Source organism: Stieleria mannarensis (genome assembly GCF_014154935.1).
Taxonomy (GTDB): domain Bacteria; phylum Planctomycetota; class Planctomycetia; order Pirellulales; family Pirellulaceae; genus Stieleria; species Stieleria mannarensis.
Genome location: NZ_JACEHH010000017.1, coordinates 1 through 115343, shown reverse-complemented (window position 1 = coordinate 115343; position 115343 = coordinate 1). Strand labels below are relative to the sequence as shown.

General features: G+C 60.0%; 68 protein-coding genes and 1 pseudogene (1 of these 69 running past the window's edge). 45 read left to right on the top strand and 24 right to left on the bottom strand.

Annotated features, from left to right (window positions below; genetic code table 11):
* Both H1B37_RS13540 and H1B37_RS13535 read left to right on the top strand, forming a co-directional pair.
* Positions 1 to 824, top strand: partial view of an ATP-grasp domain-containing protein gene (locus H1B37_RS13540; RefSeq protein ID WP_182867195.1) — the 3' portion only. Its footprint begins 37 nt before the window's first position; only the last 824 of its 861 coding nucleotides appear in the window; the start codon falls outside the window, past its left edge; it ends in the stop codon at positions 822 to 824.
* Between the two features lie 50 nt (positions 825 to 874).
* Positions 875 to 1447, top strand: a complete 573-nt coding sequence (locus tag H1B37_RS13535) for an ECF-type sigma factor (RefSeq protein WP_182867194.1) — start codon at positions 875 to 877, stop codon at positions 1445 to 1447.
* Positions 1448 to 1615: 168 nt separating this feature from the next.
* On the opposite strand, the gene H1B37_RS13530 is transcribed toward H1B37_RS13535, so the two are convergent.
* The gene (locus tag H1B37_RS13530) at positions 1616 to 2356 is read right to left on the bottom strand and encodes an SOS response-associated peptidase (RefSeq protein WP_182867193.1); all 741 of its coding nucleotides are present in this window, start codon (positions 2354 to 2356) and stop codon (positions 1616 to 1618) included.
* A gap of 468 nt (positions 2357 to 2824) precedes the next feature.
* Between H1B37_RS13530 and H1B37_RS13525 the strand changes: the two genes are divergently transcribed.
* Positions 2825 to 4354: a TrkH family potassium uptake protein gene (locus H1B37_RS13525; protein WP_182867226.1), complete on the top strand. Its 1530-nt coding sequence runs from the start codon at positions 2825 to 2827 to the stop codon at positions 4352 to 4354.
* Between the two features lie 3 nt (positions 4355 to 4357).
* Here the strand turns inward: H1B37_RS13525 and deoC are convergent, their stop codons facing one another.
* Positions 4358 to 5083, bottom strand: a complete 726-nt coding sequence (gene deoC, locus H1B37_RS13520) for a deoxyribose-phosphate aldolase (RefSeq protein ID WP_182867192.1) — start codon at positions 5081 to 5083, stop codon at positions 4358 to 4360.
* 260 nt (positions 5084 to 5343) lie between these two features.
* Between deoC and H1B37_RS13515 the strand changes: the two genes are divergently transcribed.
* Positions 5344 to 6828, top strand: coding sequence for a sulfatase (locus H1B37_RS13515; protein ID WP_182867191.1), 1485 nt, complete (start codon positions 5344 to 5346; stop codon positions 6826 to 6828).
* Positions 6829 to 6905: 77 nt separating this feature from the next.
* Here H1B37_RS13515 and H1B37_RS13510 read toward each other — a convergent pair whose 3' ends face one another.
* A complete protein-coding gene (locus H1B37_RS13510) occupies positions 6906 to 9578 on the bottom strand; it encodes a serine/threonine-protein kinase (RefSeq protein ID WP_182867190.1) in 2673 nt (890 codons plus the stop codon).
* Between the two features lie 119 nt (positions 9579 to 9697).
* Entirely contained in the window at positions 9698 to 11257 is a 1560-nt protein-coding gene (trpE, locus tag H1B37_RS13505) for an anthranilate synthase component I (RefSeq protein ID WP_182867189.1), read from the bottom strand.
* 159 nt (positions 11258 to 11416) lie between these two features.
* Here trpE and H1B37_RS13500 point away from each other — a divergent pair, with 159 nt between their 5' ends.
* The 3 genes from H1B37_RS13500 (at position 11417) to H1B37_RS13490 (ending at position 14137) form a co-directional block, all read left to right on the top strand.
* Complete coding sequence (locus tag H1B37_RS13500; protein ID WP_147866037.1) at positions 11417 to 11947, top strand: UvrB/UvrC motif-containing protein; 531 nt, start codon at positions 11417 to 11419, stop codon at positions 11945 to 11947.
* A gap of 47 nt (positions 11948 to 11994) precedes the next feature.
* Positions 11995 to 13035, top strand: coding sequence for a protein arginine kinase (locus H1B37_RS13495; RefSeq protein ID WP_182867225.1), 1041 nt, complete (start codon positions 11995 to 11997; stop codon positions 13033 to 13035).
* A gap of 130 nt (positions 13036 to 13165) precedes the next feature.
* Positions 13166 to 14137, top strand: a complete 972-nt coding sequence (locus H1B37_RS13490; protein ID WP_182867188.1) for an alpha/beta hydrolase fold domain-containing protein — start codon at positions 13166 to 13168, stop codon at positions 14135 to 14137.
* A gap of 261 nt (positions 14138 to 14398) precedes the next feature.
* On the opposite strand, the gene H1B37_RS13485 is transcribed toward H1B37_RS13490, so the two are convergent.
* Positions 14399 to 15625, bottom strand: coding sequence for a glycoside hydrolase family protein (locus H1B37_RS13485; protein ID WP_286177718.1), 1227 nt, complete (start codon positions 15623 to 15625; stop codon positions 14399 to 14401).
* A 429-nt stretch (positions 15626 to 16054) separates the two neighbouring features.
* Here H1B37_RS13485 and H1B37_RS34400 point away from each other — a divergent pair, with 429 nt between their 5' ends.
* The 3 genes from H1B37_RS34400 to H1B37_RS13470 all read left to right on the top strand — a co-directional run bounded on the left by H1B37_RS34400 (position 16055) and on the right by H1B37_RS13470 (position 21501).
* On the top strand, positions 16055 to 16885 hold the full coding sequence (locus H1B37_RS34400; protein ID WP_182867187.1) for an amidohydrolase family protein: 831 nt from the start codon (positions 16055 to 16057) through the stop codon (positions 16883 to 16885).
* A 37-nt stretch (positions 16886 to 16922) separates the two neighbouring features.
* Positions 16923 to 20408, top strand: a complete 3486-nt coding sequence (locus tag H1B37_RS13475; protein ID WP_182867186.1) for a serine hydrolase — start codon at positions 16923 to 16925, stop codon at positions 20406 to 20408.
* 133 nt (positions 20409 to 20541) lie between these two features.
* On the top strand, positions 20542 to 21501 hold the full coding sequence (locus H1B37_RS13470; protein ID WP_182867185.1) for an alpha/beta hydrolase: 960 nt from the start codon (positions 20542 to 20544) through the stop codon (positions 21499 to 21501).
* Between the two features lie 48 nt (positions 21502 to 21549).
* Here the strand turns inward: H1B37_RS13470 and H1B37_RS13465 are convergent, their stop codons facing one another.
* The gene (locus H1B37_RS13465) at positions 21550 to 22539 is read right to left on the bottom strand and encodes a helix-turn-helix domain-containing protein (RefSeq protein ID WP_353620834.1); all 990 of its coding nucleotides are present in this window, start codon (positions 22537 to 22539) and stop codon (positions 21550 to 21552) included.
* A gap of 179 nt (positions 22540 to 22718) precedes the next feature.
* Between H1B37_RS13465 and H1B37_RS13460 the strand changes: the two genes are divergently transcribed.
* Together H1B37_RS13460 and H1B37_RS13455 are read left to right on the top strand one after the other, a co-directional pair.
* Positions 22719 to 39488, top strand: a complete 16770-nt coding sequence (locus tag H1B37_RS13460) for a CARDB domain-containing protein (protein WP_182867183.1) — start codon at positions 22719 to 22721, stop codon at positions 39486 to 39488.
* A 236-nt stretch (positions 39489 to 39724) separates the two neighbouring features.
* Positions 39725 to 40471: a hypothetical protein gene (locus H1B37_RS13455; protein ID WP_182867182.1), complete on the top strand. Its 747-nt coding sequence runs from the start codon at positions 39725 to 39727 to the stop codon at positions 40469 to 40471.
* A 21-nt stretch (positions 40472 to 40492) separates the two neighbouring features.
* Here H1B37_RS13455 and H1B37_RS33820 read toward each other — a convergent pair whose 3' ends face one another.
* Complete coding sequence (locus H1B37_RS33820) at positions 40493 to 40774, bottom strand: sulfatase-like hydrolase/transferase (RefSeq protein ID WP_286177726.1); 282 nt, start codon at positions 40772 to 40774, stop codon at positions 40493 to 40495.
* A gap of 445 nt (positions 40775 to 41219) precedes the next feature.
* Here H1B37_RS33820 and H1B37_RS13445 point away from each other — a divergent pair, with 445 nt between their 5' ends.
* Positions 41220 to 42752, top strand: a complete 1533-nt coding sequence (locus tag H1B37_RS13445; protein ID WP_182867181.1) for a sulfatase-like hydrolase/transferase — start codon at positions 41220 to 41222, stop codon at positions 42750 to 42752.
* A 179-nt stretch (positions 42753 to 42931) separates the two neighbouring features.
* Here H1B37_RS13445 and H1B37_RS13440 read toward each other — a convergent pair whose 3' ends face one another.
* The 3 genes from H1B37_RS13440 to H1B37_RS13430 form a co-directional block, all read right to left on the bottom strand.
* Positions 42932 to 43198, bottom strand: a complete 267-nt coding sequence (locus tag H1B37_RS13440) for a hypothetical protein (protein WP_182867180.1) — start codon at positions 43196 to 43198, stop codon at positions 42932 to 42934.
* 276 nt (positions 43199 to 43474) lie between these two features.
* A complete protein-coding gene (locus tag H1B37_RS13435) occupies positions 43475 to 44755 on the bottom strand; it encodes a DUF1559 domain-containing protein (RefSeq protein WP_182867179.1) in 1281 nt (426 codons plus the stop codon).
* A gap of 185 nt (positions 44756 to 44940) precedes the next feature.
* Positions 44941 to 45117 (bottom strand): hypothetical protein, encoded by a 177-nt coding sequence (locus H1B37_RS13430; protein ID WP_182867178.1) that lies wholly within the window; start codon positions 45115 to 45117, stop codon positions 44941 to 44943.
* 259 nt (positions 45118 to 45376) lie between these two features.
* Here H1B37_RS13430 and H1B37_RS13425 point away from each other — a divergent pair, with 259 nt between their 5' ends.
* Together H1B37_RS13425 and H1B37_RS13420 are read left to right on the top strand one after the other, a co-directional pair.
* Positions 45377 to 46009 carry a sigma-70 family RNA polymerase sigma factor gene (locus H1B37_RS13425; RefSeq protein ID WP_182867177.1) on the top strand — a complete coding sequence of 211 codons (633 nt, stop codon included), beginning with the start codon at positions 45377 to 45379 and terminating at the stop codon, positions 46007 to 46009.
* The gene (locus H1B37_RS13420) at positions 45999 to 48785 is read left to right on the top strand and encodes a serine/threonine-protein kinase (protein WP_182867176.1); all 2787 of its coding nucleotides are present in this window, start codon (positions 45999 to 46001) and stop codon (positions 48783 to 48785) included. The genes H1B37_RS13425 and H1B37_RS13420 overlap by 11 nt, the downstream gene beginning before the upstream one ends.
* Positions 48786 to 48860: 75 nt before the next feature.
* Here the strand turns inward: H1B37_RS13420 and H1B37_RS33815 are convergent, their stop codons facing one another.
* The gene (locus tag H1B37_RS33815; RefSeq protein ID WP_182867175.1) at positions 48861 to 49322 is read right to left on the bottom strand and encodes a DUF1559 family PulG-like putative transporter; all 462 of its coding nucleotides are present in this window, start codon (positions 49320 to 49322) and stop codon (positions 48861 to 48863) included.
* Positions 49323 to 49540: 218 nt separating this feature from the next.
* On the opposite strand from H1B37_RS33815, the gene H1B37_RS34395 reads away from it, so the two are divergent.
* Positions 49541 to 50944, top strand: a complete 1404-nt coding sequence (locus H1B37_RS34395; protein ID WP_182867174.1) for a sensor histidine kinase — start codon at positions 49541 to 49543, stop codon at positions 50942 to 50944.
* A complete protein-coding gene (locus H1B37_RS13405) occupies positions 50937 to 52424 on the top strand; it encodes a sigma-54-dependent transcriptional regulator (RefSeq protein ID WP_182867173.1) in 1488 nt (495 codons plus the stop codon). Before H1B37_RS34395 ends, H1B37_RS13405 begins: the two co-directional genes overlap by 8 nt.
* Here the strand turns inward: H1B37_RS13405 and H1B37_RS13400 are convergent.
* Positions 52385 to 53416, bottom strand: coding sequence for an Hpt domain-containing protein (locus H1B37_RS13400; RefSeq protein ID WP_182867172.1), 1032 nt, complete (start codon positions 53414 to 53416; stop codon positions 52385 to 52387). The genes H1B37_RS13405 and H1B37_RS13400 overlap by 40 nt on opposite strands.
* Positions 53417 to 53686: 270 nt before the next feature.
* On the opposite strand from H1B37_RS13400, the gene H1B37_RS13395 reads away from it, so the two are divergent.
* Positions 53687 to 54823: a tetratricopeptide repeat protein gene (locus tag H1B37_RS13395; RefSeq protein WP_182867171.1), complete on the top strand. Its 1137-nt coding sequence runs from the start codon at positions 53687 to 53689 to the stop codon at positions 54821 to 54823.
* A gap of 3 nt (positions 54824 to 54826) precedes the next feature.
* Here H1B37_RS13395 and H1B37_RS13390 read toward each other — a convergent pair whose 3' ends face one another.
* Positions 54827 to 55345: a tRNA (cytidine(34)-2'-O)-methyltransferase gene (locus H1B37_RS13390; protein ID WP_182867170.1), complete on the bottom strand. Its 519-nt coding sequence runs from the start codon at positions 55343 to 55345 to the stop codon at positions 54827 to 54829.
* A 229-nt stretch (positions 55346 to 55574) separates the two neighbouring features.
* Here H1B37_RS13390 and H1B37_RS13385 point away from each other — a divergent pair, with 229 nt between their 5' ends.
* The 6 genes from H1B37_RS13385 (at position 55575) to H1B37_RS13360 (ending at position 64662) form a co-directional block, all read left to right on the top strand.
* Entirely contained in the window at positions 55575 to 56381 is an 807-nt protein-coding gene (locus tag H1B37_RS13385; protein ID WP_182867169.1) for an RING finger protein, read from the top strand.
* A complete protein-coding gene (locus tag H1B37_RS13380; RefSeq protein ID WP_353620833.1) occupies positions 56378 to 57757 on the top strand; it encodes an HD domain-containing protein in 1380 nt (459 codons plus the stop codon). The genes H1B37_RS13385 and H1B37_RS13380 overlap by 4 nt, the downstream gene beginning before the upstream one ends.
* Positions 57754 to 58515 carry a glucosamine-6-phosphate deaminase gene (nagB, locus tag H1B37_RS13375; RefSeq protein ID WP_182867168.1) on the top strand — a complete coding sequence of 254 codons (762 nt, stop codon included), beginning with the start codon at positions 57754 to 57756 and terminating at the stop codon, positions 58513 to 58515. Before H1B37_RS13380 ends, nagB begins: the two co-directional genes overlap by 4 nt.
* A gap of 42 nt (positions 58516 to 58557) precedes the next feature.
* Complete coding sequence (locus H1B37_RS13370) at positions 58558 to 59667, top strand: NAD(P)-binding domain-containing protein (RefSeq protein ID WP_182867167.1); 1110 nt, start codon at positions 58558 to 58560, stop codon at positions 59665 to 59667.
* 405 nt (positions 59668 to 60072) lie between these two features.
* A complete protein-coding gene (locus tag H1B37_RS13365) occupies positions 60073 to 63069 on the top strand; it encodes a DUF1549 domain-containing protein (RefSeq protein WP_182867166.1) in 2997 nt (998 codons plus the stop codon).
* A 141-nt stretch (positions 63070 to 63210) separates the two neighbouring features.
* Positions 63211 to 64662, top strand: a complete 1452-nt coding sequence (locus H1B37_RS13360; protein WP_182867165.1) for a DUF1501 domain-containing protein — start codon at positions 63211 to 63213, stop codon at positions 64660 to 64662.
* A gap of 95 nt (positions 64663 to 64757) precedes the next feature.
* Here the strand turns inward: H1B37_RS13360 and H1B37_RS34390 are convergent, their stop codons facing one another.
* From H1B37_RS34390 to H1B37_RS13325, 7 genes are all read right to left on the bottom strand, one after another.
* A complete protein-coding gene (locus H1B37_RS34390; protein ID WP_353620832.1) occupies positions 64758 to 68255 on the bottom strand; it encodes a sulfatase-like hydrolase/transferase in 3498 nt (1165 codons plus the stop codon).
* Between the two features lie 25 nt (positions 68256 to 68280).
* Complete coding sequence (locus H1B37_RS13350) at positions 68281 to 69897, bottom strand: arylsulfatase (RefSeq protein ID WP_182867164.1); 1617 nt, start codon at positions 69895 to 69897, stop codon at positions 68281 to 68283.
* A gap of 225 nt (positions 69898 to 70122) precedes the next feature.
* A complete protein-coding gene (locus H1B37_RS13345; RefSeq protein WP_182867163.1) occupies positions 70123 to 74130 on the bottom strand; it encodes a PVC-type heme-binding CxxCH protein in 4008 nt (1335 codons plus the stop codon).
* A 225-nt stretch (positions 74131 to 74355) separates the two neighbouring features.
* The gene (locus H1B37_RS13340) at positions 74356 to 74847 is read right to left on the bottom strand and encodes a hypothetical protein (RefSeq protein ID WP_182867162.1); all 492 of its coding nucleotides are present in this window, start codon (positions 74845 to 74847) and stop codon (positions 74356 to 74358) included.
* Positions 74848 to 76593: 1746 nt separating this feature from the next.
* Positions 76594 to 76737 (bottom strand): hypothetical protein, encoded by a 144-nt coding sequence (locus H1B37_RS13335; protein ID WP_182867161.1) that lies wholly within the window; start codon positions 76735 to 76737, stop codon positions 76594 to 76596.
* Between the two features lie 119 nt (positions 76738 to 76856).
* Positions 76857 to 77795 carry an Rpn family recombination-promoting nuclease/putative transposase gene (locus H1B37_RS13330; RefSeq protein ID WP_286177717.1) on the bottom strand — a complete coding sequence of 313 codons (939 nt, stop codon included), beginning with the start codon at positions 77793 to 77795 and terminating at the stop codon, positions 76857 to 76859.
* 160 nt (positions 77796 to 77955) lie between these two features.
* On the bottom strand, positions 77956 to 78870 hold the full coding sequence (locus H1B37_RS13325; RefSeq protein WP_182867159.1) for an alpha/beta hydrolase: 915 nt from the start codon (positions 78868 to 78870) through the stop codon (positions 77956 to 77958).
* Between the two features lie 209 nt (positions 78871 to 79079).
* Between H1B37_RS13325 and H1B37_RS13320 the strand changes: the two genes are divergently transcribed.
* The 7 genes from H1B37_RS13320 to H1B37_RS13290 all read left to right on the top strand — a co-directional run bounded on the left by H1B37_RS13320 (position 79080) and on the right by H1B37_RS13290 (position 89530).
* Positions 79080 to 81323 carry an FAD-dependent oxidoreductase gene (locus H1B37_RS13320; RefSeq protein WP_182867158.1) on the top strand — a complete coding sequence of 748 codons (2244 nt, stop codon included), beginning with the start codon at positions 79080 to 79082 and terminating at the stop codon, positions 81321 to 81323.
* A gap of 186 nt (positions 81324 to 81509) precedes the next feature.
* Positions 81510 to 82724: a M57 family metalloprotease gene (locus H1B37_RS13315; protein ID WP_182867157.1), complete on the top strand. Its 1215-nt coding sequence runs from the start codon at positions 81510 to 81512 to the stop codon at positions 82722 to 82724.
* A 20-nt stretch (positions 82725 to 82744) separates the two neighbouring features.
* A complete protein-coding gene (locus H1B37_RS13310; RefSeq protein WP_182867156.1) occupies positions 82745 to 83326 on the top strand; it encodes an ECF-type sigma factor in 582 nt (193 codons plus the stop codon).
* Between the two features lie 85 nt (positions 83327 to 83411).
* Positions 83412 to 85838, top strand: coding sequence for a serine/threonine-protein kinase (locus tag H1B37_RS13305; protein WP_182867155.1), 2427 nt, complete (start codon positions 83412 to 83414; stop codon positions 85836 to 85838).
* 384 nt (positions 85839 to 86222) lie between these two features.
* Entirely contained in the window at positions 86223 to 86975 is a 753-nt protein-coding gene (locus tag H1B37_RS13300) for a VTC domain-containing protein (protein WP_182867154.1), read from the top strand.
* Positions 86960 to 87649, top strand: a complete 690-nt coding sequence (locus H1B37_RS13295; protein WP_182867153.1) for a DUF4956 domain-containing protein — start codon at positions 86960 to 86962, stop codon at positions 87647 to 87649. The genes H1B37_RS13300 and H1B37_RS13295 overlap by 16 nt, the downstream gene beginning before the upstream one ends.
* Positions 87650 to 87700: 51 nt before the next feature.
* The gene (locus tag H1B37_RS13290; protein WP_286177716.1) at positions 87701 to 89530 is read left to right on the top strand and encodes a CotH kinase family protein; all 1830 of its coding nucleotides are present in this window, start codon (positions 87701 to 87703) and stop codon (positions 89528 to 89530) included.
* 270 nt (positions 89531 to 89800) lie between these two features.
* On the opposite strand, the gene pgm is transcribed toward H1B37_RS13290, so the two are convergent.
* On the bottom strand, positions 89801 to 91444 hold the full coding sequence (gene pgm / locus H1B37_RS13285; protein ID WP_182867152.1) for a phosphoglucomutase (alpha-D-glucose-1,6-bisphosphate-dependent): 1644 nt from the start codon (positions 91442 to 91444) through the stop codon (positions 89801 to 89803).
* Between the two features lie 200 nt (positions 91445 to 91644).
* On the opposite strand from pgm, the gene H1B37_RS13280 reads away from it, so the two are divergent.
* Complete coding sequence (locus tag H1B37_RS13280) at positions 91645 to 91824, top strand: carbon storage regulator (RefSeq protein ID WP_182867151.1); 180 nt, start codon at positions 91645 to 91647, stop codon at positions 91822 to 91824.
* Positions 91825 to 91925: 101 nt separating this feature from the next.
* Here H1B37_RS13280 and H1B37_RS13275 read toward each other — a convergent pair whose 3' ends face one another.
* The 3 genes and pseudogenes from H1B37_RS13275 to H1B37_RS13265 all read right to left on the bottom strand — a co-directional run bounded on the left by H1B37_RS13275 (position 91926) and on the right by H1B37_RS13265 (position 93580).
* Positions 91926 to 92120 carry a hypothetical protein gene (locus tag H1B37_RS13275; RefSeq protein ID WP_182867150.1) on the bottom strand — a complete coding sequence of 65 codons (195 nt, stop codon included), beginning with the start codon at positions 92118 to 92120 and terminating at the stop codon, positions 91926 to 91928.
* Between the two features lie 26 nt (positions 92121 to 92146).
* Positions 92147 to 92494 (bottom strand): annotated as a pseudogene (locus H1B37_RS13270) (hypothetical protein); the annotation flags it as partial.
* Between the two features lie 213 nt (positions 92495 to 92707).
* Positions 92708 to 93580 carry an SHOCT domain-containing protein gene (locus H1B37_RS13265; RefSeq protein WP_182867149.1) on the bottom strand — a complete coding sequence of 291 codons (873 nt, stop codon included), beginning with the start codon at positions 93578 to 93580 and terminating at the stop codon, positions 92708 to 92710.
* 492 nt (positions 93581 to 94072) lie between these two features.
* Here H1B37_RS13265 and H1B37_RS13260 point away from each other — a divergent pair, with 492 nt between their 5' ends.
* The 13 genes from H1B37_RS13260 to H1B37_RS13200 all read left to right on the top strand — a co-directional run bounded on the left by H1B37_RS13260 (position 94073) and on the right by H1B37_RS13200 (position 115261).
* Complete coding sequence (locus tag H1B37_RS13260) at positions 94073 to 94903, top strand: hypothetical protein (RefSeq protein ID WP_182867148.1); 831 nt, start codon at positions 94073 to 94075, stop codon at positions 94901 to 94903.
* A gap of 110 nt (positions 94904 to 95013) precedes the next feature.
* Positions 95014 to 96534, top strand: coding sequence for a DUF1553 domain-containing protein (locus H1B37_RS13255; protein WP_182867147.1), 1521 nt, complete (start codon positions 95014 to 95016; stop codon positions 96532 to 96534).
* A complete protein-coding gene (locus tag H1B37_RS13250) occupies positions 96531 to 97835 on the top strand; it encodes a DUF1501 domain-containing protein (protein WP_182867146.1) in 1305 nt (434 codons plus the stop codon). Before H1B37_RS13255 ends, H1B37_RS13250 begins: the two co-directional genes overlap by 4 nt.
* A 122-nt stretch (positions 97836 to 97957) precedes the next feature.
* Positions 97958 to 99529, top strand: a complete 1572-nt coding sequence (locus H1B37_RS13245) for an EF-hand domain-containing protein (RefSeq protein WP_182867145.1) — start codon at positions 97958 to 97960, stop codon at positions 99527 to 99529.
* A complete protein-coding gene (locus tag H1B37_RS13240) occupies positions 99526 to 100605 on the top strand; it encodes an AAA family ATPase (protein WP_182867144.1) in 1080 nt (359 codons plus the stop codon). The genes H1B37_RS13245 and H1B37_RS13240 overlap by 4 nt, the downstream gene beginning before the upstream one ends.
* Positions 100602 to 101546: a DUF58 domain-containing protein gene (locus H1B37_RS13235; protein ID WP_182867143.1), complete on the top strand. Its 945-nt coding sequence runs from the start codon at positions 100602 to 100604 to the stop codon at positions 101544 to 101546. The genes H1B37_RS13240 and H1B37_RS13235 overlap by 4 nt, the downstream gene beginning before the upstream one ends.
* A 1-nt stretch (position 101547) precedes the next feature.
* The gene (locus H1B37_RS13230; protein ID WP_182867142.1) at positions 101548 to 103617 is read left to right on the top strand and encodes a BatA domain-containing protein; all 2070 of its coding nucleotides are present in this window, start codon (positions 101548 to 101550) and stop codon (positions 103615 to 103617) included.
* Entirely contained in the window at positions 103614 to 107165 is a 3552-nt protein-coding gene (locus tag H1B37_RS13225) for a coiled-coil domain-containing protein (RefSeq protein WP_182867141.1), read from the top strand. The genes H1B37_RS13230 and H1B37_RS13225 overlap by 4 nt, the downstream gene beginning before the upstream one ends.
* On the top strand, positions 107165 to 109711 hold the full coding sequence (locus tag H1B37_RS13220; protein WP_182867140.1) for a glutamine amidotransferase: 2547 nt from the start codon (positions 107165 to 107167) through the stop codon (positions 109709 to 109711). Before H1B37_RS13225 ends, H1B37_RS13220 begins: the two co-directional genes overlap by 1 nt.
* 41 nt (positions 109712 to 109752) lie before the next feature.
* Entirely contained in the window at positions 109753 to 110154 is a 402-nt protein-coding gene (locus H1B37_RS13215; protein ID WP_220498191.1) for a BlaI/MecI/CopY family transcriptional regulator, read from the top strand.
* On the top strand, positions 110151 to 112157 hold the full coding sequence (locus H1B37_RS13210; RefSeq protein ID WP_182867139.1) for a M56 family metallopeptidase: 2007 nt from the start codon (positions 110151 to 110153) through the stop codon (positions 112155 to 112157). Before H1B37_RS13215 ends, H1B37_RS13210 begins: the two co-directional genes overlap by 4 nt.
* A 100-nt stretch (positions 112158 to 112257) precedes the next feature.
* Complete coding sequence (locus H1B37_RS13205) at positions 112258 to 113277, top strand: hypothetical protein (RefSeq protein WP_182867138.1); 1020 nt, start codon at positions 112258 to 112260, stop codon at positions 113275 to 113277.
* A 319-nt stretch (positions 113278 to 113596) separates the two neighbouring features.
* The gene (locus H1B37_RS13200; protein WP_182867137.1) at positions 113597 to 115261 is read left to right on the top strand and encodes a ThuA domain-containing protein; all 1665 of its coding nucleotides are present in this window, start codon (positions 113597 to 113599) and stop codon (positions 115259 to 115261) included.
* The last annotated feature ends 82 nt before the right edge of the window (positions 115262 to 115343 follow it).

Genomic DNA, 115343 nt, shown 5'->3' with positions numbered 1-115343 from the left:
GTGAATCCGACCCCAACACGCAACGCATCGTCGACCAGGCTCACTTGCGCGGCGTCGACTATTTCTTCTGGGACACCGATCGGCCGGACGCACGCCAGATCGCCTGGGACTTTCAATCGCCGGAGATCGATTTCGGCGACGTGACCTTGCGACCGCTAGGGATGTTCTTGCGGTTCAACGTCTTCGATTGCGACGAAGTCCGGAATCATGCCGCGTATGAAGTTGCCGAATCATTCGCGCTGGCCTGGCCCCAAATCCGCTTGCTCAACCGCAGCACGACCGGCGACGGCAACAACAAATCACGCAACCTGGTCCGTGCCCGCGACTGCGGGTTGGTGATCCCGCAAACCACCGTCCTGGGCGACCTGTCACCGCTTCAAAGCGTCCCCGACGCCGATGCCAAGATCATCAAACCGCTCTCCGGTGGCGACCACGCTTACATCGCTGCCGATGTGATCAATGACCCCCAACCGCTTTCCGGACTCGTGCCGCAGTTCGTCCAAGAAAGACTTGAAGGTGAAAACCTGCGCGTGTTTTCGATCGGCGGCAAACTGCATGCGTTTCACTTGCAGACGACCCAAGTCGATTACCGAACCGACGACGACGTGGTCGTGCGAGCGATCGAGGTTCCTGAGCAAATCGTCGCAGCGACCGATCGGCTGGTCGGGCAGATCGGATTCGATTATTGCGCGCTCGACTTTCGCTGTCGCAAGGGCTTTGACGACCCCGTGTTCTTGGAAATCAACTCCTTCCCGATGTTTGTGGCCTTCGATGACGCCTGTGAAAACCGGCTCGCTGACGCCATTTTGGAATTTTTGGTGTAACAGGGTACACTGCCGGCTGGCTTTTATCGCAACTTGCAAGGTCGGCAGCAATGAATCAGCCCCCCAACGACGTCTCCATGATGCTGCGTGAACTCGGACGCGGCAACGATTCGGTCAAAGAACAATTGTTCGAACAGCTGCAAAGCGAGCTGCGGCAAATGGCGTCGGCGTTGATGCGGCGCGAGCGGGGCGACCATACGTTGCAGGCCACCGCGCTGGTCAATGAGGCCTGCATCCGGTTGCTCGATTCCGACGCGATCGGCAACGCCACCGATCGGCGGTACTTCTTTGCCGCCGCCAACCGCGCGATGCGACAAATCTTGATCGACCATGCGCGGCGGCGCAACACGACCAAACGCGGCGGTGATTATCAACGCGGATCGTTGGATGTCGTGCTGGAGAATTTCGAAACCAGCAACGGTTGCCGGTTTGAGGACCTGGAAGCGTCGCTGGAAGTGCTTGGGAAAGACTCACCGCGACAACGCGAAGTCGTCGAGTTGCGGTTCTTCTCCGGATTGTCGATCCCCGAAACCGCCGAAGTCCTGGGCGTCAGCGAAGGGACCGTCGAACGCGATTGGCGATTGGCCCGCGCCAAGTTGTATCAGCAGCTGCGTGAGGAGTAGTTCCGCGGCCCTTGATGCCCTCGCTCGAAGGCCCCGCCATCGAACGCAGTGCAGTTGTGGCTTTCACCTTTTCCTTTGATGTGGGAAGTGGTGAGGTAAATCGTCTTACCCAACTTTCCAGCTGACTTAGCAACGATTCGATGGAGGTTGGGCGATGGCACGCCCCGCCTAAAACAAATCTCCCTGCTGCGGCGGATCCTCGGCGAGCTCGATTCGTTCGATGCACTCGGGGACGTCATTCCGGGGGCTGTTGACGATCTTAGAAACCGGAAACGCGGTCAGTAAATCATTCGGTGCCGGTCGCATCAGGTCCTTCAGCGAATTCGGATCGGCGAGATCGGTTCCCAGCCACGCCGCTTGGCCTTCGGTATCCAGGATCACCGGCATCCGATCGTGGATGGACCGCGTGGTGTCGTTGGCCGACGTGGTTAGGATCGTGAACGTTTCGAGGGCCGGGCCGTCGCCGTTGATCTTGCGATTGCGTTCCCACAATCCGGCCAGGGCCAACACGCCGCCCTCGGACCGCTCGATCAAGTAGGGCTGTTTTCCGTCGGGCGTCTTCATCCATTCGTAATAGCCGTCGGCGGGGATCAAACAGCGGCGGTGGGCGAATGATTTCTTAAACGACGGTTTCTCATCCGCCGTTTCGCTGCGCGCGTTGATCATCCGGTTGCCGATCGCCAAATCGTCCGCCCAGGGCGGAACCAGTCCCCAACGCAGCATCACCCATTCCCGACGCGAGGTCTCGCCGGCACGGATGCACGAGACGGTTTGCGTCGGCGCGATGTTGTACCGCGGGGCGGTTTCGTATTCGGCCGCCTTGGCCGCAACCTCATCCTCGCTCCACAACGGCAAGAAGTCCTGCGTCCAGGCGGCGGCGGGAGTGCGAAGGTTGATGCGACCACACACGATCGGGAGGCTCGATAGAGGAGGACAGGATTGCCGCGACAGCGTCAGTGTAGCAATTTGCGTGTTGCAAAATGCAGCGGGTGCGGCAACCGTTGCAGCCCGGCTGAAACGCCAAATCGGCCCGAGCGAATGCCAATCGCGGCCCGATCACCCAGAAAAATCCGGGAAAACTGGCGGCCGACGCCGCCTCCAGCGCCGACCGCCCGGCCGTCGTTCATCCCCTGGGGAAGGGTTGTTCGGGGCCGGTGGGGAGTAAATGCAAACCCAATGCCAAACCCCACGGGCGACATTTCACGCCCAGGCACTACAATCCTGGCGGAAAACCGTTGGAAGGATCGAGCGGCGCCCCGCCAATTCGGACCGTAGACTTTGCCAATCGCTGAATCCCCTCACAGGACTCCGTAGCCCTTGAATTTTCGACTTCTCAGCCGCGTGCTCGGCATCATCTGTCTGCTGATCGGCGGATCGATGAGCTTCAGTTTGCCGTTTGCGTTCCCCGTGCTGGCCAACCGGACACACCTGCCGGCGGCCGAAGCGATGGAACGCGACGGCATCCGCGGTTTGGTGTTGAGCATGGCGATCAGCATGTTGATCGGGGCGGCGTTGCTGGTCAGCGGCCGCGGCAACCGCGGCAAGCCGTTGTTTCGCAAAGAAGCCATGGCCGTCGTCGGCCTCAGCTGGGTGATGGCGACCGTCCTGGGTGCCTTGCCCTACTACTTGAGCGGCACCGAAATCGCCGCCGACCAACCGATCACGTTCATCGAGGCGATGTTCGAATCGCAGTCCGGGTTCAGCACGACCGGCGCGACGGTGTTGACAGACCTGGAGAACCCGACCGCCGTTCCGCACTGTATCTTGTTCTGGCGCAGCTGGACCCACTTCTTGGGCGGTTTGGGGATCGTCGTCTTGTTCGTCGCGATTCTCGGTCAAGGCTCGGCGGGCAAGGCGATGGTCCGTGCCGAAATGCCGGGGCCGAGTAAAGAAGGCAGCATGCCCCGGATGCAGCACACCGCGTTGGTGTTTGCGGGCATCTACTGCGGGTTGAACGCGATCCTGACGGTCATCTACATGGTCGAAGGCATGACGCTGTTCGACGGGCTGTGCCACGCCTTTGGAACCATGGCGACCGGCGGCTTCAGCACGTACAACCGATCGCTGGGCGGATTCGACAGCCCGCTGATCGAATACACCACGATCGTGTTCATGATCCTGGCCGGGACCAATTTCACGCTGCTGTATTTGACCCTGGTCGGTGGGCCGCGCCGGTTGTTCGAAGACGTCGAGTTCCAGACCTTTGTCGGAATCATCGCCGGACTCAGCGGTTGCATCCTGTTCTTCGGGATCCGTGCCGGTGACGTCGGGTTTGAATCGCTGGGACAAGGATTTCGCAACGGCCTGTTTCAAGTCGTCTCGGTGATCACGACGACCGGTTATGGAACGGCGGACTTTGATCGTTGGAACAACTTTGCCCGCGGCAGCCTGCTCGTGCTGATGTTCATCGGCGGATGCGCCGGCAGCACCGGCGGCGGCATGAAGGTGATCCGCCACGTTCTGTTCTACAAGATCCTGCTCCGCGAAATCGAACTATCGTATCGCCCCCGCGTCGTGCGGTTGATTCGCATCGGCGGCACGACCGCCGATGACCCCGCCATGTTGCGCGGCATCATGGTTTACTTTTGTTTGATCCTCGGGATCTTCATCGCGTCCTGGATGTTGTTGGTCACCTTCGAACCGAGTTCCACGTGGGGATACAACGGAGAGGCATCGGTCGCCGCCGAAGACAACACGCTGGATGAAAAGCTGTTGGATTGTGCCAGCGCCGTCGCCGCCACGCTCAACAACATCGGCCCCGGACTGGGCGTCGTCGGGGCCACACAGAACTATGCCGGGTTCAGCCAAGGGGCGAAGTTCTTGTTCGTCTGGCTGATGCTACTCGGACGCGTCGAAGTCTTCAGCGTCCTGGTGCTGATCTTTCCGACGTTCTGGCGACGGACCTAGCGTCTAATACCCGGAGTTGTCCGATGTCGTTGCTGTGATTTCCGGCATCCCCAATCGCTTGCGGGCCTCCCCCAGGATCTCGGCGGTTCGGCTGGCGCCACATCGGGTCACCCCGATCCCGCGGACGGCCAACAGCGTGTCCAGGTCCCGGACGCCGCCGGCCGCTTTGACTTGCACGTGGTCGGCGGCATGTTCGCGCATCAGTTTCAAATCCGCTTGCGTCGCACCTCCGCTGCCGTAACCGGTGGACGTCTTGACCCAATCGGCGTTGACTTCGCTGCAAATCTGACACAGCCGGATCTTTTGATCATCGTCCAGGTAGGAGTTCTCGAAGATCACCTTGATCTTTTGGCCCGCCGCATGCGCGATGTCCACGATTTGTTTGATTTCGTCACGCACGTAGTCCCAGTCCCCGCTAAGCACTTTGGAGATGTTGACGACCATGTCCAATTCTTCACAGCCGTCGGCGATCGCCTGTTCGGCTTCAGCGCACTTGATCGCCGTGGCGTGCCCGCCGTGGGGAAACCCGATCGTCGTCGATGCTTTGACGGTGCTGCCGGCCAGACGCTCGGCACAGGTCTTCATGTAGTACGGCATGATGCAGACGCTGGCAACGTCGTAGGCCAACGCCAATTGGATGCCGGCGTCCAAGTCGTCGGTGGTCAACGTGGGATTGAGCAACGAATGGTCGATCATCTTGGCGACGTCTTGATATTCAAATTCAGCCATGGGAAGTTCTCTGAAAGGGCAAATAGGATTGCCGCAAATTTTAATGCGACAGCGTCACAGGGTGGACAGGGCATCCAGTCCAATTTAGGACCAAACCCTCCCGTGTGCGGGAGGGTCGAGCGTAGCGAGGGGAGGATCCCGCCGACAGGGTTGCGAAAACCTTCCACAATCCTCAGCCGGTTCGCGGCAGCCTGCCGGCGGCGCCGCGCGTTATCCTGTCTGCCACGCAAAATCCTTCTCCACAACCGGAGCATTGTCCTTTGGAGTTCAAAAACACCCTGCTGCTGACCCTTGCCGTCCTGTCCTTCACTCCGCTGGTCGCTGCGGAGGACACGTCAAAACCGCCGAACATTCTGTTCGTGTTGACCGACGACCAGGGCTGGACATCGCTGGGCTGCTACGGTAACCGGCACGTCGCCACACCCAACCTGGATCGATTGGCCGAACAGGGCATGCGGCTGACCGATGCCTACGTGATGCCCCAGTGCACGCCCACCCGCGCCGCGCTGTTGACCGGCCAGCACACCGCGCGCAATCAAATGTGGCACGTCATCGGCTGGTACGGATCTCCCTGGGCCCGTGTTTCCGAACCCATGTTTCGTGAACACCTCGATCCGTCCCAATGCCGTCTTCCCCAGCAATTGCGCGAGGCGGGCTATCGAACCGGGATGGCCGGCAAGTGGCACCTGACCAACAACCGGCACGGGTTCTACACCTACCTGAGACAACCTTCCGGGGACACCTTCGGCTTTGACGACGTCGCACCGCCGGGCGAGGGTTCACAAAATGAAGGCGACAAGTGGGTCGACCACCTGACCGATGCGGCCTGTGAATTCATGCGGGCCAATCGCGATCGTCCGTGGTTTTATTACTTGGCCCATCACACGCTGCACAACAAAGTCTCCGCGCCCCCGGAATTGGTTCAGAAACACCGGGACCGCGGTGCGCCCGAGGTCGGTTTACAGAACGCGACTTATCTGGCAGCCATCGAACACCTGGACAATTCGGTCGGTCGGCTGATGCAGCAACTGGACGAACTTGAATTGGCCGACAACACCCTATTCGTCTTCCTCAGCGACAACGGCGGAATCAAGAATCAATACAACCTGCCGGAGTGGGATGGATCACCGCTCAGCGGTAGCGTGCCGCTGACGGTTAAAGAACAGCAATTCGACAACGCGCCGCTGCGCGAAGGAAAAGGCTCGGTCTATGAAGGCGGCATTCGCGTCCCCTGTATCGTCCGTTGGCCAGGCGTCGTTCACCCCGGAACAGTCAGCAACACGCCGATCCACATCGTTGATTGGTACCCGACGCTTTGCCGTGTCGCCGGAGTGGAGCTTGGCGAGCCCACGGACGGAATCAACCTGATGCCGGTTTTCAAAGATCAGTCCGTCCCCGAGCGCTCATTGTTCTGGTACATGCCGCTCTATGATCTTCGTTGGGCATCGACTCCGTCGGCCGTGATCCGCCGCGGCGAGTGGAAATTGATCCACTACTTCGGTGACTGGTACGATTCGGCACAAGCCTACCACATCGGTGCTCATAGTGAGCTGTACGACCTGGCCGATGACCTGGGAGAAACACGGAATCTGGCCAAGACGCATCCGCAGCGAGCATCGCAACTGCGAGACGAACTGCTGCAGTGGGTTCGCGACATGGGTGCCGAGGTGCCAGCGCTGAATCCACACTACGATCCGTCCAAGGCACTGAAAGAGACCAAGGACAAGCAACCCTGGAACCGGTAGCGTTGGTGTCCAGGCTTTAGCCGCACACTCGCTGCTTTGCAGCGACGGGAAATCGCCGAAAGGCTAGACACCAACGGCTATCGCATGTCCCTTTCCCCGTACACCACGCCGGGCAGATAGATCACCATTCCGATCGCCGCGGCGACCATCCAGGCCGGTGCCGGACCGATGTCGGGCAAGCCCAGAGTGGCGCCAAACAGAATCACAATCGTCGCCACGCCCGCAAACGGCGTCATCCGCCAACCGGACACGAACGCCGACAGGCACAAGAGCGCCCCGGCGATCCCGACCGACCACAAGCTGGTAGATCGGCCCAGCGCATCGGTCGTGACATCATCGGCAACGCTCCGCAAGTTGAACTCTCCGCTTTGCACGCTCCGAATCACTTCTTCGAAGGACAGGCCCAGACTTTTTGCGGTGAACCCAAACACGGCCAGCAACAGACATCCGGCCAGCAGACGCGAGACACCGGAAAAGGCGAACTTTAAGGCGGTGTAACGATCGCGTGGGCGTTTGTAGCGACCGCTTCTCGCATCGGCCAACATCGCTTTGATCCGTTTCCGCTTGACGTCGGCGATCACCCGTTCGTCTTTGCCGGATTGTTCGACGCTCTGGTGTGCGGTTTCCATGATCGCCGACGCCATTTGCCAGCTCTGTTCGCGGGCTTGGGCCGCGCTGACGCCCTGGCTGATCAACGACCGTTGCTCCAACTGAGCCAGCTTTTTGCGGTCTGCTGCTTGGCGTTTCTGGTTGGCCCTTCGATCCAACGCCGCGCACAACCGGTCTCGCAGCGAACGGTTGTCGGTCGGCCCGTCAAACGACACATCGCCGGACAGCCGACGGCGTTTTTCAACCATCGCGTCGTAACCGAACAGTGCCTCGTAAATCGATTGCCATCCGGCACCGGCATAGCGTGCCAGAAAGTCACGCAAACCTTCTTCCTCGGCGCCTTCGATTCGTAAATCACGGACGAACCGACGTGCTTCCTCCAGCGTCGGCTTGCCCGCCTTGGCAGCCGTCACCGTCACGGCAAAGTGATAGCCGGCTCCGATGCCCGCCCCCAGGATCAATCCCAACACCGCTCCGATCCATAACCCGGCAGCCAGCACCACCAAGGTCAAACCCAACATCAATGACGCCAGCGACGCGATGCCGATTTCGATCCATGACAACGTGCCCAACCAGCGGCGAACGTGATCGGCGATCGCGCTCGGCCCGGCCGTCGTCGCCAACACCACCGCGACGATGCAGGCGGTCACCAGCATCACAGGTCCCAGCAAAAACACCTGTAACGAAATCAACGGCGAGGCCAGAGTGGTCAACACCGCGGTGGCGGCCAAGGCGACGAACAGCTTGCCGGAGAATCGTTTGACAAGTTGTGTTTTTGCGTAACGCACGGCGACGGCTTCCCAGCGATCGGCTTGGTCGCGAGACGGAGTAAAGCCCATCAGCGATTCGACACCCAGGAACGACTGCAAGTCGTCGATCATTTCGGCCAGCGATCCGTAGCGGTCAGCGGGACGCTTGGCCATGGATCGGGCGACGATTTGGCACAGGGGCTGGGGAACGCGCGGCTGGATTTCGGCCAGATTCGGCAGCGCCGCGTGGGCGTGTTGTTGGATCACCTCGGAGATTTCCGTTGCCGCATAAGGCGCACGACCGGCCAGCAGGTAGAACAGGCTGCAGCCCAGGGAGTAGATGTCGGCGCGGTGGTCGACCGCGGTGGCGTCGGCGCTTTGTTCGGGGGCCATGTAGGCCGGCGTTCCGATCGCCGTGCCTTGCATGGTCACTTGGGTGCCACTTTGAAGCCCGCTGTAGGCGAGGTCTTCGCCGGACGATTCGGGATCGATCTGGTCGGGAACTTTCACCAGCCCCAGATCCGCAACCTTGACGACGCCGTCTTCGCTGAGCAGCAAGTTGGCCGGTTTAACGTCACGATGAACCATCCCGCTTCGGTGGGCGAATTGCAACCCGCGCGCCGCCTGCAAGATGTAAGTCGCCGCCAGCTTGGGATCCAAGCTGCCCTTGTCGCGGACCAAATCGCCGAGTGACCCGCCACGAATCCACTCCATCGAAAAATACAGCTGGCCGTCGTCTTCGCCGAAGTCATAGATCTGGACCACGTTGTGATGTGCCAGCTGGGCCGCCGCATAGGCTTCACGGGTGAACCTCGCCAACGAGGCGGGGTTTTCGGTCAGCCGCGTGCGAATGGTTTTGAGCGCGACGTCACGGTCCAGCGACACCTGTTTGGCTTGATAGACCGCTCCCATCGCGCCACGGCCGAGCATGCGGATGATGCGATAGCCGCCCAGTCGCGACAGCGGCGCGGTCGCCGCGTCGCCGCCATCGGATGCATCGCCACTGGAGACAGGACCGCCGGTGGGCACGTCTTTGGTGCGCGCGGCGGTGACGGCGGAAACCTTTGCCGCCGGCGACGATGCGGACGAGTGATCCTGATCGACGGTCTGGTCAACCGTTTGCTCGGCCGCCGCGGTTTGTGCCGGGTCCACGGTCGGTGTCGCGTCCGCCGTCCCATCCGCAGCAACGGTCCGCGCGGCGACACCCGGTCGCCGTTTGGGCGCCTGCTCGGGGGGCGGTTTGAGTTTGCCGACCCGCACCCTCGGCGGGGCTTCGCTGCCGACCTGGACCAGGAACGCTTCCCCGCACCGTTTGCACTTCGGCTTGTAGCGGCCCGGTTTGGGATCCCCCAGTTGCAGCTTCGCACAGCAGTGTGGGCATTCGATCTGCATCAATGACGGGCGGCGAGAATTGGAAGGGGCACGACAGGATCAACGCCCCACCATCATAACTCATCGCGTCGCGAAAGACGGATCACTCCCCCCTCGGCGCGTTGCCGTCACATGGAAAGTCACTTTGGCGTGGCGAGCCGCTGCACGGTCAATTCGATGGCGGTGATCAGTGCCCGGGCCTTGTTGATGGTTTCATCGTATTCGGCGTCGGGGTCGCTGTCGGCGACGACGCCGCAACCGGCTTGCACATAAACCGTGTCGTCTTTGACGACCATGGTCCGCAGCGCGATGCAGGTGTCCATGTTGCCGCGATAGTCGATCCAGCCGACGGCACCGGCGTAAGGGCCTCGGCGATGCGGTTCGATCGAATCGATGACCTCCATCGCGCGCACCTTCGGGGCGCCCGAAACCGTCCCGGCCGGAAGTGCCGCTTTGAGTGCATCGAAGGCATCCAGTCCGTCGCGCAGTTTGCCTTGGACTTCGCTGCTGATGTGCATCACGTGGCTGTAGCGTTCAACGACCATCACTTCGGTCAATTCGATGCTGCCGAACTGGGCGACACGGCCGACGTCGTTGCGCCCCAGGTCGACCAACATGACATGTTCGGCGCGTTCCTTGGGATCGGCCAACAATTCCTGCTCGAGCGCCTTGTCTTCCTTTTCGGTCCGTCCGCGTTTGCGGGTTCCGGCCAAAGGTCGGACGGTGACGACGGAATCTTCGACGCGGCACATGATCTCCGGCGAACACCCCACCAGGACGGTCTCGGGGGTTCGCAGGTAAAACATGAACGGGCTGGGGTTGACCACCCGCAGCGAACGATAGATCTCCAAGGGGTCGACGTCGGTTTTCACGGCCATCCGCTGGCTGGGGACGACCTGAAAGATATCGCCGGCGCGAATGTACTCGACACACTCGCGGACCGCCTTGCAAAACGATTCGCGGGTGAAGTTGGACGTGATTTCCAGCGGCTGGTTGTTCGCCGCTTCTCGCCACACCGCTTCGTCCCAGGCCCCGGTGCGGATCTCTTGGGCGCCGTTGGACTGTGAAAGTTTTTCGATGGTTTGGTCGACCTCGGCGGCTGCGGCGGCCAAGGCCCGCGCGGCGGCGTCGTGGTTGTCCACGTCGCGACAATCGGCCAGCGAGACGACCGTGACGGTCTTGTCGACGTGATCAAAGACGCACAGGGTGTGGTAGAACGCGAAATCCAAATCCGGCAATCCACGGTCATCGGTCGGCGCGTCGGGCAGGTGTTCGACGTAGCGGACGACGTCGTAGCCGGCATAGCCGATCGCCCCGCCGACAAACGGCGGCAGTTCGTCGATTTCGGCGACGGAGTTGCGAAAGTAGGCGCGGAACGCATTCAACGGGTCGGGATCGGAAAACGTTTCCGGTTCCCGCCGGCCGGTCAAATCAGTCACGGTGACCTCGTTTCGCGTGGCCGAGAAACGCAGCGACGGCGCGGCGGCCAAAAAACTGTAACGACCGACCTTTTCCCCGCCGATGACACTTTCAAACAAACACGCTCCGCCGGCCGCCCCGCCGTCGCCGTCGGCCGATCGGTCCAGCCGGCGAAATGCTGTCACCGGGGTTAAGGCGTCGCTCAACAATCGACGGTACACGGGGACGAAGTCGTGCTCGATGGCCAGGGCGGCAAATTCGTCGGGGGTGGGGTGGTGCATGAACGGGGCGAAATGAACGGGGCGAAATTCAACAAGGGGCGAGACCGGGGTCCCGTTAGTGTCGTCACCGAAACGCCCGTCGTGTAGGGGACCGGGTTGGTTTTGCCCCTTGCGAGCGATAGAATCGAGCGGTCCCCCCGCCACAACATCGGATTGATCATGAAGTGCCAATTCTGTGAAAAACCGGCCACCTTTCACATCACCGAACTGACCGAGCCGGTCGGTCCGCAGGTGATGCACTTGTGTGAAGAGCACGCCAAGGGGTTTTTGAACAAAGAAGCCAGCCCGCCGATGACCGCGATCGCCTCGGCCCTGGCCAAGCAGCTCGGTGGCCAATCCGGCGATGCGTTGGAGGAACTGGACCAGAAGGAGTGTCCGGTTTGTGGCATCAGCTTTTTCGAATTTCGCAACAGCGGGCGCCTCGGGTGCCCCTATGACTACACCCACTTCGAATCCGATCTCCGCCCGCTGTTGATCAACGTCCACGACAAGACCGAACATGTGGGCAAGAAACCCACCCGCTCGGCGGGAACGGCCGACTCCTTGGCCAAAATGATCGGCCTGAGGCGTGAGATGGAGGAAGCGATCGAACGCGAAGACTATGAGCGGGCTTCGGAAATCCGCGACGAAATCAAGGCGATGGAAGACCCGATCGCCCCCCCATCGACCTCCTCGGATACCCAATCGTGAAACGTGACGCGGACTTTGATGAACTGGCCCGATACCGGGGCGAATGGATGCGCGGCGAAGGGCCGGAATCGGACATCGTGATCAGCACGCGGATCCGCCTGGCTCGCAACCTGGCCGATTTCCCCTTCATCCGCCGCTGCAGCGACGAAGATCGGTTGAGCATCGAACGGACCGTCCGGGCACGGATGGAAAGTCTGACCGACCAACGCTGGGAATCCGCCCACTACGTCGACCTGGAACCGCTCTCGGAAATTGATCGCCAATTGCTGGTCGAACGCCAGCTGATCAGCCGCGAGATCGCCGAAGGCGACGGGTCGCGCGCCGTCGCCTTTGACGCCGCCGAAGGCTACAGCGTGATGGTCAACGAAGAAGACCACCTGCGGATCCAAGTCATGAAAAGCGGCTTGGACATCAAAAACACCTGGGAACAGGTCAACCGTATCGACAACATGCTCGAAGAAGTCATCTTGTACGCGTTCCATCCGCGCTACGGTTACCTGACCGCGTGCCCCACCAACGTCGGAACCGGATTGCGGGTCAGCGTGATGCTGCACTTGCCGGCCTTGGTGATCACCGAACAAATGGACCGCGTCTTCCGCTCCATGCAACGCATCAACGTGACCGTTCGCGGACTCTATGGCGAAGGGTCACAGTACACCGGCGATTTCTATCAAGTCAGCAACCAGGTCACGCTCGGTCACACCGAAGCCGACTTGCTGGCGTTGGTCGGTGATGAGGTCGCGCCGCGGATCATCCAGTACGAACGCAAGGCGCGTCAGGCGTTGCTGAAAAACAACCGCGACGACTTGCACGACGAAGTCAGCCGGGCGATGGGCATCTTGAGCACGGCCCGAAAGATCAGCAGCGAAGAAACGATGCACCATCTGTCCAAGATCCGACTGGGCATCAGCATGGGGCTGATCGAGCAACCGGACGTCAAAGTCATTAACCAACTGTTCTTGCAAACCCAATCGGCGCACCTGCAAAAGTTGCAAGGCCGCGTCTTGGGCACCGCCGAACGTCACGCCCGCCGCGCCAGTTTTCTGCAACACCACCTGGCCGGAAAAGACGACGCCACCTGGAACTAGCACTTCCTGATTGCAATTGTTTTGCCCCCATCGTTTTGCCCCTGCCGCCTTCTCCTTGGATCACAACGGTTGTCGATCGAAGGTATCCTAGACGGAGCACCAAAACGCTCCGCCTATTGAAAGAAGCCAAATGAGAACGCCGATTGCTTGTTTGATGGTCGTCCTGGTCGCCGGTTCGTCGGTCCTGTTTGGACAGGATTCGGCACCGTCGAAGAACGTAACGAAACCCAGTGAAGCCCCGAAATACGATGCCTCCGTCCCCCAACCGACGCTGTCCGAAGTGCGTTACGGGGACCATCCGCGGCACGTGATCGATTTCTGGAAGGCCGAATCCGACATGGCGACCCCGTTGGTGTTTGTGATCCACGGCGGAGGCTGGCAGGGCGGGTCCAAGGAACGTGTGCATCGATTTGCCGACGTCAGCGCGCTGCTGAATGCCGGAATCTCGGTTGCCGCTTGCAATTACCGCTATGTCAAACAGGCGGCGGGATCTGGGATCGAGCCGCCGGTGAAAGCGCCGCTGCACGACGCCGCTCGCGCCTTGCAGTTCGTGCGAAGCAAGTCCGACGAGTGGAATTTAGACAAGCTGCGTATCGGTGCTGCCGGAGGATCTGCTGGTGCATGCTCCAGTTTGTGGATCGCCTTTCACGATGACCTCGCCGACCCGCAGAGTGACGATCCCATCAGCCGCGAATCGACGCGTCTTTGGTGCGCGGCCGTGACGGGCGCCCAGACCACGCTCGATCCGAAACAGATGAAGGAGTGGACACCGAACAGTCGATACGGCGGTCACGCCTTCGGGCTAGGTAGTTTTGCGAAGTTTCTGGCCAATCGCGAAACGATTCTGCCCTGGATCAATGAATACTCGCCCTACGCATTGGTCGACAAAGGCGATCCGGGAGTGTACCTGATCTACTCGCGGCCTCCGGCGATCGGAAAAGACCAGAAGGACCCGACACACACATCCAACTTCGGCGTCAAGTTACAGCAGCACTGCAAAACCAATGGCGTCGCATGCGAGTTGGTGTATCCCGGTGCGCCCGACGTGGAGCACCCAACGCCGACCGATTACCTCATCGCAACGCTGCTTCAAGAGCCTTAAATCAAAGGGGTCAGGCCTCTTTGAATCAAAGGGGTCAGGCCTCTTTGTTGAGAGGCCAACGTGTGTTGGGAGGTTTCCTTCTCCCGGTTGAACGGTCCGGGGCATGCCATGAACACCTCGGGCGAAAGATAGCCGGTGGGGCTCGTATTGACGCTGGCATTTCAAACGCGATTTGAAACCGACCCTGATGTCTCCGTCGCCCATCTACCACAAAAAAGAGGCCTGACCCCTTTGTTGCCGCACTCGCAATAGTCCGTCAAGCTACTTGCTACGGTTTCCGTCTGCGGTCAGTTTGACGAGGATCACTTGATTGTTCTCGCCCTTGCGCTTCCCGTGACTGACTCGTCCCTCAGCCACCGTGATCCATGACTCGTTGTCGTTGATTCGGCAGACGCCGGAATTACCCAATGTCGCATGGTTTTCCGGAACGACAATCTGTTCGGTGTCTTTCAGAACGACCAATCGTTTGGGATCGACTTCGGCGACGAACAACGGCGCCCGGTGTCTCATGATGTGGTCGTTGTCAGCTCCCCGGCGGGTGTAAACCAGATACAGCCGTCCACCCAGCGTGATCCAGTGCTGCTGGGTGTTGTAGCTGCCCAGTGCTTCACCGTCGTCGAACTTCCAGGGAATTTGGTTCGAGAAATGAATGCCTTCGGAGCTGCGCGCCACCCAGGCGCCGTCGTCTGCACGCAGCGTCAAGAAGAACGCACCATCGTGTTGTGTCACGGAGGGTTCGTACAAGCCGCGTCGATTCGGCAGGGAATGTTCTGTACCGTGTTCAATGTAGCGAAGCGTTGTGCCGTCAAAGCTGCATTTCGCGACAATCGACGTGTAATTCCGCTTCTCGCTGCTTCGCTGGTAACGGACCGGCAACAACACCGTTCCGTCGTCGAGAACGACCTGTTGGTGACAACCGGCGTTGGGGGCAATGATCGGATGCCCGCCGTGGTCCTTGGCCGGCATCTCCAGAATCCGCAACGGGCCAAACGTTCGCGTCGCCGGATCAAAAACGCAATAGGATACCTGCTCACGAAGAATGTCTTCTTTTGAACCCTCGGCGAAATTGAATGTTTTGCCGGTAACCAGCACTTTCTCGGACTTGGCATGCCAGATCGGACAGAGGTCGCCGGCAACCACTTCGTAGCCGTCCTCTCGTCGTAACCTTTTTAGCGATGCAATGGATCGGGGCTCGTTCCACGTGTCGGCCCGCTGGTCGGCAAAAACCACGAAGACATCGTGATAACCATGCGCTCCGACTTTTGCCGTGCGAGACATCGTCGTCAAAAAGAACGGGCGAACTTGCTGAGGCACCATTGCAGTTCGCGCTTGTGTCCAGTCCCAGTCCGAATCGCCTGTCACGATGACCGACCTGTCGGCCATCAGTCCGGCAACATCGTCGTTTTCAGGTGTCGGCTTGGAGCGCGGTTCGGCAGCCAGTAGGACGCCGCAAATCATCAAGGGCAGGAAACAGGCGGCAAGTTTCATCGATACTCTCGTGGTATGACAATCGATGTCAATCTTTGAACAGACCGAGCATCCGGCCTTCGTCGGTGCATTATAGTGACAGAATTGTGCCGTTGTGCTGTCCACAGCAAGGGCGCACTCCGAAACGCTCGATACCGCAGCCGTGATGATCGTTCAGGATGGTGTGGTTGTTAATCAATGGGGGCCGGTGGCGTTACCGTTGAAGTGTCATTCGGTTCACAAAAGTCTCTTAAGTGCCCTATTGGTTTCGAAGTCAGAATTCAGCAAACTGCTGTCGATGATCCTCGAGGCTCGCTCTGACGCAGCGACGACTCGATCGACAAATGCGATCGATTCGCCGAGAGAAGCAGAATTTGACATCTTGATCCGAAATGGTGATGTCATTAGAGGAACCGGACGCCCCGGTTTCGTGCGGACGTCGGAATCAAGGTGGATCGTATCGTCGCGATCGGCGGCCTCTCGAATTCAACGGCAAACCGCATCATCGAAGCGGAAGGTCAGGTGGCTTGCCCGGGCTTTATCGATCTGCACAGTCATGCCGAACAGGGACTCGTTCCTAACGATCCGGCGCGACGCAGTGCACCGAATCTGATCACACAAGGCATCACAACCGTCGTGGTCAATCAGGACGGCGGCGGACCGGACAGTATCTTAATCATCGAGCCCCCAGACGCCGACGTCGCCGGCAAAACGCTTGCGGAATATGCTCGTGTTTGCGAGGAATTACCGGAGGATGCGGCCATCAGGCTGCAGCTCGATGGAGATCAGAAACGAAAAGGCGGCGCGCGATTGCGAGCGTTCGCGATGGACGACCGAGATGTCGCCGCCTTCGCCGTGACTGACTGGAACGCAACGTCTAGCGATGCCGGTATCGCTCTGCCTCAGGACGGCCCCGTCCATCCACGATTCTACGGAGCGTTTCCGCGCGAAATTCGTCAGTTTGCGATCGATCAAGCACTGATGACGATTGAACAGGCAGTTCGGGCGGGGACGACGCTCCCGGCCGAAATCCTGGGATTGACCGATCGCGGTGAATTAACGGTCGGAAACGTTGCCGATGTGGTCGTCTTTGATGAAAAAACAATTCGTGATCGATCCGATGCGTTTCATCCGCATCGATTCGCCAGGGAATCAATTACGTGCCCGTCAACGGTTCGGTGGCGGTCGACCAAGGCCAATGGCTTGGCGATCTGTCTGGTAAGATTCTCGAGAAGACTCAATCAGCTGATCGGGCTTCTTCGTATCGCTGACCAAGATTGATTTGACCATGAACTGCTGCCAATGCTTGAGTAATCCGATGCCACTTTATCTCATGATCTCGCGTCGTTTGCCTTCGATTGCGATGACCCCGCGTGTGCCGCAATTCGGCCGCGTGGTTTTTCGCCTCGTCTGGTTGGTCCTCGCTGTGGCTTTCGTGGCCGCGTCGGGCTCGCTCCAGGCACGCGCTCAGGAGGCAGCGTTCACTCCATTCGCTTCGGCAGCGGAGGTCGAACAGTTGATCGATCGATACATGGATCGGAACGGTGTTCCGGGGCTGTCGGTCGCTATCGCGCTCGATAACAAGCTGGTCTTTTCTAGAGGTTTCGGGCTGGCGGATGTCGAGCACTCCGTTCCGGCGACGGAATCGACTCGGTATCGAACGGCATCGATTGCCAAGCCGATGACCGCAGCCGTGGTGCTTTCGTTGGCCGCAGAAGGCAAACTGGATCTGGACTGTCCGGTTCAGGAGTACGTTGCCAAATTCCCCGAGAAGCAATGGCCGGTGACCAGTCGGCAATTGCTCGCGCACCTGGGCGGCGTTCGGCATTACAAGTCGTCGTCCGAGTCGTCGTCGACGAAACATTTCTTCAACTTGAGCGACGCGCTCAGCACCTTCGCTGACGATCCGTTGATCCACCAACCGGGATCAAAGTATCGGTACTCGTCATTCGGTTACAACCTGCTAGGAAGCGTGGCCGAAGGCGCCGGCAACCGTGACTTCACCAAACTGCTCAATGAGCGTGTTTTCGTGCCGGCCGGGATGACGCACACCGTGGTGGACGATACGTTCGCCGTGATTCCCGGCCGCGCCCGTGGGTACATCCGAGCGACCCCGTCGCTGTTGGCGAAGCTTCCCGATCATCATAACCTTGTCGACGGTGAACTCTACAACGCGACACTGCACGATACGAGCATGAAGATCCCCGGTGGCGGCCTTCTGTCAACGGCTGCCGATTTGGTGCGGTTTGCGACCGCGATCAACCGAGGCGAAGTTCTTGAGGACACCACCTTGGATGCGATGTGGACGCGACAGACCACGACCGCCGGCAAAGAGATTTCCTACGGTCTCGGCTGGAGCGTTGGGCGCAAGTCGGGACGACGCGCGGTCTGGCACGGCGGAGCGCAATCGGGGACTTCGACCACGCTGTTGCTGTACCCGGAAACCGGAACCTGCGTCGCCATCATGAGCAATCTGCAGCGGTTGAGTCTGATGAAGACGGCCGTCGCCATCGCCGATCTGGTAGATCCGCCGACGTATGATTATCAGGACGCCATTGAGAAGCTGCAGACGGCCGTACGTTACGAAGTGCAGCAGAAGCAGTTGCCCGCGTTTTCCATTTCCGTGGTCGATCGCGATCAGGTGGTATGGGCCGACGGCTTTGGCTTTCAAGATGCCGACCAGACCATTCCCGCGACGGCGGAAACGGTTTATCGAGTGGGCTCGGTTTCAAAATTGTTCACCGACATCGCCGTGATGCAGTTGGTCGACGAAGGCAGGCTGGATTTGGATACGACGGTGCAAACTTACCTTCCCGAGTTTCAACCGGAAAACCCGTTCAATGTCCCGCTGACACTGCGCCAGATGATGTCGCATCGATCCGGGCTGGTGCGAGAATCTCCCGTCGGCAACTACTTTGACCCCACCGAACCGACTCTGGAGGCGACGGTTGCAAGCCTGAGCGACACCTCGCTGGTGTACAAGCCGGAGACGAAAACGAAGTATTCCAATGCGGCGATCGCGGTCGTCGGCGCCGTCCTGGAAAAACAACTGGATGTCTCGCATCCGGAACGTGTCCGGCAAACCATTCTCGATCCCCTGGGCATGAACCAAAGCAGCTTCGTCGTGTCGCCTTCGGTCGAACCGAAACTTGCGACCGGATGGATGCGAACCTATGACGGGCGGCGATTTCCCGCTCCCGCGTTCCTGCTGGGCACCGGTCCGGCGGGCAACCTGTATTCCAACGTGCTCGACTTGTCCAAGTTTGTCTCCTGCCTGTTCAACGCCGGCAAAACGAACGACGGGATGATTCTGAAGCCTGAAACGCTGCGGCGGATGTCGACACCGATCAAGGATTCCGATGGCAAATCGCAGGGGTTCGGCCTGGGATTTCACATCAAGGAGTTAGACGGATTCACCAAGATCGGGCATGGCGGCGCGGTTTATGGATTTTCAACCCAACTGGAAGCTCTGCCCGAACGGAAACTCGGCGTCGCAGCGACCGCCTCACTTGATGGCACCAATGCGGTCGTCCGCCGCTTGGCCGACTACGCGTTGCGGCTGATGATCGCGACCCAGGACGGGAAAGAATTGCCAGCGTATCGCACCACGGTCCCCCTGCCCGCCGAGCGCGTGAGGGTGCTGCGGGGACGCTACAAGGAGGTCGAGGGCGATCGATTCGCTGAGATCTCCGAACTCAATGGCGACGTCTTCATGCACCGCGGGACGTTTCGCTATCAGCTACGTGTGGCAGATGACGGCTCCATCATCACCGACGACGAGGCCGGCTTCGGCACCGAAATCATCCTTAACAGCGATGGGCAACTCGTTATCGGCGATAGGACGTTCCGGCGGCTGCCCGACGACCCACCGGCAGAAACTCCCGACCGCTGGCGAGGACTGATCGGCGAGTACGGCTGGGACCACAACACGCTGTACATTCTCGAACGAAACGGCCAGCTTTACGCGCTGATCGAATGGTTCTACTACTATCCGCTAACCGAAATCAGTGACGACGTTTTCGAATTCCCAGATCACGGACTGTATCACGGTGAAGGGTTGCGGTTCACTCGTGACGAAAACGGGATCGCAACAGAAGTCAACGCCGCCGAAGTCGTTTTCAAACGGCGTGAAGTCGGCACAACGGACGGCGAGACGTTCAAGATCACCCCGGTCAAACCGATCGATGAACTCCGCGCCGGCGCCTTGGCTGCGACGCCCCCGCCGGAACCGGGCGATTACCGCGAACCGGAACTCGTCGAGCTGATCAAAATCGACCCGACGATTAAGTTGGACATTCGATATGCAACGACAAACAATTTCACCGGAGCGGTGTTCTACAAACAGCCCCAAGCCTTCATGCAGAAACCGGCGGCCGACGCGGTGGCCCGTGCGAACCAGAAATTGCGACCGCTCGGGCTAGGGCTGCTGATTCACGATGCCTATCGCCCCTGGCACGTGACGAAAATGTTCTGGGATGCAACCCCGGGCGATTTAAAAGACTTCGTCGCCAATCCCGCCAACGGCTCACGTCATAACCGTGGCTGTGCCGTGGATCTGACGCTGTATGATCTTGCCTCCGGCCAGCCGATTCAGATGGTCGCCGGCTACGACGAGTTTTCGCCACGCTCGTTTCCGCAATATCCCGGTGGAACCACTCGCCAGCGTTGGTACCGCGAATTACTGCGTCGGACGATGGAATCGGAAGGGTTCACGGTGTACGAGTACGAATGGTGGCACTTCGATTACAAGGACTGGAAAACGTATCGAATCGGCAATGCCACCTTCGAGGAACTGATCGATTAGTTCAACGTCGTCACCTTGCACGAATCACAGGGCGAACGTAGCCGCGACGAACCTCCGATTCACTTGATCGGATCAACAAACCACGAACTGCACAGCTTCACTACCTGCAAGAGTCACGATCCAAGGCACCAACATGCGAAGCACCGAAATTATTAAATCGGCATCCGTCCACCGCCATCTTTTGTTCATCGGCTGCTTCCTCGTCATGACGACGGCGGCATTGCAATCACACGCCCAGCGTCCATCGCCGAGTGAGTGGGTGCGGGGCGACAAAAATATTGGAAATGCCGTAAAGGAGGGGATTCGCGTCCTCCGCGACCAGCCGTACAAGAGCGACGAAGATCTGAGCGACTATGAGCGAGAACGCTGCAAGCTGGACTGGTACCTGCCGAGTGACGGATCGGATTTCCCGACGCTGGTTTGGTTTCACGGCGGCGGGTTGCAGAACGGACACAAGGGTGACGACATCGCCGTCACGGTTTGCGAGCGGTTCGCCGCCGAAGGCATCGCCGTCGCATCGGTCAACTATCGATTGTCTCCCAAAGTCAATTATCCCGCCTACACGAAAGACGCGGCCGCAGCGGTCGCGTTCGTCCGCAACACAGTCGCGCAGTACGGAGGATCACCCGATGCAGTCTTTGTCTCGGGCCACTCAGCCGGAGGTTACCTGACGTCGATGGTCGGCATGCACCCAGATCTGCTAGCCGAACACGGGCTGAATCGAACGGACATCGCCGGCTACATCCCCGTTGCCGGGCAGATGGTCACGCACTCGACCGTTCGTGGCGAACGCAGTATTCCGCGGACCCGGCCGGTGATCGACGAAGCCGCACCCGCCTTTCACGCGACCGCCGACACGTCGCCGTTTTTATGCTTCGCCGGCGACAACGACCTGCCGGCGCGGAGCGAAGAGAACCGTTACTTTGCCGCCGCGATGAAAGCCGCCGGCCACGACGACATCCAGTTCATCGAAGTCGCCGGCCGCGACCACGGCACCATCGCCAGTCGCATGGGCGACCCCAACGACACCGTCGCCCACGCGATCCTGCAATTCATCCGCCAGCAACGCGGAAACGCCACCGCGGGCGATTGATGGCGAAATCGATACCGCGCGAGTCGCCGGTCAATCGTCGTGCTATCCTCACGTCTTTCCGGTCATCGCTTGGCTTGGCACCCGAAGACGATTCTTGGGCAGGAACTGCTTGAATAAATTGACGTAGTGGGTCGCTGTTGCAGACCGCTTATAGGTCTCGTTTGATTGCCCGCCAACACCCGTGCTGAATTCACAAATCTCATACCCGTACTCCGGCATGTGAACGCCGCAGGGCGAGAACCCCGTGCCGCACAGACGCTTTAAATTGATCGGACTTGCCGCAAATCCAAGCATCCGGAATCCGTCGGCGGTCGGGTCGATTGACAATAGTGCCATCTGGAAGAACAGCGTAAAGCTGACGGAGTCTGTGACGCCGTACCACGGTTGCGCATGACTGCCGTGCAGTTCCACGGCGGAATCCAGGATCAGGTTTTGGCTCTCCGGCAGCACATCACTCGCTTCGACATCCATGAAGGTGCATTTCCCTTGCCGAAGCTCGTCGTAGGCCCGGTCGGTCACCGGCAAGACGATGGTGACCCCACAACGCTGGGTCCCGGCCGTTGAGTAGAGGATGCAGTTGGGGTTGGTCTTCCAGATTTCGAGATATCGCTGTTCATAGCGAGGATACTCGTCATCGAGCTTCTGGTCAGCGATTGCAAAGCCGTCGCCGTCTGCCGGGGATTCGGAGCGTTTCAAGTGCTCGCCCCAGCTCGCGCGCATTTTCCGTACCGCCGCTCGCGCGTCCTCAAGACCTCGGCAGTGTGCATGTTCACTCAGTGTCGGGTCGCCCTGGATAAACTTCGACAGGGACCAAGGCCACGAGTCGAAGGCGTCCTTGGATGTATCGTCCCGTAGTTGGTCGTCGGTCAAGCCCAGTGCGTCGCCGATGCGATGGATCGTCTCTGGACGCACGCTTGAGCGGCCCTTCTCCACGATTTGAATGGTCCGGAGCGACAATTCCGCTTCTTCGGCCAGCTGTGACTGCGTCATCCCCAACTCCCTCCGTCGCTGTTGAATGATCTGATTTCGTCGCAACACGGTCTACGCCTCTTCTTTGTAGTTCGGTGATGAAACCCCCTCGAATTGACTATCCCAGGTCTCGCGGTTTGCGCATTCTTTGCGCATTCGGGGAGGTGTCGCACTATACCATCTGGGCTATGCCGGGCTAGTTCGATGACTGGCGGAAACGCATCGACATTCAATCCAGGACTACGGAAATGGTTTTCAAACTGCGCCGTTTTTCGAAAAACCAGTTTCGTTCGCAGCGTCTTCGCGAACGAAAACGGAATCTGCAACGACGCTCGAAGCTTCGCGGCGAACTCCTTGAGGCCCGCACGATGCTTGCCGCGTCGATCACGCCTGAAGTGGAACCGAACGACGATCGATTCTTCGCGACACAGCTCGCACCCGCGGAGGCTCCGGCCAACAGCGGCTATCTCGCGGCGTTCGCGTCTGGAAACATCGACGCGGGAAATTCCGACTATTTCACGTTCACCGCGTTGGCAGGCGATCGGATCGTTGTCGCCGCCGAGGCTGACAACAGCTCGCTCGATCCGGAAATCGTTCTCAGAAACTCCGCCGGGGGCGAGCTGCGTTCCGACCGCGACTCGGGCGCCGGCAGCGATAGTCTGACACAGGTGTACACGGTCCCGACCAGCGGTCGCTTCTACATCGAAGTGCTCGGGGACACGGACACAACCTCAGGCGGCTACCAATTTCGCGTCGACATCGCCCGCGGGATCAACCTCGAATGGGATCAAAACTATCGCAACGACAGCCTCAATAACGCGAACTCACTGGATTTCGCCCAAACGGGAGCATTGAAAACGGCCAGCGTGGCCGGAACCGTGATGGCAACGGAATCAACAAACACGGATCAAGACGTTTTCAATCTCGGCTTCATGCGTGCCAGTTCGTCGATCGACGTTTCTCTGCAGTTGCCAGCTTGGAGCACACTGTCACCGATTCTGGAGATTCTAGATGGGAGCGGGGCGATCATTTCCTCTGCGGCCGACGGGACACTGACAACAACGACCACCGCTCCGTCAGACGGAAACTACTACGCACGCGTCCGGACCGAAATTGCGATCATCAATGGCAGTCGATTCTCAGTGATCGGCCCATCAAACGACTGGGGCATCGTTCGCGCCGAGGCACAAGCTGCCGGTGGGGACCTCGCTTCAATCGCTTCGGCCGAAGAAAACCAACTGATCTACGACACGCTGGGCGGGGGACGTTGGATCGGTTTCACCGACCAGGATTCGGAAGGCAATTATCAGTGGACCGATGGGTCGCCGGTTACCTACACCCGCTGGGCAGGCAACGAACCGAACACCCCCAGTTACGATTATGCCTACATGGAGACCAACGGACTGTGGTATGACCTTTACCCTTCCAATCATCTGTCTGGCATCATGGAGACAGCGGCCGAACCCGGTGATCCGCTTATCGCCGGCGCGGGTGTCCAGGCCCAATACGTGCTCGATGCGTCTGTCGAACTGCGTGACCTTGTCCCGCCGGTTGTCACCGCGATCGGCAGGCTGCCCGACGAAGGCGGAACGCTCGAACGTGTGCTGAGCACCTTTAGCGTCACGCTCAGTGAACTGGACCCGGATACGCTCAGCGATGATGCCTTTGATTTGAGAGCTGCCGGTCCGGACGGCCTGTTCGAGACCGCCGATGACGCCGTCTACGGACTCAGCTACAGCCGCAGCAACCAAACGCTCAACTTCACCATCACCGATGGCCCGCTCGCCGACGGCAACTACCGACTGACCGTCGCCGACAGTTTGACCGACCTGCCGGTGGCCGATGGCGTCTCCGGAAATGCCCTCGACGGAGACAACGATGGCAGCGCCGGAGGCGACTTCGTCCGATTGTTCACCGTCGACGCGGTTGCCGATGGAGAGGTCTTCGAGGGAGCGGACAACGGATCTTATGAAAACGCAACCCCGCTCGCTCTTATCGCCGATGCCAACGGGACCGGTTGGTTGCGCAGTGAAGTGGGACGCGGATCGATCGACCCGGCACCGAACAACAGCTATGGCGAGTACGACTGGTGGAGTTTCGAGGGCCAAGCCGGTGACCGGGTGGATGTTTGGGGACAGCAACTGATCGGAGACCGGCCCTCCATCCAGCTGTATCGGCTCAACGATGCCGGCGACGGGGTCATCTCACTGGCATCTGACGGACTCAATGATAGTGGGGACGGACCGAACAACGATGTGTACATCAGCGGCTACGGACTTCCGGCAACGACAACCTACTTCGTCATCGCCGGGAAATACCGCTGGGACGACGCACCGGTGGATTATGACCTGAGAGTCAATGTTGCCCGTGGCACTGGCCTGGAGACCGATGCAAACTATGTAAACGATTCCATCAATGGCGCCGACGGCTTGCCCTTTGAACAGACGGGTGCACTGAGATCGGCCAGTGTGGCCGGAACCGTGATGGCGACCGAATCAAGCAATACAGATCAAGATGTCTTCCAGCTCGGCTTCATGAGAGCCGACTCCTTGATCAGCCTTGCTCTTGATCGCCCCGAGTGGAGCGAGTTCTACCCGACGTTGGAGATCCTGGATTCCTCCGGCTCCGTTTTGGCAAACACCGACGGTAGTGGTCCGTTGTCGCTCGACTACACCGCAACAGTCGATGGACACTACTACGCACGTGTTCGAACTGCTTTCGCGATCAACAACGGCAGTCGATTCTCAGTGATCGGCCCATCAAACGACTGGGGCATCGTTCGTGCCGAGGCACAAGCTGCCGGTGGGGACCTCGCTTCAATCGCTTCGGCCGAAGAAAACCAACTGATCTACGACACGCTGGGCGGGGGACGTTGGATCGGTTTCACCGACCAGGATTCGGAAGGCAATTATCAGTGGACCGATGGGTCGCCGGTTACCTACACCCGCTGGGCAGGCAACGAACCGAACACCCCCAGTTACGATTATGCCTACATGGAGACCAACGGACTGTGGTATGACCTTTACCCTTCCAATCATCTGTCTGGCATCATGGAGACAGCGGCCGAACCCGGTGATCCGCTTATCGCCGGCGCGGGTGTCCAGGCCCAATACGTGCTCGATGCGTCTGTCGAACTGCGTGACCTTGTCCCGCCGGTTGTCACCGCGATCGGCAGGCTGCCCGACGAAGGCGGAACGCTCGAACGTGTGCTGAGCACCTTTAGCGTCACGCTCAGTGAACTGGACCCGGATACGCTCAGCGATGATGCCTTTGATTTGAGAGCTGCCGGTCCGGACGGCCTGTTCGAGACCGCCGATGACGCCGTCTACGGACTCAGCTACAGCCGCAGCAACCAAACGCTCAACTTCACCATCACCGATGGCCCGCTCGCCGACGGCAACTACCGACTGACCGTCGCCGACAGTTTGACCGACCTGCCGGTGGCCGATGGCGTCTCCGGAAATGCCCTCGACGGAGACAACGATGGCAGCGCCGGAGGCGACTTCGTCCGATTGTTCACCGTCGACGCGGTTGCCGATGGAGAGGTCTTCGAGGGAGCGGACAACGGATCTTATGAAAACGCAACCCCGCTCGCTCTTATCGCCGATGCCAACGGGACCGGTTGGTTGCGCAGTGAAGTGGGACGCGGATCGATCGACCCGGCACCGAACAACAGCTATGGCGAGTACGACTGGTGGAGTTTCGAGGGCCAAGCCGGTGACCGGGTGGATGTTTGGGGACAGCAACTGATCGGAGACCGGCCCTCCATCCAGCTGTATCGGCTCAACGATGCCGGCGACGGGGTCATCTCACTGGCATCTGACGGACTCAATGATAGTGGGGACGGACCGAACAACGATGTGTACATCAGCGGCTACGGACTTCCGGCAACGACAACCTACTTCGTCATCGCCGGGAAATACCGCTGGGACGACGCACCGGTGGATTATGACCTGAGAGTCAATGTTGCCCGTGGCACTGGCCTGGAGACCGATGCAAACTATGTAAACGATTCCATCAATGGCGCCGACGGCTTGCCCTTTGAACAGACGGGTGCACTGAGATCGGCCAGTGTGGCCGGAACCGTGATGGCGACCGAATCAAGCAATACAGATCAAGATGTCTTCCAGCTCGGCTTCATGAGAGCCGACTCCTTGATCAGCCTTGCTCTTGATCGCCCCGAGTGGAGCGAGTTCTACCCGACGTTGGAGATCCTGGATTCCTCCGGCTCCGTTTTGGCAAACACCGACGGTAGTGGTCCGTTGTCGCTCGACTACACCGCAACAGTCGATGGACACTACTACGCACGTGTTCGAACTGCTTTCGCGATCAACAACGGCAGTCGATTCTCAGTGATCGGCCCATCAAACGACTGGGGCATCGTTCGTGCCGAGGCACAAGCTGCCGGTGGGGACCTCGCTTCAATCGCTTCGGCCGAAGAAAACCAACTGATCTACGACACGCTGGGCGGGGGACGTTGGATCGGTTTCACCGACCAGGATTCGGAAGGCAATTATCAGTGGACCGATGGGTCGCCGGTTACCTACACCCGCTGGGCAGGCAACGAACCGAACACCCCCAGTTACGATTATGCCTACATGGAGACCAACGGACTGTGGTATGACCTTTACCCTTCCAATCATCTGTCTGGCATCATGGAGACAGCGGCCGAACCCGGTGATCCGCTTATCGCCGGCGCGGGTGTCCAGGCCCAATACGTGCTCGATGCGTCTGTCGAACTGCGTGACCTTGTCCCGCCGGTTGTCACCGCGATCGGCAGGCTGCCCGACGAAGGCGGAACGCTCGAACGTGTGCTGAGCACCTTTAGCGTCACGCTCAGTGAACTGGACCCGGATACGCTCAGCGATGATGCCTTTGATTTGAGAGCTGCCGGTCCGGACGGCCTGTTCGAGACCGCCGATGACGCCGTCTACGGACTCAGCTACAGCCGCAGCAACCAAACGCTCAACTTCACCATCACCGATGGCCCGCTCGCCGACGGCAACTACCGACTGACCGTCGCCGACAGTTTGACCGACCTGCCGGTGGCCGATGGCGTCTCCGGAAATGCCCTCGACGGAGACAACGATGGCAGCGCCGGAGGCGACTTCGTCCGATTGTTCACCGTCGACGCGGTTGCCGATGGAGAGGTCTTCGAGGGAGCGGACAACGGATCTTATGAAAACGCAACCCCGCTCGCTCTTATCGCCGATGCCAACGGGACCGGTTGGTTGCGCAGTGAAGTGGGACGCGGATCGATCGACCCGGCACCGAACAACAGCTATGGCGAGTACGACTGGTGGAGTTTCGAGGGCCAAGCCGGTGACCGGGTGGATGTTTGGGGACAGCAACTGATCGGAGACCGGCCCTCCATCCAGCTGTATCGGCTCAACGATGCCGGCGACGGGGTCATCTCACTGGCATCTGACGGACTCAATGATAGTGGGGACGGACCGAACAACGATGTGTACATCAGCGGCTACGGACTTCCGGCAACGACAACCTACTTCGTCATCGCCGGGAAATACCGCTGGGACGACGCACCGGTGGATTATGACCTGAGAGTCAATGTTGCCCGTGGCACTGGCCTGGAGACCGATGCAAACTATGTAAACGATTCCATCAATGGCGCCGACGGCTTGCCCTTTGAACAGACGGGTGCACTGAGATCGGCCAGTGTGGCCGGAACCGTGATGGCGACCGAATCAAGCAATACAGATCAAGATGTCTTCCAGCTCGGCTTCATGAGAGCCGACTCCTTGATCAGCCTTGCTCTTGATCGCCCCGAGTGGAGCGAGTTCTACCCGACGTTGGAGATCCTGGATTCCTCCGGCTCCGTTTTGGCAAACACCGACGGTAGTGGTCCGTTGTCGCTCGACTACACCGCAACAGTCGATGGACACTACTACGCACGTGTTCGAACTGCTTTCGCGATCAACAACGGCAGTCGATTCTCAGTGATCGGCCCATCAAACGACTGGGGCATCGTTCGTGCCGAGGCACAAGCTGCCGGTGGGGACCTCGCTTCAATCGCTTCGGCCGAAGAAAACCAACTGATCTACGACACGCTGGGCGGGGGACGTTGGATCGGTTTCACCGACCAGGATTCGGAAGGCAATTATCAGTGGACCGATGGGTCGCCGGTTACCTACACCCGCTGGGCAGGCAACGAACCGAACACCCCCAGTTACGATTATGCCTACATGGAGACCAACGGACTGTGGTATGACCTTTACCCTTCCAATCATCTGTCTGGCATCATGGAGACAGCGGCCGAACCCGGTGATCCGCTTATCGCCGGCGCGGGTGTCCAGGCCCAATACGTGCTCGATGCGTCTGTCGAACTGCGTGACCTTGTCCCGCCGGTTGTCACCGCGATCGGCAGGCTGCCCGACGAAGGCGGAACGCTCGAACGTGTGCTGAGCACCTTTAGCGTCACGCTCAGTGAACTGGACCCGGATACGCTCAGCGATGATGCCTTTGATTTGAGAGCTGCCGGTCCGGACGGCCTGTTCGAGACCGCCGATGACGCCGTCTACGGACTCAGCTACAGCCGCAGCAACCAAACGCTCAACTTCACCATCACCGATGGCCCGCTCGCCGACGGCAACTACCGACTGACCGTCGCCGACAGTTTGACCGACCTGCCGGTGGCCGATGGCGTCTCCGGAAATGCCCTCGACGGAGACAACGATGGCAGCGCCGGAGGCGACTTCGTCCGATTGTTCACCGTCGACGCGGTTGCCGATGGAGAGGTCTTCGAGGGAGCGGACAACGGATCTTATGAAAACGCAACCCCGCTCGCTCTTATCGCCGATGCCAACGGGACCGGTTGGTTGCGCAGTGAAGTGGGACGCGGATCGATCGACCCGGCACCGAACAACAGCTATGGCGAGTACGACTGGTGGAGTTTCGAGGGCCAAGCCGGTGACCGGGTGGATGTTTGGGGACAGCAACTGATCGGAGACCGGCCCTCCATCCAGCTGTATCGGCTCAACGATGCCGGCGACGGGGTCATCTCACTGGCATCTGACGGACTCAATGATAGTGGGGACGGACCGAACAACGATGTGTACATCAGCGGCTACGGACTTCCGGCAACGACAACCTACTTCGTCATCGCCGGGAAATACCGCTGGGACGACGCACCGGTGGATTATGACCTGAGAGTCAACGTTGCCCGTGGCATCGACCTGGAGACCGACGCTAACTACGCCAATGAAACGGTCAGCCAAGCGGATTCGGTGACTCGGCATCTTGATGGAGATACCGTGTCGATCACCGTCGGCGGGACCATCATGAAAGGCGAAGGCAGCGAGGTCGACGAGGACTTCTTCAATCTCGGCTCCGTCGATTCCGGGCAAACCATCCTCGCCAGGATCCGTTTGCCCGACTACAGCACCCTGACTCCCGCGCTGGAAATCCGCTCCGGTTCCAATCAAGTCATCTCGCTGAGCCCCAATCCGGTGGATGCCAATGTCGTTCGAGCGGACATCACCGAGGCCGGCACCTATTACGTCGATGTCGTCGGATTTGCCGGCGAAGGCCCTTGGGCGAACTACGTGGTTGACGTCTCCATTCAACCAACCAGCTCCCTGGACTTTGCCGATTTGTCGATTGCCTCGGTGTCGATCAGTGATGATGCGCCGCAAAGCGGCCAGACGGTGCAGATCGACTGGAACGTTGGCAACTTTGGAGCCGTCGACACCCAAAGTGATCAATGGATGGATACGATCATCCTTAGCTCGAACGATCAATTGGGCGATGGGGACGATATCATTCTCACCAGCCATACTCACACTGGCGTCCTTGCGGTCGGGCAAAACTATAACGCCACCGCCAGCGTCGAAATCCCGATCGGCCTGTCCGGTGACTACCACCTGTTTATCAAAACCGATTACACCGACCAAGTTGCCGAGTTCCTGTTCGAAGACAACAACGTCCGGTCACTGAGCCCGTTATCAATCACTCTGACTCCGTACGCGGACCTCGCCGTCGATCAGGTCTTCGCCGGTCCTGATCCGAGTGTTGTCGGAGAATCCGCCCTTGTCACGTGGCGAGTCACCAATCAGGGGACTGGGACGACGGGGGATGGCCGCCGAGCCGGCAGCGTTTCCGATTGGCGAGATCGCCTCTACTTGTCAACCGACATGACGTTCGGGAATGCCGATGACGTGATCGTTGCCGAAGTCGAGCACAACACGTCGCTCGCGGCCGGAGAATCTTACTACGGCCAATGGTCGGGAAATATCCCGTCGGGGCTGGATGGCGACTACTACTGGTTTGTTCTCACCGACAGCGACAATGCCATTTATGAGCACGACGACCATGCAGCCAATATTGCCGCCGGCAATCAAGTCTCGATCGCGCCGTCACGATTTGTCGATTTGATCCCCAGCGCAATCACTGCGCCCGCCACTGCAACGAGCGATGATTCGATCACCGTGTCGTGGACGACGACCAACGACGGTATTCGATCGACCAACGCGAGCTGGATGGACCGGATCTACTTGTCAAGCGATCCGGTCCTGGATGCCAGCGACGTCGTGCTCGGAACGTTCAACTCCAATTTGCCGTTGGAAATCGGCCAGTCCACCCAGTATTCAGCCGACGTCGTTTTGCCATCGCGTCTCGAAGGCGATTTCTACCTGCTTGTGCAGGTCAACCACAACGGTTCACAGTTCGAATTCAACAATGCCGACAACAACATCGATGCATCGAACTTGCTGCGAATTGATCGGCGGCTAGAGCCGGATTTAACACCCACCAGCGCGTCGGTTCCTGCGACAATTATCCAGGACAATCCATTCAGCTTCACCTACTCCGTCGCCAATGCAGGAGACGGGCCGACCTACGGTACGTGGTACGATCAGATCTTTCTGTCGCCGGATGAAGTCTTCGATCCGTCGGACGTTTCGCTGACGGCAATCTTTCCCGGGGCCTACGAAGTGACCGGTCTGGATGCCAATGGAGACGAATACACCCTCACGGCCGAACTGAGTCTTCCGAGCTCGATCGAACTCGGTCGGTATCACCTCCTTGTCGTCTCTGATTTCGCCGATCAAGAGCTAGAGACTGACGAAAACAACAACACGCTCGCATCCACGGCTTTCGATTTCGTCGAGCGTCAATTCGCCGACTTGGTTGTCACCGGTGGCTCGATACAAACGCCCGCGATGGTCCACCCGGGTGCTGCATTCACGATCTCTTGGTCTGTCGAAAACGAAGGGGTTGAAACCGCGGACGGACCATGGGTGGAACGTGTCTATTTGTCGGACAGCACCAGCGGCGGTCATCGCCAACTCATGGGAACGTTTACCAGAAATGACCAGTTAACGCCCGGTTCGGAGCCTCTGCTTCGTTCCGAGACGCTGACGTTGCCGGTGACCGGATTGGCTGGTGAAACGTTCTTTGTCGTCGAACTTGATGCGTTCGGTCAGATCGAAGAAAGCGATGAACAGAATGACTTTTGGTCTGAGTCCGGCACACAGATCCCAATCGAATTGACTCTTTCTGGAAACACGACCCAGATCGCAGAGGGTGGAACGGGAACCCAACTCCAGCTTTCCCGCAACGGCAGCACCTCCGAAGCTCTGGTCGTCGCGATCTCGGTCGATCAGAGCGGCCAGGTTTCGCTTGCCAATGAAGTCACAATTCCGGCCGGTGTGGCTTCCGTCACCATCCCTGTCCAAGCCATTGTCGACCAAACCGTTGATGGCGATCAGCCCGTTACGATCACGGCCTCCGCAGCTGGATTTCCAGATGAGACCTATTTGCTGAGCGTGATTGATACTGACATTCTTCAATTGCATGTTGAAATGTCGGTCGACGCCTTGGACGAAGGTCAATCGACACCGGTAACCGTGACGCACAATGGCCCGACCGACTCCGATCTTTTGGTTGACGTCGCATCGGACTCTCCATCCGATTTCAGCTTTCCGGATCAGATCACCATTCTTGCGGGGCAATCATCGGCAACGTTTACGATCGTCGCAGTTCAAGATGATTTAATCGAGGGCGACGAACTGGGACTCCTCAACCTGTCAGCGCCGGGATACCCCGACACTGCGGCCGCGCTTTCGATCAATCAAAGCGACCTGCCGACCATCGCGTTGTCACTGCCAGCCTCGATCGACGAAGGAACCCTCGACGGATCGGTCACCGGGCAAGTTTCCATTGGCGTGCCGCGATTGCTACCTACGCAGATTCAACTGACATCGTCGGACGAGTTTTCGTTGTTCGTTTTGCCAACGGTGACGATCCCAGCCGGAGCGACGTCGGCGGATTTCACTCTTGCAAGCCTTGAAGACGGCGACGTCAACGGTGACCGAACGGTAACGATCTCGGCGTCGGCACTTCCCGACCAAGGCGGCCCCGCGATCCCGAGCACCACTGTCGATCAAACGACGGTCGTCATCGACAATGACGGACCGAAACTGACGTTTGATGCCTTTCCATTATCCATGGATGAATCTGGCAGCGGGACAGTCACCGTGACTCAAAATGGCGTGCTCGAAGCCGATCTGATCGTCGAGCTCACTTCGAGCGATTCGAGTGAAATGAGCGTTCCGCCAACCGTCACCATTCCTGCCGGATTGTCGTCGGCAACCTTCGTCATCTCCGGTGTCCCCGATGCTGTGGTCGACGGTGATCAACTCGTGGCCCTGACCGCTACTGCTCCGGGATTCCCGGCGGCATCGGTGTCGCTCACCATCACCGATAGTGACGGACCCGACCTTGTAGTCGATCAAGTCGAAGTTCCCACGGCGGCGACGATCGGTGACGTGGCATCGGTTCAGTGGCGCGTCATGAATGATGGGACGGGAGACGCCAACGGTTCCTGGGCAGAACGCCTCTTCTGGTCGACCGATCAACAGGGCAGCAACGGTCTGCCGGTTGAAACCGTGGCGTTCGAAGGCACGCTTCAAATCGGGCAGTCGTATAGCCGTACCGCCAACGTCTCCGTGCCCGAGTTGCCGGGGCAGTACTACCTGATGGTCCAAGTGGACCCGAACGATGCGATAGCAGAGTCCCTTGAAAGCAACAATATCGCGTTCTCGGGTGTGGCGATTTCGATCGCCGCACCGTACTCCGCGACCGTGACCGCGGCAATTGACTCGGCACCCGTGGGCACCTCGATTCCCCTCTCCGGTGTTGCCACCAACACGGACGGGACTCCGGCTTCATCCGTCGACGTCGAGATTCAAATCTGGGTTCGCGGGACGAGGCGTGTCATTTCAACATCAACCGACAGCGATGGCGCATTCAGCACGACCTTCGTCCCCTTCTCCAACGAAGGCGGGAATTACAGTGTGGCTGCTGTCTACCCTGGCGTCACGGCTGCGACGCCCCAAGACACGTTCCAGTTGTTGGGATTGCAGCCGACTCGCGGCGTGAATCAAATCAGCCTACCGCTGGGGGAATCGACCACGCAAACGATTCGCATCAAAAACCTTGCCGACGTCGGCCTGACCGGTTTGACCGTTGATGCGTTCGATGTCACCGGTGGCCTGACGGTCACGCCGGCCGTCACCGGGGGAAGCACCGGTGTTTCGCCGTCGGGGAGCTTCGAGATCGAATACGACCTCACAGGCATTGGTGCGACCCCCGGCAGCGTGGGTTTCGTGCTGCGGATCCACACCAACGAAGCACCAACGCTCGAGATCCCGATCTCGGTGGTACTGCTGGCGGAATCGGCCCATCTGGTCGCTGACATCGGCACACTAACGACAACGATGACCGTTGGGCAACAAAAAGTTCTCGAATTCACTCTCGAAAACCGAGGCGGCGCCCCGTCAGGCCCTCTGGAGGTTCTCCTGCCCGACTCGGCTGGCTGGCTGTCGGTCGGATCCGGTCGCCAGATCAACAGCCTAGCTGCGGGCGAGTCCGCCAAGGTGACGCTGCTGCTGAGCCCCCAATCGGACCTCGCGCTGACGCGGTATCAAGGTTTGATCGTTGTTCAGGCGAGCAATTCCAACTTGCCGATCGGCTTTGACATCCGCGCGATCTCCGATGAGGTCGGCGGATTGAAGGTCAACGTCGTTGACGAGTTCTACTACTACGCCAATGACAAACCGCTTGTCACCACGGCGGATCTACTTCTCCGCGATGCGATCAGCAACGACATCGTGTTTGACAGTCGCGGCAGCTCTCCGCCGACCGGCGATTCTCCCTCGATCCATCTCGCTGCAGACGGGTCCATGTTATTGACCGATGTCCCCGCCGGAAAATACTATCTCGAAGTCAGTGCCGCGGATCACGACAGCTATCGAGAGTTGGTCGAAATCGAATCGGGGGAAACGATGGAGGTGACCGCGTTTATCTCCAGAGATTTCGTCGAGTACACCTGGACCGTCGAAGAAATCGCCGTCGAAGATCGCACCCGCATCACGATCGACGCGACCTTTGAAACCAATGTCCCGGCACCCGTCGTCGTCGTCGACGCAAGCATCGACTTGAAAGATCTCGATCGAATCGGAGAAACGCAACTCTACGAGATCAAATACACCAACCATGGGCTCGTCCAAGCGACCGATATCGCCATCTTCTTTGACGAGCATCCGTTCTACGAGATCGTTCCGCTGGTCGATGCAATCCCGGTCTTGCCAGCCAATTCGAGCGTGACGATTCCTGTTCGGGTCACGCGTGTGAATCATTTTGTCAGCCAGGGCGGCAGCATCAACGATTCCGAATCCGTCCCCTGCAGCATCAATGCGTGGACGCAATACTGCTATCAATCCGGACCTCGAACGGTGTGCAGGCAAGTGCCGATCCTGGTTTACAATGTTGATGGGAATTGCTCGGTTTCGACGGTCAGTTCGACCTCCGTTCGGATCGGAAACCCGCGCAGCAGCAGCAACACCGGTGGAACCGCTGGCTACGGTTCAACGGGAGGCTTCGGAGGCAGTTATGGTCCTGCAGTGCCGATCGGCGGCCTTCCCGGTCCGATCGAAGTCTTTTCACCGCCGACGATCAAAACTCGTGACGAGTGCATTGATTGTGCTACCGTTCGACTGCAAGTCAGCCAGGACGTGGTGCAGACAAGGCAAGCCTTTCAGGCCGATCTCGAGATCGACAATCCGTTCGACACGGAAAGCTTGGAATCACTCGGGGCGAGCGTCCAAATCATCGATGCGCAGGGCACCGACCGGTCGGACCTGTTTGGAATCACGTTCGATACCCGCGGAGATTTGACGGGAATCGACGGTAGCGGAACGCTGGCTGCGGAATCAAATGGCGGTGTCACGTGGCTGATCGTTCCCTCATCGGATGCGGCGACCACCGGCCCGATGGAGTATTTCGTCACCGGCACGCTCTCGTACCGGTTGGATGGTCGGACCATCGAAACGGCGTTCACCCCCATCAACATTCAAGTACTGCCGATCCCCGAACTGTACCTGGATTACTTCTGGCAGCGAGACGTGGTGAGCGATGATCCGTACACCGCCGAGATCGAACCGACCGAGACGTTTTCACTCGGCGTGCAAATCAGAAACGATGGCGCGGGCATCGCTCATCAGCTGCGGATCGAATCGGCACGTCCTAAGATCATCGAGAACGAAGACGGCTTGTTGATCGATTTTGAAATCGTTGGCGCCAGCGTCAACGGACAGCCGGCCGAACGCAGCTTGACTGCCAGTTTCGGCGAATTGGGCCCGGGTGAACTTGGGACGGCTGAATTCCTGATGGAATCAACTCTGCAAGGACTGTTCACCGAATACAACGCCCGTTTTGAGCACCTGAGCGACTTCGGACGCCCCGACATCAGTTTGATCAAGGATGTTCAGGTGCACGAACTGATCCGCACGGTGAATGCGACTTCGTCCGGCGTGATAGACAACATTCCTGACTTCCTGGCCAATGATGTGGCGGATCCTGACGACCTTCCAGACACGCTCTATCTTTCCGACGGGACTTCGGCGCCCGTTTCGATGGGAACAGATCCGCTCACCATCGAATCGCCGACACTCGCTAACCTGACAGTCCCTCTAGCGGCAACGATGCCAGACGGATGGAGCTATCTGGCGTTGGACGATCCCAGCGATGGAGCCTTCGAATTGGTCGCCATCCGACGCGACGACGGCAGTCTGCTGCCCATGAAGAACTTTTGGCAAAGCGATCGCACGTTCGTCGGCATGGGGCAACGCCCCATTTACGAAAACCGACTGCATCTGTTGGATTTTGACAGCACGGGCAGCTACGAACTCGTCTTTTCTAACGGAGACGTGACCGGACCGGACATCCGTGCGTTTTCGGGCATCGCTTCACCCATCAATGCTCCGGCAACTTCGCTGTTGGTCGAATTTGACGAAACCATCAACCCAGCTACAGTCTCCGCCGACGATTTTCGACTGCTCCTCAATGGGCAGCCGATCACATCCTGGATTCCCCAGATCAACGTTCAATCTGGACACCAGGTTCGAGTGGACGATTTGGCGGAGGTGACCGCCCAAGACGGCGTTTACGCATTTGAGGTCAACCTCTCGACGATCGAAGATGTCGTCGGCAACACGGGCGAAAACACCCGAACGTTTACTTGGGTGAAAGGCGAAGCCGCACCTGCCACCGTTGAGTTCATTGGCGTCCCCACGGGAATCAGCAACGAACTTCCCGGCTCAGTCCAGATCCGTTTGACAGAAGATGTCGAACTGCAATCCCTGATCGATGCCTTCTTCTTGGCAGACGACGGTGAAACCGTTTCCACGGCCGAACTCACCTTCAACCACGTTGAAAACGCGTTGTACGAGATCGGCAACCTTGACGCGGCGATTGATTCCGACGGAACAATCACGCTGGCGATCGACGGCAGCCAACTGATCGACCTGGGTGGCACCGGTGGTGTCGGATATCTGGCCTCGTCCTGGGTGTTGGACCGCACCGATCCCGAAGTCGTCGAAGTCATCGATCCGGCAACCAACCCCCGGAATATTGTTGTCCAGCAAATCGATGTCCAGTTCAGCGAGCCGATCGATCGCTCGACATTCACTGTTGATGACATCCGGCTGACTCGAGACACTGGCACGGTCAATCTGATCGCTGACGATTCGCGAGTTGTTGTCTCTGACCAGGGTGGTGGACGATATCGCATTTCTGGCATCAGTTGGGCCCAAGGGTTCGTCGCGACACCCCAGATCGCTTCGTTTTCACTGTCGATTTTCGCTGACGACATCATGGACTTGGCCGGAAACACTGGTTCCGGTCACATGACGGCTTCGTGGACCATCGACCTTGATGCGCCTGTCGCGCCGGCCGATCTGGTCTTCCTTGAGTCCGGTCGACCGGTCGCCGGAGACGTCGTCAGTTCAGGTCAATTGATTGTCGAAGGCGACCTTGCCGAATCCGGGCTTGCAGTTGTTATTCGCGATATGGTCAACGATCGCCAATTGGCGATCGAAACGATCAGCGGCACACAGTTCTCGATCCCAATCGATCTGGAAACCGTCGGCAGACATGATATCGAAGTACGCGTGATTGATCCTGCCGGAAACGTCACGCGATCGGAACCGCGCAGTCTCACCCTGCTCGCCGATCCGGTTGTGCTCAACAGCATCATCGGTTTACCGGAAGTTTACGCGAGCGAAGGATTTGATGAATTCAGCGTGCGATTCGCATCGCCAATCGATCCATCTTCCGTCTCCACGGACTCGATTTCAATTCGCCAAGACGATGGAAGCAACCTGTTGTTGCAAGCTGGAGAGTTCGAAATCTCCGCCGATGGACAGACGCTCTACGTGAAAGGGATTCAAAACGCTGTCGCCAGTGAGGGGCGGTATGAAGTCTCGATCGACCTCTCGCAGATCCGCACGCAAACCGGTGGAACGGGCAGCGGCATCATCACGCGAGCTTGGACACTCGACTCCCAATCTCCAGAGAGCCGAGTCCTTGCCCTGGCGGTCAATCAACGCGCACCCACCTTCGAACTCCGGCTCGAGACGAGCGATCCGATCCTCGGAAATGGAAACGCCGGAAGTGGAATCGCATCGGTTGATCTGTTCGTTTCGACCAACGGGGGCGACTATCGACACTTCCAGAGGCTGAGCGATGTATTTGAGACAACGTTCACGGGCGAAGAAGGCTTTCACTACGAATTCTTTAGCGTTGCCATTGACCGCGCCGGGAACATCGAAGCGTTGCCGAACGTCGCCGATGCGGCAACGCAGACCGGTCCGTTCGGCCCGCAGATTGTCGACGCGACGATTCAAGACGGGTTGACATCACGATCCTACGTCGATTCCTTGCAAATCAAATTCGATCGCGAAACCAACGTTTCAAACTTGCTGGACGAAGGCGTCTTCATGGATGCCGTTTCATTGCTGCGTTTCGCGCCCGACGGCAGCGAAATCGGCGAGTTGACGCTCGCCCCGAATCAATTCCTTGTCGACTTCACCGATGGAGTTCCGGGCGAGACGCTTCGATGGTCGTTGGACAGTTTTTCAGGATCAAAATCGACTTTGCCGGATGGCTATTACATTTTCAAGCTGAACGCAATTCAGATAACCTCCGGTTCCGGGTTCGGGATCGATGGCGATGCCGATGGACTCTCTGGCGGAGACTATCAGCTTGGATTTCATGTTTTGAGCGGTGACACCGACGGCAACGGCATGGTTGACAATGCAGACATGCTTGTCGTCTTGGGGGCAATCGGACGCAGCGAAGGCATGCCCGGTTTCGATCCGAATGCCGATCTCGACCGCGATGGACGAATCACCGTCCGAGATCGAATTCTGGTTGCCCAATCCTTTGGACGGTCAACGAGTGCTCCTGAACCAGTCGCGAGCAACACGGCCGCGGTTTCAAGTGCTCCGCTCACGTCCGGATCGCCGAGTCCGTTCGATCAAGCTGATCCGCAAGACGCAGCCTCGCTCGTCGCCGAACTGGCGCGACGAGAGGCCGACAATGACGCAAACGCCGCGGATGGCCTGCGCGAAGCTCAAGACCTGGCTCTTCAAGAAACCGTCACGCTGTTTGATGAGGAGCATGAACGCCTGGTGGAATTGCTCGCAGACGATCAGGGCTGAACGGTGTGCTGCAATTCATGACACTCGTAGTTCAAACAAACAAGACGCCACGATGCATGTAATCAAAGAATTCCTGTTGCGACCGCCAATGCGGTCGCCGCCCGAGGTACAATCATGACCGCCTTTCTGCCACTCTCTCCCCAGCTCTCAATCGGTCGATTGTTTAATCAACAATATCCGGGATTTTGAATGTTTCTTGACTACATCTTTGCATCAGCACACAACGTGAAATTTCAATGAAAAAACAACTGCTTTATATTTTGCTCCTCTCCAGTTTTCTGGCGCCGAAGGTCTTTGGTGGAGTGATAATCAACACGTATGGCAATTCGTTGACACCGGGAACCGGATTGAACGTGTCTGTTGAGCTTCCGTCGACAACCGATTTGGCCTCCTATCAAATCGAACTCGTTTTAAGCAGCAACACGGGAACCGCTGGCATCGATTTTTTCTTTGACGATGCATTGACGGCTGCCCCTGCAACTGGATACATCTTTCCCTCATCCGCTTTCTTTTTTCCGGTGGTTTTCAACGAATCGTCGATGGCTCAACGCCTTGTGCTATCCGATTTCGACTTCTCACCGGTAGATGTGACGCCTGGCATCAACAATCTGGTTGCCAACGTGGTCGTGCAAACCAGCGCGACTTACATCGGAGAGTTGGTCCTGTCGGTCGACGCCACGACGCTGCTGCTCGACAACCCCACGCTTTCGCCCGTAGTTGAATACGATGCCATTGTTACTGCCACTTCGACTTCCCCGAATGCAGTCTTCGCGTCTTCGTCGGTCGTCCCCGAACCGTCCAGTCTTGCCATCGCGCTCTCCTTCTTGTGCATGGGGCATTTGCGGGGGCGTGCGCGTCGCGGCAGACAAGTGAAGCGGAAGTTGCCAAGACTTTCGGCGAATCATGTTTCGCACCGAAATGTAAGCCTTAGCCCGGAACGGATCGAAACTCTAGACAAGTTCCGCCGAAATCACGCGATCTAAAATGAACACGGCAGGCGTTATTTAGGGAATCCTTCTTGTATTCGGGTTCGATGGCCATGAAGTCATCGAGAATCTTTTGAAGGCGATCCCGATCGGCGGCGTGATCCGGGTATTCGTCGAACTTACCGAGTTGCCACTTACCCGCGATGGCAGTGGCGTAGCCGGCCTCGCGGAACTCATGCGCGAAGGTGCGTACTTCGGAAATCGAGCCGGGAACAACCCGGTTATCAGTCCCGTGCGGCTGGGATTACACGTTACTCCGGTCACATAGAACTGAGTGAAACGCGTCCGTTCGTTGGCCAGCTGGTCGATCGCCGGGGTGCGAGCATAGGTGCTGATTCTCGTCCATCCGTACGCCTGATTTGAAACAGCTGTCGGTTGCGCGTATGCCGAACGCGACCGGAAGTCGTTAACAAGAATCAGGGAAAGAACTGGTCAATCATCAGTTTATTGGACAGACGGGACCCATACGTCCTATATGTCCTCTTGGTCTAATGGCAAGATCATTGCCCATGCTCGAAGGGGCGGCAAAATTATGGGGGCAAAACAATTTCGGAGTGCGATCATTTCGCCCCCATCGACTTGCCCACCGTCCTGCAACGAGGGCTTCGAGAACCGTACAATCTCATGCCTGCAGAGCCAAGATCTGACCGTATTCCAACTTGCAGTTTACCCGAGCAATCGACCGCCTGAGATGTTTGCCCAACAACTTTTGAAAACCAGCCTCGTGTCCTCCATGGGATTCAGTATGACTCACCTCATCGCCTCGACGCAGACGGGGTGCGGCGTGTTATTGCTGCGTCGTTTATTCCGCGCAAATACTACAGTGGTCTTGTTTGCGGTGGTCGGGCTGTTAACACAAACTTTGGGCGTTTGTGCTGCTAGAGGCGAATCCGCCACACCGCCCAACATCGTTGTGATCCTGGCCGATGACATGGGGTACGGGGACATGGGCTGCATGGGCAGCGAGACGTTGCGGACGCCGAATTTGGATCGGTTGGCCGATGCGGGAGTGTTGTGCACGCAGGCGTATGTCGCCAGCGCGGTTTGCTCGCCGTCGCGGGCCGGGTTGATGACGGGTCGTGATCCGAGGCGGTTCGGATACGAAGGCAACTTGAATGCCGCGGCGTCCCACTATGCGACGCGGCCGGAGCTGTTGGGGTTGCCGCCGAATGAAAAGACGCTCGGCGATCATCTGCGTGCCGCCGGCTATGCCACCGCACTGATCGGCAAGTGGCACCTGGGCATGGGCGAAGGCTTCCATCCCAATGTTCGTGGTTTCGATCACTTCTGCGGGATGTTGACCGGAAGTCACCACTACTTTCCAGCGACGATGAAGCATGTCATTGAACGCAACGGCCAGCGGCTCGAGTCGTTTTCAAGCGACTACCTGACCGACTTCTTCACCGACGAAGGGCTGCGGTTTATTGACACACGGCAGCACGCGGAGCCGAACAAGCCGTGGTTTGTGTTCTTTTCTTACAACGCACCGCACACGCCGATGCACGCGACGCCGGAGGACCTGCAGCGGTTTTCGCATCTGGGCGATAAGAAGCGACGAACATATGCCGCGATGATGTTCGCACTCGATCGCGGCGTCGGCCGGATCCGTGACTATCTGGAGCAGACCGGCCAGTGGGAAAACACGATGGTGGTGTTCTTTTCGGACAACGGAGGTGCGACCAACAATGCCAGTTGGAACGGGCCGCTGCGTGGCGTGAAGGGTTGTTTGCGTGAAGGCGGGATCCGCGTGCCGATGATCTGGACTTGGCCCGCGAAGATCCCCGCCGGATCGCGCTGTGATGCCGTCGTCAGCGCGTTGGACTTGTTGCCCACGTTCATGGCGGCGGCCGGCTCGGAGGCGTTGCCGCTGGCCGAACCGATGTCCCATGAAGACGCACGGAATCGCAAACGCATGATCGCCCTGGCGGGACCCCATGATGGGATCGATGTCTTGCCGCAACTTGCCGGTAAGGACGCGGGACCGCCACGGCGTTTGTACTGGCGATTGCAAGGCCAGGCGGCGGTGCTTGATGGCGCGGACAAGTTGGTCCGTCCCTCGCATCGCCAGGCAGAATTGTTTCGCGTGGCCAGCGATGTCGGTGAAGCCGACGATTTGTCGCGTCGAGAAACGGCGCGGACCGATCAGCTGTTTCGGCTGCTCGGGAAATGGGAATCGTCGCTTCCGACGGTGCCGCTGTGGGGCTCGTCCCCGTATTGGTCGGGCGAGACGGCAGAGCATTATGATGCGTGGCCGCCGCGGGAAGAACCGTTTCGGTAGCGGCGTTGGTGTCCAGGCTTGAGCCGCCCGGGGTCGCTGCGGAGCAGCGAGGGAGGAATCGCCTGAGGGTTCGACATCGACGTGCGATTAAACACACCGAGGGCATGCCGGGAAGGCGTGCCCTCGGTGTTCAATCTTGATTCCGGCCGATTCGCGCGAGGCGAACCATCGGCGTCTTCTTATTCGGCGGCTTCTTCTTCGACGGCTTCGGCCGCGTCTTCAGCAGCTTCTTCCGCTTCTTCGGCGGTTTCTTCGACCGACTCGGCGGCGTCTTCGGTCGCCTCTTCGGTTTCTTCAACGACGACTTCAACGGCCTCGTCTGTGTCGGTGGAATCCTGTGCGGAATCGCAACCGATCAGTGCAACCGAAAAAGCACACGCCAGCGCGACGTTTGTGAACTTGCGTAGCATCTCAACACCCTGTGTGATGTTTGGTGGATTGAACATTCAGTGTTCGTCAGGGTCGGTGTCGACTTGGCACCGCTCGAAACTGATTTTCACGAGTTCTTCACAAAACTCGCCGCCGCTTAGAGTCTCGCAAAACGGTGTTTTCCGCAAGGTGGGGGGAGTTCCGGCGAGGGGCGGAGGGCGAAATCGCGGTCCGGTCACGACAACTGTCTCGGTCGTGGCGGATGAATCGCCGGCGACCGAGACTGCCATCGGACGGGGTGGTTCAATCCGATCGGGACGGATTGAGCCCGAACGGATCGAGCCGAAACGGCATCACTGATTCAGTTGGGCTTCGATCGTTTCGCGACCGCCGCGGGTTCCCAGCGCGCCCCACAGCCCGTAGGGGCTTTGGCATCCTGGGACGACCTTGGGGTTGATCGCGGCACTGCTGGTGCCATTGACGTTGGTGTAGACGGTCGGCGCGTGGCTGTCACCGGCTTCGATCGAATCGGTGATGAACGTCACCGAGCCGTCACCCATCAGCACGTGCGCACCGCCTTGGTGCCGGCTTCCCGGGGCCAGGGTTCCGCCGGAGGTGATGCCGTTGCTCATCACCAGTTCGCGGTTGGGCGGCAGAATCGTGCAGATCGAGGTGTAGACACCGGCGTGGGCGGCCCAGCGAAATCCGCGCATGCCTTCCCCGTTGGCCTGCAAACTGGTCAACGTCAGGTCCCAGGTGGTGGGGCGGTCATCGTCTTTCCAGCCGTTGGTTTCGGCGATTGCCGGATCGTCGTACACGCCGCCGTCGCGACCGGCATTGATGTAGGCGCGGGTGCGGACGTCCGAGTCACCCAAATCGGTCGGGATTTCGCCCGCCATGATGGTATTGGACAATCCATCCAAGACATCGCGGAACCGCGACTGGTTGCGGGCGACGAAGAAGCCACGACTGGATTCCTGTTTCCGTTGTGCCAGGCCACTGTTGGGCGTGGTGACGTTCCACCAACCGGGGCTGCCGTTGACGGTCGCCGACCAGTAACGGTCACCGACCCAGGTGTGGTGAATCGCGTCGCCCAGGCTGGCCGCGTAGTTCGTCCGCCCGTGCGCGGGCAAGCCGACGCCGGGGTCGCTGGGGCAGCGGAATCCGGGGATCTCCATCAACCACGGGTCGTATTGGTGCAGCAGGTGGCTGGAGAGTCCTTTGTGGGGGTTGGGGCCCATCGGCGGGAAGGCATCGACGCCGTTGATCGCCGTGCCTTGGGTCGGCAGGAAGGGATTGGAGATCTGGTCCCAAGCGGCTTGTTGTTCGATGAAGGGAGTGATGCCGACCAGAAAGCTGAGGTTCATCCCGTTGTTGCCGACGACCGGATCGTTGTTGCCGGCGTTGAGACGGTGATACGTCCCGCTCCCGTGCGTGGGAAGTTGCTTGTAGGCCGAGTGATAGTTGTGCACGGCCAAGCCGATTTGTTTGAAGTTGTTGCTGCAACTCATCCGCCGCGCCGCTTCACGCGCCGCTTGAACGGCGGGCAACAGCAATCCGACGAGGATGCCGATGATGGCGATCACGACGAGCAGTTCGACGAGGGTGAAACCACGTCTGGGGGTGTGTTTCATTCAAGGTTTCCTGGAATAGGGTGAAAGGAGATCAGAGGTTTTGAATGGTTCACTGAGACAGCGCCACTTTGTCGTAGCGACGCACGATGCGAGTGTGGACGTCTCAGGAAGGGACCATCTTCTGGCGAAGATGGCGACGATTGCACCTGCCCGCGGACAGCGGCGGGCTGGTAAACTGGTCCGGATCAGCGATCCCCGCCTTCGACCTGGGTGCCCAGATCCGAGCCGGGGTTTCTGGAGAGATAGTCGGCGATGTCGCCGCTGTTCCCGCTCAGCCCGGTGTGTCGGGAGCATCCGGCCGCGGCCGGTAAGACGGTCACCAGCAGCAGGGTCCAGAGCGTCAGACGCGTGATTCGTGTCATCAGGAGCGTTCCATGATTGGAATGGGTTGGAGAGACTAGAATAGGGATCGGGCGAAGGCGTCCGCTGCGGGAGAGCCCCCGGCGTGGCAAACGCCCCCCGGATCGAATTTCGGTTCGAATTGAAACGCAACGATCGCCTACCGATACACCCAAGCAGGCCAGAATTTTTCTCGGATTTCCTGGAAACCCGGGGCGGCAACGCGGCGCCGGCGGCGGTCGTGTGTAATTCCAAATTTCTCTCCGTTTCAAGAGGACCAAGATGTCGGGCAGCGGCTTCAACGAGGAACTCGTCGAACGTCTCCAGTCCGGCGAAGAGCATGCCTTTGTGGAGCTGTTTTCGATTCACCGCCAGCGATTAAAACGGATGCTTGAGTTCCGAATGGACCGTCGATTGCGGGGCCGCGAGGACGCGTCGGACATTCTTCAAGAGGTCTACATCGACGCTCATCAGCGGATGCGTCACTACCTGCGACGCCCCCAGTTGTCGTTCTACGTCTGGCTCCGCCAACTGACGACGCAGCGGTTGATCGATGTCCACCGACGTCACCTGAAAGCGGAGATGCGGGATATCAAACAGGAGGTCGGAATCAACCGTCAAATGTTGGCGGCCACGTCCGCGTCGATGGCGCTGCAGCTGGCGTCCGTGTTGGCATCACCCAGCCAAATCGCGATGCACGCCGAACTGGTCCTGCAGATCGAAAAGGCACTCGAGGGGATGGACGAGATCGACCGCGAGGTGATCGCGCTGCGACACTTCGAAGAGCTTCGCAACAGCGAGGTCGCCGAAGTGTTGGGGATCAAAGATGCCGCCGCCAGCAACCGTTACATGCGAGCCCTGACCCGGCTGAGAGAGGTGTTGCAAGAAATCCCGGGGTTCCTCGATGAATCATGACCCCACCGAACTGCGCGAAGGCGATGCGGAGGTGCGCGACCCGGTCGAGGTGCTGGGCGAGCAGCTGATCGAGCGTCGTCGTCGGGGAGAGCAGGTGACGACCGACCAGTACGCGCGGGCCTATCCCGAGTTGGCCGACCGCATCCGGATGCAGTTTCCGGTCATGCTCGCGCTGGAAAAATTCAAAGAGAACACGTTGTCGTCGACCGCCGATCCCTATGACATCGAGATCGAAGTGCCGCAGGAACTCGGCGACTATCACATCATCCGCGAAATCGGCCGCGGTGCGATGGGCGTGGTCTATGAGGCCGAACAGCAAAGTCTCCAGCGACGCGTCGCCGTCAAAGTCTTCCCCCGCCAGACCCTGCAAGAGGCTCGCAAGCTGGAACGGTTTGCCCGCGAATCCAAAATGGCCGCGCGGTTGCACCACAACAACATCGTGCCGGTGTTCGGCGTCGGGCATCATTCCGGATTGCACTACTTCGTGATGCAACGGATCAAGGGCGTCGGGTTGGACGAAATCATCCAGCGGGCCAAAACCGGATCTCAACAGGATCTCTCCGCCGACGAGACACGGCAATGGCGTTGTGGGGCCGGCAGCACCGCCGACTCCGGCAGCATCCGATCGCTTCGCCTGGCCCGTTTGTTCGGCCGTCGCGAGGACGATCCGCCGACGACCGCGCCGACCGGCGACGGCGCGGTTGCGGACCCGGACTTGGCGTCGGAGATGACGTCCAGCTTTGTTCGCGCCGCCGGCATCGGCGTCCAAGTGGCCGACGCGATTCATTACGCACACAGTCAAGGCGTTTTGCATCGCGATATCAAGCCCAGCAATTTGATGATCGACCCCGGCGGAACCGTGTGGGTGACCGACTTCGGACTCGCGACCGCACTGCAGCAAGACCAGCCGGTCGACCGCAACGACATCGCCGGGACGCTGCGATTCATGGCCCCCGAACAGCTGAGCGGCAAACATGACACCCGCAGCGATTTGTACAGCTTGGGCGTCACGCTGTACGAACTGATCACCCTGCAACCGGCGTTCACCGCCTCCAGTAAGGCCGGGGTGGTGGACCGGATTCTGCATGGGCAGTTTGAGAAACCGAGGGCGGTCCGGCCACGCATTCCTCGGGATCTGGAAGCGATCGTGCTCAAGGCCATGGCATTGGCACCCGACCAGCGGTATCAAAACGGACGCGAGCTGGCCGACGACTTGACTCGATTCATCAAAGGGCGTCCGGTACGGGCCCGGCGGATCGGAAGCGTCGGTCGCATGGTCCGATGGGCGCGCCGCGACCCCTTGGCCGCATCCCTGGTCGGTACGCTGGCGATCGTGATCGGCACGTCGTTCGTCCTGGTCAGTTCAAAGTGGCGTGAGGCGGTCGAAGAACGGCAACGCGCCGAAAGCAATCTGATCGTCGCACTCGAATCGATGGACCAGATCCTGGGGCGGTTCACGTCCAGCTGGATGGCACGCCCGACCGACTTGCAACTCGGCCCCGAAGACGCTGGGCCGGCAGACGCTGGGCCGGCAGACCTGGCGCCCGGTGAGCTTCAGATGCTGGTCTCCGACCACAGCGCATCATTGATGGAAGATGCGATCCGGTTCTACGATCGATTCGCCGTCGACAACGCCCCCAGTCCCCGGTTGATGCGAGATACCGCACGTGTCCATCAACGCGCCGGCGATATCTATCAACGGCTCGGCAAGTACGCCAAGGCCGAGCACGCCTACGTGCGTTGCCTGGCGATTTTGAATCAACAAGACGCCGACGATGACACCTCGCTGGCGTTGACCAAGGCGAAAGTGTTGAACCAATTGGGGCTGGTCAAGTACGCCACCAGCCGATTCCCCGAAGCGGAACGGGTGTTTTTAAAAGCACGTGACGTTTTGGCCCAACAGACGCACCGGGAGGAACCGGCCTGCCAAGCCGAATTGGCGCGGACGTTCAGCAACCTCGGCCAATCACAGTGGTTGATGTTTCACCACGACGATGCTCGGCGCAGCCATCGCAGAGCCGTGTCCATTTTGGAAAGTCTGGTCGAGTGGGAACCCGACAATCCGGGCTATCAATTGGCCCTGGCGCGAGCCTATCGGGCATATTATCCCTTTGCATCCAACCGCAACAGCAACGAGCGGGAATCGGTCAAGTCCGCCGGGATCGCGATCTTGGACGAACTGGTGATCGAACATCCCCATGTTCCGGACTATCAATGCGAACTGGCAGAGATTTTGACCGCGACCGTTCAACGCTATCGCTGGTCGGGAAACAACCAGGCCCAGATCACCCAACTGGAACGCAGCATCAAAATTGCCCGCCAGTTGAGCGAGGCTTACCCGGCCATTCCTCGTTACAAAGTGACGTTGGCCGACGCCCTGAAGACGATGGGGGATCTGGTCGACCGCTCCGACCCGACCGCCGCGGTGAAGTACTTGAACGAGGCGATCGAGATCTATCGTTCGCTGACAGACAGTTTTCCCGATGTGCCCGCCTATCACTTCTTGTGCGCAATGGCACTCCGCGAGCACTCGCAATCTCGTTACCGGATCGAACAGTTCGCCGAGTCACTGGCCAGTGCCCAGCAGGGAGTCGAAGACCTCAAGGTCTATGTCCGACTCCGTCCGGGCAACCGAATCGCCTGGGGCATGCTGGCCCGGCTTCTCGATCAAGTTGCGGCCGCATCGATGTCGATGAATGAAGCGGAAGATGCCGAACGGGCGCGGTTTGAGGCTCAACAGATCCGCGAGCGTTGGGGATCCAATCGCCGCCGCTAACATCGTGTGCAACGTCTGCCCCCGGGCCTACCACTCGCCGAGCACTTCACGGCCGGCGCGGGTGCCGGCGGCGTGTCAAAGTTCCCGATCGATCGAATCGGTCACACTGCGGACGCTTCCGTCCAGCAGCGCCACTTGGACCAACCCGACATGGTAGCTTCGTGACGTGATCATCGCGTAGGTGGGATGACCGGCGATCCCGTTTTTGCCTTCCTGCCACGAGTTGTAATCCATTTCTTCGTAAAATCGCCCGTCATGCGTGTAGTGGACTTTCGTGTTGGGTGAGAGAGTGACGGTGAAGCCGGTGTGGTGAACGCGTCCATCGGGCCATTCGGTGTGCCCGGTGTTCTTGAATTGCGCACCACTGGCAACGATCGATTCTGCTTCTGCGACCGTCGCGGGCATCTGGGCGTTCGCCGGGCCGCCGTTGCGCGTGTAGGGGGTCCACGCTTTCACTTCACCGACCAAGGTGCCTATGATGGCGATCACAACAAGTAATTCAACCAGAGTAAATCCTGAGGCGTGGAAACGTTTCAAAAAGAATCTCGCAGGTGATTTCGGCGGACGATTGACAAAGATGCCGGAGTGGCATCGCGGTTGCTAAGCAGGTTCTGTGCCAAAGACCGTTTTCATGTTGACTGTCATTAAATCCGGGAGTTCTCGGTGACGCTGTCCGATTCAATGACGGTTTGGCCACCGCCGGGCGGTGAAAAAAACGTCAACGCACGCCGTCGATCCCCCCATCCACATCCGACGTGCCTAAAAACCATTCACTGACCACCCGAATCCTGACGCCGCTGGTGATTGCCGCGGCGTTTGCCGCGATCGTCGTGGCGTGGACGTCGTGGACGCTCGGCCGCCGCTGGGCGCTCGAGGAAATGACCGATCGCTATCGCTGGATCGAATCCTCGATCACCCAGTCCACGTTTCCGCTGACCCCGGCCGTTTTGAAATCGCTTTCCCAATTGACCGGGACGCAGTGGATCACGGTCGATCCGAGCGGGGCGATCGCGTCGTCGACGCTCCCTCTGGCCCCGACCACGCAGTTGCCCGAAACACGGACCGGCCGGTCCGCCATCAGGACCTCACCGGGAGAGCGTGATCCGGCGCCGGCCGATGTGGTGCTCGATTCGACCGAGTTCTACGCCTTCACATTCGATCGGCGAAACGCGGCGGCCGGTGACGGCAGATCGTCGTCGGTGGTGGTGTTGTTTGCCAAGCAAAACGTCAATGCGGTCGCCCGACGAGCCGCCACACTGCCGCTATTGACCGGATTGTCGACCATCGCCGTCGTCAGCGCCCTGATGTTTTTCCTGACCTCGCGTTTGATCGGCAGACTCAAACGTCTGGAAACACAGGTCGACCGCATCGCCGGTGGTGAGTTTGAATCCGAACTCTCCGATACCGGGCACGATGAAGTGGGACGCTTGGCCGGCGCGATCAGCACCATGGCAGGCCAGCTCAGCGAACTGTGGGACCGCGTCAATCGCCAGCAGAGCGCAAAACTATTGCACCAGATCTCCGGCGGCATGGCTCACCAATTGCGCAACACGCTGACCGGTGCCAAAATGGCGATCGAATTGCATCAGGGGAATCTGAACTCCGAGCCGCCCGAAGAAGTGCGCGTGGCGCTGCGGCAACTGGAAATCGCCGAGCAGTATGTCAGCCGGTTGCTCGCACTCGGTCGCGGCGAACCATCGACCGAGCAGCCGCAATGCGTCGGCGAATGTTTGGAAGACGTGCGTTCGACGCACCAACCGATTGCCAACCATCTGCGGGTTGATTTAACTTGGTCGATTGATCCAGGGTTGCAATCACGATGGGTCAAGGATGGTTCGTCGTTTTCTGCCGCCGTGTCGAATTTAGTGCTCAATGCGATGCAGGCGGGGACAAGCGTCAAAGTTGACGCACTGATCGACCCAACGGGCCAGTGCCTCCTTTCGGTCGCCGACAACGGACCGGGAATCGACGATTCGGTCAGCGGCTCTCTGTTCGATCCGTTTGTCACCTGCAAACCCGAAGGCCTGGGGTTGGGATTGCCGCTGGTCAAACGGACCGCCGAATTGTTGGGGGGTTCGGTTCGCTGGCATCGCGAATCGGGCACGACGACGTTTGAATTGACAGTGACCGTATCACAGGAGAACCCGCAGCATGACTGAGAGTCGTCCAACGGACGAGCCCGACGCTCAGCGACAAACGCCCCGCCCGGCGACCGTCTTGGTCGTCGATGATGAACCATCGATCTGCTGGGCGTTCGAGCGGATGCTCAGCGAGCAAGGGCATACGGTGATCACGGCGTCCTCGGCCGAAGAAGGCCTGCGGTTGGCCGCGGACCGACGCCCGGACCTGGTGCTGCTGGACGTGCGATTGCCCAAGGAGGATGGGATTTCCGCACTGCCGAAGTTTATCGAAACCAGCGGCGGCAGCCCGGTCATTGTGATGACGGCGTTCGGTGATTTGGAGACCGCCGTCGCGGCGGTCCACCGTGGTGCCAGCGAGTACCTGGTCAAGCCTTTCAACTTGGATGACGCCCGGCGGGTCTGCCAGGTCGCCCTTTCAACGTCTCGGCAGTCGTCCGCTCCGGTCGCGGTGGTGCGCAAGGACCAGGGAGACAACCGTTTGGTCGGCAGTTCGCCGGCGATGCAACAAGCGTTTCGCCAGATCGCACTGGTCGCCGCCAGCGATTTGTCGGTGTTGATCACTGGTGAAACCGGGACGGGCAAGGAATTGGTCGGCGCGGCCATCCATCGTCACAGCCATCGGTCCAAACAAGTCTACCTGCCGATCGCGCCGGTCGCCCTGAACGAAGACCTGGTCGAAAGCGAGTTGTTCGGTCATGTCAAAGGCGCCTTCACCGGCGCTGATGCCGATCGGTCGGGGTTGTTCGATCGAGCCGAAGGCGGCACGGTGTTCTTGGACGAAATCGGTGATCTGCCGATGAGTGTGCAAGTCAAATTGCTGCGTGTTCTGGACCAAGGGGAGTACCTGCGGGTCGGCGATGTGCGGCCGCGACGGTGCAACGTGCGTGTGCTGGCCGCGACCAACCGCGACCTTCACGAAGCGATGCGCCAGGGACAGTTTCGCGAGGATCTTTATTATCGCCTCAGCGGGCTGCACATCCACTTGCCGCCCCTGCGTGAACGATTGGAAGACCTGGCGGTGCTGTGCCGTCATTTTCTGCGGCGTCTGGGCAACGAATCCGCCGCGGAGTCACTTTCCGACGAATTAATCGATGCGCTCTCCAAGCGACCGTGGCATGGCAACGTCCGCGAACTGAATCACGCCGTGGAACATGCGGCGGTCGTCGCGCGGGGCCGTTCATTGACCATCGACGACTTTCCGCCGGCCCAACTCGGACGCGACTCGGCCGCCGTGCAGCCGCCCGAAGCTTCGCTGGCCGATGCCGTGGCGGCCTGGTGCAAACCGCGACTCGAGGTCGATGCAGGGGAAAAGGCGACGATGGGATTGCACGCGGATTTGATTGCGGCGATCGAACCGACGTTGCTGCGATTGACACTCCAGGCGACCGCGGGCAGTCGCGCCGCGGCCGCGGAACGCCTGGGAATCCATCGCGGCACGCTCCGTGAGAAGCTGCGTCACTACGGCATCAACGACGTCGATGCGTCCGGCGGAAAGTGAATCGCCGCATCATCTGTCGCGGCCGGCGAGACGATTCGTGATCGGATGGAACGGATCTGATCCAGGAGGTCCAACGCCAATCGGCTATCTTCGTCTTTGGCGGCATTCTCAAGTGCCCGCGCCGGATCGGTGAAATCGCTGAATCCGACCGTTCCGCCGGAACCTTTCAACCAATGGGCTTCGCTGCGCAAGGTCTGGAAGTCGGCTTGGCGAAGTGCGTCTTGCATCCCGTCCAACCGGCCGTCCAATCGATCCACGAAGCTCACGACGATGCCCCGCATTTCTTCGTCATCGATCGGCAGCGTCGTGTGGATCGGTGGCAAACCATCCGCGTCGCCGGGCGTCATCGCCGCAAACTCCGCGGCGCTGACCACGACGGTCGCCTCTTGGGGTTGGATTTGAACCGTGTCGTCGTGCTCCGCTGCCGGCGGGTCCGAGGCCAGCGGCCGGTCATCCGCTGGGGACTTCGGTGACGGCAAAACCAGCTCGATCAACAGTGCGTATTGAATCAAGCAGATCGGGATCAGAAACGCGAGCAGCCCCCAGATCCCGTAACTGGCCATGCCCAATTCACGCTCCGTCTCGGTGAACGCCAATTGCAGGCTCCCCCAAGGCTGACCGAAGCGAAAGATCGGAACGCTGATGCTCCAGTCGCGGTCCTCCGGACTCGCCGACCAATGCCGGTCGTGCCCGCTGGTTTGAAAGGTGGTGTTGCCGTCCGCATCGGTCAAGCGAACCGAACGCAGGCTGGGGTTCCGGTCGACCAACGCGGCGACCGCCGATTCGAACCCGGCCGAATCGCCGCTGGCAACCATCGCCGTGCCGCAGGCGGCCAACGATTCGCACAGCGCGACACGCCCCCGCATCAACTGGCGACGGGCGTCCGGTGCCAAGCCGATCCAGTCAGCCAGCAACACCGTTCCCGCCAGCAGGCCGGTCACCAGCAGCGCCAAGCGAAATCGGAGAGGGATACGTGCGTCGAATTTCGGCATCGTGATAGAAATTGCGGTTTCATCGAATCGTCCTTTTCTCTCATCGGGCGATTCTTTTCCCGCCGATGAACCCGTCTTCGGTGATTGCCCCCAAAGTGACTGTTTCAGGCCGACGCCTCTCCGCGTGTGTGCGTGGAAGCAACGGTGTCGGTTGTGACGACGATAACGCTCGCGCGAAGATTGATTTGTTCCGGAGAAATTGAATCGCTATCATGAACGTATGGCCATGAAACAGACGATCCATCAGATTCTTTGAACATGAGGGAATCCATGCCGGTGTTACTTGAAGGCACGGCAGTGGTGATTCTCAACTCGGCGTTGGATCGCTGCTTGGAAGGCGGCGCGTCGGATTTTCACACGATCGCCCCCAACGCGATGTCCTTCGGCGACGGCGAAGTGACCCAAGCGAGTTTTATGTCGCCGCGCGATGCCGAGTTGTTTCGTGACAAGTTGGTTCTGATGGGACTTCGCGATGACGAAGATTCGCCGGATCTGGTGTTGGTCGACGCCCACAACCAAACGATGCACCCGGCATGCGATTGGTTGCGGTTGATCGAGTACAAAGGAAACTTGATCGCCAGCCATGTCTCCAACGACTCGGATGTCGTGGTGGCGCCGGAATCCTGGGACCCGGATGCCGGACCGACGCTTCAGCACATGTCAGCCGAGCAGGTGCGTGATCGGTTGGAGTTTGTTCGCCGGGAAGAACGGGTGGACGTTTATCGCGATCGACAGACGGGGCAACTGCTTTACAGCGCCCGGTTGCACGAGACGCCCCAAGAGCGGTTCAAGAAATCCGCCGACGTCGTGCTGGCCAACATGCGCCATCCGGGACAGCCGCCTCCACCGGACGAAGTGCAGCAATCGATTCGCGGGGCGATCGGCCAGTTGCAACAATTGGTCACTCAGCAAGACGATGCCTGGCGGATCTGGTTTCTGCTCGGCAAGGCTTGGCACGCCGTGGACCGCATCCCCCGCGCGATCGGCGCACTCGAGCGGGCTTTGGAAGTGGCCGATCAACCGCAGTCGATCATCTACAAAGAACTGGCCGGCGTGTTGTTGGTCGACGGGGCGACCGAGCGGGCGTGCGAGATGGGGGAAAAGGCGGTCGCGTTGGCCCCCGACGACGCCGAGTTGCTGGGGAATCTTGCGATCGCGTACTTGTTGGATGGCCGCGTCGAAATCGCCCGCAAGACACTCGATCACGCCTTGTCGATCGCGTCCGATGATTCGACCAATCAGTATGTGATGGAAAAGATCAAAGCGGTCCAAGCGGGGCGATTGTCTCGGCCGACAACCTTGGCCGAATTGGAAGGTCGCCAATCGACGCCGCATCCCGTCAAAACGGCCGCACGAAAGCCCGGCTGGCTGCGTGGTTGGTTGAGACGGATTGCGACGTTCCGATAAAGATCAACGTTGTTCAGGCTCGACGGCCAATTGCCGCTGTTGTTCAAACAGCACGATCCCGACCGTGGTGGCCAAGTTCAAACTGCGGACGTTGCCGGTCGTCGGAATCCGCAGCGCATGGGGATGATCCGGGCCGACGATCTCGCGGGGCAATCCGGTCGATTCGCGGCCGAAGACGAAACTGTCACCGTGGCGAAACGTCACGTCCCAAATCGACCGTGTGGCGAATCGGGAAAAGAAAAACATCCGCGGTGGCGGCAACAACTCGGTGACCTCGTCCCAGCGGTCGACAGCTTGCAACTGGAGGTGTTTCCAATAATCCAGCCCCGCGCGGCGGACCCGTTTGTCGCTAAAGTCGAAACTGGCCGGCCGCACGATCCACAACTTGGCCCCCACCGCAACACAGGTCCGACCGATGTTGCCGGTGTTTTGAGGGATCTCGGGTTGATACAGCACCACGTGTGCGACGGGACCGTCCGGATTGTGCGGGCGGACGGGATCGGGCATCGACGGCTCAGGCATCGGGTTTTCAAACTCCGGCGTTTCCTATGCTCCTGGCGTACCTGCCAGGGGGTGTGGCTTTTGGTGCCTGTCGGCGGCGGCAGGGTTGCAAAGGGGCTTGGTGGCGTGACAAACTGTCCGTACATCATGACAAATCGCCCGCGTTTTTCAGCGGGGCGCCGTGTCTTTTTCTCCCGAGCCCCGTTCGATCCGTCCGGTCCAGTGTCACCGCTGGCAGAGAACCGCATTCATGCCGATCCAAGTCACCTGTCGCCACTGTCTCAAACGCTTCCAGGTGAGCGACAAATTCGCCGGCAAAACCGGGCCCTGTCCCAATTGCAAAAAGCCGATCGAAATCCCCAAGGCGGACGAGCAGGTCGTCATCCACGCGCCGACCGACGGTGCCCCCAAGGACAGCAAGGGCGTCAGTGTCCTCAAGCCGATCGAGCGGAAGGAAACCGACGTGACCAAGAGTGGTCTGTTGATTTCCATCGGTGCGATCGTCGCGGTGTTCGGTTTCGCGCTGGTGTTCCGGTTCACCGGACAAGACGGCGCGGCGCCGTTTTGGGCTCAGTTGGTCGGATTGATCCTGTTGGCACCCCCGTTGGTCTGGTCGGGCTACACGTTCTTGTATGACCAGGAACGCGAACCCTACGTCGGCCCGGAACTTCGCAACCGCGTGCTGATCTGTTCGGCTCTGTTTGCGGTGATCTGGGTGGTGTACGCGTTCGTGCCGTCTTACGTGTTTGAACTCGACAAGCCATCGGAAATGTCGTGGACGGTGTTCGGGATCACGCTCTGTGTGATGATCGCACTGGGCGCTTTGGCGTCGGCGGGGACGTTTGAATTGGAGTTTTTCAACGGGGTCATTCACGCGGGGCTGTATTTCATCGTGATCGTCTTGCTAGCCCTGACCAGCGGCGTGGCGTTGGCCGGCAAGCCCAGTCAAGACGATCGGTTGCTCGAACCGCTCGCGTCACAGCCCGCGGCGGAGACGCTTTCGGTGGCCGTCACCGACGTCACCTCACCACGCTTGACACCGCCGCGCCCCTCGTGAACGCTCCACCCGAACTTGACCTGCTGCATCGCGCCGGCGCCGACTCGGGATCCCTGGTCCGAATTCCGCCCGCCGACAGCGTCCCGTTGTCTCCACGGGTGCGACGGATCATGGACACCGCCGCGCTGCGTCGGTTGGCAGGCATCAGCCAACTGGGAATGGTCTCGCTGGTCTACCCCGGCGCGATGCACACGCGACTGGAACACACCCTGGGCGTGTACCAGAACGCGTTGCGATTCCTGGCCCGATTTCGTGGTGATCCGGTCGCGGCGGGTTGGCTGGACCAGCGACACAGTGACGCGTTGATCCTGGCCGCGCTGGTCCACGATCTGGGGCACTGGCCGTTCTGCCACCCGATCGAAGACATGCAATTGGAATCGGTCGCCCGGCACGAACACCGTGTCGGTCAAATGATCCGCACGGGCGAATTGGCACGGTGCATTGAAGAAGATTGGAATTGCGATGCCACCGACGTCGATCGGTTATTGAATCCGCCGCAGGCTGATGACGCAACCGATCGCGACTTCGACGACGGATTCCGTTTCCTGGCGAGCTGCTTGAGCGGTCCGATCGACATCGACAAACTCGATTACCTGCAACGTGACAGCCTGCATTGTGGCGTGGACTACGGACGCAACTTCGACGCCGGGCGGCTGATCTCCTCGCTGGTCGTCGATCCGGCGACGCGGCGATTGGCGGTCGGCGAAAAAGGACGCACCGCAGCCGAAATGATGGTCTTTGCGCGGTACATCATGTTCAGCGAGGTGTACTGGCATCACGCCGTCCGTTCGGCGACCGCGATGTTGCAGCGGAGTGTGTTTCTGCTGCACAACCGATTGGATCTGAACGCCACCTTCAAACTGGCCGATGCCGAGTGGATCGCGCTGCTGCGACGGACCGGCCAAGGCAGTTTGGCCGAACCGATGGTCGAAGGCCTTTTCGGTGCCCGGCGTCAGTTGTTCAAACGCGTCGCCGAATTCAGCGTGCTCTCAGGTGCCGAGATTCATCAACGATTGGCCCGTCGCCCCCACCGGTGGCTGGTCGCGTTGTGCCAGCGCGTGGCGGAACAACTCAGCCGCGACAGTGGGGTGGCGGTCGCACCGGCCGATGTGCTGATCGATGCCCCGCCGGTCAAATTAGAAGTCGACATCAACACGACGGTGCTGTTTGCCGATGGCCGCACGTCGACTTTGGGCGATGTGTCGCCGGTCGCCGCAGTCTTGGCCCGCCAACAATTTGACAACGTCGTCAAACGTGTTCGCGTGTTCGTCCGCCCCGATCTGCGCGATCCGCTGCGAACCACCTATCCGACCTCGGACCACTGGTCCGAGTTATTGATTCAGTGCGTCAACCAAACCGAAAGTGAAGGGGTATGATCCAGAACGTCCAAATCGAGGGAATTGAAACCGTCGTCCAGCCCGACGCGGAACAAGCGTCGCGCACCGTCGCCCAATTGATCGCCGACCAGATCGGTCGCAAGGGGGACAGTGTGCTCGGGCTGGCCACCGGAGGCACGCCGGTCCAGACCTATCGTCAGTTGATCGAAATGAACCGACGCGGCGAAGTCGATTTCAGCGCCGTGACGTCGTTCAATCTGGACGAATACATCGGCCTGGACGGCGCCCACCCGCAAAGCTTTCGCGCCTTCATGAACGAACACTTGTTCGATCACGTCAACATCGACCGAGCGCGGACCTTTGTCCCCGACGGATGTGCCGACGACGTGGAGGCGCACTGTGCGAAATACGAATCGATGATCGACGCCGCCGGCGGGATCGATTTGCAATTGCTGGGGCTCGGGCACAACGGACACATCGCGTTCAACGAGCCCGGATCGCCGCGTGACAGTCGCACCCGCCGGGTCGATCTGACACCGCTGACGATCCAGCAAAATGCCCGATTTTTTGACTCCGTCGACGAGGTGCCTTGCCACGCGATCACAATGGGAATCGCCACGATCTTGGGGGCGCGACGAATCGTGATGCTGGCGACCGGCGGGGGAAAATCCGAGGCGGTCGCACGTATGCTGCAGGGTCCGATCGGCGAAGACCATCCCGCGTCGCTGCTACGGCATCACGACCACGTGACGGTCGTCTTGGACCGCGCCGCCGCGGCCGAGCTGCATTTGGAGTGATCATCCCTGGCGGTTCCCACCGCCACCGACCGGATCTTGAACATGTCGCACTCGCAACCAACCGAATCGCAACACCCTCCCCGCTCGACCCGTGTGGCGATCGTCGGTGCCGGACCGATCGGATTGGAGCTCGCCGTCGCGCTACGCCGGCAGGGCATCGATTTCGAAGTCTTTGATGCCGGTTCGGTCGGGAACACCATCTCCTGGTGGGCGCCGCAAACACGTTGGTTCAGCAGCAATGAACGGATCGCGATCGCCGGAGTGCCGCTGCTGACGGCCGACCAGTCCAAAGCGACCCGGGAGCACTACCTCACCTACCTCCGCAGCGTCGCAACCCAGTTTGAAATTCACGTCCACACCCACTGCCCGGTCGTGAACATCGCACGCGCCGACGATGAGGAAATTGGCACACAGGGCGGTGGTCGCTTTGCCGTCACAACCAAACCGGGCGCTCGCCCCAGTGTCTGGTCGGCCGATGCGGTGGTCCTGGCCATCGGCGGAACCGACTTCCCAAAAAAGCTCGGCATCCCGGGCGAAGACTTGCCCCACGTCGATGGCTACCTGCGCGAGACGCATCGCTACTTCGGTCGCAACGTGCTGATCGTTGGCGGACGCAACAGTGCGATCGAAGCGGCGCTGCGGCTGCACCACGCCGGTGCCAACGTTTCTCTCAGCTATCGCGGCGCTCAACTCCCCGAAGATCACATCAAGTATTGGTTGCTGCCCGAGATCAAGGGACTGTTGGCGGCCGGCCGGATCGGTGATTTTGTCGGCACCACTCCGGTCCAGATCTTATCCGAGAGCGTACAACTGGAATCGATCCAGGACGGAACCCAGGTGGAGGTCAAAGCAGACGACGTGCTCAGCTTGATCGGGTACGAACAGGACAAGACCTTGATGCGAATGGCCGGCGTCGAATTGACCGAATCGATGCAGCGACCGAGCTACGACGAAACCACGATGGAAACCAACGTCCCCGGCATCTACATCGCCGGGACCGCAACGGCGGGGACGCAAAGCAGCAAGTACAAGACGTTCCTGGAAAACTGCCACGATCACGTCGACAAGATCGTTGCCCACCTGTCCGGCCAGCAGGTCGATTCGGCACCGCAACAGTACCGGCAACAGATTCTCTCGCAACCGGAGAGTTAGGGCAACAGTGGGATAGCTGGACAGCGCCACTTTGCTCAAGAAACACCGTGAATCGCGGGTCGAACGTAGCTACCTTCGCCAGAAGGTGGATCCCCGGGGGTTTCCACGCTCTGGCGAGCGTAGCTACGCCAAAGTGGCGCAGTCCAGAGAGGCTTCCCGCCTGTTCTCTGCGCGCCCGCTTGCTCCCAAGTTCCGCCTGGGGACACGATGATTTGGAGGCTCCGACCCTCGCGATGGCAGTCGACGTGTGGCGGAGCCACACCGACACTGCGTTCCAAGGCGGAGCCTTGGATCGAGGGCACGGTCCGCTCGCTCACGCGTCCCGCTGGCCTGGGTATACTGAAGGGGCCCGGCGCGTGCGGATGCCTCGCGCGTCGGCCCCGCCGCCCGCCGTTGATCCCTGCCATGCGCCCGAATCTGATTCTCTTGACCTGCCTGTACGCACTCGTGACGGGTCTGGTTTCTCGCGCCGACGATCCCTTCACCGATTCGGTCGCTCCCGTCTTGGCTCGCCGCTGTCTCAGTTGCCACAACGACCAGAAATCCGGCGGCGGGTTGTCGTTGGTCGATCCGCGGCGGTTGATCGAACTGGGGTACGTCGAGGTCTCGGATGCACCATCCAGCCATCTGGTTGAATTAATTTCGCCACACGACGGCCGCGCGGAAATGCCCAAGGACTCCGATCCGCTCCGCCCCGATCAGATCGCCGCGATTGTCGCGTGGATTGATTCCGGAGCCAATATCCCGGCGGGCTTCCGCATCGAGCCCGCGACGGTTGCCGATCGCGATTGGTGGTCACTGCGTCCGATCAAGCCGGCTCCCCAAGGCGAGCTTCACTCCATCGTCGATTCGATGATCGACGCGAAGCTGGCCGATTACTCGCTGAATCCGCTGCCGACGGCTGATCCGCTCACCCTGATCCGTCGCATCAGCTATGACCTGAACGGTCTGCCGCCGACACCCCAGCAGATCGATGCGTTCGTCCGACAGCACCAAATCGATCCCGAAAACGCCTGGCGGGAACTCGTCGATCGCTTGCTGGCCGCCCCCGAGTTCGGCGAAAAATGGGGACAACACTGGTTGGACATCGCACGGTACGCCGAGACCCACGGCTACGACAAAGACCAACCGCGAAACAACGCTTGGCCCTATCGCGACTATGTCATTCAAAGCCTGAACGCCGACAAACCGTTCGGGCAATTCGCCCGCGAGCAGATTGCCGGGGACGTCCTGGCCGACGACAAATCCGAAGGGATCGTGGCCACCGGTTTCCTAGCGGCAGGGCCTTGGGACTTGATCGCCCATGTCGAAGTCGGCGAGGAAAAGCTGGATGGGCGAATCGCCAAGCACCTCGATCGGGACGAAATGGCGACGGCCGTGTTCAACGTGTTCCAAAGCACGACGATCCAGTGCGCCCAATGCCACAACCACAAATTCGATCCGATCGAAAGCACCGACTACTACCGCGTCCACGCAGTGTTTGCCGGGATCGATCGCGCCGACCGGGTCTATGCCGGACTGTCCGCCGATCAACAGCGTCAAAAGCAGGGCCTGCAACAAGAACGCGACACGATCACTCGCCGACGCGATCAAGCCAAACAGGCTTTCGAGCAGACCATCGCCCAACGGGCCGCCGCGATCGATCCGGAGCTGAAGGCACTCGATGAAAAAGCCAACCGATTTCCGCCGCCACCGCAGCACGGCTTCCACAGCCAAATCGCCTCGCGCTCCGACGAACTCAAATGGGTCGAAGTTGATCTGGGAACGCCCCAGCAAATCGACCAGATCGAATTGATCGCCTGTTACGACGACTACAACCACATCGGCGCCGGCTTCGGTTTTCCCGTCCGTTTCAAAGTCGACGTGACTACCGAAGCGGAACTGACTGACCAGAACGCCACCACGGTCTTCGACGCCACGGCCGACGACTTCGCCAATCCCGCATCATCGCCGCTGGAAATTGAGTTCGACCGGCAGCCCATCCGAATCATCCGCGTCACCGCAACCAAACTCGCCGAGCGTCGCAATGATTTTATCTTGGCCGTCGGTGAAATGCGTGCGATCCATGCGGACGATGAAGTCAATGTTGCCATCGGCAGCGACGTCAACGCTTCGGACCATATCCCTCCCAACGCCCGCTGGTCGCCCCGGTTTTTGGTCGATGGCACGTATTATCGCAGTGGGCTCGACGAATCGGAAACGAAGCGGTGGAAGGAACTGCGTGAGCGACGCGACGAGATCGTCGTGGCGACATCCACGCCGGAACACGAGCGGCAGATGAAGCAGTGGGCTGAACGCTTGGCTGACATTGATCAGCAGCTCAAAGAAATCCCCGCCGGGCAACGGGTTTACGCTGCCGCGATGGACTTTCCCAAGCGGGGAAAGTTCCTGCCGACAGGCGGCGTGGCCCGCCCGATCCACTTTTTGAATCGCGGCGATTTGAGAGCACCGGGCGAGAGGGTGCTGCCGGGGGCTCCAGAGCTATGGCCCGGCGCGCCTTCACAATTTGCTTCACAGCAGGGCTATGACGAAGCGGAAGCACGGGCCGCCTTGGCACGCTATGTCACCGGGCAAGACAACCCGTTGATCTGGCGTTCGATCGCCAATCGGATCTGGCAATGGACATTCGGAAAACCGTTGGTCGGCACCCCGAATGACTTTGGGCGAATGGGAATGCGACCCACGCATCCCGAGTTGTTGGATCTGCTGGCGGCGCGTCTGCGTGACGATCCCGACCAGTCGATCAAGTCGATCGTGCGCGAACTGGTCCTCACCGATGCCTATCGTCGCGCCTCATTTGCGACCGATCGGAGCGACGTCACCCAGCAAAATCTGGCGATCGATGCGAGCAACGACTGGCTGTGGCGTTTCAATCGCCGGCGTCTGACGGCCGAAGAGTTCCGTGACACGGTGCTTGCGGTCAGCGGCGTGCTCCGGACGGACCTTCGCGGCGGACCGAGTTTCAAAGATTTTGTGATCGAGCGCCCGCAACATTCGCCGCACTATGAATACGAACTTCACGACCCCAACGATCCGGCATCGCACCGCCGAACGATTTATCGATTTGTCGTGCGATCACAACCCCAGCCGATGTTGACAACCCTCGATTGTGCGGACCCGTCGATCAGCACCGCGCGTCGCGATGAATCGACGACCGCACTCCAGGCACTCGCCCAATGGAACAACCGACTGGTCGAAGCCATGTCGCAGCGGTTTGCCGATCGAGTCTCCCAGGAAACGACGACCGATGACCAAGCGATCCGGTTGGCGTGTCGGTTGGCCTGGGGCCGGGACGCGAATGAAGCCGAACGCGAACCGCTAACCCAATTGCTCGCCGAACACGGGCGAGAAACACTGTGCCGAGTCGTGTTTAACGCGAGCGCGATGATGTACCTGGATTGAATTGTACCCCACGGATGGCAAAGCGTACCCACGGATGTCAGTGTATTAGAGAGGACTTGGTTATCATCCGTGGGTACGCTTCGCCATCCGTGGTCATTTTCTTCAGTGCCGCCTCCGATCCAATCCCAAAACGAAACCACCATGAACGCGACGGCCATCAATCGACGCTCCCTCCTCCGTCAGGGACTGGGGGGATTCGCCGGAATCGCACTGGCCGACCTGATGCATCGCGAGGGTGCGGCGGCCGACGCCGTGCTGCACCATCGTCCAAAGGCGAAGCGTGTCGTGCAGCTATTCATGGCCGGGGCGGCCAGCCATGTCGACACGTTTGATTACAAACCGCTTCTGGAAAAACGCGACGGCCAGCCCTGGGATCCAGGCGAAAAGGTGGAACTGTTTCAAAGCCAGCCCGGCGATTGCTTTGCCAGTCCCTGGAAATTCAATCCGCACGGTCAGAGCGGCAAGCAGCTCAGTGAGATCGTCGCCCCGCTGGGAGATGTCGTCGACGAGATCGCGTTCATCCACAATCTGGTGGGAAAAACCGGCGTCCACAGCCAGGGTACGCTGCTGCAAACGACGGGATTCAACCTGCCCGGATTCCCCAGCGCAGGGTCGTGGGTTTCGTACGGACTGGGCAGCGAAAACGAAAACCTGCCGACCTTCGTCGTGCTGCCCGATCATCGCGGGTTCGCTTCCAACGGTGCCAAGAATTGGGGCAACGCGTTCCTGTCGGCAAGTCATCAAGGCACGGTGATTCGGCCCAGCGGCGCGGCCCCCATCACCGATCTGTTTCCACCGCAAAGCGATTTCATTACCGCGGGCAGCGATCGCGCCGGATTGGATGCCTTGAAACAAATCAATCAGGCCTACGCCCGTCAGCGGCCGAGCGATGATCGACTGGACGCCCGCGTTCGCTCCTACGAATTGGCCGCCGCGATGCAGCTCTCGGCCACCGACGCCCTCGACCTGGCCTCCGAACCGCAACACATCCGCGATCTGTACGGATTGGTCGACGAAGGATCACACGTCGATGATTCGGAAATCAACGCCAAGGCCGAAGCGGAATTCTTCGGGCGCAAATGCCTGGTCGCTCGCCGACTGCTCGAACGCGGCGTCCGTTTCATCCAAATATGGAGCGGCAACGACAACGGATTCCCACGTCGAAACTGGGACAGTCACGAAAACGTCGCCCGCGACCATGGACCGCTCGCGTTGGGCATGTCCCGTGGAGCAACCGCGCTGATCAAAGACCTCGCGCAGCGTGGCATGCTGGAGGACACGTTGATCCTGTGGACGACCGAGTTCGGCCGGATGCCGTGTTCCCAAGGGACCGAAGGCCGTGACCACAACCCGTTCGTGTTTACCAATTGGATGTGTGGCGGCGGAGTCCGTCCGGGGACCTTTGGCCACAGTGACGAGTGGGGGTTCCGTCCGGAAAGCCCCGATCACGCAACGACGGTGTACGACATCAACGCCACGATGTTGCATTTATTGGGCATCGATCACACCAAGCTGACCGTCCGCCACAACGGAATCGATCGCCGACTGACCGACGTCCACGGCCACGTGTTGCGCGATCTGGTGCAGACGTAGCTACCTTCGCCAGAAGGTGGATCCCCGACATCTTCCACGCTCTGGCGAGCGTAGCCACGTCGGAGTGGTGTCGGGGAGCACTTCATCAACCTTCGCTACTTCGCGGCTTTCGCTTGCTTCTTCTTCTGATTCAGAAACTGGTACATATTAAACCGCTCGGGGAACGCGACGCCGGTTTCCTTCGCCCAGGCTTCCCACATCGCGATCATCTCTTTGCGCAACACGGGCTTCTTCTCGGCCAGATTGTTTAACTCGTTGCGGTCTTTGGAAAAGTCATACAGCTCCCAGGGTTTTTCATACTCGCGGACGAGTTTCCATTTGCCCATGCGGACCGCCGCGTTGCCTTCGTGCTCCCAGAACATCGGGTCGAAATGGATGTCTTGACGCACACCGGCCAACAGCGGCGCCAGTGATTCGCCCTCGCACTGCGGGATTCCACCGGGATAGCTTCCGCCGGCCAGGTCGATCACGGTGGTCATGAAGTCTTGCAAGTAGGCGCGTCGGTGCATCAACGTGCCACGGTCCTTTTCGGGGATTCCCGCCGGCCAGTGGGCGATCATCGGCGTGCACGCGCCGCCTTCGTGGACGAAGTGCTTGTACTTTCGATAAGGCGTGTTGCAAGCGCCGGCCCAGTGCAATCCGATACGCACACCGGCGGTCGTTTCCAGCGGCGGATCTTTCACCATCGCTTCATCACCGACTCCAAAATCCCCGCCTTCTTGGCAAGCCCCGTTGTCGCTTAAGAAGAAGATCACGGTGTTGTCCAGTTGGTCGGTGGCCTTGAGGTGCCCGACGAGCTTGCCGATGTTTTGGTCGATCGAATCGACGCAACCGGCGTAGGCCGCCATGACGGTGTCCAGACGATCGCGTTGCTTCTCGTTCAAGCTGTCCCACTGCGGCCCCGGATGCTCGGCCGGCACGGTGTCTTTGCGCAGCAGCCCCATTTCACGCTGACGCTGGTTGCGGGCCTTCATCATCGCCCGCCAGCCGTCTTTGTATTTGCCGCGGTACTTTTGGTAATCTTCCCACTTGGCGTTCAGCGGCCAGTGCGGCGCGTTGTAGGCCAAGTACAAAAAGAACGGGTCATCGCCGGACGCGGTCGCTCCGTCGATGTACTCGATCGCCTTGTCGGTGAAGGTGTCGGTGGCGTAGAAACCCTCGGGCACGTCGATTGCTTCATTGCCTTCGGTCAATCCACGATCGCCACCGGGCTTGAAGTAATTGATCGCCCCGCTGATGCACCCGTAGTACTTGTCGAACCCGCGCTCCAGCGGCCAGCATTCCTTTCGATCCGCCCCCAAGTGCCACTTGCCGGTCATCAGCGTGGTGTAGCCGGCCGATTTCAACACCTCGGCCAGCGTCGTGCAGTTGTCATTGAGATAACCTTGGTAGGGGCCTTCAAACCCGAGTGGTTGTCCGGGCGGCGCGGTCATGTGACCGATGCCGACTTGGTGTGGTTGCAGCCCCGTGATCAAACTGGCCCGCGTCGGGCAACAGCGTCCCTGGTTGTAGAACTGGGTGAATCGCATCCCCGCAGCGGCCAAGGCGTCGATGTTGGGCGTTTCAATTTCACCGCCGTAGCAGCCGAGATCCGAGTACCCCATGTCATCGACCAGGACAACGATGATATTGGGCCGCGTTTTGGACAGCCGGTTACCTCCGGCGACCAGTCCCGCGTCGACCGCGATCTGTTTCAGGTGGGGCGCGGCGATCTTGATGACGTCGCGATCGTAGGTCATCAAGCCGTTGATCTCGCCTTCGACATCGGTGGTCTGGGTGTAGACGGCACCGGCGACGCCTTGTTTCTTCAGTTCTGCCAATCGCCGGATCGACTCTTTGTAACGCTCGATGTACTCCTGCTTGGTCTTCGGCAGACCACCGTATCCCCAGTTGCGTTTGCTTTTGACCCACAAGTGATCGGCAACCGGCCAGCCGTGACCGCCGAATTCGCCCACGATCTTGACGAAGTCGTCGTAGCGATCGTCGTCAACGGGAAAGTCCGGGTGCGGATAAACGTGCTCATCGGCCATGTCACCGACGGCAAAGAAGTTGCCTCCGCTGGCGATGTTGATGTGTCGCGTCGGATCGTAGTCGACGATCCATTTGCCGACTTCCATCGTGCGGTGCTGGCCCCAACGTTCGTTGAACGGCACCCAGGTCACGATGGACGGGTGGTTGTAAAGGTGATCGACCATGCCTTTCAGTTCGGCCATGTATTGAGCGTGCGCCCAATCCGGCCAGGTCGCATCGAGCGAATCGCCGGGCTTCCAGGACTTGGGCGTGTTGGCCTTTTCATGATCCTTCGCCAAACGTTTCCACTTGGGCCATTCCCCGGAATCAAATCCCGCTCCGCCTTCGACTTGATCCTGCCAGACCAGCATGCCGGCGCGGTCACAGTGGTAGTAGTAACGTCGCGGTTCGACCTTGATGTGCTTGCGGATCATGTTGAACCCGGCGCGGCGCAAGAAGTCGATTTCGAATTGAATCGCGTCGTCCGACGGGGGCGTCAGCAATCCGCCGGGCCACCAGCCTTGGTCGAGCGGCCCCCAGTGAAAGATCTCCTGGCCGTTGAGCGTCAGACGCAGGTTGCCCTCGGCGTCACGCCGCTTGCCGACCGTTCGTAGCCCGACGTAAGACTCGACCGAGTCGACCACTTGATCCGCGTCATCGAGCAGATCGATTTTCAGATCGTACAGCGTGGGCGAGTCTGGTGACCAAAGCTTTGCATCGTCGATGGTGAGCCGGATTTCGCCGTCGTCGCTGCGCGCCCGGGCGACCCGTTTGTTCTTGTCTTTCGCAACAACACGCAGCGTATTGGCAGTTCCTTCCGTGTCCGCCGTGACCACGACGTTCCCGTCGGCATCACCGGTGACTTTCAGGTCCACGATGTGGGACGCTGGGACCGGTTCGATCCAGACGGTTTGCCAGATCCCCGAAACGGGCGTGTAGAAAATGCCGCGGTTGTCGACTTTTTGCTTGCCCCGAAGCTGGTACTTGCCCTCCCCGTCGGTCGCGTCGACCACCTTGACCACCAATTCGTTTCCCGTCTCCCGCAGTGCGTCACCGATCAAGAAGGAGAACGGCAAGTTGCCGCCGACGTGTTCGCCTAAGGCTTTGCCATTGAGAAACACGTTACAGCGGTAATCGACGGCCTCGAAATGAAGCCGCAGCGCGTTCGTATCGCTCGGCGTTTCACCGGTGAACACATCGGCTCGATCAAAGGTCGTCCGGTACCAGAGTGTTTCGTCAGCGGACAGTCGCCGCCCGACGCCGGAGAGCGGGGATTCGATGGCAAACGGGACCAGGATTTTCCCCGCCCACTCGCTCGGCTTCCCTGCGTCCTTTGGCGTGACGGCATAATCCCACAAACCGTTCAGATTGGTCCACTGGGAACGCGTCATTTGCGGGCGCGGGTACTCGGTCCAAACCTTGTCTGGCGTGACTTGTTTGGCCCACCGCGACAGCATCGCCTCTTTGACCGGCGACCAATCGGGCGTAGCAGCCGGCGACAGATTCGTCCAGCACGAGGATGCGATAAAAACCAAGGCTACGGCGCGGAGCACGGCCGGAGCGGAGTTCAAACGAGAGAGCACGGGGAGTTCTCCAACTGGTAAGTTTTTAGTTCTGCTTTTTGGATTTCTTTTTCTTCGGGCCCGGCTTGGGCATCGCACCGACTTCGCGAGCCCACGATCGCCACTTGCCGGCCAAGGCGTTGACTTCTCGGGGACGATTCTCGGCCAAATTGTTTTGTTCGGTGCGGTCGGACGAAATGTCAAACAATTCCCACGGCCCGCGAACACCGGCTCGGACCAGTTTGCGATCACCGACACGAATCGCCGCGTTGCCCTCGTGTTCCCAGTACAGCGTTCGTTTGGCAAACGCACCGTCACCGGTCAACAAGGGTCTCAGACTCTGGCCCCGCATCGGTTTGATCGTCTGTCCGTTGAATTCGTCCGGGTAGGTCGCTTCGCCCAGATCCACGCAAGTCGCCATGATGTCGATCAGATGCGTCGGCGTGTTGATCCAATCGTCCGCACTGGTTCGCGGGCGGATCTGTGCAGGCCAGTGCGCGATCAACGGTGACGCCGTGCCGCCTTCGTGGTTGTAGTGCTTGTACTTGCGGAACGGGGTGTTGTTCAGATGCGCCCAGCACTTGCCGATGAAGACGTTGGAGTGTGGGTCACCTGGAGAATCGCCTGCGTATTTTCCGTTGATCCCTGCTTCGGCGTTACCACCGTTGTCGGATAAAAACAGGATCAGCGTGTTGTCCAATTGCGATCGTTGGCGGAGCGCGTCGACCAGTTTGCCGATGTTCTTGTCGACTTCTTCGATCATCGCGGCGTAGATCGCCATCATGTCGTCATAGCGTACTTTTTCCGCTTGCGTCAGCGAATCCCAGGCCGGGATCTCCTCGGGTCGGGATTCCAATTCCCATTGCTCGTCGATCAGCCCCGATTCAATCTGGCGTGCGTAACGTTGCCGGCGGAGCTCATCCCAGCCCTGCATGTACTTGCCCCGATGTTTGGCGATCGTTTCTTCCGGCGCCATACAGGGAAAGTGCGGCGCGACGTGGGCCAAGTACCAGAAAAACGGTTTCTCCGCAGCGATGGCTTCGTCGATGAACCGGATGCCCTGTTCGGTCCACAAGTCGCTGCCGTACCAGGGCGGATCGAATTGTGGATCATCACGCGGGATCTGTTCCCCATTGAGATACATCGGCGTTTTGCCCTTGGATCCGGTTTGGTTGGAAAAGTGCAATCCGCCGGCGGGCAAATTTAAACCGCGATCAAACCCGCGTCCCCAAGGCGTCACGCCGTGATTGAATCCGACGTGCCACTTGCCGGTCATCGCGGTGAAGTAACCGGCGTCCCGCAGCACTTCGGCGATCGTGACGCACTGATCGTTCAAGTGGCCTCGATAACCCGGCGTTCCCTGGTCCGTCGTCATCCAGCCGACACCGGTCTCGTGCGCGTACAGTCCCGTCAACAGCGTCGCCCGCGTCGGGCAACATCGCCCCGTGTTGTAAAACTGCGAGAATCGAACTCCACCGGCCGCCAAAGCGTCCAAGTGCGGCGTCGGAATCTCACCGCCGTAGGGACCGATATCGGAAAACCCCATGTCGTCGACCATGATGACGACGATATTCGGCCGCTCGGCCTGGACGGTCGAAACGAAGCACAAGCAGGCCAAAATGAGCAGGTGGCTCAGACGGCGAGAGGTACGCGCTGGAGGCATGGCGGGAAACTTGAAGAGAGAATGGATTGAACCCACGGATGGCAAAGCGTCCCCACGGATGTCATCCAGACCGTTGGAATCCGTGGCGCTGCAACGTTACCGACCCATGTTAAACCAGTCCCACGGCCAAATGGACGGGATTTCGTTGCTTGGAGAACATCACGAAAGAGATTGACGCAGAATCGTAGTCGTCGTGTGGGAGAGGGTTCCCGCCTCTTCCACCGCTTACTTCTCGGTCGATTCCGCGGCGCCGTGATGATGGTGGTGCCGAATGTGATCGGGCAACTGATAACCGCCGGACTGGACGTAGGCGTGCAGGTCCAGAATCTCGTCCTTGGTCAACACGTCCAGCAAGCCGACCGGCATTGGGGAGACCTTGGACGCCGAGCGGATCTCGACGTCGCGTTTGCGGACTTCGGTCAACGAGTTGGGTGTTAGCAGGTTCGTCGCCACGTGATACGTGTTTGGATCTTCTTCGACGACCACGCCGGTGACGACACGTCCGTCGCTGAGCAAGAACCGCGACGTTTGGTAGTCCTCGTGGATCGTCGACGAGGGTTCGATCATTTGTTTTAATAATTCGGCGCCCTTGAGCTTCTTGACCGATTCTTCCAGCTTCGGTCCCAGGTCGACGCCGTGACCTGCGACGACGTGGCATTGATTGCAGTTGGCTTTGACGAACGCCATCATGCCGCGCGTTTGCGACTGCGGGTCATTGACGCGGTCGGAATTGTCGAATTCAGCAAAGTCCTCCATCGTCCATTTTTTAATGATCTTGGGTTTGCTGCCGGCCAACAATCGCTGTGCACCCGCCGCATCGTCGGCGACCACCAGCACGCCGTTCATCACCACCCAGTGTCCGGGAAAGGTGCAGACGTAGGGGTAGACGCCCGGCTCGGTCGGCGCGTTGAACCGCAGCACGTGAACCAGCGAAGATCGCGTCGGACCGATCATCGGCGTCGCGTGCAAAATCAAGTCACTCTTTTCGCGCGGGATAAAATCCGATTTGGCGTTGCGCGGGTCCTTTGCCATCTCATTGGCCGCCATGCCGACCTCGGCCAGAGCGCCCGGTTTGACGATCACCAAGTTGTGGTCGGTGGCGTCCGGGTTGGTGAACACAATTTTGACCGGCTGGCCCGGCGTGGCCGTAATGCTGGTCACCGAGAACAACATCTTTTCGGGGATCGCGGAGATGCGGACGACATTGACGTTCTGCTGGGAATCAAACTGCGCCTCGCCGGCGCCCGGTGTGGGTTCCTTGATCGTGCTGTCCTTGGCGGCTTGCCGGAGACGAGTCGCGATCCCCCAGCGATCGTTGTTTTCCCAGTGCCGGCGCAGTGTTCTGGAACCCAGGGCACAGGTGATCGCGTATTGAAGGTGCCCATCACGGGGATGATTGAACACATCCAGAACCGCTTCCAAAGCGTCTTCGGTGCCGATGTAGGTTGCCGCGATCACCGCTTGCATGCGGACAATACCGTTGGGATCGTTGACGCGTCGGTTCAGCAATTCAATCGCGTCATCGAAATGGGGATGCCAATACCGCAGTTGTTTCGTCGCGGCCGCACGGGCGTGTGAATCATCACAGGACAACAATTGACGCAGCGTGGCCGTCGCCAGGGCCAGGCTGGACGGGTTGCTCGTGGCGTCACTCGAACTTGGACGGTCTGCTGAGGAAACTTGATTTTCAGTGTTTCCGATCGGCGGGTTGATACTGTCGGGTATGTCCACCAGTCCGACCGTTCGATACGTCCAGATCGCCTCCATCTGGTGGTGCCGGTAACGTGAATCCGATGCGTCGAGGTTTTTCAGGAAGTCGTCCAGTTCACGCAGCACGGTATCCCGGTCACGCTCGCGCAGTTCTCGCCTGGCCCAATCACGGATACGGTACTCGGGACGTTTCAGCAATTCCAGTAACTCGCCGATGGAGGCGTCTGCGATTTTTGGCGGATCCAGCAGCGGAATTCCCTTGGCAGTGATTCTCCAGATCCGCCCGGAGTCTCGGTCGCGTCGCGGATCACGCAGCGAATACTGCGCGTGGCCTTTGATGGGGTTGTACCAATCACAGACATACAGCGCGCCGCGCGGTCCCCATTGCAAATCGACCGGGATGAAGCTCAAGTTTTTACTGAACAGCAGATCGCCGACGTATTCCTCGTTGTACCCGAATTCACCTTCGACCCACTTGTGGATTTCGACACGGTTGGTCGGTTTGTAGCGGACCTTGATAAACCCGCCCTGCAGTTCATCGGGGAAGGTCGGAAAGTCCACCAGGTGGTGACCGCAGACACCGGAATAGGCTTGCAAGCCCGTCGGCTTGGGGTGCTGTGCGGGATAGGGCGGGTCGAGTGAATGAAAGGCTTCCGCATAGACGGGATGACTGGCCATGTGCTGTCCCCAGTCGTCAAACGTCACGCCCCAGGGGTTGGTGCTGTGGTAGCTGCCGAACCCGACCAATCGCTGCGTTCGCGGTTGAAATCGAAACCAACCGCTGTTCTGTTGACGCACCGGTCCGTAGGGCGTTTCGACTTGGGAATGATGGAAAATCGATTCGCGAAAGATCAGGTCTCCGTCGGGTGTCCAGGTAAAATCGTGCAGCGAATGGTGCGAGTCCTCGGTTCCGAATCCCGTCAACACGACTTCGTGCACGTCGGCTTTGTCGTCGCCATCGGTGTCCTTCAGAAAGCTCAGACTGGGTTGTTCGGACACATACACACCGCCATCCCCGAACTCGAACGACAAAGGCACGTGCAGGTCGTCAGCAAACACGGTGGATTTGTCGGCCCGGCCGTCCCCGTCGCTGTCTTCTAAAATGACCAGCTTGTCGTTTGGTTCTTTACCGGGATACACGTGTGGGTACGTGGTCGAGCAACTGACCCACAGGCGTCCGCGCGAGTCCCATCGCATCTGGATCGGGTTGGCGATCTCGGGAAACTGTTCTTCACCGGCGAACAAGTTGACTTCGAATCGAGGATCGACCTGAAACGCATTTTGCTCGTCGGCGGCGGTCATCCAGACATTTGCCCCGCGGCTCTGTTTCGTCGCCGGCATTGCGGGCAGATTGCTGTCGTCAACCTCAGTGGACGACGTCCTTCCGGCGGCGAGTTCCCAGATTTTCGCGTCGCGGTTGGCGGTCATCAGGTCAAAGTTTCGCATCGCCGGCAGAAAGTCCAGGTAGCCGTAGGCCTTGCTTCGGCCACCGGTGTAGTAGAACGTGTTCAAGGGACGAAACCGCCGAAAGAATTGCCGGTTCTTGTCAGCGATGACAGTGGCTAGTTCGGGTTTGACCTCGGGGGCGTCGCGGTGGAATGTTTTCTCGAACAACGTCTTGGAAAAGAATTGATCGCCGTCTTCATTTAGATGAATGCCGTTGATGGTGTGATCCGACCCCAGGCTTTGGAATTGCGAGCGAGTCTCGTCGAACACGTCGGCAAAGCCCACGCCCTGGTCGGCCGCGACGTCTCGCATCACGTCGACGTACCGGCGGATGTTGTCGTTGTTCAAATCCGCGGCCGGGACATTGGGCAGGTTTTCGTTGGCGATCGGCGAGACCAGGACCAGACGCGGCGCGGAGTGGCCGTTGAAGGCTTTCGTTTTCAATTCCGTGAGGTGATCAACAAGCGCCTCGCGGAACCGCTGCAGTCCGGCAGGGCCGGCAAAGGATTCGTTGAATCCGTAGGCGGCGAAGATGACGTCGGCGTTTTCGTGGTTCAGGTGCTGGAGCGTGTCGGCAAAATTGTCGGGACGCGGTTGAACGTCGATCTCGTCGGCCGACCAGGCCAGATGACGCACCGTCAGCTTGTGATCGGGAAACGCTTGTTGGATCATCGCTTCCAGATGACCGAATTGGCCCGACCGTTCCAGCAGGGCATTGCCGATCAACGCGATCCGATCGCCGGGCTGGAGCGTCAGTGGCAATGTGGTGACGATCGGATCAGCCGACTCGGCGCGCGGTGCGGTCTTTTCGTAGATGCCGAAGCGGGCCAGCTCCGGATCCTCCGGCGGATCCGGTCGGCCGGTGGTGGTGTTTTTGGCATCCTTCACCGCGGCGGCGCCCGGTTTGACGTTTCGTTTTTTCGCTCGGTTCGACGACCGCTCGTCCGCGAAGGAACCGCTGATCGCGGTCAGGGCGAACCCCCAAAGCGTCAAATACCGAACCAGACGCGTCGGCTGCAACCGAAACGTGAACTGAAGTAAGGATGCGGCGAGGTGGCAAATGGCAAATCGATTCATCACGACAGAGCGTTTGTGGAGGGACAAAATGGGTCCCCCATCATAAACACTTGATTCTGGAGTAGCGGAACTCGCCAAGAGTTTCGTTTCGCCGGCAAACCGCCACGATAGAGACGTCCGCCAAGAAAACCCACGGATGGCAGCGCGTCCCCACGGATGTCAGGCAGCCTGGAATCCGTGGGGACGCTTTGCCATCCGTGGGGTAAATCTTCTTTGACGCCGACGTCATTTGCCGACGTCGTGCCTCAAGTACTGTTTCCACGTGATCGAGGTCAGTTTCTCCGACTCTCCACGCGTGACGATCAAGGTTGTCGAGCAGGCCTCGGAGTTGACCAGAATGATATGAAGCGCAAAGGGGCGTCCGTCGGATTCGTCGCTAAAAACGACCGACCGGCCGACGTCGGGTTCGATGCCGAGCGTTTGATCATGGCTCGCACTGCGTGTGAGCAGATCGTGATAGAACGCCAGAACTTTCTCGACCGAGTCCGGCGTCGTCATGGTCGTCTTCAGCACCGAAGACGGGACCGTGCGGTTTCCATCGGCGGCGATGGTGGCGGCATCCGACATCTGCGATTTTCCGATCTCCGCGTCCGGATAACGCCATTTGACGATCGTGCCGATCAAGGTGACGGGATCTTCAGCGGCCGCGACTGGTGAGACGGCGGAACCACACGACAAAATCAGCAACAATGTCATCAGTCGACAAACAAAACGCATTTCGGTTTTCCGGTTGACGGTTCCAGACGGGAGGTGTTTCAACAAAGATGACTCAGCGGCGAGCGATTTCTTAGCCGAATTCCGTGCATTATCACAGACAGTGGTCGCCAAAGGGGACGGGGGTTGATTCGGGAAAGTGTAGAACCGCTGTCCTCAGCTGTTCTCCCCTGAAAGCGAAGCGTAACACCCCGGACACGCGTGAAACTGAATCATCGCGTGAAGCCCGAAGGTTGACCTTGCGTGTCTCAGGGTTGGCGTGAGAGAAAGTGGCGAGTCGCGAGCGGCGAGCGACGAGTTGGAAAGGCCCGCCGTGGTGCTCTGCTCTGATGACGCGACAGATTCACCTGCTTGTCAACGAGGTAGTCGGTCAACCGCTACGGAAGCCCGAAAACCGCTTCGGGATCAGTCGGTAAAGTCAACGCACTTGGTGTTAACGATCGCACGAGCGCGTTTTTCGCCTCTCACCTTCTCTCGGACTCACGCCGCGGGGTACCGGTGACGGCGTCAGTCCGGCTCGGCGAAAGGCAACAAACGTGGGGGAAGAGTCGCTTCGTGTGTTGACGGGGTTTGGCGGTGCGAAGAGACCATCGAGCGGCCCGAGAGCCTGTCGGTGATTTGCAAAGGGCTTTGGCCGAACAGACAAGCTGTCGGTTCGAGTGGGGTGGAGTGTCCCGTTCCCAGCTTGGTCGCCTGAGGCTCCCGCGCGGTCACTTGCGCCCTTCTAGATAACGAACTCGGCATCCTGCCTCGTCTGTCCTTATCGGGCTCCGCCCTCGGCGTCGCGGTGTTCGCTTTCGCTCAGCGCTTCCCTCATCCTTCGGTCGCTGGCTCGCGCTCCGTCAACCGTCGGCTCCGCTCGGTCGATCCCTCCCTCACTCCGGTCGTCGAACGATGGCCCGCTCCTTCACTCCATCACCATCATCACTCTCGTTCTCCCCATCTCCTCTACTCCCAACTCCACCTCTTTCTCCCCGCTTCCTGCCATCGTTCTCCGACGGACATCCTGTCCCCGACGGGTTTCAATCGACGGGCATCCTACCCGTCGTGCCTACGGCTTTCTTTACGCGGGAAGGTACGCGGTTTGGCATCGTGCCGAAGACATCGGCGGTCGTCGTGACCGCCATTGGCAGTGAAGCATTGAGCCATCCATTGCGGCGGAAGTCGACACGGTCCTGTGATCACATCAATCGTCCGCCGCCTTTCGTTTTCTGTCGAAAACCGAAAACAAAGCCTGACCCCGGCACGAGCCACCGGCATTTACGGCGCAAAAATCTCGGAACCGCCAAGTAGATACAACGCAATTGAGGATAGAAGCATGACAGCGAAAGAATAGCCGATGATGAAACTGACGTGCTTATCAAAATGGTTGGGGGTGAAGTATCGCTGATGAAGCCAAACCTCAATTCGCAGCAATAGAACTACGACGCAAATTCCGATCACCATATGGACAACGGTGCAAGCTGTTGAGTCGAGGGAACTGAATTTCAAACCCCCAGAATTTTCGACAGCCAAGCGATGTTCCAATGTCACCTTGACCATCCGAGAAGTCAGCCACCACAAGCCAATAAGATAGCTGCCCAATGTCACTCCGCTTGAAAACGTGAATTGAGATGAGCGAGCTGGGCGAACGTGGCTTGGTTCGTACGGATTGTGCTTCATGGGATTCACCATTCCGCAGTGCCTACTATAAAGCTTGAATCGTCTCCCCTGGGTGCGATCCGCGTGATTGGCGGGCTACGCCGCGCATCACGCGGATCGCACCCCGTGGGTTTCGTCCGTCGTACCGCCGTTGCCATCGTCGGTTACGATTCGCTGTGCGATTTCATCGTGTCCGAAGGTGTAATCAATCGTGACTCGATCGACTTCTTGAATGGGAGATGATTCTCGCATTGATTCGCTGCGTGAATCAGGCATGCCCAAAAACAAACCGCTTACGACGACAAAAAAATCGGCGTAATCGGTTGTAGGCTGGTGCGCTGCCGCGCGACGGATCGCGAACGGCAGTGGCTTCAGTTCTCGCGTGAACGTAGACGCTGCTGTAAATCAGCGAGAAGCGTTTCGAGCTCAGACGCGGCGAGTCTTCCCAACTCTGCGACGCCCTGTTCTCGATCGCCGAGAAGTTGTTGAAGCATCTGGATTTTGCCTGCTAATGCTCCTTCCTCGCGTCCCTCCTCGCGTCCTTCCTCACGCCCCTCCTCGCGTCCTTCCTCACGCCCCTCCTCGCGTCCTTCCTCACGCGCAGCAATAAGCCGAGCTTCCTCGTCGTGGAGGAACTTCATCCTCGCTTCGTAGTATTGGCGATCTTCGGGGCTGCGGGAGATCATTTCTAATACCTCGGCGGCTTCACTGAATTCTTCGTCAACGAGGATCCGGGAGAGCTCTTCGAGCTCTGATGTCTCGGCGTGACGAAGGAAGTAGAGCCATCGTTCCAATGGCGGCAGTTCCCCCAAATTATCGCTTGCCGGAGTGAACTTTGGCAACTCCAGGAGATGGAATTGAAGATCATGCGTGAAAATCAGGTCCCTCTGATCGCACCGGAGACGGAAACTGAGGTGGTATTCCGCGGCCTGACAGTACAGGATTCGATTGAGCACGCAGATGCTCACGGCCGGTCGCAGATTCAGGTAGGGGCTGCCTTCCTGGATTTGGCGGACATAGTTCAGACTGTTGTAATACGTCAGCCGCTTGGGGAGATCTGTCGGCGACGTGGTTTGCATTTCCACGTTAAAATGCCGTCCGAACGTGTCCCGAGCCAGAACATCCAGAACGACCAACTTGTCCTCACTGCGATCTTTTCCTTGAATCGGATTCAAGATCTCGACCCATTCAATCGGATGAAGCGGAGAGAGAACGGCGTTGAGGAAGTGGATCGTGATTTCAGTGTGGTCTGGATTCCCGAACACCATCTTGAAGGCGAAGTCGACTTTGGGATCGATTCCGAGCGGCATGACGTTTTCTCAAAAAGGAATTGACGGCGATTGAGACAGTTAGCCCAACGCGGTTTGGGATCGCTCAGGCCCTAGGTTTTTTGAGGCATTTCAACGATGTCCGAATGGGATCGGCGGCAATCGGCAAAAGCCTGCACGCCAACACTGATACCCGTGCCATTCACGCGTCCACCCCTTCGCTTCGCCCCGTCGCGTCGGCGTCGCCGAGATGGCGGTCCAGGAACCCGAGGATCGTGCGCCGGTAGGCTGCCGAGTTGTGGTGGTGCAAATCGACGTGCCGGGCGCCATCGACCAACCATAACCTCTTCGGCTCTCGCGCGGCGTCAAACATCGCTCGTGTTTCGGCGACGGTCGTGTGTCGGTCGTCAGTCCCAGAAACGATGCAAACCGGACAGTCGATTTCCGCCATGTGGTCGATCGGCCGAAGCTCGCTCGGTGAGATGCCCAGGCGGGGTTGCAGCTGAAGTAACAACAGGGACGCCGGAATGGTTGCAAACCGACCAAGCCGGGCTGCGACGCGATTGTGGACGGCATCGCGAATATCGGGATAGACCGCTTCGAGCACCAGTGCGTCGATGTCCAGCGGAGATGCCAGCAGAGCCGCCGCGCCACCGAGCGACACTCCGATGACGCCGATCGGTTGATCCGGGTGCTCACGCCGCGCGAATTCGACCGCGGCACGGACGTCATGTTGTTCCAGATGTCCGATCGTGATCGCTTCTCCCGGGCTCTCCCCGTGTGCCTGCAAATCGATCATCACCGTCGCGTAGCCCGCGTCATGAAGCATCCGAGCGCGATCGAGCATCACGAGGCGGGAGCCGCGTATCCCGTGAAGCAGGACGATGACTCCCTTGCTCGCGTCGGGCCGTGTCTGCCAGCCGGAGATCATCGCCCCGGAATCGCTGGGCACGCTGAAGGCGGTGGCGTTCAGTTCCTGCGGCGGAGCACCAATGAGACGCGGGCTGGGCGCGATCAGGGCGCCAGCGACCATCCAAGAAGCCGCCAAGGCGACGGCGATCACGCATGACGTCGCGACCATCGCGCGGCGGAGGAGTCTTCGTCGAAAGTGACGCATCAATTCAATCCCTTGAGTTCCTTCGTGATCGACCCGTACGAACACTTGATCGACAGTATACTTGCTGCCTTCCCACTTCGTTGCGTCGACCTCGTGATGCCGTGTATCGCCGAAATACTGAACGCTCTCTGTCGATCAATCTTCGGCAACATGCGTAATCAACCCCCGTCCCTTTTATTGGCCCCTTCGTCTGAACGTAAACTGGTAACATGTTGCGATACACTGCTCACCTTCCCTTGCTGCTCATCGCGACGCTGACCGTCGCGACTCCGTTTTCGTTTGAATGCCATGCCCAAACCGCTGCGACCGCTGTCCAGGCTGACGTGTGCGTTTATGGCGGCACGTCAGGTGGCGTCGTGGCGGCTGTCCAGGCGGCGCGGATGGGAAAACGCGTGGTTCTGGTCGAACCGGGGCGGCATCTCGGCGGGATGACTTCGGGCGGATTGAGTGCCGTGGATATCGGTGACCCCCGCAGCGTCGGCGGACTCGCCCGCGAGTACTTCACGCGGCTGGTCGCGACGTACGGCAAAGAGCTGAACTGGGGACAGCCGTTTCGCGGCAAAGGCGGCCCGGCCACCGGCGGTGCCTATTCGATCGAACCGCACGTCGCCGAAGACCTCTTTGATTCGATGGTTGCCGAAGCCGGCGTCGTGGTGCTTCGGGACGCTCGGTTGAAGTCGGTGCGCAAAGAAAACAACCGGATCAGATCACTGATCATCGAAGACGGCCGGTCCGTGTCGGCAACGATGTTCATCGACACGACCTACGAAGGCGATTTGATGGCCGCCGCCGGTGTGTCGTACACGCTCGAGCGTGAAGGCAACGCGAAGTACGGCGAACAGTACAACGGAATTCATTACGCCTCGAAATATGCGCCCCGCACCGGCCACCCACAGCCCGGAAGCAATGGCCGCGTGCCCGGCGGGCAAGGTGTCTGGGATCGCGACTTCCCACTGGATCCCTATGTCGTCAAGGGCGATCCATCCAGCGGGCTGCTGCCGCTGGTCAGCGAAGGTGTCCCCGGCAATCCCGGCGACGCGGGCCCGGGCGTGATGGCGTATTGTTTCCGGCTTTGCCTGACGACCGACACGTCGAACATGTTGCCGATCGAAGCGCCAGAAAACTATGACCCGAAACGCTATGAACTGGTCGCCCGGTTCATCGAAGCCTGTCTTGAAAACGGCGACGACATGGATTTGAGGTGGTTCAGCAAACACGATCCCCTGCCGAACGACAAATGGGATTTCAACACGGCAACGTTCGGCGGGAACCTGCCGGGAGCGAGCTGGGAATGGCCGGAAGCCAGCTACGACCGACGTGAACAGATTGCCAAGGAAATCGAAAACTACCACCGTGGCTTGCTTCACTTCCTGGCGACCGATCCCCGTGTCCCGGAGAAGCTGCGAAAGGAGACGCGCCGATTCGGATTGCCCAAAGACGAATTCACGGACAACGGTGGTTGGCCGCATCAGATCTATGTCCGCGAAGGACGACGAATGGTCAGCGATCTGGTGCTGACCGAGCATCACACCTTTGGACGGGAGATCGCGCCGCAATGTATCGGCCTGGGGTCGTACGGCACCGACGTTCATGAAATCCGCCGCATCGTCAAAGATTCCGTCGTCACGCGTGAAGGCAAGGTGGCGTCGGGACGCGGCGGTTATGGCCCTTACGACATCGGGTACGGCGCCATCGTGCCGAATCAGGAGGAATGCGAAAACCTGTTCGTCACGTTTGCGCTTTCCGCCAGCCACACCGCATTCGCCAGCATTCGGATGGAGCCGGTGTTGATGGTGACCAGTCAATCGGCCGCGACGGCCGCGTGCCAGGCGATCGACGCGAACGTTCCGGTCCAGCAGGTCGACTATGACAAGCTGCGGAGACGTCTGATCGCCGACGGCCAAGTACTGGAGTGGAAACACGGCACAAAGAAACCGCCCCGCCGAACCGTCAACTCCGCCGACTTGCCGGGGATCGCGATGGATGATGACGAAGCGGTGTACACCGGACATTGGGTGCACAGCTCCGGCGTGCCCCCGATGATCGGAAACTCTTACCGGCACGACGCCAACACCGATCAAGGGAAAAAAACTGCAACGTTCGCCCCCCACATTCCCACCGCGGGACGTTACGAAGTGCGACTGTTGTACACGGCGGATCCCAATCGCTCGGCTGCGGTGAAGGTCGAGATTCATTCGAGGGAGGGGAGGAAGGTCGTTTCGGTCGATCAGAAACAACCGGCAATGGTTGATGGAATCCCTCGCGCACTGGGGGTGTTTGATTTTGACGCTGGCAATTCCGGACGCGTGATCATCACGAACGACGGCGCCGACGGCTACGTCAACGTGGACGGAATTCAGTTGGTGCCGATCGCGATTGCTGACGACGAACGGCGGGGAAACCGTCCTGCGGGGTACGTGGAAACGCCATCCAGTGGGAAAGCGGCAAATTGATGTCGCAACGCTCGCGAGAGCGTAAATGACCACAGGGGATCCACCTTCTGGCGAAGGTAGCTACGTTTGCCAGCAGTGACGTCGGGCACGCAGTTTTTTGCGTGAATCGAGTGACATTCGGGCTGGGAAAGCATCCTGTTGCGGGGAAGCCCCATCCACATCCGAAATCCCGAAACACGCAATCCGATGCCCGAATCCCGAGTTTTCCAACGCCGTCGTCGTCGAAAACAGCCGCGTCAACGCCGCCAATTATTCGTTCAGTCGCTGGAGACGCGGCGCGTGCTGGCGGCCAGTTTCGGATGGGACGGGCCGGGGTTAGGGAGCGTGGAACTGACGTATACGATCGCCAACTCACCGAGTTCGCTTTCGCAGGCCGAGACGGATGCGGCGATCGAAACGGCCTTGGACGCTTGGGCCAGTGTGGCCGACATCACCTTCACCCCCACCGATCAAGTCGGGCTGCGTGAATCGATCGACATTTCGTTCACCAACATCGATGGCGTCGGCGGCACGCTTGCCCAAGCCTACTTTCCCGACGACGTGAACCCGGCGCGGATCGCCGGTGACATCCAATTTGACATTTCGGACGCCTGGGAAGTCGGCAATTCGCTCGGCAACCAAGCCTTCGACCTGGTCTACGTCGCCGTCCATGAGATCGGCCACGCGCTGGGACTGGATCACTCCGACGTCGAAGACAGCGTGCTGGAACCGTTCGTCTCGGCCGGCCAAGTGTTCACCACGCTTGACGCCAGCGATGCCGTTGCGATCCAGCAGTTGTACGCGGCGGCCGACACCGATGAGTCCACCGACGAACTGACGACCGACGAAGAAACCACGGATGATGAAACAAGCGACGAAGAGACCATCGATGACGGGGGAGTGACTGACGAGGGCGACGATGACGTGGATCGCGGCTTCCGCCATCACCACTTTGTCGTCAACGTCGGGCTGTTCGGCAAAGACGCCGAGACGTTGATCACACGATTCGACACCGACGATGACGCCGCATTGTCCCAAGACGAAGTGCCCGAGCGGTTGTGGGACAAGTTCGTCGACATCGAAGCGGATACCGATGCCGACGGCCTAGTCACGCTGGCGGAACTCGAAACCGCCTTGACGGCCACGCGCCAAGAAGCGTTTGACGAACGAGACACCGATGCCGACGGCCTGTTGACCGAAAGTGAAGTCTCCGAGCGATTCTGGATGCGGATTTCCGCGGCCGACGTCGACGAGGACGGCGGCGTGTCGTTGGACGAATTGGAAGCCCTGCGGGAACAGCGACTGGCCGATCGAGCCGACGACGACGCCGATCGATTCCGCCGACAGCGACACCAGCCACGCCACGTTCGACGCGTGGACCGCGTATTCGCCATGTTCGGACGCGCCGCCCGCCGGCGGTAGATCATCGCTAGAATGTTGGAATGGTAAAAAGCGAAGTCAGTCAGATTCTGCATCAGATCGAGAACGGGGACCAGCACGCGGCCAGCCAGTTGTTGCCGCTGGTCTATGAAGAGCTGCGCCGGTTGGCATCCAACAAGATGGCGCAGGAGAAACAGGGGCACACGCTACAGCCCACCGCGCTGGTCCACGAGGCGTTTGTGCGGTTGGTCAGCGGAGAGGCCGACGGCGACGATCCACACAAGTGGGACGGTCGCGGGCACTTCTTTGCCGCCGCGGCCGAATCGATGCGCCGCATCCTGGTCGAAAGTGCCCGCCGGCGGAATGCTCAAAAGCGTGGCGGTGGGATGCAGCGCTGCGAATTCACCGAGAACGACGCGATTCTGGACCACCAGGACGACGCCACGCTGTTGTCGCTCGACGACGCCCTGACCAAACTTGCCGCCGAGGACGCTGAGCTGGCGAAGCTGGTCCAGCTTCGCTACTTCACGGGGCTGACGATCGAAGAAACCGCCGACGTGCTGGGCGTCTCGGCCAGGACCGTTAAACGCCATTGGACCTACGCAAGAGCCTGGCTCCGCCGAGCCATGGACGCGGAGGAATAAATTTTGGCCCGGTCTTGCTGCCGATCACGCATGAACCACCGGAGGAACCGTCCCCGCCCTTATCACCGATCGGCACAAGAAACCCATGAGTCGCCCCAGCCCACGCACCGTTTTTCTGGAAGCCCTGGATCAGGAAACCGCGGATCAACGCGATGCCTACCTGGCGTCGGTTTGCGGTGAGGATGCGGAGCTGCGTGCGTCGGTGGAATCACTGTTGGCCGCCCACGAGCGGCCCGCCAATCCGCTGGACCAGAGCCCGCTGACCAGTCCGTTGGACCCGACGCTGGTCGCCGACTTGGTTGGCCCCTCCGAGCACATCGGCATGACGATCGGCGCGTATCGGTTGATGGAGCAAATCGGCGAAGGAGGGTTTGGCCTGGTGTTTGTCGCCCAGCAAGACAAACCCGTTCGGCGCAAAGTGGCCTTAAAAATCATCAAGCCCGGCACCGGGTCACAGGAGGTGCTGGCACGATTCGACGCCGAACGCCAAGCCGTGGCGATGATGGATCATCCCAACATAGCGCGTGTGTTCGATGCGGGTGTGACCAAGGACGCGCGGCCCTATTTCGTGATGGAACTGGTTCGCGGCGAGCCGATCACGGACTTTTGCGACCGCCACGGACTCTCCTTACGCGATCGATTGCAGTTGTTTCAAGACGTTTGCGCCGCGACCCATCACGCGCACCAGAAAGGCGTCGTCCATCGCGACCTGAAACCGTCCAACGTCATGGTCACGTTGCACGACGACAAACCGGTCGTCAAGGTGATCGATTTTGGAGTGGCCAAGGCGATGGGGCAAAACCTGACCGACGCGACGATTTACACGCGATTCTATTCGATGATCGGAACGCCGCTGTACATGAGTCCCGAACAGGCGGCGATGAGCGGGTTGGACGTCGACACCCGCAGCGACATCTATTCGCTGGGCGTGCTGCTGTACGAATTGCTGACCGGCACGACGCCGTTTGATCGCAAGCGACTTGATTCGGCCGGCTATGACGAAATGCGACGAATCATCCGCGAAGAGGATCCGCCCAAGCCCAGCACGCGTTTGACCACGATCCAGTCGCTGAATTCGCCGACTGTGGCCGAGCCGCGCGACGACTCGACCCAAGCCGCCGAGGCACGCGCCCGACGCGAATCGATCCCCAGCGACCTGGACTGGATCGTGATGAAGGCGATGGAAAAGGATCGCAATCGGAGGTACGAATCGGCGGCGGCGATGAGCGCCGATGTCAGGCGTTTTTTGTCGGAGGAACCGATCGAAGCGCGTCCGCCATCGCGAGGCTATCGGCTTCGCAAATTTGCCGCGCGCAACCGCGCGGCCTTGTTGACCGGTTCCTTGGTCGCCGCCGCCTTGGTCGTCGGCACCGCCGTCAGCCTGTACCAGGCTTCCGTCGCGATCGCCGAGCGGAACGAAAAAGAGATCGCGCTGCGGGATGCGATCAGTGCGCGTCAGGAGGTGGAGAGTTTCGCCGAACGGCTGAAAACCGCCAATGTCCTACTCGGAAATGCCCGATCGTACGAGGATTCACAACAGTATGCCGCCGCCGATTCGGCGTACAGCGAAGCGGTCGACTTGGTCCCCAACTACTACCTGGTTTGGGTTCAGCGGGCGGCGCTGCGGGGACGGTTGCATTTGTGGGACGAAGCGGCCGATGATTTTGCCGCCGCGATGCGTTTGGAGGCTCCGATCGACAGCCGTCAGTGGGAAGGCGCCGCGGCGATCTTTCACCTGACCGACAGGACGAACGACTACCGCGCGATCTATTCGCGGCTGATGGAACCGCCCACCGAGAATCCCCCGCCACTGAACTTTCATTCGATTCGCGCCTGCCTGATCTCCCCGGCCGATGTGCCCGACGCACGACGGTTGGCAGCGGAAATCGAATCGATGCTCGCACGCTCCGCCGGACCGCCCGGGGGACCGTGGGGACCAGGCTCCTGGGGGCGTCCGAATCGCGATCGCGACTTCCGACGCGACGGGCCTGACCGCGGCCCCAGGCCTCTCGGACCAAATGGGTTCGATTTCAATCGCCCCGAACCGGGTGATCCACCGTCGGCTGGTCCTGGATTCTCCGGTCCCGAGCCAGGTGGTGGGCCACGACGTCCGTCGTTCGAAGATCGCGTACCGCAGAGCGTGATGCAGTACGTCGCGGCTTGGGCCAGCCTCCGCGCCGGCGAAGAACAAAAAGCGTTGGAGCACCTGGATGCGGCGTCGAATTCGCGCGGCCCCAGCGGCGACATGGTGCATTCGTTGCGCGCGATCGCACTGCATCGGACCGGAGAAACCGAACAAGCCACCGCGGAGATGCGGCAGGCGGACAACGCGCTGGACAAGGCGATCAGTGAAGCGATCGAATCACCCGACCAGCGCAGGCCCTGGATCGACTTGCTGGAAATGATCATCCTGCACCGCGAAGCCACACGCGAGGTGTTGGGGACCGACGCGGAATTGGATCCACGGCTCGTCGCGGTCCAACAATCCGCACGGGATTTGCTGCGACTGTAGTTGGTCTTTCGCAGCGAGGTTCTCGGGTAGCGGAACTCGCCAAGAGTTTCGCACCGGCGGGGTGACGCCGCACAGCGGACCGAAAGCCTTGGCGGCTTCCGCTACGACACGAATCGCACGGGTGCGACCGAAAGCCTTGGCGGCTTCCGCTACGACGCGGAGCGTACAGGGGACCGAAAGCCTTGGCGGCTTCCACTACGACGCGGAGCGTACAGGGGACCGAAAGCCTTGGCGGCTTCCGCTACGACGCGGAGCGGCGGCTTGCTCAATCTGTCCTCGGGAAATGTACGAATTTTTTTGGCCCACTGTCGGCCTGCGGCACGCATGACGTCCTGACCGAGCGAAAGGCTCGAACAAACGGAATGTTCTTGCGAGGAACCGCCCTTGAAATCCACACCCCAGTTCCAATGGGTCTTTGCCCTGGACCGCCCGACCGCCGACGCGTTGGCCGATTCCGCATCACGGCACATGCCGGCCGACACGCACAGCCAACACGTCTCGGATTGCTATTACGAACCGGCCGACGAAGCGAAGCGGGCCAAGTCAAAATTTGCTCGTCGACAGCAGTTTCGCGTGCGGCGGGTCGACCGTCGCTGGGACGTGTCCCTGGAAAATGTCAGCTGGGATGGCGACCTGCGTTCGCTGCGTCAAACCACGGTGCCGTCCAACGAATTGGTGTGCCTGGATGCGTCGAACATCGATCCGGCGTGGCGGGGCAAATGGTTTCACAAAAAACAGCTCAAGCACGACTTGGTCCCTTCGCTGGAAACCCGCTTCGACCGAACCAGCTGGAAACACCAAACACTCGACGGCGAGATTCGGCTGACGATCGATCGCGAGCTTCATGCCGGTCGGATCCAGACGTCGTCGAATCGCCAAACCGCTTGCGTGCCGTCGATTTTGGTGCGGATGAATTTCGCCGTTTCATTGCCAGCGACTTTCAAAGCGCTGATCTATGAGTTCGCGTTGTTGCCCGAACAACCGACGGTCTTGTTTGACCTCGCCAAAGCGGCACTTGCGCCGACTTCGATGGACGCCGCGCAAGCCGGGGCCACGTTTGCAGAACCCAAATCACGAAAGATCACAAGCTCTTTGTTCGGCCTCCGCCGAGAGGTAACGACATGCCAAGTTGGCTAACCGGTCCGATCGACACCACCACGTGGATGGGCACTCCCGGTGACAGCGACGCGCTGCAGATGGCGTTGCGGTTGGGCGCGGCGTTCTTGTGCGGATGTGTGATCGCAGGGATCTACTGGGCCGTGCGACCGCGCGAGCAGTTCATGCCCACGTTCCCGGCGACATTGGTCTTGCTGGCCATCCTGTGTGCGATGTTGCCACTGGTGATCGGTCAGAACGTGGCCTGGGCATTTGGCTTGGTCGGTGCGCTGTCGATCGTTCGTTTTCGCACGGTGGTCGAAGACACCCATGACATCACCTTCGTCATCTTCGCCGTTTTAACCGGGATGGCGGTCGGTGCGGATCAGATGACCGTTGCGGTCGTCGGCATGGCGGTTACCGGAATGGCTGCGTTCCTGTTTCGCCCCAAAGGGTCAAACGGACCGTCCTTTGATCGAGGGGCGAAACTGCAAATCCGACTCGGCGCCGGACGCGACCCCGACGTGGTGTTCAAAGACGTGTTTGCACAGTCGCTCAGTAGCGTCCAACTTTCGGCCGGATCCACCAGCAAACAAGGCGCTTCGCTGGATCTGACCTATCGCGTCTGCCTGCAACCCGACTTCTCGCCGACCGATCTGATCAACCAACTGAACCTGATCGAAGGCGTGCAAAGCGTCGAACTGCGACAGAGCTGATCTCTCTTCGAAAACCTTTCACCTTCTCCAAAACCAACTCAGGAGTCTTCCATGAAAAAACTCACGCTCACCGCGTTGGTGATCACCTCGACCGGGATGCTGGTCGGCGGGCTCGTCTTCTCTCAACCGCCGGGCTCGTTCGGATTCGGCGGCCCCAGTGGCTTCGGAGGGCCCGGTGGCTTCGGAGGACCTGGCGGTCCCGGCGGCCCGAACCGTGAGAAACGCAAGTTGGTCGAGGAACATGACAGCGACGGTGACGGCTGGCTGAATCAAAGCGAACGCGCCGTCGCGCGCAAAGCACTCGAATCGGACGACCGCGGCGGATTTGGCGGTCGTCGAGGCCCGGGAGGCGGGCCCGGCTTTGGTGGACCGGGGCGACGAGGCCCTGGCGGCCGCGGTGGCAACATGCAACCCGGCACACCGGGACCGGCCGTCGCAACGGATTCCGTCACGACTTACGGCGACAAATCACTTTACGACTCCAGCGTTCTGCGAACGATCTTCTTAGAATTTGAAAACAAGGACTGGGAGGAGGAACTCGAGGCGTTCAAGGAAACCGACGTGGATGTCGCCGCACAGATGCTGGTCGACGGCAAACTCTTTCCCAACGTCGGCGTTCACTTCCGCGGCGCTTCGTCCTACGGGCATGTTCCCCGCGGCAGCAAACGCTCGTTCAATATTTCGCTGGACATGGCCGACGAGGACCAGCGAATCGACGGCTACAAAACGCTGAACCTGCTCAATTGCCACGGCGATCCGTCGATGATGAGCTCGGTGCTGTATTCGCACATCGCGCGTCAGTACATCCCCGCTCCCAAAGCCAACTTCGTGCACGTGGTCGTCAACGGAGAAAGTTGGGGGTTATACAACAGCGTCCAGCAATTCGACAAACAATTCATCGCCGAAAACTTTGACGGCTCCAAAGGGACGCGTTGGAAGGTCAGCGGCAGCCCCAACGGCGACGGCGGCCTGCGTTACTTGGGCGACAACCTGGACGACTACAAGGCCCGGTTTGAAATGAAGTCCAACGACGGCAAGAAACAGTGGTTGGCGCTGATCGAACTGTGCAAGACGCTCAATGAAACGCCGCTCGATCAACTCGAATCCGCACTCGAACCGATCCTGGACATCGACGGCACGCTGAGGTTCCTGGCCTTGGATGTCGTCCTGGCCAACAGCGACGGCTATTGGACGCGGGCGAGTGACTACAACTTGTTCCGCGACAAAGACGGCAAGTTCCACGTGATGCCCCATGACATGAACGAAGCGTTCGCGCTTGCCGGCCACGGACCGGGTGGTCCGGGTGGCCGCGGCCCCGGCGGTCCAGAAGGCCGCGGGCCGGAAGGTCCCGGCGGACCGGGCGGAGAACGCCGGGGGGGCTTTGGCGGATTCGGATTCGGCGGCTTTGACTTCGGGCCACCGCCCGGTGATCGCCCGCCGGTCGCTGACGGCGGACCACGCGACCAACGTCGCCGTGGCCCCGAGGGCGGCGGTCCGGAAGGACGCGGACCCGGTGGACGCGGACCCGGTGGACGTGGACCGGGTGGACGCGGACCGGGCCACGGCAGCGTCGATCTGGATCCGCTGGTCGGCCTGGACAACGATCGCATGCCGCTGCGAAGCCGCTTGCTGGCGATCCCTCACCTGCGCGATCGCTACTTACAATACGTCGACCAAATCGTCGAGGAATCGTTGTCGTGGTCGAAGCTCGGGCCGGTTGTCAACGAATATCGCGCGTTAATCGACCCGCTGGTCAAAGCGGACACGCGAAAGTTGGACACCTATGACGCCTTCGTCGCGGCAACCGGCACCGACGACGGCAGCGAGCAGATGTCGATCCACAAGTTCGCCGTGGAGCGAAGCGAGTACCTGCGGAAATAGGCGATCGCGTTGTTGGACGGCGTCGCGATGCGACGCCGATTGTACAAGTGACGGATTAGATCGTAGCGGCAGTCGCCAAGACTTTCGCAAGCCGCGGACCCTCTCTGGCGTTTGCTTGCTGCGCAAACGCCGTCTCTCGCAGAGGGAGAGAATCCAACTTGATTGCCATCCGTGGTTTTTCTTCGTCGTGACGGACCAGCGGGAGAGCGAGGATCCACCTTCTGGCGAAGGTAGCTACGATTTACCGGCGCGAGGAACTGTCGGCTCAGGTCAGCCGGCCAGCGCGTCGGAGACGATTTGCTTCGCCTCGGTTTGGATCCGCTGCAGGTGCTCGGCTCCCACAAAGCTTTCGGCATAGATCTTGTAAATGTCCTCGGTTCCCGAGGGCCGGGCGGCGAACCAGCCGTTCTTCGTGACGACCTTCAGCCCGCCGATGGCGGCTTTGTTGCCGGGGGCTTCGGTCAGACGTGCCTCGATCGCATCCCCGGCCAGCTCTTGCGAACGAACCGATTCGGGGCTCAACGCCTTGAGCGCGCTTTTCTGTTCCGGGGTCGCCGGTGCATCGATGCGGTCGTAGACCGGGGCGCCGAATTTTTCGACCAACGCTTGGTAGTGCTGCCCGGGATCCTTGCCGGTTTTGGCCAGAATCTCGGCCGCCAGCAAGTCCATGATGATCCCATCCTTGTCGGTGGTCCAAGTCGTTCCGTCCATCCGCAGGAACGATGCGCCGGCGCTTTCTTCACCACCGAAGCCCAGCGAACCATCGACCAGTCCGTCGACGAACCACTTGAATCCGACCGGGACTTCGCACAGCGTTCGGCCCAGGTCCGCCGCGACGCGGTCGACCATCGAGCTAGAAACCAGTGTCTTTCCGACCGCGACATCGGCACCCCATCCCGGACGATTCTGAAACAGGTACTCGATCGCCACGGCCAGGTAATGATTCGGATTCATCAAACCCACCGACGGCGTCACGATCCCGTGTCGGTCATAGTCGGGGTCGTTCCCAAAGGCGATGTCGAAGCGGTCCTTCAAATCGATCAGCCCGGCCATGGCCGACGGCGAGGAACAATCCATGCGGATCTTGCCGTCCTTGTCGACCCGCATGAAGGAGAACGTCGGATCGACACGTCGATTGACGATTTCGATGTTCAATCCATAACGATCGGCGATCGGCTGCCAATAGCCGATTCCCGCGCCGCCCATCGGGTCGACGCCGATCCGCAGGTCGGCCGCTCGGATGGCATCCATGTCGACGACATTTTGCAGGTCGTCGACGTACGGGGTGACGTAGTCGTGTTCCTTGACGAACTCCGACGCCAGTGCGGTCGCCAGTCCGATTCGTTTGACGTCGGCCAACCCGTTGCCCAGGATCTCGTTCGCCCGGTTCTGAATCGTGGTGGTCGTTGCCGCGTCGGCGGGGCCTCCGTTGGTCGCGTTGTACTTGAACCCACCGTCGGACGGCGGATTGTGACTCGGTGTGATCACGACGCCGTCGGCCAGTCCATCCCTGCGGCCGCGGTTATGCACCAGGATCGCGTGCGAGACCACCGGCGTGGGCGTGAACCCACGTTGGGCGTCGATCACGGTCGTGACACCGTTGGCGGCAAACACTTCCAAGGCGGACGAAAAGGCGGGTTCGGACAACGCGTGCGTGTCCATGCCCAAGTACAGCGGTCCGGTGATCCCCTGGGCCGATCGATACTCACAGATCGCCTGGGCGATGGCCAGGATATGGTGCTCGTTGAAGCGGCCGGTTTTGGAGGTGCCACGGTGGCCGGAGGTGCCGAATTCGACCGCCTGAGCCCGATCGCTGGGGTCGGGTTTCAGCGTGTAATACGACGAAATCAGCCGCGGGATGTTCTCAAGTAGGTCGATCGGAACGGGCTGGCCGGCAAGTTCGTGCAACGTCATGGTCGGATCTCGTTCGGAGGAGTGATTCGCTTTGGAAGCGGTATCCTAACATTCCTTGTGTCCCGACGACGCCCCGGGCCGGCGACGCCAGCGAATCAGGGCCCTGCGCGGGACAATCGCGAAAAAACCTGCGCCCGACCGTGACAATTGCGTTGACCTTTCGGCCTAATCCAACAGAGCCAAACCCACGGAGGTCAAACATGTTGGTGTTATCAAGAAAATTGGGCGAGCGGATCGTCGTGAATGATGAAATCGAGATCGTCGTCTCGCGGATCAAGGGCAATCGAGTTTCCATCGCCATCGAAGCCCCGAAATGGGTTTCGATTCAGCGCGGCGAGCTGACGGTGCCGGCCGCCGAGCCCGAAGAAACCGTGGGATAGGCTTCGCCCTGGCAAACGTAGCTACCTTCGCCAGAAGGTGGATCCCCGGTGATTCCCACGCTCGCATCGAGCGTCGCGACATCACAACTTTTGTGGTCCAGCTAACCGTCGCTCTCGATCACGCCTCGCATCAGAACCGAGACGTCCGGGTTTTGGTACACACGGTCGATCATCGCCGCATACACCTCGGCAAACCGCGGATTGGTCGCCAGATCACCAAACACCGTCGTGAGTTTCAAGAACGAAAGCTTGTCGTCTTTGGTCTCGCCGGCGGCTTGGCACAATTCCTCTTTCATCTCGTCGACCACTTCCAGACGTTTGCCGTGTTGATCAACACGTTGGCCCAGTTGTACAGATCGGCCATCGAGTCCCCAGCGATCTTGTGCAGATACGTGTACAGACTCAGCCGGGTCTGCACCGCGATCGGCGCCGTGATCAACGTCCAGCTGGCAATCGCCAGGCAGTTTCCGATCAACAGCCCGATTAAGATGTCCGTCGTGGTCGCGCCCAGTGCAACAAAGGTCGCGCCGATCACAAACTCGGTCGCCGCGACGTGCTCGGCGGCGTACAGGCCGATAAAGTGGGTCCAGCCGTGAAGTTTGTGATCCGGAATCGGCAACTGCTCCGGATCCATGTCTGCAATCGCCTGCGGGGCCGCGTCAGTGCTCATCGTTAAACATTGCCTAATCAAAGACGGCGGCACTTGTGCTCGCCGATGGTTGGGAGACTAGACCTGCGATGATACCGGACTGTAAGGTGTCAAACGGCGACTATCGCGGCGCGGGCCCTCTCTGGCGTTTGCTTGCTGCGCAAACGCCGTCTTTCCCAGAGGGAGAGAATCTAAATCGGTTGCCTGGCGACTCGAACAGGGCAATTCGGTTGATTACAGGCGAGCCAACAATTCGCTTTTCTTGTTGGCGAATTCTTCATCGGTGATGTAACCCTTGTCTTTGAGTGCCCCGAGTCGCTCCAGCGTTTCGATGACATCTTCGCGCGACTTTGGGGGCGTGCCGGAGTCGCTCGGCACGTCGGGCATCGAAACGTTCGCCGGTTGGCTTTCGAGGGGCGCAGCTTGGCTTTCCGCTGGGGCAGCGTCGGTTGACATCGAAGTTGGCGCGGGGATGGTGCCATCGCGTGAGATCACCGGCAGTGTTGACAGATCGACCGTTCCGTACTGGCTGGTCAACAGGATGGACTGTCCACCACCTTGTTGTTGACTGAATCCGCCGATCTGATGGTCCAAGGTGTCGTAAACCCACGGTGTGCCTCCGGTCGTCACCGCCAGTCGATGCTTGTCGGCAAAGTAGGCGTAGCGCAGACTGTTCTGCGACCCCTGGGACGTCGGCGTCCCCAACTCCCGCGGCCACCAGTTGGTCGTCGGATCGGGCACAAACAGGCTGTTGGCCGATCCCATCTGTCCACTCGACTGAGCCTGTGAATTCATGCCCCCCTGGCTTTGCGATTGAAACGAACCGCTAAAGGGTGTCGTTTGATGGTTGGCCAATTCGTTGGCGATGTCATTGCACAGATTGTCGACCAGGTTTTTCAAGTTGTTATTGAACAGATCGCTGACCATCGTCATGCCGCCGCGCATCCATTGGCCCGAGCCGCAGAATTCGGGATGATTAAACTGGGCCATGGATCCGTTGCCGTAGTAAACCGCGGTCAACATGTGGGTCACCGCATCGGTGGAAAGGCCGTAACGGCTGGCGAGAGACTGGACGATTTGCTGACCGGTCGAAGAGAGATTGGGCATGGTGGTGTATCGGGTTGAAATGAAGTCGTCACGAGCGCGCCCCGATCAGACCTGCAGAGAGACTCGCGTCGCCAGCCTTGGATTCCTTCCACCAACGCAAGTGTTCAAAGTTCGAACGAACCCTTGAGCGTATCAGATACGCTTTGAAAATGAATGTCCTTAACCGGGCGGGATTGTCGAATAATTGGCGGACTGGTTCACGGCCAACTGTTTCTGCGGGTCTTCAACAAGACCGCTGCCTCGACCCGCGTCGTGGGAAACGTCTTCCGGGCAGCCTTGCATCGCGTGTTGAGCCCCCAGGAGATCGGTTTGAGCAAACGGCACGCCCGGCGATTTTCCAGCTGCCTGGCTGGACGAGGGCCGTGCTGGGACCGTCGCCTGTCGTCGGGCTTGAAGGGAGATACAGCAAAAAGTTGACAGCCGCGGCGAGGGCTGCCACATTAGACATTGCTTCTAGTATTTGCGATGCTCTCTTTTGTGGCCCCCCGCTCCATGATCCGCTCTCATCCTTCGTGTGTTCGTTTGGTCGGCACGCTTCTGTTGCTGTGCGTCCCCGCAGTCGTCAGTGCCCAAGAGGCTCAAGACGACAAGCCCAAGGAATTCAAAAACCGGTTCCTTGAGATGGCCGGACGGATTTCGATCGCTCCGGCGGGGCGATCCCAGGAATCGTTCACGCTGCACCGGCAACCGGCACTCAGCTGGAGCAACCCCGCACGGCAGACCACGGCCGGGGCGATGTTCCTGTGGACCGCGTCCGGGCGGCCCCAGGTCGCGCTCTGCCTGTACCCCAACGGTGAACACGTCATCGATCTCGAATTTCAATCGCTCTCTGACCAGGCGCTGACGGCCGACAATGACGGCCAACTGGTGTGGCAACCTGGCGAACCCGGCATCCGCTGGCAGACGCTCGATGACGCCCCGCCGCCGGCGCGATCGCCGTTGCTGCGACGACGGCAAATGCGCGTGTTGGCACAGAGCTTTGCCTCGCGTCTGGTGCCGCCGAACAAGAACCCGATCGAGCTGCGACTGCTCGACACACCGGTCTACCGGTACGAACTCGATGAAAAGGCGCCCGTGATGATCGACGAGGGCGAAGCGGAGTTGATCGACGGCGCGGTGTTTACGTTCGTCCAGGGCACCGATCCAGAAGTGCTAGTGTTGTTGGAAGCCGTCAAGGCCGGTGACCGCCAGGTGTGGCAGTACGCATTGGCCCGCATGAGCATCGTCCCCACGCAAGTCCGTCACGGCGACGCGATCGTGTGGGAGACGAACTGGGCGGTGCAGCGGCCGAGCACGCCCTACTATGTCTACCGATCGTTTTAATCAACCAATTGACTTGACAACTTTAGACCGCCTGTCTAAACTCACAGTTATTCCGGCAAGGCGATCGCGTCGCTGGCGCGATTCCAGCTCACGGGTGAAAGGGCCATTCAATGAACAAGCTAGTCATTTTCGTGGCATTGGTGATGACCGTCGGGGCGTGGCGCCCAAGTCCCGCGTCGGCGGACTCTCAGGGCGACGAGCTGTCTCGATGGATCGACCAGCGGGGCGAGCGGGTCTGGGGGGAGCCGCCGGAGAAGTGTGATGACCTGACGTTTGTCCGGCGTGTCTACTTGGATCTGGTCGGTCGCGTGCCCAGCGTTTCGGAGATCCGCGACTTTCGCACGCTCGGTGAAGACCGTCGCGACTTGTTGGTCAACGAGTTGGTCTTCGGCGAAGGGCCGCGTCGGGAGACCTACACGCGGCTTTCGGCGTCCAGCTTGGCGCGTCATTGGCGGCGTGTGTTGGTCCCGCCGGGCACGGTCGTCAACGGTTCGGTCCAGGGTTTGGAAACTTGGCTGGCCGATGCGTTTCGAGACGAAAAGCCGTACGACGAAATGATGCGCGAGATCGCTCAAATCCAGTCGTCCGGTTCGGCGGGCGGCTATTACCAGTTGGTCGGCGGCACGCCGGAAAGCTATGCGGGGAATCTGTCGCGGGTGATGCTGGGCGTGCGTTTGGATTGCGCGCAGTGTCATGACCATCCCTTTACCGATTGGAAGCAGGGTGACTTTTGGGGTCTGGCGGCGTTCTACAGCGACATGAGCCCTGCGGGGGCCGATCCGGACGGGTCGCGGCCGACAGGCAAAAGCGGTGAGATCCGATTCGAAGGCCAAACGTACGCGGCGAAGTTTCTGTGGGAGGACGAGGCGCTCGAAGACGCCTCGCGGGCACCCCGAATCCGCTTGGCCCGTTGGATGACGTCCCCGGAGAATCCCAATTTTGCGGCGACCGCGGTCAATCGATTCTGGCAATTGCTGGTCGGCCGCGGGTTGTACGCCGACATCGAGAACCTGGACCTGGCCAGCCCGGACGAGCGTGAGTTCCTGGACGATTTGGGACAAAAATTTGCCGAGGACGGTTTCCATGTCCAGCGGCTGATCGCGGCGATCTGTAAAACGAACTGGTATGCCGCACAGGCGATGTCGCAAACCGAGTCGGAAGAGACGTTTCGGCGCGAGTTGAAAGTGATCAGTCCGGAGCAGGTGTTTGATTCGCTGGAACAGTCGCTTCATTTGCCGATCAGCCGGATCGATCCGGCGGCGCCGCGTTGGACCGGCGCCCGCGTCCAGATGGTCAACCGACTGGGCGAAGCGATCGGCGAGACGCCGGAGGACTACGCGTCGGGGATTCCGCAGGCGTTGATGATGATGAACGGCCCGGTCACCTCCGACGCGATCGACTTGGACCGCAGTCGGTTGTTGCGTGCGGTCGTCGAGTCGCCGTTTTTTGACGAGGACAAACGGATCGAAACACTCTATCTGGCGGTGCTGACACGCGAGCCGTCAGAGGAGGAAAAGCAATCGCTGACCGAGTACTTGGACAACAAGCCGAACGAAACGATGCGCCGCAAAGCGTTCGGCGAAATCCTGTGGGCGCTTCTCAACAGCCCGGAGTTTGTGTTATGTCGATGACGCGATCTTTCGAAACGTTTTCACGACGCGACCTGTTTCGCATTGCCGCCGCATCGGTCGGTGGAATCAGTTGTTCGCCGTGGTTGCCAAGGCTTGCGATGGCGGCCGGAACGAAACGTCCGCCCAAGGCGTGCATTCTGTTGTGGATGGCTGGCGGACCGAGCCAATTGGAGACGCTGGATCCAAAACCGGGGCACCGCAACGGCGGGCCCACCCAAGCGATTTCGACCGCCGTGCCGGGGATCGAACTGAGCCAGAACCTGCCGGGGTTGGCGACCCAGATGAAGGACGTGGCGCTGGTGCGTTCGATGAAAACGCGCGAAGGGGATCACGGCCGGGCGACGCAGTTGATGATGACGGGGTATCGTCCGATGGGCGGCATGACCGACTATCCGGTGCTCGGTTCGTTGATCTCGCACCGTTTGAAACCGGCCGGATCGCCGCTGCCCGGATTCGTTTCGATCGCACCGTTTCGATTCGGCAATCTGGGTTCCGGATTTCTCGGCCCCGACCATTCGCCGTTGGTCGTTTCCGGTGCCAGCAACGATCCCAACACCCGCGCCAATTTGACGGTCGAAAACCTGGACGTCGCCGGCGGAAATCCCGACGCGCTGGCCGAACGTCAGGGGTTGTTGGAAATGTTACGCCAGGGATCCCCTCAATCATCTGCGGCCGCCATCAAGCACGCTTCGGTGTACGACCAGGCGATGCGGATGGTGGAAACACGTGGCGAGGGGGCATTTGACCTGGATGATGAAAAAACGGAGTTGCGCGACGCCTATGGTCGCAACCGCTTCGGCCAGGGTTGTCTGCTGGCGCGTCGGCTGGTCGAACGCGGCGTGCCGTTTGTCGAGGTTTCACTGGACGCGGCCGGCCAAGGGACGTGGGACTCCCACATCGACAACTTCAGCACCGTCAGTTCGATGTGCGAAGTCTTGGACCCGGCCTGGACGACACTGATGAGTGATCTCCGCGATCGCGGCATGCTCGATTCGACGCTGGTGGTCTGGATGGGCGAGTTCGGACGGACGCCGCGGATCAATCCCAACCGGGGCCGCGACCATTTCCCGGATGCCTGGAGCGTGGCGTTGGCCGGCGGTGCAATCACCGGCGGCCAAGTGTACGGCAAGACCTCCGCCGACGGCATGGAGGTCAGCGACAACCCGGTTTCGGCCAGTGACCTGTACGCCACCATGCTCGAAGCACTCGGCATCGACTCGGGCGGCGACAACGCGATGGGCAACCGGCCGATCCCGTTGGTCGACGAAGGCGGGACTCCGATTCGGGAGCTGCTCGGATGAGAGGGAACGGGTTGAGGCAACAAACGGGACGTCTTCGTCGCTGCAGTCGCCCGACGGCAGAACGACCACGCTCTGGCGAGCGTCGCGACGGCGGTGCGCGGCGGTCGGCATGGGTGATTGCGATGCTGTTGTTCCCGGTCGTCTTGGCCGCCAAAGACAGCGTCCCGACCGATCCCACCGCCAGCGGTGTGCACGACATGTTGCTGCTGCTGCCCGACGGCCCCATGCACTTGCGGATCCAAATCACCAGCGACGGAAAATCGCTGGAGCAAACGCGGCAAGACTACCTCGCCCGTCTGGTCACGATGCTGGACACGGACAGGGATGGAAAGGTCAGCCGCGCGGAAACCAGCAATCATCCGTTGTTCACCACGTCGCGACGGTTTGAAGGCAACCCGTTTCTTGCCTCGCTGCGCAACAAACGTCCGTTCACCGAACAGGAATTGGCGCTGGCGGTCGACCGGGCGGCCGGCCAAATGGTCACCTACCGTCAAAACAATGCGTTGGCCGAACAGGACTTGAGCGTTTTTAATGTGTTGGACCAAGACCAATCCGGGTTGATCGATCGCCGCGAGATGCGGTTGGCCGCGGCCGGCATCGCGGCCCGGGACAGCGACTTTGACCAGTGCATCACGTTTGACGAATTTCTCAGCGAATCGATCGACACGATGAACGGAGTGATCGTCAACGCGATCGACCAAGAGCCGCCGGGCTCGGTGCATGCGGAGTTGCTTCGCAATGCGGCCGAGCCGATCTTGCCGGCGCGATTGGTTCGCCGCTACGACCGTGATCGCGACGCGCATTTGACGGCCGAAGAACTGGGTTGGGGCGAGCCACGGATCGCGGGTTTGGACAGCGACGGCAACGGGCGGTTGAGCATGCAGGAGTTGTCTCGCATCGCGTCGATGAAACCGGATCTGGCGTTGAGCGTCGACTTGAGTGACACCAGCGGCAAAGCGATGAAGGTGCTCGATCACCTGGGCGATGACGCGATCACCGCCCGCGACGACCTGGTTCGCATCAAACGCGACTCGATGTCGTTGGGGGTCAGTTATCGCTACCGCGATCCGATGGCCGAAGCGGTTTCCAACGCCTCGGACGCCTTCAACGCGATCGACGTTGACGCCAACGGCTATTTGGACCGGGACGAAATCGTCGAACACCAGCGGTTCGAACGCTACCTGTTTGACGCGATGGACAAAGACGGTGACGACCGCGTGTTTGCCGACGAAATGATGGACTACGTCAAAGAGTACACCGAACCGGCGTCGACGTCCTGTCAGGTCACGCTGCTCGATACGGGCAACGGATTCTTTCAATTGTTGGACGTCAACGCCGACGGGCGGATTTCGATTCGCGAGCTGCGGGCTTGTGAATCCACCCTGATGCAAGTCGCCGGTGACCAGCCCCAAATCAATCCGTCACGCATGACCGCGTCCTACCGGATCGAAATCAAACGCGGCGGGGTCAGCCTGTTCGGACGAGTGGACCGTCCGTCGGCCGAAACACCGGCGGCGCTGTTGGCACCGCCCAGCGGTCCGATCTGGTTCCAACGCATGGATCGCAACGGGGACGGAGACCTGACCTGGGACGAATTCTTGGGACCGCGAGACATCTTTCACCAATTGGATCAAGATCGGGACGACCTGATCGACAAAGCCGAAGCCTCCAACGCAGACAAGCTAGCCGGATGAGTACCACAACTGACAACGCGTCATCGCCCCAGGATTCCCAGGCATCGCCTTCAAGCAACGGCCAACTGCTCGACCAGGTGGACAAGCTGCGTGAATCCCGCCGACAGCTTCGCGAAGAAGTCGGCAAGGTCATCGTCGGCCAACAGGACGTCGTCGACCTATTGCTGTTGGGGCTGCTTTGCCGCGGCCACGTGCTGTTGCACGGCGTGCCGGGCTTGGGCAAGACGCTGATGGCGCGGACGCTGTCGTCGACCTTGGATTTGAAATTCAAACGCGTCCAGTTCACGCCGGACTTGATGCCCTCGGACATCACCGGGACCGACGTGATCGAAGAACAGGAGGGCGGTGGCGGCCACCAATTGAAATTCGTGCCGGGGCCGATCTTCACCAATTTCCTGTTGGCCGACGAAGTCAACCGGACACCGCCCAAGACACAAGCCGCCCTGTTGCAGGCGATGCAGGAACACGAGGTCTCGGTCGGTAACACCACGTATCAACTGGACCCGCCGTTTTTTGTCGTGGCCACGCAGAACCCGATCGAGATGGAAGGCACGTACCCGCTGCCCGAAGCCCAGGTCGATCGATTCATGTTCAACATTCGCGTCCGCTATCCGACGATCCAAGAGGAAGCCGACATCATCCGCGGCACGACGGGAACGGAAACGTTCCAGCCGTCGGCAGTGCTCTCGTCAGCCGACTTGCTGAAGTTGCAAGAGATCGTCCGCAGCGTGCCGGTATCCGATGACGTGATCATGTACGCGGCCAGGTTGGTGGCGGCGACGCGCCCCCAGGCGAGTGACCGTGTCGCGATCGGTGGCGGGCAAGACGTCGAAATGGTGCGCAAGTACGTGACCTATGGGGCCAGCCCACGGGCCGGCCAGGCGTTGGTTTTGGCCGGCAAGGCGCGGGCGGTCCTGGAGGGCCGATACCACGTCGATTTTGCGGACATCGCGGCGCTGGCGCATCCCGTGCTGCGGCACCGCTTGGTGCTGAACTTTCACGGCCGCGCCGACAACGTGGATTCCGATGACGTGATCGACGCGCTGTTGGATGCCGTCAAGGAGGACGTCTCTTGATCGCATCGTCCCAATCCGACCGACCATCGGGCCGTTCTTCCGCCGCCGCGGCGAACTCTCCCGACTGGCTCAAGCCGGACGAACTGGCGCGTCTCAGTTCGATCGAGCTGCGTGCCCGCGGCGTGGTCGAAGGGTTTCTGCAAGGATTGCATCGCAGCCCCTTTATCGGTTACAGCGTCGAGTTCTCTTCACACCGACGCTACGGCCCCGGCGACGATCTACGGCACGTCAATTGGAAACTGTTTGCCCGCCAACGGAAACTGTACGTCAAGGAATTTGACGCCGAAACCAATCTCAATCTGTACCTGTTTGTCGATGCCAGCCGATCGATGCAGTGCAAGGTCGACGGCGCGATGACCAAGCACGAGTACGCCGCGACGCTGGCCGCCGCCTTCGCCGCTTTGGCGATCAAGCAACGTGACGCGGTCGGCCTAGGGTTGTTCGACGACGGCGTCCGCCACTACCTGGACCCGTCGGCAAAACCCGGTCGCTGGGAAGATTGTCTGAGCCTGTTGTCGACCACCCCGGAAGCCAAAGGCACGGCGCTCTCGAAGTCATTGGAACAGGCCGCGGCACTGGCCCGGCACCGCGGCGTGGTCGTGATCCTGAGCGATTTGGTCGACGGCGACGTCGAAGGCATCAAGAAGGGGCTGCAACAATTGCGGCACCGCGGGCACGAGGTGATCGTGTTCCACTTGCTGGATCCCTTCGAACGCCATCTGGCCGACAGCGGACGTTACCGCGTGTTGGACATGGAAAGCCCCGCCGAATTGACGACGAACATGGAAAGTATCCGCGCCGATTATTTGAACAAAATTCAGCACTGGTGCGATCAACTGGACGACGCCTGTTTGTACCAGGGCGTCGACCGCATCGAGCTGACCACCGATCAACCGCCGACCGCGGCGCTGGTCGATTACCTGGTGAAACGAACGACCTGACATGAACTTCATTCAAACCGGATTCCTGATCGGCGGTCTGGCCGTCGCGATCCCAGTGCTGGTGCATCTGCTCAGCCGCTGGCAGGTCCGTCGTGTGGAGTTGGGGACGATGCGTTTCTTGCAAGAAGTGATGCAGGACGGCGCCCAACGCCGCAAGATCCGGCGTTGGTTGCTGTTGGCAACCCGGATGGCCACGATCGCCGCGTTGGTGTTGCTGTTCGCACGCCCGTATTTGCCGGAAACGATTCGCCGCGATGGCGATCGATTACGGGTGATCTTGATTGATCGATCGGCCAGCATGTCGATGCCCGGCCAAGGCGGTCGATTGATCGATGATGCGGTGGCCCAAGCCACCGACATTGCCGCCGAACTGGGGACCGACGCGACCGTCCTGTGGGCCTGGTTCGATTCCGATGTCGACCCGCTGGACGGCAATCCGTCCCGCGTCACTGCGCCTCGTAATGTGGTCGGCGACACGAACTATTTGGCGGCACTCCGCTGGGCACGCGACCGCATCGCGGCCAGTCCCGACGCGATCGCCGACGTCGTCCTGCTGTCGGATCTTCAACAATCCGGCTTGGCCTCCGATGCGCTGGAATCGGCATCGTTGGAAATGCCCAAGCATGTGCCGGTGCGAGTGGTCGATGTCGGCCGACCGGCGGCAAACAACCTGGCGATCCAATCGGTCACCACCGCTTCCAAGCGACTTTCACCCCTGCGGGATGCGATCACCAACGTCACGCTGTTTAACTTCGGCACCTTGCCGATGGAAGAGATTCCGATGACGGCCACCGCGACCAACGGCCGACGGAGTGTGCGTTTGAAAAAGTCGATCAACCTGCCCGGCGGCCAAGCCCAAGAACTGGCGTTTGATTTCGGCAAACTTGAACCGGGACTCTGGCAGGTGACGATGCAGTTGGACGTCGAGGATGATTTGGCGATCGACAATCGTCGCATGACGGCGTTCGAGATCGCCGAGCCCGCACCGGTGGTGGTGATCGACGGCGGATCCCGCGACGGCGACCAGATTGCCGAAAGTTATTATTTGACCGCGGCACTGCGTCAGAGCAGCGAACCGACCGAATTGTCATCGGAGGACGAGCAAGCCGGACCGCAGCGGTCGGGACGGTTTGATCCCCGAACCGTGTTCTTGTTCGATGACGCCTTGCCCGAGATCCACCCCTCCCGTACCGAGCTTGTGGTGGTGACCGATTGCGGTTCGGTCCCGGCACAGACGATCGAGCGGTTGGAAGCCTACGTGACCGCCGGCGGCAAGTTGCTGGTATTTGCCGGCGACGGAGGTGAATCCGGTGCGTCAGCCTACACCGCATGGCAACAGTCCGGATTGGCACCGGGAGAGATCCACAAGCCAGTGCGTAGCGGCGCGATGCCGTTTCGGATCACGTCGTTGGAAGCATCCAGTGCGATGCTGGCACCGTTCGGCGACCCGCAAACCGGGGACCTCAGCCGGCTGTCGTTCGATCAAATCCTGCGCGTGAATCCGGCAAGCGAAACCAAAGTGCTGGCACGTTTCGAAGGCGACCGACCGGCGCTGACGCGGCACCGAGTCGGTCAAGGCGAAATCGCGTGGTTTCTGTCCAGTGCCGATGATAGCTGGGGCAATTGGCCGACCAGCCCGCTGTACTTGCCGCTGGTGCACCAGATGGCGGCGGACTTGTTGCAACTGACCGGCGAAGGAAAGATCCGCTACCGCACCGTCGGCGATGATCGCGACGTAGCGCTGGCACCCATCGGACCGTCAACGGATCTGCGAACCGTTTCGGCACGTTCGGGCGATGTGAAGCCGGTCACGTTTGAGAACGTGGGTTTCGAGCCGTCCGGCGGCGCGCTTTACGTCGTCAATTCGGCGGGCAAGGAGTCCGACCCGACACGGGTTGCCGTCGACCAATTTGCCCAGCACTTTCAAATCACGCCCGCCGATCCGGAATCCGCCGAGCCGACCGAGACGGTGCAGGGCGAATACCGACATGAATTGTGGCCCTGGTTCGCCGCCGCGGCCGTCGTCTTGCTCATTGCCGAGTTTTCTCTTGCCAATCGGACCTCCGCATGAACGCTCCCGATGTTGCCTATCAAGTTGCGCGGCAATTTACGGCGCTCCGCCGACGCTACCTTGCCGTCCGTCTTGCGACCGTGACGGTCGCCGTGGCCTGTTTTCTGCTGGCCGTGTGGGTGCTGGTCGGACTGATCGATTATCGCTGGGAATGGAACCAACGTTGGCGGACGACCACGATGGCGACGGCATTGGTGGTTGCCGGCGGGTGGTTGCTGTGGCGAGCGGTTTCGCTATTTCAACAAACCCGGCAGAAAACGTTTGCGGGGATCGTCGAGCGAACGTTCGACGATTTCGGGCAACGGATCCGCACGGTGCTCGATACCGTCGGCGGACGCGTTCAAGGTCCCGAGGAGATGCTGACGGCGCTCGGAAACCAGACTCTCGGTCGTTGGGAATCCGCCTCGCCGGCGCGTCTGGTCCCCGTCCGCACGCTCGTTTCAGCGGGGATCGCGACCGCGGCGATCGGTGCGGTCTTGATCGGATTGCTCGGTGTCGGTGGCGACTGGCGACTGGCGATCCTGCGAGCGATCGGAATCGACCGTCCCTACACGAGTTTAATGGTCACACCGGGTGATGCCACGTTGCTCGAAGGCACGCCGGTCAACGTGTCGCTGGATCTCGTCGGACGGACCAATCGCGACGTCTTGCTGCGTTACCGCGAACTCCGTCCCGTCGCCGAGGAGAACAGCGAAGCCGAGGGACGCAGCGGAGCAGAGGGCGATACGGCGGAATCAGAAGCCGAGTGGATCGAAAGTGAAGTCTTGGCCGAGGAACATCACGCCGATGACGAACGCGCCGACGCCCCGCGGCGAAAGACGTTTCGCACCAACCTGGGCAAAGCCACATGGCCGATCGAATACCAGTTCGTCTCCAGCGGGCAAATCACCTCGGTGCACCGAATCGACGTCCAACCGTTGATCGAAACCGAAAGGATCGAAATTGCCGTCCAGCCGCCCGAGTACACCGGTTTGCAAACGCGTGTGTTTGACAAGCCCGACCTGACCGTGTTGGAACGATCCGAGGTCACGGTCTCAATCGAATTGAACCATCCGCTGCAAGAAGCGACGTTGGAGATCGGTCCCAAGACGTCGCAACTTTCTCCGACGCCGCTCGAATCGCCCCAGGACCGGCGACGTTGGGCGTTCACCTTGCCCGCCGACCAAACGCTGCGTTGGCGGTTCTCCGGGTCGGGCGTCGACGGGACGCCCATGGAACCGGTGACCGGTCGGCTGGGTATCCGTCGCGATGCCGCACCGTCGATCCGTTGGCGGGAGCCGAGTGACGAGATCAAGGTCCATACGCTGGCCGAAGTGCCGTTAGGGGTCCAGGTCGCCGATGACTACGGGATCATCGAGGCCGGGATTGCATTTCAGCTCGGTGGCGACGACGAATATGTGCTGACCGATTGGACCCCCGACGTCGACAGCGACGATTCGAATGCACCCCGGGGCGAAAAGACACGATTGTCGCTGGCCGAATTGTTGCCGTTGGAATCGCTGGCGTTGTCCGAACGTGATTACATCGCCTACTACGCCTATGCCTTGGACAACCGCCCCTGGGGCAATCATCGCAGCGAATCCGACGTGCGGTACATCGACATTCGACCGCTGCGTCAGTTCTATCAAGAGATCGATCCGCCCGGCAACAATGACGGCGCCGGGTCGCGCGTGTTGGTTCGGTTGGACGAGATCATTCGGCGCGAACGGTTCGTGATCAACCGCACACGAAAGTTGATTCGCGGCGGAACCGAGATCGCGACCCAACTGGGAACGATCGATCGGCTGGTCGAAAACCAAAGCGAACTCGCGGATTTGACCCGGTTCCTGGCGGAGTTCTTTATCTCGCGCGGGAACGACGACGTCGAAGCACTCAATCAAGCCGAAGCCGCGATGTTGCAAGCGGCCGACTCCCTGGCCGTCGGTTCACTGGACTTGGCACAGGTGCAAGAAGAAGAAGCCCTCCGGTCACTCGCCGAAGCGCGACGCACGCTGGAGATCGTGTTGACCAAACGGATGACGATCGCCCAGCAACAGGCACTGCGGCGGCTGGCCCGTCAGTTGCAACAAAAACTGCGTCGCGACCGCCCCGAAACCGAGCGTGAACTGGCCGATTCGCTGAAACAGATCGCGCGTCAACAACGCCAATTGGCGATGAACGCCCAATCCGCCGCTTCGTCGACATCCTCCGCATCCGGTGGGCAGGGAAAGCCCTCCGATGACGTGATGAAAAATGATACCGAGTCGCCGCCGGGCGAAACGGGAGCGGACGACGAGGACGAACCGGGCGAGGAAGCCACACCGTCGGATGCCCCCAGCGAGGACGCCAGCGAGGATTCGAATGAAGGCTCGAACGATGACTCGATTGTCGAAGCTGATCCCGCAGCCCCCGCCCCCGAAGACTCGCTTTATGAGCAACAAATCGAACTGCTGGAACGGCTTGACGCGATTCGCGAGCCATTGGCCGATCGGCTGGCCCGGTCGGAGCTGATGACCCGGCGGATGGATGAGGCTCAGGCCGCGATGGATGATCTGGCCACGCAAGCCCGCGAAGGCGAACTGGAAACGCTGGCCGACCGCGGGCAGACCGTCAGTGACAAGATCGATGAATTGGGGTTGCAGTTGGAAGCGTTGTCGGCCGCCGAACCGGTCACCCGAGTTTCTTCCCTGCGTGATCTGACCAGCGGGATGGCCGGCATGGAACATCAACTGGCCACGAGCGATCAACCACCCCCAAGCCGCGGCGGTGGCACGCCAGCGGAGCCAGCCCCGAGCGACAAGGAGATGCTTCGCCGGCTGGCACAACGGATGGCGGCCCGCAGCGAAACGCTGGGCGAAGTCATCGCATCGCAAGCCGAGATCGGTGACATCGAGATGAGCGAGGTCAACGACCAGCTTGAAAACTTCGTCGAAGAAACCGATTTTCTGGACCAGTTGGACGAGACCCGCACCGCGGCCGAGCAGATTCAAGGCGGCAAATCGCCCGCGGAGGAAAAAGTCGCTTCCGAAGCGATGGAGCGGGCGGTCGAATACGCCGAAGCGGCAACGCGTCTTGAACGTCTGTACCAACAGCTGGTCACACCTCGACTGGCCCGACTGCGACGGATGGAACAGCAAGCCAACCAGATCGCAGGTCAAGCCTCCGGGGGCGGCGGAGAGGAGGATCCGGAAACCGAGCGGGCGGTGCGGGCATTGAAACGAGAGTTGCAAGAGGAGTCGCTCCGAGAGCTTGCCGAACTGCTCGGTGGCAATCAAACGCAAGAAGAGGACGAGGCACAACCGACCGGAACCGGCCAGACCATGGCCGGCCCGTCACGAGCATCCGGCGGTTTGGCCCTTCGTGAAACCAACTCCGTTGCCAACCGCGCCCGTTTGGTCGCCGCCGAGCTTCGTGAGCGGATCCAGCAAGTGATCCTGTTGGAGATTGCGGTCGACCGTCAGACCCCGATCCCGTCGGAGTATCGCGGTGCGGTCGACGGGTACTTCAAGACGCTCGCGACGGGCAATCCATCGGAAATGGACGCGTCGGCTCCGGGAGGAACGCAGTGATGGGAACCTGGATTTTTGCCGCCACGTACTTTTCGTGGACATCGCCGCTTTCGACCCGAGGGTGGATCGCGTTGGCGGCGGCATGCGTGCTGGCGTGGTTCGTCCTGCGCACGTTTTGGGGGCGTTCGCTTGTCAGCGGCCGGGCCGGATTGATCGTGATTCGTGCCGCCGCGGTTGCGATTCTGATCGCGATTCTGTTGGGGCCGACCGTGATCGACGAACAGGCCGGTGAAACGACACGGCCGTCGATGATCTATTTGTTTGACGGATCGCAAAGTATGCAGTTGGGCGGCGAAGCCAGCCGCTGGGAGCAAGCGATTCGGTTTGTCGGCGAGGCGCAGCAGAGTGCCGGCGGAGGGTATTCGGGCGATGTCCAAGCGTTTCGGTTTGGCCACCGCTTGTCGCCGCTGGTCAAGTCCGCCGACGCGTCGGGGCAATCCGCCGATGCGGGCCGTTTGCAGGAGTCTCAGCTCGCAGGGAACCAACACGGGCGAGAGGACTTGGAGATCACCTTGGTATCCGAATCTGGGATCGGAACATCGGCCGACGCGATCCCCGGTCCGGAAGCATCCGATTCACGGCTGGCCGATGCGCTGCGTCAATTGATGCCACAGGTCAGCGCCAAGTCATCGGCCGGAGTCGTGTTGTTGTCCGACGGGCGAGTACGAGCGTCGGAATCGGTCGAACGTCTCTCGGAGTTGTTCGGTAAATCCGACGTGCCGATCCACGTCGTCCCGATCGGCCAGGCCGGAGGGTCGGGGGATATCGCGATCGTTTCGTTGGTCGTGCCTTCGCGGGTGAGAAAGTACACCGAGAATGAATTGCAGGTGTTTCTACGCAGCTTTGGCTATGCCGGTCAACCGACCACGGTCCGCATCCGACGCAAGAGCGACGAGGGGAATGATTTGGCGTCGCTGCCGATCACGCTTTCCGGCGGTGCACAGTCGGCATCGTTGACGTTTCGTGTCGACGAGCGTGCCGAGGACTTGGTGGTTTCGGTCGATCCGGTCGATGGCGAGCTGACTCGGCGGAACAACCAAGTCGAAACGCGGGTGGAAATCGATCGCACCAAGGTCCGGGTGCTTTGTTTACAGAACAGCCAATCGTCGAACGGGACGCCATCCTTGCTCAGTCGGTTTCTGCCGATCGGCGGCGGATCACCGTCGCCGTCGACGTCGGCCGTTTCGATTCAGTCGGCGCTGCAAGCCGACGAAGACGTCGAATGTTCGACGCTGGTCAGTCTGGGCGGCCAATCGCTGAGACGACTTTCCGCGGACGGTTCCAGTCAAACGTCCGGCGGATTTCCACGCACCCGCGCCGAGTTGTTTGCCTATGACTGTGTGATCTTCAGCGACGTCACTCCGGCGGTGTTGGACGAGGAACAGCAACAATGGTTGATGCAGTGGATCGACGGCCGCGGTGGGGGGCTGATCGTGACCGGTGCGTCAGCACTGGCGGCCGACGGTTGGGAAGACTCCCCGATCGCGCCGCTGTTGCCGGTGACGCTGGAATCGGCGGCCGCCGCGTTCCCCGTCCCCACCGCGGTTGAAGTGACGGTGCCCAATCATCCGGTCTGGCGACTGAGGATCGAAAAACGACTCAACGATCAATTGCTGCACGCGTTGCCGGATCTGGCGATCGGGGAGTCGAACTTCGCGGCGAAAACCAATGCGATGGTGTTGGCCCACCGCCGTGACGATTCGAAGCCCGTGATGGTCGTCCAGCGCGCCGGCCGGGGCCGCGTGCTCGTTTCCAGCGCCTCGCTGTCGGGGGCTGCACTGGAGCAACTCTCGCAGAGCTGGGGGGCCCAGCCGGAACGCGTGGCGGGAAAACTGTGGCGGAATTTGGTCTACTGGGCGACCGAAGAATCTTCCACCGGCCGTCGGCGATTGGTCGTCCAGTCCAACCAACGCTTCTATCGACCAGGACAGCGGTTGTCGATCCGCGCGACCGCCTATGACGAAGCGGCGCGACGATCACAACAGTATCGGATCTGGGCCATGTTCGAACCCGAATCGCTGGACGACATGTCGCTTTACTCCCCCGTGTTGTGGCCCGACAACGTCGTCCGCGAGAGCGGCGAAGTCGCGCCACGGATCGCCTGGGGCGAAGAGTTGCCGCTGAAATCGAATCCGGAAACGGGTGACTATCAGATGGATCTGATGCTCAGCGAAACGGCGACCGCCGGCGACAGCGGGATGCGAATCGAATTGACCGCATATGAGGGGGCTGAGACCGAGTCCTCATTCAATCACGGCACCCAGGTCGACAGCACGTCACTGGCGATCCAGATTCTGAGCGATCCGTTTGAACAACAAAACCCGCTGCCCAACCAGGAATTGATGGCCCGTGTGGCGGCGGTTTCCGGCGGTCAGGTACTCGACCACCCCGAACAATTGGGCCAGTTGCTGCGTGGCCGCAAAGAATTTCGCGGACCGCCGACCATTGACGCGTCTCCGGCATGGAATCGGACGTGGCTTTGGCTAGGCTTAATCGGTCTGCTATCGACCGAATGGGTTTGGCGGCGAATTTCGGGCCTGGCATGATAGATCTTCACTTTCCGATCGCTCAATAGGATTGGGCGATCATGACCGACAAAGAAACAATGGCAAAACCTTCGAAAGATGTAACGGCGGCCGAACTGGCGATCCTGGAAAAGCTGTGGGAGCATGAACGCGCGACGCTGAAACAGCTGTCCAAATGGCTGTACGGGGCCGAAACCCCATCGGATATCGCGACCGTGCAAAAACTGATCTCGCGGCTGGAGGCCAAGGGTTGTGTGTCCCGTGATCGCGATTGCTGGCCGCACCAGTTCCAAGCCGCCATCGACCGAGACCATTTGATCTCGCATCGATTGCAAGCGACCGCCGACGAACTGTGCGACGGAACGATGTCCACGTTGCTGACGCACCTGGTCAAATCCGCGAAATTCAATTCACGTCAACGCAAACGTCTCCGCAAAATCCTTGACGATCTGGATGCCGAATGATGGCGATCGCGGAAGTGATCATCGGTAACCTGTGCTTGGCGTCGTTGATCGGCGTGCTGGCATGCATCGTCGGTCGCTGTGGCCGCCGAGCGGTGCTGGCCCATGCGCTTTGGATCATGTTCTTCGCCAAACTGGTCACGCCGCCGATCGTTTCCATTCCGCTGCCGATCCCTTCCTTCGCCGCCGATCCGGCCGCATCCCCCGTCGCGATTGTGTCGGCACCCCAGTCAACTCCCTCGCCAGAACAAGCGAAAACGCAACGTCCGATCGATTCAATTGGATCAACACCGGGATCGGCCGTCTCGCTCGAGCGATTGGGTCCCGACATGACGAACCCGTCCCCCGAGCGACGCGCATCCGGCCATCACGCCGGCGGTTTTGCTTGGGTGAATACGAACTGCCTGATGTGCTTGGTATGCGCCATCTGGTTGGGCGGGTTCCTGGCATTGGTCGTTCACGGCATCCTGCGTCTGGTCCGTTTCCGCAAATTGATCGGCCAGTGCGGACAGGAAGATGCGGAAGCGACCGAGATGGTGCGTGAGTTTGTGCGGTGTCACGGTGGCTGGCGAATCGGCCGACGCACGCCGCGCGTCGTTCGCGTCGGTGTCCACGTCTCACCGATGCTGTTCGGTTTTGCGACGCGGCCGATCATCGTGTGCCCCGAGGGGTTGTGGCAATCGCTGTCGCCGGCCGATCGCAAATCGTTTTTGGCGCACGAGACCGCGCACTTCTTGCGTCGCGATCATTGGGTGCGATGGCTGGAATGGTCGGTCTCGGCCGTCTATTGGTGGTTCCCCGGCGTCTACTTCGCCCAAAAACAACTCGAGCGTCATGAGGAAGCCTGCTGTGACGCCCGGGCCGTCAAGATCCTGGGGACCAAACCGCGGCAATACGCCGAAGCGCTGTTGCGCGTGGTGGATTTCATCAGCGATCACCAAGCCGGATTGCCCATGTTTGCCAGTGGGATGCAACCGACCGCAACATTAGAAGAACGGTTGCGGTTGTTGATGCGGAATGAATTGGACCAATCCCATTCTCGGCTTCATACCTGGGGCAGCGGACTGGCCTGTGCGGCGATTTGGATGGTCCACCCCGACGTCTATTCCTTTCAACTGCCGCGTGGTGAGGATCGCCAGCGGGAAGCGATCGCCCAGCGTGAACGCATCGCCCCGCTGCCGAGCATCGACTCCGAAGTGCCGATCGAACACTGGGACGAAGCCGAGTTGCCGGCGGCACCGAGCGGATTTTGGAACACCACGCCGATTCGTCATTGGGGTGAATTCTCGTTCAACGTCTCGGGCTATCGTTTCACCGCGATCGCCGGCGAGGGATTTGCAATCGACCGATCCGCGGACGATCCGCTGGTGTTTGACCAGCGGAGTTTGACCGCCATCGCCGAGATCCCGGCCAGCGGGCGGGTGATCATCGGTGACGCCGCCGGCAATGTTCGGCTGTGGGATTTGAAGGCCGGGATGCCGGTTTCGTTGCTCGGCCGGCATACCGCCGACGTGACCAGCATCGCGGTCACGCCCGATGGCGGTGTTTATTCGGCGGATTCGGCAGGAGCGGTGATCCGTTGGGAATTGCAATCCGGTCGCACGCTGGCCCGTTGGGATGGCAAGGCTCATTTGCCGGAGTCACGCCCCGATGCGGTCGCCGTCCAATCCATCCGTTCGTCGGTCGACGGCCAATGGATCGCGGTGCTGTGTGGTGACTGGCGGCATACGTCGATTCCAAAAACACTTCACTTGCTCGACGGCCAAACGCTGACCGAGCAGGCAAGCATGGAAATGGCGCCGCAGACCGCCGTGGTGTTGGCCGATCAAAACGGCGATTGGTATGCGGTCAGTTGGAGCGGCACCGTTCACCCGCTGGATGATTCCCGGCCGATCCGACAAATGAAAAAGGATCACGTTTCAGCCCTCGTTTTGTCGCAGCATGCGGTGCTGGATGTGCCCGACGCAGGCGAGGAACCTTCCCCATCGACCATCACGTCCCGATGAACAAGACGCAGTGGGATAGGCTTCCAGCCTGTCACCGGCTGGATCGACAGGCTGGAAGCCTATCCCACTTTCCCCCCATTCCCGGAACCGAGTTGCTGCGATGAACTATCGAGAATTTTTTCGGCTGATTCTCCTGCTCGGTTGCGGCGTCTTGCCGGCGGTTCCGATTTCCGCCCAAGAGTCGTCGGAATCCTCGACCGGAATTGATGCATCGCCATCGGTCGCCCGCCGCATGCTGGTTTGTTGTGGTTTGCCCGGTGACGATCGACACCGTGAGCAAATGACTGCGGCGATTGAGAGCATCATCGGAACCTCGCAATCCGTACTCGGCGTGTCGCCGGATCAGTTGACGGTCCTGGCCGGTGATGAAACGATGCAATCGGCACTTGTGCCGCTCCATTCGGAAACCGGAATCTGCACGCGCGAGTCACTTGAAGCCGCGCTCGCCCAGGCGGCCGAAACATTGAATCCCGACGACGCGTTTTGGGTCGTGATGATCGGGCATTCGCATCCCTACGGCGGCGAAAGCCAATTCAATGTTTCCGGCCGTGATTTCAATCAAGGTGATTTCGCAAAAGCCGCTGCGGGAATCGAGTGTCGTGAACAGGTCTTCTGGTTGACTCAGCCACTGAGCGGATTTTGGATCAAACCGCTATCCCGCCCCGGACGCATCATTCTCACTGCGACCGAAGCCGACCTGGAATTTACGGCGACCGAAATGCCGTATGCGCTGGCGGCGGTGTTGGACGGTAGCGGTGAAGCCCAATCGCTGGAAGACGTCGACGGGGACGGGTCGCTTTCGTTGTTGGATCTGTACCTGGCGACGAACCTTGAAATCACCGCTCGATTTCGCTCGATCGATCGACTGCAGACCGAACACGCCCAACTGGACGACAACGGAGACGGCCGCGGCAGCGAGCTGCAAACCCCTTACTTGCCCGTCGACGAGGAGGACGACGACGAAGACGAGGACGACGACGGTGAAGAGGAGGAAGAGACCGATGAGGGTCAGGCCGAACCGGCCGAGCAGGAAGCGATCGCCAAGCCGCCGTTGATCCAAAGCCGCAACCTGGACGGGTTTCGAAGCCGCTACGTCTTGCTGCAGGCACCATCAAAGTAGCAAGCAACTGGGACGCTTCTCCATCATTCTGCCATCCCTCCCCTAAGCTTCGCCAACTCGACAGGCCGTCGTGGCTGGGTAGAAAGGTAGGAAGATTTTGGAGGTAGGAAAATTACCCAAATCGAATGGATGTTGCATTTCATCATTTTCTTACCTCCGAAATTTTCTTACCCGACTTCCGTGTCCCTCGCCGCTAGCCTGGCCTGTTCGAGTGCTAATGCCCCTGGATCGCTCCCCCGCCCCGCGATTCGGAAGGTTATTCTAAAGCCCGGTGCATCTGCACCCATGTGATCCGTCCCTCCCCGCCAAAACACTCGCCATGATCTCCCGCCCCTTCACCCTCTGGCTGCTCCTTCTGATCGGACTCAACCTCGGAGCTGTTGCACCGCCGGATGCCTTTGCCCAGTCGCTGGAATTGAATCTCCGCTACCAGGAATCGACCGCCGAAGGGTCGGCGCGATACCATCGTTTAATGCGTCGCGAGCGCTGGGACGCCGCCCGGACGGCCGTCATCGTCTGCGACATGTGGGATTCTCATCACTGCGTCAACGCGGTCCGGCGCGTGACCGAACTGGCGCCGCGGATCGATCGGTTTTGCAACACGCTGCGGGAGCAAGGCGTGACGATCATCCATGCACCCAGCAGTTGCATGAAGGCGTACGAAGACCATCCGGCGCGAGGGAGAGCGATGGCGGTTCCGCAGGCGGCGACGCTGCCCGACGACATCGCCAGCTGGTGCAACCAGATCCCCAGCGAACAGCGCACCGCCTATCCGATCGACCAATCCGCCGGCGGCGAAGACGACGATGTCCAGGAGCATCGGCAGTGGGCGGAGCGTTTGGCCGCAATCGGACGCAACCCGCGCGCTCCTTGGCAACGCCAGGTCGACGCGATTTCAATTGACCAGCAACAGGACTACATCAGCGACAGCGGCACGGAGATTTGGAGCATCTTGTCCGACCGAGGCATCGACAACGTGATCTTGGTCGGTGTCCACACCAACATGTGCGTGCTGGGACGTCCCTTCGGGCTGCGTCGGCTTGCGTCGGCGGGAAAAAACGTGGTGCTCGCCCGCGACCTGACCGACACCATGTACGACCCTCGGGCTTGGCCGTACGCGAGCCACTTCACCGGCACGGATCTGATCATCGAGCACATCGAACGCCACGTCTGCCCGACGATCTCCAGCGATCAAGTGCTCGGCGGCCAGCCCTTTCGCTTTGCCGACGATGACCGCGTTCGGTTACTGATGTTGATTGCCGAGAATGAGTATCAAACCAACACGACGCTTCCCCCGTTCGCAGCGAAACACCTGTCTCAGCATTTCAGCGTCCACATCGCTTGGGCCAGCGAGACCGATCGCAATGAGATCGTGGGGCTGGGTGAGTTGGCCGATGCTGATGCCTTGTTGGTGAGCGTTCGTCGGCGGGCACTCCCCGAGCGAGATGTTTCATTGATCCAACACTTTGTTCGTCAAGGAAAACCTGTGATCGGCATCCGCACCGCCAGCCACGCGTTTTCGCTGCGTGGGAAACAGCCACCGGCTGGAAACGCGGTTTGGGAATCGTTCGACGGCGACGTGTTCGGCGGAAACTACACCAATCACTACGGAAACCACTTGAAATCCACATTGCAGCCAGTCGCCGCTGCGGTGGAGGATCCGATCGTTTCGACCAGCGGTGCGGCCGGCATTCACCCCGGCGGTTCGCTCTACAAGACAGCGCCGCTGCTGGCTGGTACGCGAGTATTGTTGCAAGGGAGCGTGGACGACCAGCCGCCGCAACCGGTCGCGTGGACGTTTATCCGCAACGACGGCGGACGCTCGTTCTACACCTCGCTGGGGCACGCCGATGATTTCGCCCAAGCCGAGTTCGAAGCGTTGCTTTCGTCCGGCATCCACTGGGCATGCGGGCTGCCGGCACACACCCTGGCGGAAGTCAACGCCCAGAACAAACGTTACGCCGCCGGCGAGGGCAAGCAGTAGCGGCGGTCCCGCGAGCGAAAAGGGGACGGGGGTCAATAGCCGGCACGGCCCTCCGGGTGCTTCGCACTATTGACCCCCGTCC

Coding starts and splice junctions, on each gene's coding strand:
- H1B37_RS13400 (WP_182867172.1), bottom strand. CDS start 53,416: ATGCCGAAATTCGACGCACGTATCCCTCTCCGATTTCGCTTGGCGCTG.
- H1B37_RS13405 (WP_182867173.1), top strand. CDS start 50,937: ATGACTGAGAGTCGTCCAACGGACGAGCCCGACGCTCAGCGACAAACG.
- H1B37_RS13425 (WP_182867177.1), top strand. CDS start 45,377: ATGTCGGGCAGCGGCTTCAACGAGGAACTCGTCGAACGTCTCCAGTCC.
- H1B37_RS13430 (WP_182867178.1), bottom strand. CDS start 45,117: ATGACACGAATCACGCGTCTGACGCTCTGGACCCTGCTGCTGGTGACC.
- H1B37_RS13440 (WP_182867180.1), bottom strand. CDS start 43,198: ATGTTCAATCCACCAAACATCACACAGGGTGTTGAGATGCTACGCAAG.
- H1B37_RS13420 (WP_182867176.1), top strand. CDS start 45,999: ATGAATCATGACCCCACCGAACTGCGCGAAGGCGATGCGGAGGTGCGC.
- H1B37_RS13510 (WP_182867190.1), bottom strand. CDS start 9,578: ATGCAGATCGAATGCCCACACTGCTGTGCGAAGCTGCAACTGGGGGAT.
- H1B37_RS13255 (WP_182867147.1), top strand. CDS start 95,014: ATGAACAAGCTAGTCATTTTCGTGGCATTGGTGATGACCGTCGGGGCG.
- H1B37_RS13280 (WP_182867151.1), top strand. CDS start 91,645: ATGTTGGTGTTATCAAGAAAATTGGGCGAGCGGATCGTCGTGAATGAT.
- deoC (WP_182867192.1), bottom strand. CDS start 5,083: ATGGCTGAATTTGAATATCAAGACGTCGCCAAGATGATCGACCATTCG.
- H1B37_RS13310 (WP_182867156.1), top strand. CDS start 82,745: ATGGTAAAAAGCGAAGTCAGTCAGATTCTGCATCAGATCGAGAACGGG.
- H1B37_RS13370 (WP_182867167.1), top strand. CDS start 58,558: ATGTCGCACTCGCAACCAACCGAATCGCAACACCCTCCCCGCTCGACC.
- H1B37_RS13250 (WP_182867146.1), top strand. CDS start 96,531: ATGACGCGATCTTTCGAAACGTTTTCACGACGCGACCTGTTTCGCATT.
- H1B37_RS13535 (WP_182867194.1), top strand. CDS start 875: ATGAATCAGCCCCCCAACGACGTCTCCATGATGCTGCGTGAACTCGGA.
- H1B37_RS13290 (WP_286177716.1), top strand. CDS start 87,701: ATGAAAAAACTCACGCTCACCGCGTTGGTGATCACCTCGACCGGGATG.
- H1B37_RS13330 (WP_286177717.1), bottom strand. CDS start 77,795: ATGCCGCTCGGAATCGATCCCAAAGTCGACTTCGCCTTCAAGATGGTG.
- H1B37_RS13230 (WP_182867142.1), top strand. CDS start 101,548: ATGAACTTCATTCAAACCGGATTCCTGATCGGCGGTCTGGCCGTCGCG.
- H1B37_RS13200 (WP_182867137.1), top strand. CDS start 113,597: ATGATCTCCCGCCCCTTCACCCTCTGGCTGCTCCTTCTGATCGGACTC.
- H1B37_RS13305 (WP_182867155.1), top strand. CDS start 83,412: ATGAGTCGCCCCAGCCCACGCACCGTTTTTCTGGAAGCCCTGGATCAG.
- H1B37_RS13365 (WP_182867166.1), top strand. CDS start 60,073: ATGCGCCCGAATCTGATTCTCTTGACCTGCCTGTACGCACTCGTGACG.
- H1B37_RS13320 (WP_182867158.1), top strand. CDS start 79,080: ATGTTGCGATACACTGCTCACCTTCCCTTGCTGCTCATCGCGACGCTG.
- H1B37_RS13260 (WP_182867148.1), top strand. CDS start 94,073: ATGATCCGCTCTCATCCTTCGTGTGTTCGTTTGGTCGGCACGCTTCTG.
- H1B37_RS13470 (WP_182867185.1), top strand. CDS start 20,542: ATGCGAAGCACCGAAATTATTAAATCGGCATCCGTCCACCGCCATCTT.
- pgm (WP_182867152.1), bottom strand. CDS start 91,444: ATGACGTTGCACGAACTTGCCGGCCAGCCCGTTCCGATCGACCTACTT.
- H1B37_RS13345 (WP_182867163.1), bottom strand. CDS start 74,130: ATGAATCGATTTGCCATTTGCCACCTCGCCGCATCCTTACTTCAGTTC.
- H1B37_RS13525 (WP_182867226.1), top strand. CDS start 2,825: ATGAGCTTCAGTTTGCCGTTTGCGTTCCCCGTGCTGGCCAACCGGACA.
- H1B37_RS13435 (WP_182867179.1), bottom strand. CDS start 44,755: ATGAAACACACCCCCAGACGTGGTTTCACCCTCGTCGAACTGCTCGTC.
- H1B37_RS13245 (WP_182867145.1), top strand. CDS start 97,958: ATGCTGTTGTTCCCGGTCGTCTTGGCCGCCAAAGACAGCGTCCCGACC.
- H1B37_RS13275 (WP_182867150.1), bottom strand. CDS start 92,120: ATGAAAGAGGAATTGTGCCAAGCCGCCGGCGAGACCAAAGACGACAAG.
- H1B37_RS13220 (WP_182867140.1), top strand. CDS start 107,165: ATGGGAACCTGGATTTTTGCCGCCACGTACTTTTCGTGGACATCGCCG.
- H1B37_RS13360 (WP_182867165.1), top strand. CDS start 63,211: ATGAACGCGACGGCCATCAATCGACGCTCCCTCCTCCGTCAGGGACTG.
- nagB (WP_182867168.1), top strand. CDS start 57,754: ATGATCCAGAACGTCCAAATCGAGGGAATTGAAACCGTCGTCCAGCCC.
- H1B37_RS13350 (WP_182867164.1), bottom strand. CDS start 69,897: ATGCCTCCAGCGCGTACCTCTCGCCGTCTGAGCCACCTGCTCATTTTG.
- H1B37_RS13455 (WP_182867182.1), top strand. CDS start 39,725: ATGAAAAAACAACTGCTTTATATTTTGCTCCTCTCCAGTTTTCTGGCG.
- H1B37_RS13205 (WP_182867138.1), top strand. CDS start 112,258: ATGAACTATCGAGAATTTTTTCGGCTGATTCTCCTGCTCGGTTGCGGC.
- H1B37_RS13445 (WP_182867181.1), top strand. CDS start 41,220: ATGACTCACCTCATCGCCTCGACGCAGACGGGGTGCGGCGTGTTATTG.
- H1B37_RS13490 (WP_182867188.1), top strand. CDS start 13,166: ATGAGAACGCCGATTGCTTGTTTGATGGTCGTCCTGGTCGCCGGTTCG.
- H1B37_RS13225 (WP_182867141.1), top strand. CDS start 103,614: ATGAACGCTCCCGATGTTGCCTATCAAGTTGCGCGGCAATTTACGGCG.
- H1B37_RS13325 (WP_182867159.1), bottom strand. CDS start 78,870: ATGCGTCACTTTCGACGAAGACTCCTCCGCCGCGCGATGGTCGCGACG.
- H1B37_RS13495 (WP_182867225.1), top strand. CDS start 11,995: ATGCGCGGCGAAGGGCCGGAATCGGACATCGTGATCAGCACGCGGATC.
- H1B37_RS13340 (WP_182867162.1), bottom strand. CDS start 74,847: ATGCGTTTTGTTTGTCGACTGATGACATTGTTGCTGATTTTGTCGTGT.
- trpE (WP_182867189.1), bottom strand. CDS start 11,257: ATGCACCACCCCACCCCCGACGAATTTGCCGCCCTGGCCATCGAGCAC.
- H1B37_RS13475 (WP_182867186.1), top strand. CDS start 16,923: ATGCCACTTTATCTCATGATCTCGCGTCGTTTGCCTTCGATTGCGATG.
- H1B37_RS13315 (WP_182867157.1), top strand. CDS start 81,510: ATGCCCGAATCCCGAGTTTTCCAACGCCGTCGTCGTCGAAAACAGCCG.
- H1B37_RS13395 (WP_182867171.1), top strand. CDS start 53,687: ATGCCGGTGTTACTTGAAGGCACGGCAGTGGTGATTCTCAACTCGGCG.
- H1B37_RS13460 (WP_182867183.1), top strand. CDS start 22,719: ATGGTTTTCAAACTGCGCCGTTTTTCGAAAAACCAGTTTCGTTCGCAG.
- H1B37_RS13215 (WP_220498191.1), top strand. CDS start 109,753: ATGACCGACAAAGAAACAATGGCAAAACCTTCGAAAGATGTAACGGCG.
- H1B37_RS13500 (WP_147866037.1), top strand. CDS start 11,417: ATGAAGTGCCAATTCTGTGAAAAACCGGCCACCTTTCACATCACCGAA.
- H1B37_RS13385 (WP_182867169.1), top strand. CDS start 55,575: ATGCCGATCCAAGTCACCTGTCGCCACTGTCTCAAACGCTTCCAGGTG.
- H1B37_RS13240 (WP_182867144.1), top strand. CDS start 99,526: ATGAGTACCACAACTGACAACGCGTCATCGCCCCAGGATTCCCAGGCA.
- H1B37_RS13390 (WP_182867170.1), bottom strand. CDS start 55,345: ATGCCTGAGCCGTCGATGCCCGATCCCGTCCGCCCGCACAATCCGGAC.
- H1B37_RS13210 (WP_182867139.1), top strand. CDS start 110,151: ATGATGGCGATCGCGGAAGTGATCATCGGTAACCTGTGCTTGGCGTCG.
- H1B37_RS13335 (WP_182867161.1), bottom strand. CDS start 76,737: ATGCGAGAATCATCTCCCATTCAAGAAGTCGATCGAGTCACGATTGAT.
- H1B37_RS13485 (WP_286177718.1), bottom strand. CDS start 15,625: ATGAAACTTGCCGCCTGTTTCCTGCCCTTGATGATTTGCGGCGTCCTA.
- H1B37_RS13295 (WP_182867153.1), top strand. CDS start 86,960: ATGCCAAGTTGGCTAACCGGTCCGATCGACACCACCACGTGGATGGGC.
- H1B37_RS13265 (WP_182867149.1), bottom strand. CDS start 93,580: ATGCCCAATCTCTCTTCGACCGGTCAGCAAATCGTCCAGTCTCTCGCC.